The sequence below is a fragment of the Camelimonas sp. ID_303_24 genome (genome assembly GCF_053543495.1).
The window spans coordinates 1-112,357 of sequence record NZ_JBLLJM010000017.1; the positions used below are offsets into that span (position 1 = coordinate 1).

The window sequence follows — 112,357 nt, forward strand, 5'->3', positions numbered from 1 at the left end:
TCTCCTCGATCATCGAGTAATCTCTTGGGTCCGGGGGCGCGCCGGAATGACGGCGCGTCCTTTTCTATTGAAGTACGTCGGCCCGGAGGGGTCTTATGATCAACGGTCAGAATATCCGAATTCGCCTCAAGGCGTTCGATCACCGCATCCTCGATGCGTCGACCCGTGAGATCGTCTCGACGGCGAAGCGGACGGGCGCACAGGTTCGTGGCCCCATCCCGCTGCCTACCCGTATCGAGAAGTACACGGTCAATCGTTCGCCTCACATCGACAAGAAGTCGCGTGAGCAGTTCGAGATGCGCACCCACAAGCGCGTTCTCGACATCGTGGACCCGACCCCGCAGACCGTGGACGCGCTGATGAAGCTCGACCTCGCGGCCGGTGTTGACGTCGAAATCAAGCTCTGACGAGCGTTATTGCCGACGGTTGCCTCGGCACGCCTTAGAGGATACGCAAATGCGCTCAGGCGTCATTGCACAGAAGGTGGGGATGACACGCATCTTCACCGAAGCGGGCGAGCATGTGCCCGTTACCGTTCTGAAGCTCGACCAGTGCCAGGTGGTCGCGCATCGCACCCTCGACCGTAACGGCTACACCGCCCTCCAGGTCGGTTCGGGTTCGGTCAAGGTCAAGAACGTCAGCCGCGCCCAGCGTGGTCATTTCGCCGTGGCCAACGTCGAGCCGCGTCGTCGTCTCGCCGAGTTCCGCGTTGAGCCGGACCAGCTGATTCCGGTTGGCGCCGAGATCACCGCTGACCACTTCGTTGCGGGCCAGTTCGTGGACGTTACCGGCACCTCGACCGGTAAGGGTTTCGCCGGCGGCATGAAGCGCTGGAACTTCGGCGGCCTGCGCGCTTCGCACGGCGTGTCGATCTCCCACCGCTCCATCGGCGGCACCGGCGGTCGTCAGGATCCGGGCAAGGTGTTCAAGGGCAAGAAGATGCCTGGACACATGGGCGCCGAGCGGGTGACCACCCAGAACCTGCGCGTTGTCCAGACCGACGTCGAGCGTGGCCTGATTCTCGTCGAGGGCGCCGTTCCTGGCGTCGCCGGCGGCTGGATCATGGTTCGCGATGCGGTCAAGCGCGCGCTTCCGAAGGACGCTCCGGTTCCGGGTGCGTTCCGTGAGCGCGGCGCCGCCGCCGCTGAGGCTGCTTCGGAGGCTCCGGCCACTGACGGTCAGGAGACGACGTGATGAAACTCGAAATCACCACGCTTGAAGGGCAGAGCGCCGGTTCGGTCGACGTCGATGACGCGATCTTCGGTCTTGAGCCCCGCGCCGATCTGATCCATCGCTACGTGCGCTGGCAGCTCGCCCGCCGTCAGGCCGGAACCCATGCTTCGCAGGGTCGTTCCGACGTGGCCCGGACGCGCAAGAAGGTCTACAAGCAGAAGGGCACCGGCAGCGCCCGTCATGGCGCCGCCAGCGCGCCGCAGTTCCGCGGCGGCGGCAAGGCATTCGGTCCGGTTGTGCGCGATCACTCGCACGACCTGCCGAAGAAGGTCCGCGCCCTGGCCCTGCGCCACGCCCTTTCGGCCAAGGCGAAGGACGGCTCGATTGTCGTTCTCGACAAGGCCACTGTTGCCGAGCCGAAGACGAAGGCCCTTCGCGGCCAGTTCGGCAAGCTCGGTCTCAGCAACGCCCTCGTTGTCGACGGCAGCGAACTGGACGCCAACTTCAGCCTCGCGGCGCGCAACATTCCGAACGTCGACGTGCTGCCCGTCCAGGGCATCAACGTCTACGACATTATTCGCCGTGAGAAGCTCGTGCTGACCAGGGCGGCAGTCGACGCGCTGGAGGCGCGCTTCAAATGAGCAGCACTCGCCCCACTGACGTGCGCCATTACGATGTGATCATCTCGCCGGTGATCACCGAGAAGGCGACGGTTCTGTCGGAACAGAACAAGGTCGTCTTCCGTGTGGCCAAGAATGCAACCAAGCCTGCGATCAAGGCGGCGGTTGAGAAGCTGTTCAACGTGAAGGTCGCGAGCGTCAACACGCTCGTCACCAAGGGCAAGGTCAAGCGGTTCCGCAACACCCTTGGCCAGCGCTCTGACGTCAAGAAGGCCGTTGTCACCCTGGTTGATGGTGAATCCATCGATGTGACGACCGGTCTGTGAGCGGATACGGGAATTTGTAGCAATGGCACTTAAATCCTATAATCCGATCACGCCGGGCACACGCCAGCTGGTTCTCGTCGATCGCTCGACCCTGTACAAGGGCAAGCCGGTCAAGACGCTGACCGAGGGCAAGTCGCATTCGGGTGGTCGTAACAACAACGGCCGCATCACCGTTCGCTTCCGTGGCGGTGGTCACAAGCAGAGCTATCGTCTCGTCGACTTCAAGCGTCGCGAGAACCTTGGCGATGCCGCGACGGTTGAGCGTCTGGAATACGATCCGAACCGCACCGCGTTTATTGCGCTGATCAAGTTTGCCGACGGCAAGCTGTCGTACATCCTGGCGCCGCAGCGCCTGGCTGTTGGCGACACGGTGATTGCCGCCGAGCAGGCTGACATCAAGCCCGGCAACGCGATGCCGCTGGCCAACATGCCGATCGGCACGATCGTGCACAACATCGAGACCAAGATCGGCAAGGGCGGCTCGATTGCCCGTTCGGCCGGCGCTTATGCGCAGATCGTTGGTCGCGATCATGGCTACGTCATTGTGCGCCTGAATTCGGGTGAGCAGCGTCTGGTTCATGGTCAGTGCTTCGCCAGCGTCGGCGCTGTGTCGAATCCCGACCACATGAACACCAACATGGGCAAGGCGGGTCGCCGTCGCTGGCTGGGCCAGCGTCCGCACAACCGCGGCGTCACCATGAACCCGATCGACCACCCGCACGGCGGCGGCGAAGGCCGCACCTCTGGCGGTCGTCACCCGGTCACTCCGTGGGGCAAGCCGACCAAGGGCAAGAAGACGCGCGCCAACAAGCGCACGGATGCCTTTATCGTCACCAGCCGGCACAAACGGAAGAAGTAAGGAACCGCACGATGGCGCGTTCAGTATGGAAAGGTCCGTTTGTCGACGGATACCTTCTCAAGAAGGCCGACGCAGCCCGCGCGTCAAGCCGTTCGGAAGTCGTGAAGATCTGGAGCCGTCGCTCCACCATTCTTCCGCACTTCGTCGGTCTGACGTTTGGCGTCTACAACGGCCAGAAGCATATTCCCGTTCAGGTTTCCGAAGAGATGGTCGGTCACAAGTTCGGCGAATTCTCACCCACCCGCACCTATTACGGGCATGCGGCTGACAAGAAAGCGAAGAGGAGGTAAGCATGGGTAAGCCTGCCAATCCCCGCGCTCTTGCCGACAACGAGGCCCGCGCCGTGGCGCGGAACCTCCGCGTTTCCCCGCAGAAGCTCAACCTGGTCGCGCAGCTGATCCGCGGCAAGAAGGTGTCTCGCGCCCTGGCTGACCTCGAGTTCAGCCGCAAGCGCATCGCCGTCGATGTCCGCAAGACGCTGCAGAGCGCCATCGCCAACGCCGAGAACAACCATGACCTCGACATCGACGACCTGGTCGTCGCCGAGGCGTTCGTCGGCAAGGGGCTGGTGATGAAGCGTTTCCATGCCCGCGCCCGCGGTCGTGGCACGCGTATCGAGAAGCCGTTTGCGAACCTGACCATCGTGGTTCGCGAAACGCCCGCGACAGCCTGAGGACGGGATCATGGGTCAGAAAGTCAATCCGATCGGTCTTCGCCTCGGCGTCAACCGTACGTGGGATTCCCGCTGGTTCGCCCGCAAGGGCGAGTACGGTCAGCTGTTGCACGAAGACGTGCGGATCCGCGAAGCGCTTCGCAAGATGCTGAAGCAGGCCGCTGTTTCGCGCATCGTTGTTGAGCGCCCGCACCGCAAGTGCCGCGTCACCATCTACTCGGCGCGTCCGGGCGTGGTGATCGGCAAGAAGGGCGCGGACATCGACAAGCTGCGCCGCGCTGTTGCGAAGATGACCGACGCCGACGTCGCCATCAACATCGTCGAAGTGCGCAAGCCGGAGATCGACGCGACGCTGGTCGCCGAGTCGATCGCGCAGCAGCTTGAGCGTCGCGTGGCGTTCCGTCGCGCCATGAAGCGCGCCGTTCAGTCGGCGATGCGTCTGGGCGCCGAGGGCATCCGCATCAACTGCTCCGGCCGTCTGGGCGGCGCCGAGATCGCACGCATGGAGTGGTATCGCGAGGGTCGCGTGCCGCTGCATACGCTGCGCGCCGACGTCGACTATGGCGTGGCCACGGCCTTCACCACCTACGGCACGTGCGGAATCAAGGTCTGGATCTTCAAGGGTGAGATCCTGGAACATGATCCGATGGCCCAGGACAAGAAGATGAACGATGACGGCGGCCGCTCGCAGGCGCGTCGCGGGTCGGACGCGTCCCGGTAAGGGGCGCGGAGACCAGGAGCAGAAGCAATGCTGTCGCCCAAAAGAACCAAGTTCAGGAAGCAGTTCAAGGGCCGTATTCACGGTGTCGCCAAGGGTGGAACGGACCTCAACTTCGGTGAGTTCGGCCTCAAGGCGCTTGAACCCGAGCGTATCACCGCGCGTCAGATTGAAGCGGCCCGCCGCGCCATCACGCGTCACATGAAGCGCGCTGGCCGCGTCTGGATCCGTATTTTCCCGGACCTTCCGGTTACGGACAAGCCGACCGAAGTGCGTATGGGTAAGGGCAAGGGCTCGCCGGAATATTGGGCCGCCCGCGTCAAGCCCGGCCGCATCATGTTCGAGCTGGACGGCGTTAACGAGGAGATCGCCCGCGAGGCGCTTCGTCTCGGCGCCGCCAAGCTGCCGATCAAGACGCGCTTCGTGCAGCGCATCGCCGAGTGAGGAACAGGCAATGAAGACGAAAGACCGGCTTGCCGACCTCAAGCGGATGTCGGCGGACCAGCTCGGCGAAGAGTTGGTGAAGCTGAAAAAAGAGCAGTTTAATCTGCGCTTCCAGCGTGCTACAGGGCAGCTGGAAAACACGAATCGCGTGCGTGAGGTCCGTCGGGACATCGCCCGCATCCGCACGCTGCAGGCACAGCCTGCCGCTCCAAAGGCTTGAGGAGGCGGGAATGCCGAAGCGCGTTCTCCAGGGAACGGTCGTCAGTGACAAGGGCGACAAGACTGTGGTGGTGAAGGTGGAGCGTCGCTTCACCCATCCACTGTTCAAGAAGACCGTCCGCCGCACCAAGAACTACCACGCCCACGACGAGGGCAACGTGTTCAAGGTTGGCGACGAAGTGCTGATCCAGGAATCGAAGCCGATTTCGAAGACCAAGTCCTGGGTCGTGCTGGAGAAGTCGGGCGAAGCCTGATTTCCCCGTCACATACGGCGAGGGGACGCCAGATCCCCGTCAGTCGTAGTCCGGCGCGGCGCGCGTCGGAAACCGGCTGAGACAGAGAAAGGATCTTGCCATGATCCAGATGCAGACGAACCTTGATGTCGCTGACAATTCCGGCGCCCGCCGCGTCATGTGCATCAAGGTGCTTGGGGGCTCCAAGCGCAAGTACGCCGGCGTGGGCGACATCATCGTTGTGTCCGTCAAGGAAGCCATTCCGCGCGGTCGCGTGAAGAAGGGCGACGTCATGAAGGCTGTCGTCGTTCGCACCGCGAAGGACATCCGTCGCGCTGACGGCTCCGTGATCCGTTTCGACAACAACGCGGCCGTTCTGATCAACAATCAGAAAGAGCCGGTTGGCACCCGTATTTTCGGACCGGTGCCGCGCGAGCTGCGCGCGCGCAATCACATGAAAATCATTTCGCTCGCCCCTGAGGTGCTCTGATGGCTGCGAAGATCAAGAAGGGCGACACGGTTGTCGTCCTTACCGGCCGTGACCGGGGCAAGTCTGGCGAAGTCGTTCAGGTGTTGCCGAAGGAAAACCGCGCTGTGGTGCGTGGCGTCAACCTGGTGAAGCGTCATCAGCGTCAGACCCAGACCGCCCAGGGCGGCATCATCAGCAAGGAAGCGTCGCTCGATCTGTCGAATGTTGCGCTGGCCGATCCGAAGGACGGCAAGGCGACGCGCGTTGGTTTCAAGGTTCTTGACGATGGCCGCAAGGTTCGCGTCGCCAAGCGTTCCGGGGAAGTGATCGATGGCTGAGAAAGACAGCAAGAAGGTCGCCAAGGCCAAGGCGCCGAAGGCTGACAAGGCCGAAGTCGCTGCCGGCGCGCGTCCGCGCACCCCTGAAGGCTACGCCGCGCGTCTGCGCAAGCACTACGACGAAGTCGTGCGCGCCAAGCTGGTCGAAGAGTTCGGCTACGCCAACCCCATGCAGGTTCCGCGCATCGAAAAGATCGTGCTGAACATCGGTGCTGGCGAATCGACGGGCGACAGCAAGAAGGCGAGCGTTGCCGCTGAAGACCTGACCCAGATCACCGGCCAGAAGGCCGTTGTGACCCGCGCCCGCAAGGCTATCGCGACGTTCAAGCTTCGCGAGAACATGCCGATCGGCGCGAAAGTGACGCTGCGTAATGTCCGGATGTACGAGTTCCTTGACCGTCTGGTGACCATTGCGCTGCCGCGTGTCCGCGACTTCCGCGGGCTCAATCCGAAGTCCTTTGACGGGCGCGGAAACTACGCTTTCGGCATCAAGGAGCACATCGTGTTCCCTGAGATCAACTACGACAAGGTCGACACCATGTGGGGTATGGACATTATCGTCTGCACCACCGCGACGACCGACGCCGAGGCTCGTGCGCTCCTGAAGCACTTCAACTTCCCGTTCCGGCAGTGAGCAGGGCTGCCTGCTCATACGCGGACACCGGAGAATACTGATATGGCGAAGAAGAGTTCGATTGAGAAGAACAAGCGTCGCGAGAAGCTGGTCAAGCAGTATGCTGGCCGTCGCACGCGTCTTCTCGAGGTCGCTGAGGACAAGAACCGTCCGATCGAAGAGCGGTTTGAGGCCGTTCTGAAGCTTGCGCAGCTGCCGCGCAATTCCAGCCCGACGCGCGTCCGTAACCGTTGTGAGGTTTCGGGTCGTCCGCGCGCCTATTATCGCAAGCTCAAGATGTCGCGTATCGCGCTTCGCGAGCTCGGATCCCAGGGTTTGATCCCGGGTCTGGTCAAGTCGAGCTGGTAAGGAGAGCGCCATGGCTGTGAATGATCCCATCGGCGATTTGTTGACCCGCATCCGCAATGCGCAGATGCGTCGTCGCCCCCGCGTGACCAGCCCCGGTTCCTCGCTGCGCGCCCGCGTCCTGGACGTGCTGCAGCAGGAGGGTTATATCCGCGGTTTCACTGTGACCGAGTACGGCAACGGCCGGACCGAGTTCGAGATCGAGCTGAAGTATTTTGATGGCCAGCCGGTGATCCGCAAGATCGAGCGCGTCTCCAAGCCCGGCCGTCGGGTCTATGCTTCCGTCGACGCCATGCCGCGCGTGGCTGACGGTCTTGGCGTCACCATTCTCTCGACGCCGAAGGGCGTCATGGCCGATCATACGGCTCGCGAGAGCAACGTGGGCGGCGAAGTGCTCTGCAAGGTCTTCTGACCAGCAGCGTTGTCGAACCCACGGGGGACCATATTATGTCTCGTATCGGAAAAAAGCCGGTTACCGTGCCGTCCGGCGTCACTGCGACGGTCGACGGCCAGCTGGTCAAGGTCAAGGGCTCGAAGGGCGAACTGTCCTTCGTTATTCCTGACGATGTGTCGGTTTCTCTCGCTGACGGCTCCATCTCGGTGCAGCCGCGCGACGAATCCAAGAAGGCCCGCTCTCTTTGGGGCATGTCGCGTTCGCAGGTGAGCAACCTGATTGAGGGCGTCAGCAAGGGCTTTGAGAAGAAGCTCGAGATCAACGGCGTCGGCTACAGGGCCGCTGTCGCTGGCAAGACGCTGAAGCTGTCGCTTGGCTTCAGCCATGATGTTGACTACCCGGTGCCGGAAGGCATCGCTATTGTGACGCCGAAGCCGACGGAGATCGTCGTTTCCGGCATCAACAAGCAGCAGGTTGGTCAGGTCGCTGCCGAGATCCGCGAGTATCGTGGCCCCGAGCCTTACAAGGGCAAGGGCGTCAAGTACGCCAACGAATTTATCTTCCGCAAGGAAGGCAAGAAGAAGTAAGGATCGAACATGGCTTCGAATCAAGGTTCGAGCGATCGCCGCAAGGCGCGCGTTCGCCGCGCTCTTCGGGCCGCCGCCAATGGCCGTCCGCGGCTGTCGGTGTTTCGGTCCTCCAAGCAGATTTACGCCCAGATCATCGATGATGTGAAGGGTGTGACCCTGGCGGCTGCTTCGACGCTCGAGAAGGATCTGCGTTCCGGTCTGAAGACCGGCGCGGACGTCGAGGCGGCGAAGCTGATCGGCAAGCTCGTTGCTGAGCGCGCCGTTGCCGCCGGCGTGAAGGACGTCGTGTTCGATCGCGGCTCCTACATCTACCACGGCCGCGTCAAGGCCCTGGCTGACGCCGCCCGCGAGGGTGGCCTCAACTTCTGACGGCGCCAGACGTCCATTATGGCTGAACGGCAGGTCGCTCTGGAAAGGGCGGCCTGTTCGCGTCAGCCTTTTTGGCGTTTCGCCTGAAGATGCATTGCGGCGTTTTTTGTTTTAGCGAGCGGGGGCCGCAGCCCGCGAAAGTGAGATGGTTATGGCAAGAGACAGGCAGCCGCGCGAAGAGCGCGAGCGCGACAGCGAATTCGTTGATCGCCTTGTACATATCAATCGCGTTGCCAAGGTCGTGAAGGGTGGTCGCCGCTTCGGCTTCGCCGCTCTCGTGGTCGTTGGCGACCAGAAGGGCCGCGTTGGCTTCGGTCACGGCAAGGCCCGTGAAGTTCCTGAGGCGATCCGCAAGGCGACTGAAGCCGCCAAGCGCACGCTGGTCCGCATTCCGCTCAAGGAAGGCCGCACCCTGCATCACGACGTCAACGGACGTTGGGGCGCTGGCAAGGTCGTGCTGCGCGCGGCCGCTCCTGGTACCGGCATCATCGCCGGCGGCCCGATGCGCGCCGTGTTCGAGACCCTGGGCGTGGCTGACGTGGTCGCCAAGTCGCTCGGTTCGTCGAACCCGTACAACCTGGTTCGCGCGACGATCGACGCCCTGAAGCAGGAAGACAGCCCGCGTTCGGTGGCCGCGCGTCGTGGTCTGAAGGTTTCGACCCTTCAGTCGCGCCGTCGTGACGCCGGCTCTGACGTTTCCGCAGAAGCGTGAGGGGGGCAACATGTCCAAGGCTCAGAAGACAGTGACAGTCGTGCAGATCGGTAGCCCGATCCGCCGCGTGTCGACCCAGCGCGCAACGCTGATTGGTCTCGGTCTCAACAAGATGAACAAGCGCTCGACGCTGCCCGACAATTCCGCCACCCGCGGCATGATCGAAGCAGTGAAGCACCTCGTTCGCGTCGTGGACGGGGAGTGAGAAACATGAAGCTCACAGACATTCGCGATAATCCGGGCGCTACCAAAGAGCGCATGCGCGTTGGCCGCGGCATCGGTTCCGGCAAGGGCAAGACCGGCGGCCGTGGCGTCAAGGGTCAGAAGTCCCGCGCCGGTGTGGCCATCAAGGGTTTCGAAGGCGGCCAGATGCCTGTGCATCGCCGTCTGCCGAAGCGCGGCTTCAACAACATTTTCCGCAAGGACTACAACGAGGTGAACCTCGGCCGGCTGCAGGTGGCGATTGACGCCGGCAAGCTGGATGCGTCTGCGCCGGTGACTGTTGACGTTCTCGTGGCCGCCGGCGTTTGCGCCAAGGCCCGTGACGGCGTCCGCATTCTCGGCGTCGGAGAACTGAAGGCGAAGCTCGTTCTGCAGGTTGCAGGCGCGTCCCGCTCTGCCGTAGAAGCGGTGGAGAAGGCGGGCGGCTCCGTCACGATTCTCGGCGGTGAGGCTGCTGCGGAAGCCTGAGGCCATTTCTCAGGTTTATGTGATATCCGTCTGAATTTATTAAAATTTCAAAGACGGTCCTGAAACCGGAGGGCGGCCCGCCGCCCTCCGTTGGGGCCCGAGGGTCAAGCGCATGGCATCGGCAGCTGAACAGCTCGCTTCCAGTCTCAATTTCAGTTCGCTCGCCAAGGCGGAGGAGCTGAAAAAGCGGATCTGGTTCACGTTGGGCGCGCTGATCGTCTATCGCCTCGGCACCTATATCCCGCTTCCGGGGGTCAATCCGGACGCGGTGGCCGATATTTTCCGCCAGACCCAGGGCGGCGTGCTCGGCCTGTTCAACATGTTTTCCGGCGGCGCTGTCGGGCGGCTTGCAATTTTCGCCCTGAACATCATGCCGTACATCTCGGCCTCCATCATCCTGCAGCTGTTGACGAGCATCGTGCCGTCGCTCGAGCAGTTGAAGAAGGAGGGCGAGCAGGGCCGCAAGGTCATCAACCAGTATACCCGCTATCTCACGGTCATCCTGGCGCTTTTCCAGGCCTGGGGAATCGCGGTGGGTCTCGAGAGCTCGGGCAATGTTGTCCTTGAGCCCGGACTGTTTTTCCGTATTTCCACGGTGATCACGCTGCTGGGCGGCACCATGTTCCTGATGTGGCTGGGCGAGCAGATCACCGCCCGCGGCATCGGCAATGGCGTTTCGCTGATCATTTTCGCAGGCATTGTCGCCGAGCTTCCGCAGGCCATCGCCGGCACCCTTGAGCTGGGTCGCCAGGGCGCCCTGTCCACCGGCATCATTCTCGGCGTGCTTGTCATGGCCGTCGCCGCCATCGCCTTCATCGTCTACATGGAGCGGGCGCAGCGCCGCTTGCTGATCAACTATCCCAAGCGTCAGGTCGGCAACCGCCTGTATGAAGGCCAGACCTCGTTCCTGCCGCTGAAGCTCAACACCGCCGGCGTCATTCCGCCGATCTTCGCTTCGTCGCTGCTGCTGTTGCCGACCACCATTGCCAGTTTCTCGCAGGGTGGCGACGGCACGGGTTTCCTCGCGACCATGTCAGCGTATCTCGGTCACGGCCGGCCGCTGTATATCGTGCTGTACGTGGCGCTGATCGTTTTCTTTGCCTTCTTCTACACGGCTATCGTTTTCAATCCGTCGGAGACGGCCGACAATCTGAAGAAGCAGGGCGGCTTCATTCCTGGCATCCGTCCGGGTGAGCGCACTGCGGATTTCATCGACTATGTGCTGACGCGCATCACCGTGATCGGCGCGGCCTATCTGGCCCTCATCTGTCTGCTTCCAGAACTGCTGATTTCCTATGCCTCGCTTCCTTTCTACTTCGGCGGCACCTCGCTGCTGATCGTCGTGAGCGTCACGATGGATACGGTTGCGCAGGTGCATGGCCATCTGCTCGCGCACCAGTACGAGGGCCTCGTCAAGAAGGCCAAACTCAAAGGGGGACGGCGTAAATGAGACTGATTCTTCTGGGCCCTCCGGGCGCGGGCAAGGGCACCCAGGCGAAGCGTCTGGTCGAGCGTTATGGCATCCCCCAGCTGTCTACCGGCGACATGTTGCGCGCCGCCGTGGCGGCCGGCACGCCGATTGGGCTGAAAGCCAGGGCGGTGATGGACGCCGGCCAGCTGGTCTCCGACGATATCGTGATCGGCATTGTCGCCGATCGTATCGAGGAAGCCGACGCGAAGAAGGGCTTCATTCTCGACGGCTTTCCGCGCACCGTGGCCCAGGCCGAGGCGCTGGGCGACATGCTCGCGGGCAAGGGGCTGAAGCTGGACGCGGTGGTTGAGCTGGTGGTCGACCAGGATGGTCTGGTGAGCCGGATCATCAATCGCGCCGCCGAATCGAAGGCCAATGGCGAGCCGGTTCGCGCCGACGATGATCCGGAGGTCTTCAAGACCCGTCTGGCGGCCTACAATCGCGATACCGCGGTTGTCGCCCCGTTCTATGAGGGCAGGGGCCAGCTCACCCGCATTGACGGCGAGCAGGCCATCGACGCCGTGAGCGCCGCGCTCTATGCGGCGCTTGACAAGGTTGACGCCTGAGCCTTTTGGGGTTAACAGGGCGCAACTTTTTCGAACGGCGCCGTTCTTTCCTCAAGAGGGACGGCGCTGTTCGCATTGCGTTTCCCGCAGGGCCGGCCTCCACCGGATGCGGGTTCAGCCGCGGATTTGCGGCGCTTGAGTAGACCCGGCGCACCTGCGCCGGCCACATGGAGACGACATTGGCTCGTATTGCTGGCGTAAATATTCCGACGAACAAGCGCACCGTTATCGCGCTTCAGTACATTCACGGCATCGGCGCGAAGTTCGCTTCCGAGATCTGCGAGAAGGTCGGCATTCCGGCTGAGCGTCGGGTCAACGAACTGACTGACCAGGAAGTTCTGCAGATCCGTGAAACCATCGACCGCGACTATCTGGTCGAAGGCGACCTGCGTCGCGAAGTGTCGATGAACATCAAGCGCCTGATGGACCTGGGTTGCTATCGCGGTCTGCGTCACCGTCGCGGCCTGCCGGTTCGCGGTCAGCGCACCCACACCAACGCCCGCACCCGCAAGGGCAAGGCGAAGCCGATCGCCGGCAAGAAGAAGTAATCAGCGGCTGGTTCGCCAGTCTGTGGCGGAGCAGGGGTCCTGCTCCGCGATGTTTTGTCCCGAGCGCCTGGCAATACGGGCGCGCCTGAAGGAAGTGGTTTATGGCCAAGGAAGTTACCCGCGTTCGTCGCCGCGAGCGCAAGAACATCGTCTCCGGCATCGCGCACGTGAACGCCAGCTTCAACAACACGCTGGTCACCATCACCGACGCGCAGGGCAACACGATCTCCTGGTCGTCCGCCGGCACGATGGGCTTCAAGGGTTCGCGCAAGTCGACCCCGTATGCGGCTCAGGTCGCTGCTGAGGACGCTGCCCGCAAGGCTGCCGAGCATGGCATGCGCACGCTTGAGGTTGAGGTTTCTGGTCCCGGCTCCGGTCGTGAGTCCGCCCTGCGCGCGCTGCAGGCTGCCGGCTTCACCGTGACCTCGATCCGCGACGTGACGCCGATCCCGCACAACGGTTGCCGTCCGCGCAAGCGCCGCCGCGTCTGATCCTGACGGCCCCGGCTTGCCGGGGTCGCGCCGTTTGCGACGCGCCGCCCTTCAATGTGGCGTTGGCGCGCCGCCCCTTATGAGATCCGCAGAGGTGTGCTCGTGATCCAGAAAAACTGGCAGGAACTGATCAAGCCGGGCAAGCTCGAGGTGTCCGGCAGCGATGACCGCAGGCACGTGGCGACCCTCGTGGCAGAGCCGCTTGAGCGTGGCTTCGGCCTGACGCTGGGCAACGCCTTGCGGCGCGTGCTCCTGTCGTCTCTCCAGGGCGCTGCGGTGACGGCGATCCAGATCGACGGCGTGCTGCACGAGTTTTCGTCGGTGCCAGGCGTTCGTGAGGACGTCACCGACATTGTGCTGAACGTGAAGATGATTGCCATTCGCATGCAGGGCGAAGGCCCCAAGCGGATGACGTTGCGCAAGCAGGGCCCCGGCCTTGTCACCGCCGGCGACATCAACACGGTTGGCGACATCCAGATTCTTAATCCTGACATGCCGCTGTGCACGCTGGACGATGGCGCGGAAGTGCGCATGGAGTTCACCGTCAACACCGGCAAGGGCTATGTGCCGGCTGAGCGCAACTGCCCCGAGGACGCGCCGATTGGCCTGATCCCGGTGGACAGCATTTTCAGCCCGGTTCGCAAGGTTTCCTACCGCGTCGAGAACACCCGTGAGGGCCAGGTTCTGGACTATGACAAGCTGACGCTTGAGGTGGAGACTAACGGCGCGGTTTCGCCGGAAGACGCCGTGGCCTACGCCGCGCGCATCCTGCAGGACCAGCTGGCCATCTTCGTCAATTTCGAAGAGCCCCGTCGCGAGGAGGCCGGCGCCGCCGCTGCGCCGCAGCTGCCCTTCAACCCCGCGCTGCTCAAGAAGGTCGACGAGCTGGAGCTGTCGGTCCGTTCGGCCAACTGCCTCAAGAACGACAACATCGTTTACATCGGCGACCTCATCCAGAAGTCGGAAGCGGAGATGCTCCGCACGCCGAACTTCGGTCGCAAGTCGCTGAACGAGATCAAGGAAGTTCTCGCGACTCTTGGCCTGCACCTCGGCATGGACGTGCAGGGCTGGCCGCCGGAGAACATCGAAGACCTCGCCAAGCGCTTCGAAGAACACTACTGAGTTTTGTGCGCTGGCTATCAGACAAGCCAGCCAATCAAGAGAGCGGCCGTACCGTGGCACGGCGGCCGCATAAATCTGGAGACAGCCAATGCGTCACGGTTTCGCCCATCGTCGTTTCAACCGCTCCTCCGAGCACCGCAAGGCGATGTTCGCCAACATGGCTGCGGCGCTGATCAAGCACGAGCAGATTGTCACCACCCTGCCGAAGGCGAAGGACCTGCGTCCGATCGTCGAGAAGCTGGTGACCCTCGGCAAGCGCGGCGACCTGCACGCCCGTCGTCAGGCCATCGCCCAGATCCGCGACCAGGATCAGGCCCGCAAGCTGTTTGAAGTGCTTGGCCCGCGCTACAAGGAGCGCAACGGCGGCTACCTGCGCATCATGAAGGCCGGCTTCCGCTTCGGCGACAACGCTCCGATGGCTGTCATCGAGTTCGTTGACCGCGACGTTGACGCCAAGGGCAAGGACTCCGGCCCGACGCAGGTTGCTGACGAGGCGTGATTTTCAGCTCAGCTGAAATTTTGGAAGGGCGGTGTTTTCACCGCCCTTTTTTATTGCGCTGCTGGCAATGTCGGACGGTGCTCATGTCTTGGGTCCGCCACTTTTCCGATTGAATCGTGCGGGATTCTGGCAAGATGGCGCACGCCATACAGGCTGTTTCCGCGTGGTTCGGCGATGGGCTGACAGGGTGGAGATTCTGCGTGTCTGCGGCCAGGTTGGGGCCGGCGAGGTTTTGCCGCTTCAGCGCCATGCGGCGGGGGCAGGTAGCCTGACTGCTGACGGCTGGCTTGCCTGCGGCTGGCGCGAGGAATTTGGGCGGGGCGGGAGCCAGTTCTGGCATCCGGCCTTGCGTTGGGAGAATTGAGGATGTGGATGGTTATTGGCGCCAATGGAATGCGGCCAGCCCGGGTTGGAAGGCGCAATCGCGGGGTTTCCCGCGCGGCTGCGCTGACGGCCGCCGCGGTCGTCGCCGCCATGATGGCCGGGCCGTCCACGGCCTTTGCCCAGACGCGAGAGGCGCCGCAGAGCCGTGGTGATATCCAGCTCTCCTTCAGCCCGATCGTCAGGAAGGTCGCGCCGTCGGTGGTCAACGTCTATGGAGCGCGGGTTGAGCGTCAGCAGCAGAATCCGCTGTTCGAAGACCCGTTCTTCCGCCGTTTCTTTGGCGGCGACTTCGGCGTGCCGCGCGAGCGCGTGGCGCGGTCGCTGGGCTCCGGCGTGATTGTCGATCCCACGGGAATCATCGTCACCAATCATCACGTCATTGAAAACATGACCGAGGTGAAGATCGCGCTCGCTGACAAGCGCGAATTCGAGTGCGATATCGTGCTGCGCGATCCGCGCACCGATCTGGCCGTGCTGCGTATCCGCGACAAGGGCGTGAAGCTGCCTGCCATGGAGCTGGGCGATTCGGACGCGCTTGAGGTCGGCGATCTGGTTCTGGCCATCGGCAATCCGTTCGGCGTTGGCCAGACGGTCACCCAGGGCATTGTTTCGGCGCTGGCCCGCACGCAGGTTGGCATTGGCGACTACCAGTTCTTCATCCAGACCGACGCCGCCATCAATCCGGGCAATTCCGGCGGCGCCCTTGTGGATATGAAGGGCCGTCTGGTCGGCATCAATTCGGCGATCTATTCCCGTTCTGGCGGCAGTGTCGGCATTGGCTTCGCCATACCGGCCGCAATGACGCGGGTCGTGGTGGATTCGGCGAAAAGCGGCGGCAAGCTGGTGAAGCGGCCCTATTTCGGCGGGCGGTTGCAGGCGGTGACCGCCGACATTGCCGAGAGTGTCGGGCTTGAGCGGCCCACGGGGGCGCTTGTGGCCGAGCTTCGCCCTGGCGGCCCGGCCGCCGATGCGGGGCTGAAGCGCGGCGACGTGATCCTGTCGGTGGACGGGCAGGCGGTGGATGATCCGGATGCGTTCGGCTACCGGCTCGCGACCCGGCCGATGGGCGGGGAGGCGACGCTGACGGTGCAGCGCGGCTCCCGGAAGGAGACGGTGAAAATCCGCCTCGCGCCGGCGCCGGAAACACCGGCGCGGGATGTGGTGAAGCTTTCGCAACGCACGCCGTTTGGCGGCGCCACGGCGGCCAATTTGTCGCCGGCGGTGGCCGAGGAACTGGCCATGGATGTGGCTGGTAGCGGCGTGGTCATCCTCGACATCGCCGATGGCTCCAGCGCCGCTCAGGTGGGCCTGAAGAAAGGCGATGTGATTGTGGCGGTGAACGGCGAGAAGGTTACAACCTCCCGTGAGCTGGACGCGGCGCTGTCCCGTCGCGCCCGCTATTGGGAAATCACCATCAAGCGCGGCGAGGAGGTGTTCACCGCCGTCCTGGGCGGCTAGGGCGCCTTTTGGTCAGACGGAATCGTCCGGTCGGCCCCACTTTGTTCAAAGTGGAGGATGGAGGCGTGTTTTCCGATCCATTTTGATCGGAGAAGACGCTGACGCCCCTGATTGGAAGAACGTGGCTGCCCGCAGCGCGCGGGCATCCACGCCAGGAGCGCAGAGTTGCCTCAGGGGCGTATTTGCCTCAGGAGGCGTATTTGATGGAGCAGCCGTAAGCGCGGGTTTGTGGCGCGCTCACCGGCTTGCCGCCGCTGAGTTCGGTCAGGGCCTCGCGCACGTAATTGCGCGCGCCCGCGATCTCGGAGACGTTCGTGCCTGGCTTGTCGTCGATGGCGCCCATATAGGCGAGTTTGCCTTCGGGCGTGATGACATACATATGCGGCGTGGCCCGCGCGCCATAGGCGCGACCAACCTTGCCATCCGGATCGAACAGCACCTGGGCAGGCGCGGCGTCGCGGCTGGCGGTGAGCCGGTTGGCCTCATCGGGCGAAACGGCGCCCTGTTCGCCTGGGGCTGATGAAATGATGCTCAGCCAGATGACGCCGGCTTTGGCGGCGTCCCGCTGCAAACTCTGCATGTTGCCGCTGGCGTAGTGTTTTTTCACAAATGGGCATTCGTGGTTGGTCCACTCCAGCACCACGGTTTTGCCCTTGAAATCCGCGAGGGAAATTTTTCCGCCGCCGGCCGAGGTCAGGGTAAAGGGCGGCGCCACGGAGCCAGGTTTCACCGGCGGCGGCGCGGCAAGCGTCGGGAGAGTGGGAGCGAGGGCCAGGGCCAGGCCAGCAAGGGCGCTACCCGCAAACAGACGGCGGCGCGAGAGACAAAAGGGGCGGCTCATCCTCATTCTCCTTTGCGATTCAATGCTGGCGGGTGTCGCGGCGCCGGGTATTCATAAAAACGGCGCTGGGAGCAGGCGGTTCCAGGCCCAATGTTTTCAATCGGCAACGCGGGCCCTCGCCTGGACGAAAACGTCCCGAATCAGGACGATAGAATGGAAACCCGGTCGCCGGCAAAACCCAATGCGCGTCACGCCCCGGATTTCACCCACTGGAGGCGGTGAGCGTCAGCGACGCAAGCCATCTGCTGCAAGTGCGGGCATCACATGGAGGTGAGCCTTGCAGGTCGCCGATGCGTCGGCGCCTTCGCGATCTGATGTCCGTGAGGTCCGGTTGGCGCGTCAGCCAAACCGCAGGCGTTGGCGGCAGCATCTGATCTGGCAAACGGGCGACGCCGCCCGGCCTGGAATCTGGGGGCGCCTGGAATCAGGGCGCTCCCCGAAATCAGGGGCCCCGAGGGATCAGGGCGCCAGGGATCAGCGGCCTGGGGCCGCCACGTTCGCGTCCTGGAGGGCGAGGCGCGCCGGCAGCGCCGCCAGGGCCTCCGTCACGGTTGCGGGCGTGAGGATCTGGGGCAGGACTACTGGGGTTTCATCGACGCCATCGCCCCGATAGAGCAGATACAGCGGAACGCCGCCGCGGCCGAAGCGGGCCAGCAGGGCGGTGATTTCCGGATTCTGGTTGGTCCAGTCGCCCTTCAGATAGGTGACGCCACGCGCTTTCAGGGCGTCGCGCACGGTGGCGGTGTCCAGGGTGGTGCGCTCGTTGACCATGCAGGTGATGCACCAGGCCGCCGTCAGATTGACGAACACCGGCTTGCGCTCGGCCAGCAGGGCGTTGAGCCGCTGTTGGGTGAAGGGCTCGACACCCTCACTGGTCGCGGCCACGGCGCCGGGGGCGTGGCGGGTTTCGTCAATCCGCCAGATGCAGGCCACGACAATGATGAGCGCCAGCGCCACGATTGCGCGGGCGGCGAAGGCGCCGCCCCGTTTCGCCGTGGCGGCGAGGCCCGCGGCCCAGATGGCCAGCGCCACGGCGACAAGGCCGCCAAGCGCCAGCGACAGGCCGATGGGCGATACCTGCTGGCTCAGAACCCAGATAAGCCAGGCGGCGGTGACGTAGAGCGGGAAGGCGAGGGCCTGCTTGAGAATCTCCATCCAGCGGCCAGGGCGCGGCATGCGCTTCATCAGCGCCGGAATGAAGGTGAGCAGCACAAAGGGAAAGGCCAGGCCGGCGCCGAGGGCGACGAAGACAGCGATGGCCATGCCTGCGGACTGGGTGAGCGAAAAGCCGATGGCGGCGCCCATGAATGGCCCGGTGCACGGGCTGGCGACCACTGCGGCGAGAATGCCGGTGAAGAACGAACCGCCATAGCTGGCCCGGCGGGTGAGCCGATCGCCGAGGCCGCTCCACGAAGCGCCGAGCTGGACAGCCCCGGAAAGCCCCAGGCCCATGGCGAACATCACATAGGCAAGCAGCGCCACGACTGGCGGCGATTGCAGCTGGAAGCCCCAGCCAATGCTGGCGCCGGCCTGCCGCGCCGCGATCAGCATGGCGGCGAGGGCGACGAAGGAAACCAGGACGCCCGCCCCATAGCTCAGGCCGTGCAGGCGCATGGCGCGCGGCGTCTTGCCGCCGCCCTGGGCCAGCGACAGCACCTTGATCGACAGCACCGGAAACACACAGGGCATCAGATTGAGGACCATGCCGCCGGCAAAGGCGAGCACCAGGGCCATCCAGAGGGTGAGGCTGGCCGCTTCGGCGCCGGTTGCAACTGGAGCCGAAGCCCGGGGCGACGCGGCGAAGGCCGGCTGGCTGGTGGATGAACTGGCGATGGCCGGAGGCGGATCGCCTATGCTGATCTCAAAACCGCGGGTCTCGCCGGAGGCGGCGGTGAGGCTGATCACCCCGGCAAGGTGTGACGGGGCGGCGGTGGCGGTGGCGCTGCGCTGCATCGTCAGCGTCAGCGTCAGCTTGCCGTCCTGTATCTCGCGCTTTTGCGGAGCTGCGTTCTCGAGCAGGCTCTCGTTGACGGGGAAGAAGGCGGCGTCACGGATCCCGTCAGCGGACATGCCGGCTGGCAGCGGCGCAGTGACGGTGAACGCGTCGCCACTGGCGTTGAATGTGGCGCCTGCGAGGGGCGTTGGCTGCTGGTTGCGGGCGGCGGCGAAGGCGCTGGCGGATGCGGGATCCGCCGCCACCGTCGTGGTTGCGGGCGCCGCTGGGGCGCTGGCGGAGAGGCTGGCGCTGCCCGGCACGCATTCTTTCTCGCACACCAGCCATGAGGCGTCGGCCTTGATGGTCACCCGGCCGATCGGGGCAAGGTCGGCTGGCGGGGTGATCTGCGTCAGCAGGAAGGTTTCGCCTTCGTAGCCGAAATTCATCAGCGGGCCGACAGGCAGGCGCTCTGGCGTTGGCCACTGGATCGGCCCGGCCTGGAAGCCCGGCGGCAGCGACCAGCGAACTTCGGTGGGCAGGCCGGAATCGCCCGGGTTGCGCCAATAGGTGTGCCAGTGCTCCTTCATGCGCAGGCGCAGCGCCACGGTGAACGGTTTGCCTGGCTGGATGGCGCCGGGTTCGATCAGCAGATCAGCCTTGACCAGATCATTGCCGCGTTGATTGGCCCACGCGCCGTCGCCTGCGGTCAGGCCGTGGGCCGTCAGCGTGAAAATCGCAAGAATCGCAAGTCTGATCGCAAGTCTGATCACAAGCCCGGTCGCCTGCATGGCCGCTTGCAGCGGTGCGCCGCGCTGACCGGTGAGTGATGTCGCCATCAAAGGTTCACTCTTCATTTGTTACATGAATTATGGTTAATTTATTTAAATTAACCATATATTTGTCCGACGTTTCTCGTGTTTTGCGCTAGCGGATGCATCGCCCCCGAACAGGGGCGTTGGCCGCCGGTTCTGGCCCGTGTTTCGCCTCGTGTGCGCCAGGCGGCCAGTGTTTTTGCCCTGAGGCCCCGCCGCCTTATATACATGAGCGCACATGAGAGGGCGATCACGGCGCCAATGGGGCGCCGGGCGCAGAATGGACCCGGATAATGGGCGATCTGTTTTCTTCAATGGAGCCGGCCCCTGCCGGCCAGCAGCGTCCGGGCGGCGATCGGGCTCCGGCGACGGGCCGGCCGCTGGCCGACCGGCTGCGGCCGACGCACCTCGCTGAGGTGGCCGGGCAGGATCATCTGGTCGGCCCGGAAGGGGCGCTGACCCGGATGCTGGAATCCGGCTCATTGGGGTCGCTGATATTCTGGGGGCCGCCCGGCACCGGCAAGACAACGGTGGCGCGCCTGCTGGCCGGAGCCACCGATCTGCGTTTCGAGCAGATTTCGGCGATCTTTTCTGGCGTGGCCGATCTCAAGAAGGTTTTTGAGGGCGCCCGCGTGCGGCGCGCCGCCGGGCAGCGCACCCTGCTGTTTGTTGACGAGATACACCGCTTCAACCGGGCGCAACTCGACGCCTTTCTTCCGGTGATGGAAGACGGCACCATCACCCTGATCGGCGCCACGACGGAGAACCCGTCTTTCGAGCTGAACGCGGCGCTGCTGTCGCGGGCGCGGGTGCTGACCTTCCGTGCGCTTGATGAGGCCGCGATCGAAAGCCTGCTGGCGCGGGCCGAGACGATCGAGGGCAGGCCGCTGCCACTGACCGCGGATGCCCGCGCGGCGCTGGTCGCCATGGCGGATGGCGATGGCCGCGCCTCGCTCACCCTGGCAGAAGAGGTCTGGCGGGCGGCGCGGCCTGGCGAGACGTTCAACGCGGCCCAACTCGTCGAGGTGGTGCAGCGCCGGGCGCCGATTTACGACAAGGGGCAGGATGGCCATTACAACCTGATCTCGGCCCTGCACAAATGCGTGCGTGGCTCTGATCCGGACGCGGCGCTGTATTATTTCGCCCGGATGATCGACGCGGGGGAGGATCCGCTGTTCATCGCCCGCCGGCTGACGGTGATGGCGGTGGAGGATATTGGCCTTGCCGATCCGCAGGCGCTGCAGGTGGCCAATGCGGCGAAGGACGCCTACGATTTCCTTGGGTTGCCGGAGGGGGCGCTGGCCCTGGCCAACGCCGTGGTCTACCTGGCGACGGCGCCCAAATCCAATGCGGTCTACATGGCGCTTGCCGGCGCCCGCCGCGTGGCGAAGGCCGGCGGTTCGCTGATGCCGCCGCGCACCATTCTCAACGCCCCCACCAAATTGATGAAGGCGGAAGGCTACGGCGCGGACTATCAATACGACCACGACCAGCCGGACGCTTTTTCCGGCCAGAACTATTGGCCGGAAAAGCTTGGCCGGCAGCATTTCTATGAACCATCGCAGCGCGGCTTCGAGCGGGAAATCGGCAAGCGGCTGGACTGGTGGGAGAAGCTGCGGCGCGAGCGACGCGGCGATTAAACTGTGCGTTGCAAGCGGTGACATGGCGGCCATGGCGGGACCAGGGCGCTGCCAGAGCGATATCCGTTCACATGAGGTCGCCGGGAAGCGCTGGGGCGCTGCGACTGTGAACAAGCAAAGAGGGAGCGACATGACGGGCCAGCAACAGGAGCGCGCCGGACAGGCGGAGGAGGCCAGGCTGCTGTGGACGCCGACGCCGGCGGATATCGAAAAGGCCCGCATCACCCACTTCACCCGCTGGCTGGAACAGCGTGAGGGCCAGTCGTTTCCTGACTATCCGACGCTCTGGCAGTGGTCGGTGGACAATCTTGAGCGTTTCTGGGCGGCGGTCTGGGATTATTTCGAGGTGCGCAGCGAGCGCCCCTATGACCAGGTGCTCTCCAGCCATGAGATGCCAGGGGCCAAATGGTTCCAGGGCGCCCGGCTGAACTACGCCGACCATGTGCTGCGCCACCACCTGGACGCGCCGGACAAACGCGCCATTGTCTTCGGCTCCGAAGACGGCGAACTGGGCGAGGTGAGCTGGGGCGAGTTGCGCGATCAGGTGGGCGCCATGGCCGCCGCCCTGCGCGGCTTTGGCGTGGGCCCGGGCGACCGCGTCGTCGCGGTGCTGCCCAACATTCCCGAAACCATCATCACGTTCCTCGCCGTCGCCAGCCTGGGCGCCGTGTGGTCGCTGTGCTCGTCTGACATGGGCAAGAGCGCCGTGCTCGACCGTTTCCGCCAGATCGACCCGAAGGTGCTGATCTGCGCCGATGGCTATGTTTACGCGGGCAAGCCGTTCGACCGCGCCGACGGCATCGTCGAGCTGGTGGAGGCGCTGCCCGGCGTGGAGCAGCTTGTGATCCTGCCGCGTCTGCACGACGGCGTTGACCGCCAGCGGTTCCCGAAAGCGCATGACTGGCGTGAACTGGCGGCGCGGACCGCCTCCTGCCCGCCGGTGGCGGTGGAGGCGGATCATCCGCTGTGGGTGGTCTATTCGTCCGGCACCACCGGGCTGCCGAAGCCCATCGTGCACGGCCATGCCGGCATTACCATCGAAATGCTGCTGATGCAGTCGATCCATTGCGATCTGGGGCCGGAGGACACGACGCAATGGTACACCAGCTCCGGCTGGATCATGTGGAACGCCCAGGTCGCCGCCATGGCCGCCGGCTCGGCCATCGCGCTGTACGACGGCAATCCGGCGTATCCCGATCTTGGCGTGCTCTGGCGCTTCATCGAGAAGGCGAAGGTGACGGTGTTCGGCTGCGGCGCGGCCTATTACGGTAATTGCGCCAAGGCCAACCTGCGGCCGCGGGAGTTCGCCGACCTGTCGAGCCTGCGCGCCATGTCGTCGACCGGCTCGCCGCTATCAGCGGAGGCCTATGCCTGGATCTATGAGAACGTGCGCGACGACATCTGGCTGTCGCCGATCTCCGGAGGCACGGATTTCGCCGGCGCCTTCATCTGCGGCGCGCCGACGCTGCCGGTCTACGCCGGCGAGATGCAGTGCCGGGCGCTGGGCCACAAGGTTGAGGCGTGGGATGAAAGCGGCAAGCCGCTGATCGACGCGGTGGGGGAGCTGGTCTGCACTTTGCCCATCCCGTCCATGCCGTTGTATTTCTGGAACGATCCGGGCGACAGGCGTTATCTGGACAGCTATTTCGATGTCTATCCGGGCGTCTGGCGGCACGGCGACTGGCTGCGCATCACGCCGCGCGGCGGCGCGGTGATTTATGGCCGCTCGGACGCCACCATCAACCGGCACGGCATCCGCATGGGCACCAGCGAGTTCTACCGCGTGGTCGACGCCTTCCCGGAGATCGCCGACAGCATGGTGGTCGACCTGGAGTTCCTTGGCCGCGAGTCGTTCCTTTACCTGTTCGTGGTTCCAAAGCAGGGCGCCGTGCTGGATGAGCGCCTGAAGGCGGCGATCAACGGGCAGATCCGGTCGCAGCTCTCGGCGCGGCATGTTCCGAACGCCATCGTCGAGACGCCGGCGGTGCCCTACACCCTGTCCGGCAAGAAACTGGAAGTTCCGGTGAAGCGCCTGCTGCTCGGTCACCCGCCGGAAGGCCTGATCAACCGCGACGCCATGGCCAATCCGGACAGTTTTGAATGGTATGTGACGCTGGCCCAGGAGCGGGCGCAGACCGCGGGTTGAAGCAAAGGTAGCGGGCGCAGACCGCCGGACAACGCGAAGGGTGGCGGCGCGGGCCGCCGCCTGCCGGGGGCGGTAACTGCGCTGCGGGGCCCGCTGGCAAATCTGCCAGCGCCAAAACCATCGCTTCTGGCGGCGTTTGGGTGTATTGGCGTGGCGACAGCAGCGCCGCGCATTTCTGAATGGGTCAGGACGCGTCGCCCGATTGGTTTCATGCAGGCGATTGCACTGGTTTTCTTTGGCGCCGGGATTGGCGGCGTTTGCCGTCACCTTTTTGGCGTGGCGGCCACGCGGGTGTTTGGGCTGACGTTCCCGTGGGGCACGCTGCTCATCAATATCACCGGCTCCCTGGCCATGGGTCTGCTGGTGGGTTGGATGGCGCTGCGTCCCGATGGCGCGTCGCAGAACCTGCGGCTGTTTCTGGCGACCGGCGTGCTTGGCGGCTATACGACCTTTTCGACTTTTTCGCTTGAGGCGGTTTTGCTGTGGCAGCGGGGCGATCTCGCAGCCGCCGCGGCTTACGTTCTCGGGTCTTTGATATGTGGCGTCGCGGGTCTGGCGGTCGGACTTGTGATGATGAGGAGCCTGGCATGACCCGCGATACTGGCAACCGCAATGGCGGACGCGGGGGCAAACCCGGCGGGTTCAAACCGGGTGGGAGCAAGTCCGGCGGTTTCCGCGCAGGCGGGGCGCGCCCGGCTGGTGCGCGGCCAGATGGCGCGCGCGGTCCGGCCCGAGGCGGGCAGGGTTTCCGGGGCAGGCGCTTCGATGATCGCGACGACCGGGGGTATCGCGAACCCCCGGCTGAGGTGCAGAACACCGGAAGTGGCGGCGATGAAGACTGGTTCGCCAGGTCGCGGGGATCCGGTGGCGTTGCCGGCAAAAGCGCAGGCAAGCCGGCAGGCGGCGCCGGCCGGGCAGACGCGCGCGGCGCCGGCGGCAGGGCGGCTGGCAAGGCGACTGGCAGGCCGGCGGGTAAGGCGGCCGGTCCGCGCAAACCCACTTATGACAAGGCCGCTGGCAGGTTCGTGCGCAAGGAAGAGACGCGCGGCGCAGCTGCCGGCGCCCGATCGGGCAAACCAGCGCGCAAAACCGCCGGCCGTGGAGCTGGTCGGGACGATGGTTATGCCCGCCCCGGCTGGAACCCGGCGGCAGACAGGGCGGAAGCGTCCCGCGACATCCAGACGGCGGACGCCGAATGGGGCGATATGTGGGATGGCGGCGTCGATGACGGCGACGCCGATATCGACTGGGCTGCTGTCGAGGTTGAGGCGGCCGGGGGCGCTTTCGCTGGCGGTTTTGACGATGACGATGACAATGACGATGCGACCAGCGAAGCGACGCCTGTCGTCGAAGGTCGCCAGGCCAGCGCCAGGCGCGCGTCCCAGGGAGGCCCGGAGCGGCAGTTGAAGGAGCGGCAGCCGGGCGAGCGCGCCGCCGTCGCCCGCAAGCCGGTTGGGGGCAAAAGCATCGCGGCGCCAGGGCAGAAGGCCCGTATCCGCGCCGAAACCAGCGAGGCTTTGGCCACCGGCGTGCAGACGCTGATCGTTGAACCGGATGAGGCGGACATGCGCCTCGACCGCTTTCTGACGGCGCGGTTCCCGCAATTGGCTTTCACCCACATCCAGCGCATCGTTCGCAAGGGCGAGTTGCGTGTTGATGGCGGGCGGGTGAAACCGAATGATCGCCTGAAGGCCGGGCAAAGCGTCCGCATTCCGCCGCTGAAGCTCACGGAAGCGCGCCCCACCGGCCGCACGCCGCGTCAGGATGAGGATGACGCCGCCTATCTGCGTTCGCTGATCCTCTATGAGGACAAGGACCTGATGGTGCTGAACAAGCCCATGGGCCTGGCGGTGCAGGGCGGTTCCGGCACGCACCGGCATGTGGACGGCATGCTCGAGTCCATGCGCGACAAGGCCGGTCAAAAGCCGCGTCTGGTGCATCGTCTCGACAAGGACACGGCCGGCTGCCTGGTAATCGCCAAGACGCGGCTGGCGGCGGCGACCCTGGGCAAAAGCTTCAGGTCCCGCGTGACGCGCAAGATCTACTGGGCGCTGGTGGCCGGCGTGCCGCGCGTCAAGCAGGGGCGCATTTCAACCTATATCGCCAAGGAAGAGGATCCCGACGGCGAATCGCGCATGGGCGTGGCCCAGCATGGCGATGACGGCGCCAGCCACGCGGTGACCTATTATGCTCTGGTGGAGAACTCGGCGCAGAAAGTGTCGTGGGTGTCGCTGAAGCCGGTGACCGGACGCACCCACCAGTTGCGCGTGCACACGGCGCACATGGGGCATCCGATCGTTGGCGATCCGAAATATTTCAACGTCGAGAACTGGGAGCTGCCCGGCGGCATCCAGAAGAAGCTGCACCTGCTGGCGCGGCGCATCATCATTCCGCATCCGCGCGACGGCCGGCCGATCGACGTCACGGCGCCGCTGCCGCCCCACATGGCGCAGACCTGGAACCTGCTGGGCTTCGACGCCTCGCGTTACGATCCGATTGTCGAATCGCCGGAGGAATGATGGCGGACAGGCGGGCGTCTGGCTTGCGGGCCTGATTCATGAAAGCGTTGCAACATGTTGGCGGCGCGGATGTTTTGTGCGCCGCCTCCTGGTTGTCTGAAGGCCATGCTGCTTCTTCATCGCGTCATGGCCGGACGCGTCATGGCTGGGCTTGATCTGGCTGGGCTTGATCTGGCCGGGCAAGACCTGGCCGGGCTTGATCCGGCCATCCAGGCCTTGCCTTCAGGGGCATGCGCCGCCCACGTCGATCTCCGGGCGGCCCGGGTGCTCGGGCCGGCATGCCGCTGATGGTGTTTTATTGCAAAATCAATGCGATGAGATGCGTTTCCTCTCGCATTGACTGAATGGGGTTTGCCATGAGTTTTCGTGCTCCTGACGGCGGCGATCCGATCCGTCTCAGCCAGCAGGCCATGAAGCCGGCGTTGCCGCGCCGGTTCTACAAGGACGTGACGGTGCAGGCGGAGGAGGACGGCTCCTTCTCGGTGCGGCTGGACGGGCGGCAGGCCCGCACGTCGGGGAAGCGGTTGCTGACCCTGCCGACACAGGAGCTGGCGGACGCGGTGGCGGCCGAGTGGCGGGCGCAGGTCGATGAGATCAACCCGGCCAACATGCCCCTGACCCGCATGGCTTTCGCCGCCCATGACGCGGTTGCGCCGGATCCGGAGCCCGTGCTCGCCGAGATCACCCGTTACGCCGAAACGGATCTGCTGTGCTACCGGGCGACGGAGCCGGAGAGCCTGGCGTTGCGGCAGACGCAGGCATGGGATCCGCTGCTGGCCTGGATGGACGAACGCCACGGCGCGCGCTTCATGCTGGCCGAGGGCGTCATGCATGTGGCGCAACCCCCGGCGACGCTGGCGGCAGCCGGGGCGGCGGCGCGCGCTGCAATGGACCCGTTCGCCATTGCCGGCCTTCATGTGATGACCTCGCTCGCTGGCTCGCTGGTCATCGCCCTGGCGGTGCGCGACGGGCGACTCGGCGTGGAGGAGGCGTGGGCGGCGGCCCATGTGGATGAGGACCACCAGATTGCCCGCTGGGGCGAGGACGCGGAGGCGAAAGCCCGCCGGTCCCGGCGCTTCGCGGATTTCGCCGCGGCGGCACAGGCGTGTAAATCCAGCCTGTCTGCGTGAAATATGCTGTATTGCGCATCATTCCGCAGGGAATTGGCTGTTGCGCACGTTTGTTGAGGAAGACGCTTCCTAATCCGTTAGTTGAGTGATAGGGAGCACGCCAGTTTTCGGCAATCCGATCGCGGGGGACCAGATGAAGAATATTCTCGAGGCGCTGGAGGAGCGTCGCGCCGCAGCAAAGCTCGGCGGCGGTCAAAAGCGCATCGAGGCGCAACATGGACGCGGCAAGCTGACCGCGCGTGAGCGCATCGAACTTCTCCTGGACAGCGGTTCCTTCGAAGAATTCGACATGTTCGTGCAGCACCGCTGCGTCGACTTCGGCATGCAGGATCAGACCAAGATTCCCGGCGATGGCGTCGTCACCGGCTGGGGCACGGTCAACGGCCGCACCGTCTTCGTGTTCGCCAAGGACTTCACCGTGTTTGGCGGCTCGCTCTCCGAGACGCACGCCGCCAAGATGGTCAAGATCCAGGACATGGCGCTGAAAATGCGCGCGCCGATCATTGGCCTGTTCGATGCCGGCGGCGCCCGCATCCAGGAAGGCGTCGCGGCCCTTGGCGGCTACGGCGAGGTGTTCAAGCGCAACGTGATGGCCTCGGGCGTGATCCCGCAGATCTCCGTCATCATGGGTCCTTGCGCTGGCGGCGACGTCTACTCGCCGGCCATGACCGACTTCATCTTCATGGTCCGCGACACGTCCTACATGTTCGTGACCGGCCCTGACGTGGTGAAGACCGTCACCAACGAGACCGTCACCTCGGAAGAGCTGGGCGGCGCCAAGGTGCACACGTCGAAGTCCTCCGTGGCCGATGGCTCGTGGGACAATGACGTCGAGGCCATGCTGCAGGTGCGTCGTCTGATCGACTTCCTGCCGTCGAACAACACCGATGGCGTGCCGGAACTGCCGAGCTTCGACGATCCGACCCGGTTCGACGCATCGCTCGACACCCTGATCCCGGACAATCCCAACAAGCCTTACGACATGAAGGAGCTGATCCAGAAGGTCGTGGACGAGGGCGATTTCTTCGAGATCCAGGAAGCCTACGCCAAAAACATCATCACCGGCTTTGCTCGCGTTGAAGGCCGTACGGTCGGCATCGTCGCCAACCAGCCGATGGTTCTGGCCGGCGTGCTCGACAGCGACGCCTCGCGCAAGGGCGCGCGTTTCGTGCGCTTCTGCGACAGCTTCGACATTCCGATCGTCACTTTTGTCGACGTTCCTGGCTTCCTGCCTGGCACGGCGCAGGAGTACGGCGGCCTCATCAAGCACGGCGCCAAGCTGCTGTTCGCCTACAGCCAGGCGACGGTGCCGCTGGTCACCATCATCACCCGCAAGGCTTTCGGCGGCGCCTATGACGTGATGGCCTCCAAGCACATCGGCGCTGACGTGAACTACGCCTGGCCAACGGCGCAGATCGCGGTGATGGGCGCCAAGGGCGCGGTGGAGATCATCTTCCGCCAGGATATCGGCGACGTCGAGAAGACCGCCGCCCGCACCCAGGAATACGAAGAGCGCTTCCTCTCGCCGTTCGTCGCCGCCGAGCGCGGTTACATCGACGAGGTGATCATGCCGCACTCCACCCGTCGCCGGGTGTCGCGGGCGCTCGCCATGCTGCGCACCAAGAAGGCGGAGCAGCCGTGGAAGAAGCACGACAATATCCCGCTGTAAGGCTGTTGTCGTACTGACCCGTTGAGCCGATCAGCGTCCGGTCCGGACCAGAGCCCTGGACCGGGCGCCACACTCAAGGAGCTAACATGAGCAAGACTCCCATGCGCGTCGCCGTGACCGGCGCCGCTGGCCAGATTGGCTACGCTTTGCTGTTCCGCATCGCCAACGGCGATCTCCTCGGCAAGGACCAGCCGGTCCACCTGTCGCTGCTCGACCTGCCGCAGGCCCAGAACGCCGTGCGCGGCGTGGTGATGGAACTGGAAGACTGCGCGTTCCCGCTGCTCGCCGGCTTCACCGTCACCGACGACCCGAAAGTGGCCTTCAAGGACGCTGACGTGGCCATCCTGGTTGGCGCGCGTCCGCGCGGCCCGGGCATGGAGCGCGCCGACCTGCTGAGCGCCAACGCCGAGATCTTCACCGTTCAGGGCCGCGCCCTCAACGATGTGGCGAAGCGTTCGGTCAAGGTGCTGGTCGTCGGCAACCCGGCCAATACCAACGCCTACATCGCCATGAAGTCGGCCCCGGACCTGCCGGCGGAAGCCTTCAGCGCCATGCTGCGTCTGGACCACAACCGCGCCCTGTCGATGCTGGCTTCCAAGGCCAATGTGCCCGTCGCCGACATCGAGAAGCTGGCCGTGTGGGGCAACCACTCGCCGACCATGTATCCCGACTACCGCGACACCACCGTCGGCGGAAAGAAGATCGCCGCCCTCATCAATGATGAGACGTGGAACCGCGAGACCTTCATTCCGCAGGTCGGCAAGCGCGGCGCCGCCATCATCGAGGCGCGCGGCCTGTCCTCGGCGGCTTCGGCCGCCAACGCCGCCATCGACCACGTGCGCGACTGGGTGCTGGGCAGCAACGGCAGGTGGGTCTCCATGGGCATTCCGTCCGACGGCAGCTACGGCATTCCGGAAGGCGTGATGTTCGGCGTGCCAGTGATTTGCGAGGGCGGTCACTACAAGCGCGTCGAGGGTCTGTCGTTCGACGACTTCTCGAAGGGGCGCATCAAGCTCACGCTTGACGAGCTGGAAGGCGAGCGCGCTGCGATCGCCCACCTGCTGAAGTAAGCAGAAAGCCGGGCGCCTCGCGCGCCCGCTGAACAACGCGATCTGGCCCGGTTCCTGCAATGGGGCGGGCCGAATCGCCGGCAATTGGCGCGCTGCGGACAAGCTCCGCCCCTGGCGGACGCGCTGTGGCTCCGGGGCGCTTCTGCGAACATGGTTCGCGGATGGCGCCCTATCTCTCTGGTTTGACGCATTTTCTTCACGAAAAGTGGGGTCCACTTTTCCCGAAAATGCTCTAGCTTTTTTGGAATGGAAACGGGCGGGGCATGTTCAGCAAGATCCTCATCGCCAACCGTGGAGAAATCGCCTGTCGCGTCATCAAGACGGCGCGCCGGATGGGCATCAAGACTGTCGCCGTCTATTCGGACGCCGACCGTGATGCGCTCCACGTCGAGATGGCTGACGAAGCGGTTCACATCGGCCCGCCGGCCGCCGCCCAGTCGTACCTCCTGATCGACAAGATCATCGACGCCTGCAAGGCGACGGGCGCGGAAGCCGTGCACCCTGGCTACGGCTTCCTGTCCGAGCGCGCCGCCTTCGCCGATGCGCTGGCCGCAGCCGGCATCGTCTTCATCGGTCCCAACCCCAAGGCCATCGAGGCCATGGGCGACAAGATCGAATCGAAGAAGTTCGCCAACGCCGCCAATGTGTCGACCGTGCCGGGCTATCTCGGCGTGATCGAAACCGCCGATCAGGCCGGCAAGATCGCCGAGGAAATCGGCTTCCCGGTCATGATCAAGGCCTCCGCCGGCGGCGGCGGCAAGGGCATGCGCATTGCCTACAGCCTCGACGAGGTGAAGGAAGGCTTCGACCGCGCCCGCTCCGAGGCCGCGTCGTCCTTCGGCGACGACCGCGTGTTCGTCGAGAAGTTCATTGTCAATCCGCGTCACATCGAGATCCAGGTTCTCGGCGACAAGCACGGCAACGTGATCTATCTGGGCGAGCGTGAATGCTCGATCCAGCGCCGCAACCAGAAGGTGATCGAGGAAGCGCCGTCGCCGCTGCTGGACGAGGCAACCCGTCGCAAGATGGGCGAGCAGGCCGTGGCTCTGGCCAAGGCCGTGAACTACGACAGCGCTGGCACCGTCGAGTTCGTCGCTGGTCAGGACCGTTCGTTCTTCTTCCTCGAGATGAACACCCGCCTGCAGGTCGAGCATCCGGTCACCGAGATGATCACCGGCATCGACCTCGTCGAGCAGATGATCCGCGTCGCTTATGGCGAGAAGCTGGCCATCACGCAGAACGACGTGAAGCTGGATGGCTGGGCGGTGGAAAGCCGCATCTACGCCGAGGATCCCACCCGTAACTTCCTGCCGTCGACCGGCCGTCTGGTGACCTACCGTCCGCCGGAAGAGGGTGAGAACGAGTCGGGCGTCATCGTGCGTAACGACACGGGCGTCTACGAGGGCGGCGAGATCTCGATCTATTACGATCCGATGATCGCCAAGCTGGTGACGCACGCGCCGACCCGTCTGAAGGCCATCGAGGCCCAGGCCCAGGCGCTGGACGCGTTCGCCATCGACGGCATCCGCCACAACATCCCGTTCCTGTCGACGCTGATGCAGCATCCGCGCTGGCAGTCGGGCGAGCTGTCCACCGGCTTCATCGCCGAGGAATTCCCGGAAGGTTTCAGCAATCCTGCGCCGGAAGGTGAGACCGCCCGTCTGATGGCCGTGGTCGCCGCTTATATCGATCACCTGCAGAACGAGCGTCGCCGGGCCATCACCGGCCAGCTCGACCGCGTCATCGACGTAGAGTTCGAGAGCGAGCGCGCAGCGGTGCTGGGCGAGCAGGCGTTCCCGATCCTGGTCAGCGGCGGCGAGGAAGACGAGGTCATCGTTTCCTTCGACGACGAAGAGCAGCCGCGCATCGTGGAATCCGACTGGGTTCCGGGTGAGCCGGTCTGGCAGGGTCTGATCGACGACGTTGAGGTGGTGGCGCAGATCCGCCCGATCCTCAATGGCGTGCAGATCGCCCATGCCGGCACCCTGACCGAGGCGCGGGTTTACACCCGTCGTGAGGCTGAACTGGCAGCGCTGATGCCGGAGAAGGTCGCCGCCGATACCTCCAAGTTCCTGCTGTGCCCGATGCCCGGCCTGGTCAAGGCCATCAACGTGGCCGAAGGTCAGGACGTGAAGGCCGGCGAGCCGCTGGCCATGGTTGAGGCCATGAAGATGGAGAACGTGCTGCGCGCCGAGCGCGACGGCGTGATCTCCAAGATCCACGCCAAGGAAGGCGACAGCCTGGCCGTGGATGCGGTGATCCTCGAATTCGCCTGATTTTCTGGCGGAACCTGAATTTGAAAAGGCCCGGCGCAAGCCGGGCCTTTTCGTTTGTGGGGCGATGCCCGGAGGGCGATCTGTTCTCCCCGGCGTTCGTTGCCCCTTGGGCGCGGGCGGATTCGCGCGGTGGCCCGGGCCGCCGGTGTGCGGCGCCTTCTGCAAGGGCCAGCGACGCGCGCAGGACGGTGATGACGGCCCTCGCAAGTCTTCCTGAACTGTGGATGGATCGGGGGTGGCGTTACGATCCGGGTTTTTTATACTCGACTCCAAACTTGCCGGAGCTGGCGAGAGAAGCAGGGGGAGGAGTCTAATGGTCGCGGTTTTCGTTCATGGCGTGCCCGACACGCACCGGGTCTGGGATGAGGTGACATCGCGCCTTGCGCGCAGGGATGTGCGAACGGTTTCGCTGCCGGGGTTTGATGCGCCGGTTCCGGAAGGCTTCGCCGCCGCCAAGGAAGATTATGTCGCCTGGCTGATCGGCGAACTGGAGGCGATTGGCCAGCCTGTCGATCTGGTCGGGCACGACTGGGGCGCCTTGCTGGTGTTTCGCGTGGTGTCGCTACGCGGCGACCTGATCCGCACATGGGCGGCTGGTGGGGCGCCGCTGGACCCGGATTACGTCTGGCATGATGCGGCCCAGGCGTGGCAGACGCCGGAGGTTGGCGAGCAGGTGATGGCGATGATGACGCCGGAAGCGACGGCGGCGTCGCTGGCGACGCGCGGCCTTACGGCTGCGCAGGCGCAGATCACCGCGTCCCATATCGACGGCCGCATGAAGGACTGCATCCTCAGGCTGTACCGCTCGGCAAAAACTGTCGGTGCGGAATGGACGCCGGATCTCGCCCGGATCAATACGCCGGGCCTGCTGATCTATGGGGCCCAGGACCCGTTTCTGGACGCACCCACGCTGGCGCCCGCGCTGGCCAGCCGCACCGGCGCGGATCTGCTGATGCTGGAAGGTTGTGGCCACTGGTGGGAAAGCGAACGCCCGGCCGAAGTGGCGGCGGCGCTGGAGCGGCATTGGGCGTCTGCCTGAGCGCGTTCGCTGGTCAATTTGTGCGCCAGGCAAGACCGACGTCCTGACCTGGCGCGCAACCGGATCTGGCTCAGCTTTCCACCGCGCCGCCAGTCTTCTTCCAGGCGCCGAAGCCGCCATTGATGTGAGCAACGGGTTTCAGGCCCATCTTCTGGGCGGTGTCGGCGGCGAGGGCGGAGCGCCAGCCGCCGGCGCAGAAAAACACGAAGGTTTTGTCCTCGGCGAACTGTGGTTTGAAATAAGGGCTGTCCGGGTCAATCCAGAACTCCAGCATGCCGCGGGTGCAGGAAAAGGCGCCGGGAATCTTGCCTTCGCGCTCGCGTTCACGCGGGTCGCGCAGGTCGACGAAGGTGACGTCGTCGCGGCCATGCATGGCCTTCGCCTCATCAATGCTGAGGGTGCGGATGCGCGTGTTGGCGTCATCGACCAGCGCCTTCACGCCGGTGGTGATGGTCTGGGGCATTGTTTTCTCTCCCGTGTTCTGTTCTCAGCGGCGCGCCGCTGCTGGTGAGGAGACGGTAGCGGCGATTGCCGGGGAAGTCATGCGCCAGCGCGGTTGGGGAAAATTTGGCCGCGTATTCCCGATTGGACGTGTTTTCCTTTTCCGAAGCAGTTCATCATGCCGTTCAGGGACATGCGCAGGGTTCTGCGCGGATTGACAGGCGGAGCGGACGAATGAGCATGCCGTTCAGTTGGCTCGACATGCTGGCCGTGTGCGTTTTTCTGGGGGCATGGATTTTCTATGGCCATGCGGTGGAGCGCTGGCGCGGCGCCGACCGCAGCCTGAACCTGCGCATGAACCAGTACCGGATGATCTGGATGGAGCAGTCGCTGGCGCGCGAGCAGCGCGTGGTGGATTCCAGCATCATGGCGACGCTGCAGAGCGGCGCCTCGTTTTTCGCTTCCACCACGCTGATCGCCATGGGCGGCGCCCTGGCGTTCCTGCGCTCCACCGACGACGTGCTGCGGATGGTGTCCGACCTGCCATTGACGAACGCGCCGACCCGTCTGGCCTGGGAGATCAAGATCATCGGCCTCGCCGCGATCCTTGGCTACGCCTTCTTCAAATTTGCCTGGTCTTACCGGCTGTTCAATTATTCGGCGATCCTGCTCGGCGCCATGCCGCCGCCGGATTCCGGCCCCGCCGGATTGCGCCATGCCCATCGCGTCGGCGCCATGAACATTGCGGCAGGGGGGCATTTCAACCGGGGCCAACGCTCGATCTTCTTTGCCCTGGCGTATCTCGGCTGGTTCATGGGGCCGCTGGCGCTGCTGGGGACGACGGGGCTCGTGCTGTGGTCCATGTGGATCCGGCAGTTCCGCTCGGATGCGCGCACCTCCATCCTGGAGGATGATGATGAGCCGCAGACGCCCTGATGCGTCGCTCGGGCTGACCGTCGCTGCGCCGCCCTGTGTGTGTCGCCAGGCGTGGTCTTGACGCCAGCGGCCGATGGGCGCATCGATCCTGCATGGCCAAGCAATCTGATCCCAAAGCCGCTCCCCATGACGCCGCCGCTGGCGGTGCGCCAGAAAAGCCCGTTCAGCGCCGGCGGGGCGTTGGCGTGCATCTGGGCCTTGAAGAGGCGGCGCGGGCGCTGCTGCGCGCGGCCGGAGAGGGCCTGGTGGATCCGGCGGTGATCGCGCGGGCGGTCGGCGGCGAGAAGCCGGAAGGCTGGGGGCCGCTGATGCAGCCGCTGCGCCTTGCGCTCGTCAAGCTGGCGCACGACGGCAGCGTCATCATTTACCGCAAGGGAACGCCCGCCGACCCCGATACCTTCAGAGGGCTTTACAAGGTCGGGCGCGGGCCGAACTTCGACGTCTGGGAAATCTGACAGCCCGTTTCCAGCTTGCGGGGTGGGGCGCCGGGCCGGGCCAGGCGCATGCGGCCCCGGGCAAGACCGTACGGCGCGAGGGCCGTTCCGCGGGGAGGCGGGCGGCATTGGTTGCAGCTTCGCAGGTCGCGGCGCATCCGTATTCTGGCGATCTGAATCAGGTCGCATTCACGATATGAACCTGGCTCAGGGGCAAACCCGGGGGTCATGACGACCGCTCAGGGCTTGCCGCCCGGCGACTGCGAGCCACCAACTGCGACGCCTACATGAGCGTGGACTGGATGGCGAACAGTTCGTCGCGCGCCTGCCGGTCGAAACCGGCGTCCTCATATAGCTCCTGACAGGTGATGTGGATCATGCTGACGGTCCCATGCCGATGCCAGCCGCCGCTGCCCCTTGCATGATGTGTCAGGGGCACATGATCACAAAATAAATTGTTGTTGTCTGGTTTTATGGGCAGGAAAATCGCGCGCCGGTCATGGGAAGATCGACGCGCGCGTCAGTGTATTCAGCTCATGCTGCTCATGATGAGCGCATATTCGTGGCGCCAGTCGTCATCATTATTGGTGTCGTAATCAATAATAAAAATTTCCATGATATTTCTCCCGTAGAAGATGCAGGTTGCGCCATCATGGCGGCGTGTAAATTCCCATTCAGGGCTGTTTGCGATTCCTGCAAGGCTGTCCGCTGTTTTCAATCCTGACGCTGGTCTTTGACTTCGTCTGATTGTATCTGCGCCGCTTTGTCGGGAGGTCGTGCCTGTCAGGGCGTCTTGCCGGATGCGGCGCCGGTATCCGGCAGCAGGGTCGAGGTATAGCCGGCCAGCCAGTAGACGGTCAGGCCAATCCATTCCCGCACGGCGAGATCGGCCAGCCGCAACCCGCTGGAAAAGCTGTGAAACGGCAGAAAATCGGCGGCTTCATCGCGCGTGTAATAGTCGACCGGGTAGGGCGTGACGTAAAAACCCTCATGCTGGAACACGCCGGCGGAGCGCGGCATGTGAAACGCCGAGGTGACCAGCAGCCAGCGTTCGCCACGCGCCGGCGCCACCAGTTCACGGGTGAAGGAGGCGTTCTCCCTTGTGTTGCGGGAGCGCTCCTCAAAAATCACCCTGTCGCCCTCCAGCCCCATCTGCGACAGCAGCAGGCGGACGGCGTCCACTTCTCCCGCGCCGCGATCAAGCCGGATCAGCCGTCCGTCGCCGCCGGAAAACACCACCCGCGCATTGGGGTAGCGCCGGGCGAGGGTAACGGCGGTCGTCAGGCGCGCCGCGGCGTCGTTGAGCTTGATCTGCCCCCGGCGCAAATGGGCCGAGCCGCCCAGCACGATGATGCCGTCCACCCGTCCCGGATCGTCCATGGCGACAGGCGGATAGTGATTTTCGAGGGCGCGCATCAGCAGGCGCGGGACCGGGCTGGCCGAGAAAATCAACAGGCCCGTCACCGCCACGAGGCTCACGGCCAGCCCGGTGCGCCGCCAACCCAGCAACAGCAGCGCCACGCCGATGGCGCTGAGGGTAATCAGCAGGTTGGAGGGCGTGGCGAAGAACCAGAGAATCTTGGAAATGGGAAAAAACATGCCGCTCCCCGAAAGCCTCCCGTATGTCGCGCCGGCATATGGCCGGCGCGACAGGCTTCAGTGAAGCATCAGGGGGTTAACATCCCGGGCTCCCCCCAGGCTCAGTCCCACTGTGGCGCGAAGGCGGGATTGATCAGCCGGCCATCGGGGCGGGCCAGATTGCTGATGCGGGCCATTTCAATGTCGCCCAGTTCGAAGTCGAATACGGCGAGATTGTTGCGGATGCGTTGTGGCGTCACCGATTTGGGCGCGGCGATCACCCCGGGCTGCTGGACAAGCCAGCGCAACACGATCTGCGCCGGCTCGCGGCCGTGCGCTTCGGCGATGGCGGTGACCACCGGATCGGCCAGCAGCGCGCCGCGGCCCAGCGGCGAATAGGCCGTGAGCGACAGGCCGTGCGCGGCGCAGGCGCGGATCAGCCGGCCCTGGTTGAGCAGGGGATGGTACTCCACCTGGTTGGTGACCAGCGGCTCCTCGCTGAGGCGCACCGCCTCTTCGATCAGCGGAATGGTGAAATTGGAAACGCCGATGTGGCGGGTGAGCCCCTCGCGCTTCGCCGCCACGAGGCCGGCCAGGGATTCGGCCAGCGGGACGTCCGGGTTGGGCCAGTGCAGCAGCAGCAGATCGACGGGGCCGGAATCAAGCCGGCGTACGCTGTCCGCCGCAGAACGCAGCACGGCGTCGCGGGCCATGTTCTCGCGCCACACCTTGGTGGTGACGAAAAACTGGTCGCGAGCCACGCCGGAAGCCCGGATGCCTTCCGCCACCTGGGCCTCGTTGCCATAAGCGGTGGCGGTGTCGATGTGACGGTAGCCGCTGCGCAGCGCCTCTTCGACGGCGCGGGCGCAGGCGTCGTCGGTGGATTGCCAGGTGCCGAGGGCGATGGCGGGGATTTCGGCGCCATTGGCGCGCACGACGATCTGGCCGTTATCGATCCGGCTTTCGGGCGGCGTGGTCATGGGGGCTTGTCCTTGCTGGAGGCGGCGTTCTGGCCAGTGGTCCCGCGTTGCGGCGCCCTCAGGTCTGGGGGCGGTTCCGCATGGCCTCTGCCTGGGCGTAAAACTTCTTTTCCCACTCTTTCTGATTGCCGGCGCCCTCACGGATGAATGGCGTGAACACGGCGACATTCAGCAACAGCCAGTTGAAGAAGCTCGCCGGGAAGCGGAGCGGCTTGACGAAATCCACGAACAGCACGACGCGGGTTTTGTCCGTATGGTTCCACGCCTCATGCTCGTAGGCGTCATCGAATACCAGCGCCTTGCCTTCCTCCCAGTGGCAGACCTGGTCGGACACGCGGATCGCCAGCTTGTCGCGTGGCTCCGGCACGATCAGGCCGAGATGCAGGCGCAGCACGCCGTTGTAGGGGCCGCGATGCGGCTTCAGGTGCTTGCCAGGCTCGAAGATGGAGAACATCGCCGTCTTCAGGCCGGGGATCTTCTGCATGATCCGCCAGGTTTCCGGGCACTGTTCGATGTTGCGCCCGGACTTCAGGCCGTAACCGGCGAGGAAGAAGGTTTTCCAGCGGCTGTCGTCGCTGATGGTTTTCACGTCCGGCGACAGTTCGTGGAAGCTCGGCAGTTCGGACTGGCGCGCCAGCACCTTGTCGAGCTCGGCGCGGATCAGGGGCCACTCCCGCTCGATCTCCGCGACCCAGGGGAAGGTCGCCTTGTCGTACACTGGCGGATTGCCAACCTTTGAATGACGCAGATTGAGGCGCTCGACCCGCTCCACAATGCCCATCAGCAAACGCGTCACCAGTCCGGGGCGCTCCATGGCTTCGATGCCGGCGGTGCCAAAGTTTTGTTCGGGCTTGCCTGTGGCGGATGGGGGAACTTGCTGGGTCACGATCTGATCCGGAACTTGTGGTGCATGGCGTCGCCGTGGCGCTTGCGCCAGCTGGCGCGGACGCCACGGCGAACGATCGCGCGGATGTTGCATCCGCCAACCGCCGTTTGGCAAGGCGCGGGCCGAAGAAAGCCGGAGAGAAGACGGGAGAGCCAGGGTGCGGAGATTGCAGATAAAAACCGACCATGTGACGGAAACATGTCGTCATGACGCGCAAGGGTAACAGGGCGTTGCAGGATGGCGTGAACCGGCCAGGCGACGCCCGCGCGCCTGATCACAACCTCAGGGGCGGGCCAGTTCCGGCGCCGGCGGAGGCAGGGCGCACGGGAGCCTTTTCGACCCATTCTGATCGGAAAAGGCTCCCGTACGTCCTTTGTTTTGAGCGAACTCTGGTCGATCCGGCGCCGCAGTCTGCGGGAGAGTGCTCTGGCCCGGCCGCAAACCTGTTCTTGAGGCGGCCTCGTCCTGCGAGAGCACTGGTTATGTCTGGGCGCCGTGGCGGCGTGAAAAGAATGAGTTAGCGCTTTGGTCCGGATGATGGCGCCCTGCGGGTGTTGGCGCATGGCGCGCGCCCCACCCGGGTGTCCTGGGGGGGCGAGGACGCCTTTGACGCCCCTGCGCCGTCGCCGCCCACAGCGCCCGCCGCGCCGCCGACTGCACCGCCCGCCGGCCGGCCAATCTGCTAGCCAGCGCGCGATCCGGCGCTCGGGCCCTGTCCAGCGCCGCGCACGACGCCCCGGACTAACGCCAGTGACGACATCAGCGCCTGCGCCATCGCTGCGATGGCAGGACGCCATGCATATCTGGTCAGGGACTATCTGTTGATGAGATTCATGATGTCGTCCATCGCCGCCGCCGGCCAACCTGTGGTTGCGCCGGCGGCTCCTCGCGTATGGGCGTTTTTGCGGGAGGCAAGCCGCTTCCGGTGGAGCTGGTTCTCCGGAGGCGGCTTTGGCTCTCTGGCCTGACGCACTCTCCTCACGGCCAAAATGCGTGCTCTTCCCCGAAATCCTCAGGACCTATTTGGCGAAACGGCCTTCATATTTGAATTGCGGCGCCGCCTTCAGCTGCTCCTTTGTCGCGTTCATGCGGGCGTTCCATTTCCTGTCGCTATCGTTCCACGTCACCGCCAGCGCGGTTGGCGCGACCGCGACATAGTGCGTGCCAGCGCCCAGAAAGCCACCCACCGAGAGGATGTAGGCGTTGACGTTGTGGCCGTCGATCACGACATCGGCAATCTCACCCACGGTTTCATCGCCGGCGTTCTTGACGTTGAGGCCTTTCAGGCTGCTGTAAACAGCCGGGCCTTCTTCAATGGTCAGAAAAATCGGTTTCGTTGTTGGCGTTGGTGCTGTTTGGGCAAGAGCAGCTCCAGAAAGTGTGCCTGAAACCATCAGAATAGCGGCAACAGATCCTGCAAGCTTGTGCATTGTATTTCTCCTGCAATTGGTATTACGTTAGGTCAACCAATGGCAGTGGAGTTTGTTCCGGATTTTTGTGTCCAGGTTGCATGACGGCGTGCTGATGTGGGCCTGAAACGATAACAGCCCGGCGGGGGAAACCCGGCCGGGCTGTCGGTTGCAGCTTGTGGGCGCGAAGCGGGATCAGCCCGCCTTGTTGAACAGCTCGCGGCCGATCAGCATGCGGCGGATTTCGCTGGTGCCGGCGCCGATCTCGTACAGCTTGGCGTCGCGCAGCAGGCGGCCGGTCGGGTAGTCGTTGATATAGCCGTTGCCGCCGAGCAGCTGGATGGCGTCCAGCGACATCTGCGTGGCTTTTTCGGCTGCCAGCAGAATGGCGCCGGCGGCGTCCTCGCGGGTGGTTTCGCCCCGGTCGCAGGCGCGGGCGACGGCGTAGACATAGGCGCGGCAGGAACTCAGCGCCACATACATGTCCGCCACCTTGCCCTGGATGAGCTGGAAAGCGCCGATGGGCTGGCCGAACTGCTTGCGCTCATGGATGTAGGGCATCACCACGTCCATGCAGGCCTGCATGATGCCGAGCGGGCCGGCGGCCAGCACGGCGCGCTCATAGTCGAGGCCGCTCATCAGCACCTCGACGCCGCGCCCCACCTGGCCGAGCACGTTCTCCTCGGGGACCTCGCAATCCTCAAAAATCAGTTCGCCGGTGTCCGAGCCGCGCATGCCGAGCTTGTCCAGCTTCTGGGCGGTGGAGAAGCCCTTCATGGTCTTCTCGATCAGGAACGCGGTGATGCCGCGCGGGCCGGCGCCCGGATCGGTGCGGCCGTAGACGACCAGCGTATCGGCGATGGGGCCGTTGGTGATCCAGAATTTCGTGCCGTTGAGAACGAAGCGGTCGCCCTTGCGCTCCGCCTTCAGCTTCAGGGACACCACGTCGGAGCCGGCGCCGGTTTCCGACATGGCGAGGGCGCCGACATGCTCGCCGGACATCAGCTTGGGCAGATATTTGCGCTTCTGGGCGTCCGTGCCATTGCGGCGGATCTGGTTGACGCACAGGTTTGAGTGGGCGCCGTAGCTCAGGCCAATGGAGGCCGAGGCGCGCGAGATCTCCTCCATGGCGATGCAGTGTTCGAGATAGCCGAGGCCCGTGCCGCCATACTCCTCCTCAACGGTCATGCCGAGCAGGCCGAGCTCCCCCATTTGCGGCCAGAGATCGCGGGCAAACGCGTTGGTGCGGTCAATCTCTTCGGCGCGCGGCGCGATCCTGTCCTGGGCGAAGGCAGACACGGTGGCCCGGATCTGGTCCGCGGTCTCACCGAGATCGAAGTTGAAGCCCGGCGAATTGCTGATGGCCATGTTTCCTCTCCTGAAGTCCGGCCCCCCACTGGATACGCAACCGCGTTCCGCCGCCAGGGGCCAGTCGCCGGACAATACAGCGCGCCAGCCGTGGATCGGCAAGCCCCTGTTGGGCGATGACGGCAACCGAGGCTGCAAGTGGGGCTGCAAGTGGGGCTGCAAGTGAGACAGCGGCGGGAGGGCGGATGGATGACGGGGCGGATGGGGCCTGATGCGAAAAGGGGGCGTCGCCTGCGCGCCGCCCCCGAATGTCCGTCGCCGCCGCCGGCTGGATCAGAGATCGCCCTTGGTGAACTTTGTCCACATGTCAGCGGTGCCGAAGAAGGCGTTGCGGTCCACGGCGCCCTTGATGCCTGGCACGCGCCCGGTGGTGGTGTACTGCCAGAAATACCAGCGGCGATCGTAGCGCATGTGCGGCTCGGCCGCCGTGCTGCGGATCCACAGAGGATACTGCTCGAAACCGCCTTCCTGCAGCACGTCGCGGAAGAAGGGGATGTCGGTGTAGATCACCGGCCGCTTGCCCGTATGCTGGTAAAGCGCGTTGAGCATCACCTCCATCATCTGGTGAGCCTCGGCGCGCGAGACCCGCTTCGGACAGGTCTTCGAATGGCCGTTCCACTCCACGTCGAGCACCGGCGGCAGCGCGTCCGGGTCCTTCGGGATATGCTGGATGAACCATTCCACCTGCTCGCGGGCGGGACGGCACCAGTAGACGAAGTGATAGGCGCCGCGCCACACGCCGGCATCTCGCGCGCCATACCAGTTGTCGAGGAAGCGCGGATCCACATGATCGCCGCCCTCGGTCGCCTTGATGAAGGCGAAGGTGGCGCCGGCCCGGCGCACTTCGCGCCAGTCGATGTCACCCTGCCAGCGGGACACGTCGATGCCGTGAACCGGCAATTTGAGCGCCTTCGCCACCCCCGGGTGGGGGCGCGCGTCGGTCATTTCGCCGAAGACCATGGACGACTGCTCCGCCGCGCATGAGGCGAGAACGGCGGAAGCCAGCGCCGCCGCGATTGCGCGGGCGCGGAACTTGCTGGCGAGGGCCTTGCCAAACGCGCGCGGAAGCGCCGCGGCAGACCGGAGGCGGGATGCTGTGCGGACCATGGATTTTCTATGTCTGCGAAATATTGACGGAGCCTTACCGGACAAGGTGAACGGCGCGTGTCGCCGCCAGGTCGGACGTGCGCTTTACGAGCCATGGCCCAGTTCCGGCGTTTTGTCATCTGGATGAGCTGTAGCCTATTGACCGGCGCATCAAATTAAACCTAAATTCAACCTGTAGGCGATCCGAGTTGTATAAATTAATTTCCGCGTCAACTTCTGATAATTATTCAGGGAATATTGCCATGTCTTCAGATGTTACTTCAGAACGAATCCGGCGCGCTTCCCGGAAACTGTTTGCAAGGCGCGGAGTTAATGGCGTCTCTGTGCGGGAGGTGGTGGCTGAAGCGGGCGCCCGCAATAATGGCTCCATTCACTATTATTTCGGATCCAAGGACGCCCTGGTGAAGGAACTGGTGATGGAGGGCGCGCGGGCCATCGACGAATACCGCCGCAAGGCGCTTGATGGGCTTGAGGCGGGCGTCGCGGCGCCCGATCTGCGCGCCATCACGGCCATCCTCGTTGACAGCATGCTGGACGACGCGGATGAGCGGCTTGAAGGTTACGCCCGGTTCCTCGCCGGCGTGCGGCTGAACCAGCGCCATCTGGCCAACAATCCGCTGGAGGGACGCTGGAGCGCCGGAACGCGCCGCTGTTACGCGCATCTGCGGCGCCTGCTTCCGGGGTTTCCGGAGACGGTGCTGTTGCAGCGCTTCACCATTTCCCAGGCGCATATCGTTGCGGCCCTCGCCGAGCGGGACGCGGTGCGCGAACTGGCCGCCAGGCCTGACGCGCCGGCAGACATCCTGGAAGGCGCGACGTGGTGGGCCAGCCGTCTCGCCATTGACGATATCATCGACACGGCGGTGGCGCTGATGGTTACGCCAGCCCGGCCTGGCGCGGCCCTGTCGAATGCAGGCCTGGTCGCCGCCTCGGTCCGGGGGTGGACAGGCGAGGCCCAATAACAATGCCGTTGAGCGGGTCGGGCGGCGGCGCCGCCCGCCCGGCGCCGTTGCGTCAGTGCAGGATCAGGCCGCCGTCGACCGGAATCGACTGGCCGCAGACATAAGCGGCGAGCGGCGAGGCGAGAAACAGCGCGACGCCGGCCATGTCCGCAGGCAGGCCCAGACGGCCCATGGGAATGCCGCGCAGGGAGGCGGCCAGCCGGTCCGGGTTGTTTGTGGTCACCTTGGTCAGCTTGGTGTCGACCAGGCCGGGCGCGATGCCGTTCACCCGGATGCCGTCCGGCGCCCAGGCCTCGCCCAGGGTGCGCACCAGACCGACGGCGCCGGCCTTGGAGGCGTTGTAGGCCGGGTTGCCCTTGGTGGAATGGAAAGCGGCGGTGGAGCTGATCATGATCAGCGATCCGCGACTGGCCGAGAGCATGTCGTGGAATTTGATGTTGACGGCCATCAGGCTGTTCAGGTTGATGTCCATCACCTTCTGGAAGCCGTCCATTTTGAACTCGCCCCGCCGGTAGATGACGTAGCCCTGCGACTGGATCAGCACGTCGAGGGTTTCAAATGGCGGCTTGTGGGCTTCCACGGCGTCGAAATCGGCGACGTCGACCTGGGAATAGTGCAGCCCGGTGAGATCGCAGCCTTCGTCTGCTTTGTAGTCAGCAGCGCTGGCGCGCGTGCCCCAGACAAAGACATTGGCGCCCTTTTCGCGGAAAGCCTGGGCGATGCCATTGCCGATGCCGCTGGAGCCGCCAACCACGAGCACGTTCTTTCCGGTGAAGTCGAGTTCATTCATCTGGCGTCTCTCCCTGCGCGCGTCGCGCGTTGTCCTGGTTTTTGCGCGGCGGGCCGCAAGGCGCATCGCGATTGCTGCTGTTTTTGAACAGGCGCCCGCTGTCGTCAAGCCATTGGCCGGTCATGGCGCGGATCGTGAAGAACTGCGCTGGAAGTTTTGAAAATTTGTGTTTAGCCTCGCTGGATTGCTGTTGCAGGCGGCGCGACAGCAGGTTTCGGGGGCGGCGGATCTCCGGTTCACAAAAAGCCGTGGCAACTTTCAGGGATGGAAACAATGATCGCACGACGCGCGTTTCTGCTCGCGGGCATCGCAGGCGTCGCCATGGCCGCGACGGCCGCAGTGGCCGCCGAGAAAAAATACGGCCCCGGCGTATCGGACACCGAAATCAGGCTTGGCCAGACCATGCCCTACAGCGGTCCGGCCTCGGCCTACGGCATCCAGGGCACGGTCGAAGCCGCCTACTTCAAAAAGCTGAACGAGAAGGGCGGCATCAATGGGCGCAAGGTCAACCTGATCTCGCTCGACGACGCCTACAGCCCGCCGAAGACGGTTGAACAGACGCGCAAGCTGGTTGAAAACGAGAATGTGCTGGCGATTTACGGGACGGTCGGTACGCCTGGAAATACGGCCACGCATAAATATCTCAACAGCAAGAAAGTTCCGCAGATCCTGATCTCGACTGGCGCCGCCAAGTGGAACGATCCGAAGAACTTCCCGTGGACGACCTCCTTCTTCCCGCTCTACGACGTGGAGGGGGCGATCTATGGTCGCTACATCGTCCAGAATATCCCGAACGCCAAAATCGCCATTCTGTCACAGAATGACGACGCCGGACGCGATTATGTGCGCGGCTTCAAGGAGGGGCTCGGCGACAAGGCCAAGTCCATGGTGGTAGCCGAGGCGACCTACGAAGTGACCGACGCCACCGTCGACTCCCAGATGGTCAAGCTGAAGAATTCTGGCGCCAACGTCTTCTATCTCATGGCGACGCCGAAATTCGGCGCCCAGGCGATCCGCAAGAAGCACGAGCTGGACTGGAAGGCGCAGACCTTCGTGGTGAGCGTGGCCGCCTCCATCGGTTCGGTGCTGAAGCCCGCCGGTTTCGAAGCCTCGCAGGGCGTTATCACCGCCACCGCCCTGAAGACGCCTGGCGATCCGAAGTGGAAGGACAGCCCGGACATGAAGGCCTACGCCGATTTCATGAAGAGCATCGGCATGGAGAACATGTTCACGGATTCCAGCGCCGCGCTTGGCTATCTGTCAGCCACGCTCATGCACCGGATGCTGGAAGCCGCGGGCGATGATCTCACCCGCGAGAACCTGATGAAGCAGGCGACCAACCTGAACATGAAGGATCTGCCGATTCTGCTTCCTGGCGTCACCATCCACACGACGCCGGAGAACTTCTCCGCCTTCAACACGCTCATGCTGCAGCGTTTCAAGGGCGAAGGGTTCGAATTGTTCGGCGAGCCGATCTCGGCGCAGAAGAAGCACTGAGCAAACAGACAGGGCCAGGCCGCGCAAGCCTGGCCCTGTCGTTTTTGGGTGCGTCCGGCTGGCGCGACATGATCCTCCTGACGACCGGAGTTGCAACAAACGCCTGACTGCATGAAAGGGAAGGAACGGGATGAAGCGCATAGCCCTGCTCGCGGCGCTGGCCGCCGTCGCCATGACAGCATCGCCGCTGCTCGCCGCTGAAAAGCACCCTCAGAAGCAATCGGAAAAACACTACGACCAGGGCGCCACCGACACCGAAATCAAGATCGGGCAGACCCTGCCGTGGAGCGGGCCGGCCTCCGCCTACAGCGTGGAAGGCATGGTCCAGCGCGCCTATTTCGACAGGACGAACCAGCAGGGCGGCGTCAATGGCCGCAAGATCAACTTCATTTCGCTTGACGACGCCTACAGCCCGCCGAAAACCGTCGAGCAGACGCGCAAGCTGGTGGAGCAGGAGGGGGTGCTCGCCATGTTCGCCGCGATCGGCACGGCCCCCAACATTGCGGTGCACAAATATCTCAACAGCAAGAAGGTGCCGCAGATCCTGATTCTGACCGGCGCCTCGCGCTGGAATGATCCAAAGAACTTCCCCTGGACTATGGCCTTCTATCCGCTCTACGACATGGAGGGGATGATCTTCGCGCGCCACGCGCTGAAGGCATGGCCGAACGGCAAGATCGCCATCCTGTCCCAGAATGATGACGCCGGACGCGACTATGTGCGCGGTTTCAAGGAAGGGCTGGGCGACAAGCTCAAGTCCATGGTGGTGGCGGAGGCGACCTATGAGGTTACTGACCCCACCGTCGATTCCCAGATCGTCAAGCTCAAGAACTCCGGCGCAGACGTCTTCTTCCTGATGGCGACGCCGAAATTTGGCGCCCAGGCGCTGAAAAAGGCCCATGAGGTGGCGTGGAAGCCGAAGACCCTGCTGGTTTCCGTCGCCTCGTCCATTGGCGGCGTGCTGAAGCCCGCCGGGCTCGAAGCTTCCCAGGGCGTCATCACCACGGCCACCTTGAAGACGGCGCTTGACCCGGCGTGGAACAATTCTCCCGACATGAAGGAATACATCGACTTCATGAAGGCTTCGGGTCTGGAAAAATACATTACCGACCGCTCCGCTTCGCTGGGATACGTGTCGGCGGCCCTGATGCAGCGCGTTCTGCAGCGCTGCGGCGACAATCTGACCCGCGCCAATATCATGAAGCAGGTCAGCAGCCTGGATGACAGCGATCTGCCGCTGCTGTTGCCTGGGGTGAAGGTGAAGACCACGCCAGACAATCTCAGCCCCTTCGGAGCCATGCGCCTGCAGCGCTTTGAAGGCGAGGGCTGGGTGCTGTTCGGCGACGCCATTTCGGCGCAGCACTAGAGCGTCTTGTGGCCAGACGGAACCGTCTGGCCGATCAGATTTCGCCCAAACCGGGGCGCTGGCCGGGCCATGATGATCGGGGGCGGCTCCAGCGCCTGTCAGACGGCCGGGCATGATGCATCGCATGCGCACCATCATGCGAGCATGCTGGCCATGCGGCGTCCGGGACTTTGAGCATGGAGCGACCGCTTACATTTCGGGCTCCATTGTTCATTCAGAAAAGCGCGCAAAAGAACGCGCCATGCAGCCGGAGCCGGTTGTTGGGGAGACCCAGGACCGGAGCCCGGCGGGACGGACCTTGCCGGCGCAGACGCGCAAACCGGGCAAGACGGAAAAACCAGACAAGGGAGGATATTCAGGCATGTGGAAACGGTCAGTGTTGTTGGCGGGCCTGCTGGCGGCCGGCGTTGCCAGTCAGGCTGGAGCGACCGGCGCGGGGGAAAAGAAATACGGGCCGGGGGCGTCAGATACGGAAATCATTATTGGCCAGACCATGCCCTATAGCGGCCCCGCTTCGGCCTATGGCGTTCAGGGGATGGTGCAGCAGGCCTATTTTCGCAAGGTCAACGAAAAGGGCGGGATCAACGGCCGCAAGATCAGGCTGATTTCCCTCGACGACCATTACAGTCCGCCGAAAACCGTTGAGCAGACGCGCAAGCTGGTCGAAAGCGAGCATGTGCTCTTCATCTATGGCAACGTCGGAACCCCGAGCAATACCGCCATTCATAAATATCTGAATGGCAAAAAGGTGCCGCAGGTCCTGATTTCCACTGGCGCGCGCAAGTGGAATGATCTGAAGAATTTTCCATGGACCATGGCGTTCTACCCGTCATACGACATGGAAGCGCATATCTTCGCCAACCATATCATGAAGACGAAGCCGAATGCGAAGATCGGCATTCTCTACCAGAATGACGATTTCGGACGCGACTATCTCGCCGGCTTCCGGGACGGGCTGGGCGACCGGCTCAAGGACATGGTCGTTGCCGAGGCCAGCTATGAGATCGCCGACGCCACGGTCGACTCGCAGATCGTCAAGCTGAAGGCGTCGGGCGCCGATACGCTGTTCACCATCACCACGCCGAAGTTCGGCGCGCAGACCATTCGCAAGGTGTATGAGCTGGACTGGAAGCCGATGCATGTCATCGTTTCGGTGTCCGCGTCGATTGGCGGCGTGCTGCGCCATGCGGGGCTCGACAAGTCGAAGGGCCTGATCACCGCGATCGCCTACAAGACCCCGCATGACCCCCTGTGGGACAAGTCCCCCGATATGAAGGAATTCATCGCCTTCATGGAAGAGGTGGGCCTGCGCGAACGCATCATCGAAGGCAGCGCCATCATCGGCTATATTTCTGCCGTGCAGTTGCATCGCATGCTTGAGCGGGCGGGGAACAATCTGACCCGTGAGAACATCATGAAGATGGCGACCAGCATTGATGAACCATCGCTGCCGATGCTGTTGCCTGGCGTCGCGGTCAAGACGACGCCTGATGACGTCAATGCCTTCCGCTCCTTGCGGTTGCAGACGTTCAACGGCGAAAGCTGGGCGCTGCAGGACGATCTCGTCGGCCGTTGAGCAGCTTGCCGGCGCCGGTTGAACATGGGCCGCCCGTTTCCACGGGCGGCCTCCTGCCTTTTCGGGGCGCGCGGATCGGCGTCGCGACTTGCGCGGAGCGCTCCGCTCCAGGCCCCGCCAGGGAGGCAGGCCCCGCCAGGGAGGCAGGCCCCGCCAGGGAGGCGCGCCCCGCCAGGGCGCGCGTTCAGTCCCGATGATCGGATGGCGGCCCGGGTGGCGCGCCTGCCCGTTGCAGATGCGCGCGGGACGCCCGCTTCCCGCGAAGGGCTATCCCCAGGCCCGCGCATGGCTGTGTCTGTTGCCAGTTGATCTGATCATCGCTTTGCTGTCCCCTGTCATGAACTAAAGGCTAAAGTTAAAGGCCTGCCGCGTCGGCTCCACACAGGATGGTCGGGCGGCGCCGGCAGCAGGGCGACGACGGCGGCAACCCCCGCCGTGCGCCACGGGAGGAACACGATGGGTCAGATTATCAGCGGCGATCGCCGCATCACGACCGAAGCGCTCATGGAGCGGGCGGCGCGGGCGGCGACCGGCTTCCGTGAACTGGGCGTCGGTCGCGGCGATACGGTCGCGGTCTATCTGCGCAATGATTTCGCGTTCTACGAGGCCAGCTTTGGCGCCGGCATGGTCGGGGCCTATTCGGTGCCGGTCAATTGGCACTACACGGAAAGCGAGGCCCGCTACCTGTTCGAGAACAGCGAGGCCCGGGCCATCGTCATTCACGCCGATCTGGTGGCGGGCGTGCGCGGCGCGTTCCCACAGGGCGTGCCGGTGTTCGTGGTCGAGACGCCACCGGAAATTCGCGCCGCCTATGGCGTTTCCGAAGAACAGGGCCGCATTCCCGACGGCATGACCAACTGGTCGTCCTGGCTGGAAAGCCACGCGCCGCTGGCCGACCCGCCGCAGGATGCGCCAGGCTCGATGATCTATACCTCGGGCACCACCGGCAACCCCAAGGGCGTGCGCCGGGCGCAGCCGAGCGCCGACCAGGCGATGATGACCCAAGTGGTGCTGTCGCGCGCCTTCGGCTTCTATGGCGAGACCGACCTGAACAGTCTCGTGACCGTGGTCACCGGGCCGATGTATCACTCGGCTCCGAATGCTTACGGCTCGATCCTCGCCCGTCTGGGCGCCAACGTCGTGCTGCAGCCGCGCTATGACAGCGAGGAACTGCTGCAACTGATCGAGCAGCACCGGATCACCCACATCCACATGGTGCCGATCATGTTCAACCGGCTGCTGCGCCTGCCGGACGAGGTGAAGAACAAATACGACCTGTCGTCGCTGCGCTTCATCGTGCATGCCGCCGCGCCGGTGTCGCCGCCCATCAAGCGGCAGATGATCGAGTGGTGGGGGCCGGTCATCAATGAATATTACGGCTCGACCGAAACCGGCAGCGTCACCTTCTGCACCAGCGAGGACTGGATGCGCTATCCAGGAACGGTGGGGCGCGCCTTCCCGGAATCGACGGTGAAAATCCTTGACGCGGAGGGCAATGAACTGCCGCCCGGCGAGATTGGCGACGTGGGGGCCCGCACCTTTGGCCTGGCCGATTTTACTTACCAGCTCGATGACGCCAAGCGCGCCAGCTCCGAGCGCAGCCAGCTGATTCTGCCCGGCGACGTTGGCTATATGAACGAGGACGGCTTCCTGTTCCTGTGCGACCGCGCCAAGGACATGATCATCTCCGGCGGCGTCAATATCTATCCGGCAGAGATCGAGGCGGCGCTGCACCGCATGCCCGGCGTCGCGGACTGCGCCGTGTTTGGCGTTCCTGATGACGAATACGGCGAGGCGGTGCTGGCGGTGGTGCAGCCGCAGCCGGGCGCGGACCTGACGGGGCAGGACGTTCGCACGTGGCTGCGCGGCGAGATCGCCGGCTACAAGGTGCCGAAGCAGGTGGACTTTCTCGCCGACCTGCCGCGTGAGGACAGCGGCAAGATCTTCAAGCGCAAGTTGCGCGATCCCTATTGGGCCGGCGCCGGCCGCCAGATCTGAAGCATCACCCGTTTCAGGCGGGCCTTGTCCGCCTGAAACCCGCGCACGCCAAAACCGGCGAGCGCACAATAAACAAATGACAGGGCGGCAGCCCCGGGGGGCGAGGCCGTTCTGCGACAACGGAGGAAGCAGCTCGTGTCAGACACCGCCCAGCCAGCCGTCACGGTTGAAAAAGCCGGCGACCATATCGCCCTCGTCACCATCAACCGCCCGGAGGCGCGCAACGCTGTCAACGGAGCCGTCGCCCAGGGGCTGGAAAAGGCGGTGCGCGACACCGAAGCGGATGACGACATCTGGGTCGTGATCCTGACCGGCGCGGGCGAGCAGGCGTTCTGCGCCGGCGCCGATCTCAAGGAGGTTTCGGCGGGACGTCGCGGCGGCATCGCCACGGAAGCTGGCGGCTTTGGCGGTTTCGTCCACATGCCGCGCAGCAAGGTGTGGATCGCCGCCGTCAATGGCTTCGCTCTGGCCGGCGGCCTCGAAATCATGCTGCGCTGCGACATGTCGGTGGCCTCCGAGCGGGCGGCCTTTGGCCTGCCGGAAGTGATGCGCGGCCTCGTTGCTCTGGCCGGCGGCATCTATCGCCTGCCGCGCGCCATTCCGCGTAATATCGCCATGGAGCTGATCGCTACCGGCGGCCGGCTTGATGCGAAGCGCGCCGGTGAGTTTGGTCTGGTCAACCGGGTGGTTCCGCACGGGAAGCTGCTTGAGGAAGCCAAAGCCCTGGCGACGACGATCTGCGCCAATGCCCCGGTGGCGGTCCGCGAGAGCCTCGCCGTTGCCCGGCAGGCCTACGATCTCAACGACGCCGAACTGCGCAAGCTCAGCGAGGAGGCCGGCGCGCGCAACGCCCAGACCCTCGACTACAAGGAGGGCCCGCTGGCCTTCGTTGAAAAGCGCGCGCCGCGCTGGCAGGGCCGCTGATCATGCGCGCGGGAGCCTATCGCTTCCCCGTAGCCGACGGCGTTGTCTTCGGCGCTCCATGGCGGGAAGCGTTTGCCGCAGAGGTGCGGCGCGGCGGGTTCTCGCGCGTTTTTGCCCTGGTCAGCGGCAGCCTGGCCCGGGCGCAGGACCTGGAGAGTGGGCTGCGCGCGGCTCTGGGCGAGACGTTTGCCGCCATGCATTCCGGCATTGGCGCGCATTCGCCGCGCACGGATGTGGCGGAAGCCGCGCGCCGCGCCCATGAGGCCGGCGCCGACGTCATCGTGGCGATTGGCGGCGGCTCGGTGATTGACGCCGCCAAGGTGATGCAGCTTTGCCTTGCCGCTGGCGTGTTCACGGCCGATGGCTTCGACGCCATCGTCGGCGGCGGCAAGCCGGTGCATGGCCAGGGCCTGGCGACGCGGGTCATCGCCTTGCCCAGCACGCTCTCGGGGGCGGAGTTCACCGCCTTCGCCGGCGTCACCGACACGGCGCGCCGCCGCAAGGAGATGTACCAGCACCGGCAGATGACGCCGCTGACGGTCATTCTCGACCCGGCCCTGACCCGCGACACCCCGGCCGAGCTGTGGCTGTCCACCGGGGTGCGCGCCATTGACCACGCGGTGGAGGACCTGTGCTCCATCAACAGCCAGCCGCTGGCGGACGCCGCCTCCGTGCGGGCGCTGGGGCTGCTGGGCCACGCCCTGCCGGCGACGCGGCGCGATCCGGAAGATCTCTCCGCCCGGCTCGACGCCATGATCGGCGTCTGGCTGTCGATGGTCGGCAGCCAGGGCGGGGTGGAGAAGGGCGTCAGCCACGCCATCGGCCATGTGCTCGGCGGGACGTTTGGCGTTTCCCACGGCGTCACCTCCTGCATCACGCTGCCCCACGCCATGCGCTGGAACGCGCCTGTCACCGCCGGGAGATTGCCGGAGATCGCCACGGCGCTGGGGCGCCCGGGTGCGGACGCCGCTGACATCGTCGCGGAACTGATCAGGGGGCTGGATTTGCCTCATACCCTGGGCGCCGTCGGCGTGACGCGCGACCAGGGGCCGTTGCTGGCCGAACTGACCATGCAGGATCGCTGGACCGGGACCAATCCGCGCAAGGTCAACGGCCCGGGCGATATTCTCGACATTCTGAAAGACGCCTGGTGAGAGCGTCACGCACAAGAAGAAACAGGGAGAAACATCGTGAAGCGTTTTGAAGGCAAGGTGGCAGTCATCACGGGCGCGGCGTCCGGCATTGGCCGCGCCACGGCGCAGCTGTTCGCCAGCGAAGGCGCCCAGGTGCTGGCCGTGGACCGGCCGGAATCGGAAATCGGTTCGGCCCATGCCGGCCACGCCAACATTGTGACGCTGGCCAAAAGCGTCACCGACGCGGATGCGCCGGAGGCGATGCTGAAGAAGGTGCAGGAGACTTTCGGCGGCGTCGACATCCTGTTCAACAACGCTGGCGTCAGCGGCCGGTCGCTGGCGGAGGAAACCACCGACGACGAGTGGCATCGCCAGATGAACGTCAATGTCACGGCGCAGTTCCGGGCGTCGCGGACCTTCATTCCGGCCTTGCGCGAACGGGCCCAGCAGAAGGGCCGGGCGCGCATCATCAATACGGCGTCGGTGATGGCGTTCGATACGGATATTGGCCTGACCGCCTACACCGCCTCCAAGCACGCGGTGGCTGGCCTGACCAAGACCCTGGCGCTGGAGCTTGGCAAATTCCGCATCACCGCCAATTACCTGATGCCGGGCGCCATCCTCACCGGCATGACTGGAGCCTCTTTCGCCAACCCGGAGATCGCCTCCATCTGGGCGAAGAAGGCGGCGCTGCGCCGCCTCGGCCAGCCGGAAGACATGGCGCGGGCCGTGTTCCTGCTGGCTTCCGACGAGGCCGACTTTATCACCGGCCACGGCCTGGTGGCTGATGGCGGCCTGACCCTGCGCACCTGAGCCCAGGCGTCAGGACTTCAGGCCTTCTGGCGACAATGACCCGCCGGAGGCTGACCAAGTGGCGGCGGCGTCCTGATTGCACGGGACCCCGTCGCACACGAAAGCGGACAGGGGCATGGCCCGCGGCGCCGGGTTCGCGGGAGATCCCTGGATTGTTTGAATTTTGATGCGTTCTTCCTGGCGCGAAATGACGCCCACTTCGTTGGAAAACGCTTGAAGGATTGGCGCGATGGCGGAATTCAGGGTTGGCGATATCACCGTGTCCCGCGTGGTGGAAATGGAGACGACTGGCGGCAGCAAGTTCATTTTGCCCCAGGCGACGCCAGACGACATTCTCCGGATCGGCTGGCTGGAGCCGCACTTCGCCGACGAACGCGGCCGGCTGCGCATGGCGGTGCAGACCTTTCTGGTCGAAACCCCGGATGCGCGCATCCTGGTGGATACGGGGCTGGGCGCGAACAAACAGGGCCGCCATGTGCCGCACTGGAACAACCGCACCGATCCATTCCTTGATGTGCTCGCCAACGCCGGCGCGCCGGCCGATACGGTGGATCTGGTGATCAACACCCATCTGCACGTCGACCACGTCGGCTGGAACACGGTGCTCGAAGGCGACCAGTGGGTCCCGGCGTTCCGCAAGGCCCGTTACATCATGGGCCGCGACGACTTCAATTACTGGCGCGACCAGCAGGAAGACACCGAACACCGGGCGGTGTTCGATGATTCCGTGGCCCCCATCGCCGCCGCTGGCCTCGCCGATCTGGTGGGCGACGGCGACGAGATCGCCCCCGGCGTTTCGGTGGTGGCGACGCCTGGCCACAGCATCGGCCACATGAGCATCCTGCTGCGTTCGAAAGGCGAGGAGTTGCTGCTGGGCGGCGATGTGATGCATCACCCTTGCCAGATCGCGCGGCCGGAATGGTCTTCCACGGCGGATTACGACCAGACCCAATCGGCGCAGACCCGGCGGGCGTTGTTCGATCGTCTGGCTGACGCTGGCACGCCGCTGCTCGGCGGCCATTTCACCGGGGCGGGCCGTGGCCGCGTCCGTCGCGAGGGCGACAGTTTTCGCCTGGATATCGTCTGAAGGCCCACGTTCGCTCTGAGGGGCGCCTTGCGCCAACGCGTCTTTGCGCCGACGCGTCCTGGCGCCGCCTGATCAGATATCCGTACGCGGAATTGCAGGTTAGCATGACGTTTGGTCATATCCCGTGGGTGGGATGCCTGCGCGGAGGTGAGCGGCGCCCTTTTTCATTCGGGGTTTCCGCGCTGGGGGCCTTTGCAGGAATTTTTTAGAGGAACCTGGCTGAAAACAGGTTCGGGGAGCGGATCATGATCTGGGCGTCACACGTCGTCGCGGGCCAATCTGGCCCGTACCGGTTCCGCACGATCGGGATCAGGGGAATGGTTCTTGCCCTGGCGATGGTCACGGGTGGTGCGGCCAGCGCCGCCGGGGCGTGCGTTGACCTGCCTGATCTGGCCACCGGCGGGGCGCTGACGACGGCGCTGGTGCGGCAGGGCGTGGCCAAAACCCATTTTTACAAAGGCTTGCCCACGGACAAGGCCTCGGCATGTCCCGGTTTCTCGGACAAATGCCGGGAGAAGGCGTTTGTGGTTGCTGGCGACCGCGTCATCGTCTCGGGCGCCGTGGGTGATTTCGTTTGCGCCCATTTCGTTGCGCCGCGCAATCGCGACAAGGAGACTTTTCAGGAGATCGTGCGCTCCGGCTGGCTGACCAGCGCTGATCTGGCGCCGGAACCGCCGGCCAGGCCGCCAGTCTGGATTGGCGAGTGGCGGCGGGTGGAGGCCAGCATCGCCATCAAGGCAGCCGCCACGCCGGGAATGCTCGCAATCAGGGGGGAGGCGACCTTCGGCTCCATGGACCCTGACCGGGTGAAACGCGGCGCGGTCAATGTGGGCGAGATCTCTGGCGACGTAACGCCAGTGGACGGCGGCCTGTCTTTCGCCATGGGCGACAAGGGCGCCGTCCCGGTGACGAAGGCGGCGGAGACAGATTGCAAGGTGTGGATGCGTCGCGTCGGCCCGTGGTTGCTCGTTGATGACAATCGCCAGTGCGGCGGCGTCAATGTTTCTTTCAGTGGCCTCTACGCGCGGCAGGGCAGATAACAACAAGGCCATATCGCGCGGATGTAGGCGGATTCGCGCCGCTGAAAGCGCCATGCGCATCCGCGATAGGAAAGCGCGACTTTCTCACGCCAGTTCCGTGATATCGCGATCGTGGCGGGTTGGCTGCCCGATCTCTGGAATATGGACTGCCGGGCGGGCGCGGCGTCGGAGGCTTTTGAAGCGGGCGCCGTGGCAGAGGATGTCATGCGCGCGGCGAGACACTCTCAGATGTCGACCGCGATGATATGCCATCGTGGCGGCCTGGAGCAGTCATCCCGGGTAGCAGAGTTTCGTCTGGCGACGCGAAACGCCCCAAGAACGAATTCTGGTAACACCAGCGGTAACAAGGCTTAATTTTTTAGGAGAGGAGCTGACCGCAACCACTTGAAAAATAAGTGGTGCCCAGGGACGGAATCGAACCGCCGACACTGCGATTTTCAGTCGCATGCTCTACCAACTGAGCTACCTGGGCAACCGGTCCGCGGAGTGTTCTTCCGCGTTGGTGAGGCGCTTATAGGCGGGGGCGGGGCGGGTGTCCAGTGGGGGCGGGGGCGGAAACCATCACGCTATCCACAGAATGTCGCGTGGTTGCGACAGCGACGCCGCATCGGAAATACGCCAGACACCGTCTTTTGTCGGATGGACAGACTCTAAGCCGTTCAGTTTCTTGACTTGTCGGCGCCTCGCCGGTAGCCGTCCCGCAGAGGCGCTGCGATCGACAGCAATTGTGGATCACATGGCATGGCGGGCTGTTCGCCGGGCGATGCATGTGGGAGCACGGCGTTTTCGGGGACGCAACGGCCGGGTTGCGCGTGGAAACGCGCCAAAGCGCCAGGATGGCGCGCTGGTCTGTTGCGTTGTCTCGCTGCGTTTTCGTAGCGCGGTTTTCCGGGCGGGTCCGGGCCGGATGCGCTACTGGCATGTCGCGACGCGTATATCGCGGCTTGCGTGATGCAGGTTGCATGTGGCTGCCTGATCGCCCGGATTGACTGGTTGTCTGGCGCACAGGGCCGGGTCAGCGAGGGCGACCAGACCTGTCGCGGGTTTCCGGCCAGGCCGGATTTGGGGGCATTGTCCATGCGGCTATCGCGTCGCATGGACAATGTGGTGAAACGAGGGGTCAGGGACGTTCCGGCGCGCATGGGCTGGCGTTTTCTGACGGGGCAAGGCTGAGGCCAGGGGAAAAGCATGAAGAAGGCATTCCGGATTGCGGCGTTCACCGCCGCCGTGACCATCAGCGTCAGCGCGCTTGGGCTCATCGCCTCGGGCAGCGTTGCCCGCGCTGCCGATCCGGTGCGCATTGGCGTCACCGTATCGAGCACGGGCCCGGCGGCTTCGCTTGGCATTCCCGAGGCCAACGCGGTGGCGCTGCTGGCGAAGGAAGTGGCGGGCCATCCGGTGCAGTACATCGTGCTGGACGATGGCACCGACACCACCAAGGGCGTCGCCAACATGCGCAAGTTCATCTCCGAGGAGAAGGTGGACGCGGTTGTCGGCTCGTCGGTGACGCCGGTCACTTTGGCCATGGTCGAGGTCGGGGCCGAGAACAAGGTGCCGGTGGTGTCGCTGGCCGCCAACGCCAAGATCGTTGAGCCGGTTGATGACAAGCGCAAATGGGCCTTCAAGACCCCGCAGAACGATCGCCTGATGGCGAAGGGCATCGCTGACCATATGGCGGCCAGCGGGGTTAAGTCCGTGGGCTTTATCGGTTTCACCGACGCCTATGGCGAGGGTTGGCTGGAAGAAATCAAGCCGGCGCTGGAAGGCAAGGGCATCAAGCTGGTGGCCGTGGAGCGCTACAACCGCCCGGATACCTCGGTGACTGGCCAGGCGCTGAAGCTGATGGCGGCCAAGCCCGACGCCATCATGATCGCCGGCGCCGGCACTCCGGCCGCCCTGCCGGCCCGCACCCTGAAGGAGCGCGGCTTCAAGGGCCCGATCTACCAGACCCACGGCGCCGCCAACAATGACTTCCTCCGCGTTGGCGGCAAGGACGTTGAAGGTTCGGTGCTCCCCGCCGGCCCGGTGCTGGTGGCCGATCAATTGCCGGACAATCACCCGTCGAAGAAAATCGCCCAGAAGTTCATCGCCGACTATGAAGCCAAATACGGCAAGGGCTCGGTCTCGACCTTCGGCGCGCACATGTATGACGCCGGCCTGCTGCTGCAGGCGGCGATTCCGGCGGCGCTGAAGGTGGCAAAGCCCGGCACGCCGGAGTTCCGCGCCGCCTTGCGCGACGCCATCGAGAACGCGAAGGATGTGGTCTACACCCAGGGCGTCGTCAACATGACGCCCACGGATCACGTCGGTCAGGACGATCGGGCCCGCGTCATGGTGCAGATCAAGGATGGCGCCTGGAAGCTGCTGCCCGCCAGCAAATAAAGCGCAAGGCGCTCAACCGGCGGCGTCATGGCGCCGCCGGCGCGTCCGACAGTCAGGCCCCTGCGCCGTCGCCGGGGCCTGATCGTCCGGTGAGCCGCGCAGCCCGGCGATGCCGGCGCTTTCCCCAGGGCCTGCCGCCGGGGCGAACCTGGCTTTCGCCTGGGGCGAACTGGCCTCCTGCGTGGGACGGGGCGCTCTTGCCCGGCCGCATCAATGCGATAAAGCGCAACACCAGGCCCAACGCCGGGCCAGCGTTGCGCACACCGCCGGAAAGCTTTGCCCCGGAAAGCTTGCTGGCTCCACAAGGAACGCGACGTGGACCTGTCGATATTCCTGATCCTGCTTCAGGACGGCGTCATCAATGGCGCCATTTACGCCCTGCTGGGGCTTTCGCTCGTGCTGGTGTTCACGGTCACCCGCGTCATCTTCATTCCCCAGGGCGAGTTCGTCAGCTTCGGCGCCCTGACCCTGGCGCTGCTGGAGCGGGGCCAGACCCCGGCGACCATCTGGCTGCTGCTGGCGCTCGGCGCCGTCTCGGCCGTGGCGCAGGTGTGGCAGGGCAGGCGCACGCTGTCGGCGCGCCGCGTGCTGGCCATTGCCGGCACGGATCTGGCGCTGCCCGCCGCCGTTGCCGCGGTCACCATGCTGCTGGCGCCGATGAAGCCGCCGGTCGCCGTGCAGATCGCCCTGACGCTGGCCATCATCACCCCCATGGGGCCTTACATCTACCGCATGGCGTTCCAGCCGCTGGCCGAGGCGTCCACGCTGGTGCTGCTGATCGCCGCCATCGGCGTGCACCTGGCGCTCACCGGCCTTGGCCTGGTGTTCTTCGGCGCCGAGGGTTCGCGCACGGAGCCGTTCTCCAGCGCCATGTTTGAAATGGGATCGCTGCTGGTTTCCGGCCAATCCCTGTGGATCATGGGCGTGACGGCGGCGCTGGTCGCCGCGCTGGGCGCCTTCTTCGAGTTGACGCTGACCGGCAAGGCCCTGCGCGCCACCGCGGTCAACCGGCTGGGCGCGCGCCTGGTCGGCATCGCCCCGTCCATGTCGTCCACCATCGCTTTTACCCTGGCGGGCTTCATCGGCGCCCTGTCCGGCGTGCTCGTGTCGCCGCTGACCACGATTTACTACGACACCGGCTTCCTGATCGGCCTCAAGGGCTTTGTCGCGGCCATCATTGCCGGCCTCGCCAGTTACCCGATCGCCGGGGTGGCGGCGATTCTCGTCGGCATTGTCGAGGCCCTGGCCTCGTTCTGGGCATCGTCGTTCAAGGAGGTGATCGTCTTCCTGATCATCATCCCGGTCCTGTTGTGGCGCACCTGGGGCGCGCCGGTCGTCGAGGAGGATGACCATTGAATACGCCAGCCCCCGCCGACAACGCCGGCGCTGATCAGGTCTCCGCCAACGGAGCCGAAGCCGCCCCGGGCGGGCGCGGTATGCGTCTCGTCGCGCCGCTGGTCGCCCTGGCGGTCTGCGCACTCATTCCGCTGGTTCCCGGCCTGCCGCAGTTCTGGATTACCCTGCTCAACTACATCGGCCTCTACGCCCTGGTGGCGATTGGCCTTGTGGTGCTGACCGGAGTTGGCGGCATGACGTCTTTCGGCCAGGCCATGTTCGTTGGCGCCGGCGCCTACACCACCGCGATCCTCACCACCCGTTATGGCGTCAATCCGTGGCTGGCCCTGCCGGCGGCGCTGGCGATCACCGGCGTTTTCGCCTGGGGGGTGGGGGCGGTGACGTTGCGTCTCTCTGGCCACTATCTGCCGCTGGCGACCATCGCCTGGAACATCAGCTTCTTCTACATCGTCGGCAATCTGGACATTTTTGCCAAATTCGACGGCATTTCCGGCATTCCGCCCATCGCCGTCGGCGGCTTCGCCTTCAGCGACGGTCCATCGCTGTATTACCTGATCTGGGGTGCGGTGGCGCTGGCGGTGATCGCCACGCTGAACCTGCTGGATTCGCGCGTTGGCCGCGCCATCCGGGCGTTGCGCGGCGGCGTCGTCGCGGCTGAATCCTTCGGCGTCGACACGGGCCGGGCGCGCATTCTCGCCTTCGTTTACGCCGCGCTGCTCGCTGGTCTGTCCGGCTGGCTCTACGCCCATTTGCAACGGGCGGTGAACCCGTCGCCCTTCGGCCTCAACGCCAGCATCGAATATCTGCTGATGGCGGTGGTCGGCGGCGCCGGCTCGGTCTGGGGCGCGATTCTTGGCGCCGGCCTCGTCACCATCATCCGCGACCAGTTGCAGGACTGGTTGCCGTGGCTGATTGGCGCGCGCGGCAATTTCGAGGCCATCGCCTTCGGCGTCATCCTTGTGCTGCTGCTGCAAACCGCGCGCGACGGCTTGTGGCCGCACGTGCTGCGCCTGTGCAAGGTTCGCCCGGCGACCCGCGACCGCCACGCCGAAGCCGGCGAACTGGCGCCGCGGGCGCGTTCGGCCGGCGAGCAGCGGGCCGATGCGCCTGTGCTGGCCGCCACCGACCTGCGCAAGCAGTTCGGCGGCCTTGTCGCGGTCAACGACCTGTCGTTCGCCGTCGGGCGCGGCGAGATCGTTGGCCTGATCGGTCCCAACGGCGCCGGCAAATCCACCACTTTCGACCTCGTCACCGGCGTGACGCCGCCCACCTCTGGCGACATCCGCTATTTCGGCGAGGAAGCCACCGGCGAGCGCGCCCGCGTCATCGCCCGGCGCGGCGTGGCGCGCACGTTCCAGCATGTCCGTCTGGCCGCTGGCATGAGCGTTATCGAGAACGTCGCCCTTGGCGCGCATCTGCGCGGTCACGCCGGGGCGGTGGGGGCGGTGCTGCGCCTCGACCGGGCCGAGGAGGCCCGCATCTTCGCCGAGGCGCACCGGCAGCTGGACCGCGTCGGCCTTGCTGATCTGGCCGACCGCCCCGCCGTCAGCCTTGCCCTTGGCCAGCAGCGCATCGTTGAGATTGCCCGCGCCCTGTGCCTCGATCCTTCGATCCTGCTGCTCGATGAGCCGGCGGCCGGCCTGCGTCACCGCGAGAAGAAGCAACTGGCGGCGCTGCTGCGCCAGTTGCGCGGCGAAGGCCTGTCGATCCTGCTGGTCGAGCACGACATGGACTTCGTGATGGGGCTGACCGACCGGCTGGTGGTGATGGAGTTCGGCTCCCGCCTCGCCGAGGGAACGCCAGAGGAAATCCGCAACAACCCCGCCGTGCTTGAGGCATATCTGGGAGGCGTGGCGTGAGCGCGTTGCTTCAGCTCGAAAAGCTCTCCGTCGCCTATCACGGCGTCGACGCCGTGCGCGGCGTGTCCCTGTCGGCGCCGCACGGCGCCATCGTCTCGGTGATTGGCGCCAATGGCGCCGGCAAATCCACCATGCTCAACGCCGTCATGGGCATCCTGCCGGCGCGCGGCCAGATCGTTTTTGACGGCGCGCCCATCCATGGATTGTCGGTGGAGGAGCGCTTTGCCCGGGGCATCGCGCTGGTGGCTGAGAAGCGCGAACTGTTCGCCACCTTGCCGGTGGAGGACAATCTGGCGCTCGGGCGCTTCCGCTTTCGCCGGGAGGGCCGTGCGGCGGCCAATGCGGCGCTTGAGGAGGTTTACGACCTGTTTCCCCGCCTGCGCGAGCGGCGGCGGCAGCTGGCGGGCACGCTTTCCGGCGGCGAACGGCAGATGCTGGCCATGGGCCGCGCCCTGATGGGCAAACCGCGTCTGCTGATGCTGGACGAACCGAGCCTCGGCCTTGCGCCGCTGATCGTGCGCGAGATTTTCCGTATCGTCGTGTCATTGCGCGAGCGCGGGGTCTCGATCCTGCTGGTGGAGCAGAACGCCCGCGCCGCGCTGCAGATCTCTGACTACGGCTATGTGCTGGAGAACGGCCGCGTCTCGCTGGAAGGCCCCAGCGCCGCGTTGCAGGAAGACGCCCGCGTCGCCGCCACCTATCTCGGCTTCGGGGCCCATGGCGGCGATGAGGACGGCGACAACGACGATGGGGGCGGCGCAACGGCGTAAGCGCGCCTGCGGGCCCCAGCCCGTCATGCCCGCGCCTGTCGCGGGCATCCATAATTTGCGCCGCTGGCCGGATCGGCAGTTGAATCAATACCTGAATTGATTCTGGAAATAGTCAGTATTTCATATGCTTGCTGATATATTTTGATCTACGTCATCAGCCGCTGCTGAACGCTCAGACGGCGGCTGCTTCCGTCGCCGGGCGGTCAGGCGCGCCGACCATCCGCAGGGCGGAGCGGGCCATGGAATCGGCGATCTGCTCCGGCGTCAGCCGGCCGTTGCCGCGATACCAGGCGTGAATCCAGATAATCATCCCGGCGATGCCCAGGCAGACGATGGCCGGATCCTCCACGTCGAACACGCCTTCGCGCAAGCCATCCTTGATGATGTCGCGGACAATGCGGTCGAAGTCGCCCTGCATGTCGCGGATGCGCTGGTCGACATCGGCGGGCATGTGGGCGATTTCCCGGCTGGAAATGGCGATCCACTCGTGTCGCTCGATCACCACCAGTGTGAAATCGTGCAGCAGGCGGAACAGGCGCTCGTCGGCGCGGCCGGGCAGGGCGGCGGCGTCGATCGCCACCTGCACAGATTCGCTGATGCCGCGCTCGCAGATGGTCGCCAGCATGTCCTGCTTGCTGCGGAAATGCTGGTAGATGAGCGTTTTTGAAACGGACAGGCGCTCGGTCAGCGCGTCCGTGGTGGTCGCGGTGTAACCATTGCGGAAGAACAGCTCGCCAGCGGCGCGCAGGATCAACTCCCGCTTGTAGAGCGCTACGTCGTCCTTCATCGCCGATGGCGTCGCCATGTTGTTCCCCTCCGGTCCCTGTTTCACCGCCCGCGCGCCGGTGATCTGTTCCAGGCGGGCTATCACGTTTTTTTCAAGAATTCTCAAGGGCTGCGCTTTGGGGCGCTGCAGACGATATCTATTACGCGCCGCCGGTCGGGGATAGCCGGCTGCCGGCCCCGCCAGATCGCTCCAGTCCGGCCGGCGCATTTCTCTCCGAAAGCTATTGACCATCTTCTGTACTGAGTAGTACCACTAACAGAACGATCCGTCCCGCATTTTGTTCGACTGAACGGAAGCAGGGTGAACGACCCTCCTGCGGGCATGCGGACACATTTCCAAAGCAGCGAGCAGGCGTTTTCGGGCCGTTCTGGCCAGAGGGCGCCCGAGCAGACAACGCCCGTTTCCGAAACGGGCGGCGAATAAACCGGGAGGACGGCGTATGCCGGCATTCGAGTCGCGTGTGGTGGCGGCAGGGCCTGCCTTTGAGGAAAACCGGGCGTTCATGCTCGACGCCATCGCGGACATGCACGGGCTGCAAAAGCGGGCGCGAGACGCCTCGGCGGCCTCCGGTCCCCGTTTCGCCAAACGCGGCCAGTTGCTGCCGCGCGAGCGCCTGACCCTGGCGCTGGACGAGGGCGCCCCCTGGCTGGAGCTGTGCTCGCTGGCCGGCTATCTGCGCGACACCAGCAACCCGGCCAAAACCGTGCCCGGCTGCTCCAGCATCGCCGGCATCGGCTATGTCTCCGGCGTGCGCTGCATGGTGGTGGTCGATGACGCCGGCATCGCCGCTGGCTCCGCCCAGCCCATGGGCGGCGAAAAGATGCTGCGGCTTGAGGCCATCGCCATCAAGAACCGGCTGCCGTTCATTCATCTGGTCGAATCCGCCGGCGCCAATCTGCTTGGCTACAAGGTGGAGGACTTCGTCATTGGCGGCGGCCTGTTCGCCAATCTGGCCCGCCTGTCCGCCGCCGGCATCCCGGTCATCGCCCTGACGCACGGCTCGTCCACCGCCGGCGGCGCCTATATGACCGGCCTTGCTGACTACGTCATCATGGTGCGCGACCGGGCCAAGGCGTTTCTCGCCGGCCCGCCGCTGCTCAAGGCGGCCACCGGCGAGGTGGCCACCGATGAGGAGCTTGGCGGCGCAGTGATGCACGCCACCGTCTCCGGCCTTGCCGAATATCTGGCCGAGGACGACGTCGACGGCGTGCGCATCCTGCGCGAGCTGGTTGGCAATCTGGGCTGGACCCAGGGCAACGAACTGCCGGAAGGGCCGGCGCCGGCGCTTGATATGGAAGAGCTGCTCGGCCTGTTCCCCAAGGACCACAAGAAGCCGGTCGACATGCGGGAGGTCATCGCCCGCCTCGTCGATGGCTCGGAGATGATGGAATACAAGCCGCTCTACGGCCCGCAGACCGTCTGCGTCCAGGCGAAGCTGTTTGGCATCCAGATTGGAATCATCACCAACAACGGCCCGCTTGATCCGGCCGGGGCCAACAAGGCGACCCAGTTCATCCACGCCTGCTGCCAGAACGGCTCGCCGCTGATCTACCTGCACAACACCACCGGCTACATCGTCGGCACGGAGTCGGAGCGGGCCGGCATGATCAAGATTGGCGCCAAGATGATCCAGGCCGTGGCCAACGCCACCGTGCCGCAGCTCACCGTGATGTGCGGCGCTTCTTACGGCGCTGGCAACTACGGCATGTGCGGCCGCGGCTTCACGCCGGATTTCGCTTTCTCGTGGCCGACGGCCCGCACTGCCGTCATGGGCGCCGAGCAGGCGGCGCTGACCATGGCCATCGTCATGGAGGACGGCGCGAAGGCGCGCGGCCTGCCTGTGGACGTGGAAGGCATCGAGACCATGAAGCAGAAGATCATCCAGACCTTCGAGAGCCAGATGTCGGCCTTCTACACCTCGGGCGCGGTGCTCGACGACGGGGTGATTGATCCGCGCGACACGCGCAACGTGCTGGGCATGGCGCTTTCCGTCTGCCTGTCGGGCCGCGCGCGCCAGGTGCGTCCGCTGACCTTCGGGGTGGGCCGCATGTGATCCGGGTCATGTAATCCGCTTCATGTAGTCCGCTTCCCGCCGCGCAGCGCCCACGCGCCGCGGCGATCGCAGGGCGAACGACGCGCGGCCCCCATGGCTGCCGGCGTCCCGCCTGATCCGGCGCTGGCCGCGCCCCGAATTCGAGCCCGCAGAGGCCTCTGATGACGTCGATCACCACCCTTCTCATCGCCAACCGGGGCGAGATCGCCATCCGCGTCGCCCGCACGGCGCGCCAGATGGGCGTCGCCACGGTCGCCGTTTATTCCGACGCGGACCGCGACAGCCCACACGTCAGGGCCTGCGACATGGCCATCGGCATCGGCGGCCTGACGCCGGCTGACAGCTATCTGGTCGCCGACAAGATCATCGAGGCCGCCCGCCGCGCCGGGGCCCAGGCCATTCACCCAGGCTACGGCTTCCTCTCCGAGAACGCCGGCTTCGCCGCCCGCGTCGCGGCCGAGGGGCTGGTGTTCGTCGGTCCGCCGGCCGCCGCCATCGAGGCCATGGGCGACAAGGCGCGCGCCCGCCGCCGCATGGCCGCCGCCGGTATCCCGGTGGTGCCTGGCTACGACGGCGAGGACCAGGCGCACGACCTGATGCTGCGCGAGGCGGAGCGCATCGGCTTCCCGATCATGATCAAGGCCTCCGCTGGCGGCGGCGGGCGCGGCATGCGCCGCATCGACAGCGCCGCCGCCATGCCCGACGCCCTGAAGGGCGCCGCCTCGGAAGCGCGAAAAGCCTTTGGCGACGGCAGGCTGATTCTTGAGCGGGCGGTGATCGAGCCGCGCCACGTGGAAATCCAGGTGTTCGCCGACCGCCACGGCAATGTCGTCCATCTCGGCGAGCGCGACTGTTCGGTTCAGCGCCGCCACCAGAAGGTGATCGAGGAGGCGCCGTCGCCAGCGCTGAACCCGGAGCTGCGCGCCCGCATGGGCGAGGCGGCTGTCGCGGTGGCGCGGGAGATCGGCTACGTCGGCGCCGGCACCGTGGAGTTCCTGCTCGACCGCTCCGGTGAATTCTATTTCATGGAGATGAACACCCGCCTGCAGGTGGAGCACCCGGTCACGGAGCTGGTCACCGGCTTTGACCTGGTGGAGTGGCAGATCAACGTCGCCAATGGCGAGCCGCTGCCGGCGGCCCAGAGCGATATCCGCCTGAAGGGCCACGCCATCGAGGTGCGCCTGTGCGCCGAGGATCCCGCCGACGACTTCCTGCCGCGCACCGGCGAGGTCGCCCTGTGGGACCCGTCGCGCACCGTTCGCGCTGACGCCGCGCTCGCCAACGGCCTGACCATCAGCCCGTACTACGACTCCATGCTCGGCAAGCTGATCGTCCATGGCGCCACCCGCGAGGAGGCGATTGAGAAGCTGGCCCATGGCCTGGAAGCGACGGCGCTGCTCGGCGTCGCCAGCAACCGCGACTTCCTGATCCGCGCCCTGCGCCATCCAGCCTTCATTGCCGGCGACAAGGTCTCTACCGGCTTTATCGCCGAACATTTCCCGGACAACCGCGCGCGCGCCGCCATTCCCGACCGCACGGCCTGGGCGCTGGCCGCGTGGCTGGCCACTGCCGCCACCGCCCGCGCCGCCAACTGGAGCAGCGCCTCTGGCGACAATTCCTGGCGCGGCTGGAGCAACGTGCTGCCGCTCGACCAGCCGTGGCGTCTGGCCTGGAACGGACCCGCTGGCCTCATCAACGACGAAACGCCTGGCGAACGGCGTGGCCACATCGCCGTCGGTCGCGACAGCGCGACGGTGAGCCTCGACGGCGCCGCCATTGCCATCTCCGGCCGGCCGGTCACGGCGGGCGAAGAGGCCACGGTGCTGGTGGACGGCGCGCCGGTGGCGCTGCGCTTCGCCTGGGCCGGCGACGAGCTGTGGCTGAAGCTGGGTGGAAGCGATTTTTCCTTCACGTCGAAGAGCCGCATCAGCGCCGCGAAGGCGGCGGCGGAATCCGGCGCCGATGGCATGCTGCGGGCCCCGATGAACGGTCGCGTTGTCTCCATCGCGGTGGCGGAAGGGGCGAAGGTGGAGCGCGGCCAGATGCTGATGGCGCTGGAGGCCATGAAGATGGAGCACGCAATTGTGGCGCCGCGCGACGGCGTGCTGACCTCGGTGTCGGTCGCCGTTGGCGACCAGGTGTCGCCTGGCCAGATCATGGCCGAGATCGGCGACTGATCCCACGCGCCAGCAATGCCGGGCCTTCGCGCAAGGTCCGGACAATCAGACTGAAAACATGCCGGAGAGCCCCGGCGGGAGAACCACCATGGCGGACAGTTTGCAGGCGGGCGAGCGCATCGTCATCGAGCCGATCCCCAACCCCCATCTGACCCCGGAGCATCTCGCCTTCCGCGATGTGATGCGCCGCTTCGTGCAGACGGAGATCGAGCCTTACGCCAGCCAGTGGGATGAGGCCGGCGAGTTTCCGCGCGAGCTGTACAGGAAGGCCTCGTCCATCGGTCTGCTGCAACTCGGGTTCCCCGAGGAATATGGCGGCGTCGAGCTCGACCAGTTCTACGGAAATATCGCCAGCGCCGAGATGGCGCGGGCTGGGGCAGGCGGCGTGGGCGCCTCGCTGATGAGCCACACCATCGGCCTGCCGCCAGTGGCGGTGGCCGGCTCGCCGGAGCTGAAGGCAAAACTGATCCCGCCGACCCTGGCCGGCGAGAAGATTTTCGCGCTCGCCATCACCGAGCCTTCGGGCGGCTCGGACGTCGCCAACCTGCGCACCACGGCGCGCCGCGATGGCGACCATTATGTGCTGAACGGCGAGAAGACCTTCATCACCTCCGGCATGCGGGCTGATTACATCACCGTGGCGGTGCGCACGGGCGAGGGCGGGCGCGGCGGCGTTTCGCTGATTGTCGTCGACACGACGACGCCGGGATTCTCGCGCACGCCCTTGCGCAAGATGGGCTGGTGGGCCTCCGACACCGCGACGCTGTATTTCGACAATTGCCGCGTGCCGGCGGGCAACCTGCTCGGCGAGGAGCACCACGGTTTCCGCATCATCATGCGCAATTTCAACAGCGAGCGCCTCGGCATGGCGGCTGGCTGCATCGGCCAGGCGCGCACCTGCCTGGAAGAGACGGTGAATTACGCCCGCGAGCGTCACACCTTTGGCAAGCCGCTGATCCAGCATCAGGTGATCCGCCACAAGCTGGCGGACATGACCATGCGCATCAACGCCTCGCAGGCCTATCTCGATCACCTGACGCACCGGGTGATGAACGGCGAGAGCCCGGTGGCGGACATCTGCCTGCTGAAGAACCAGGCGACCCAGACCATGGAATTCTGCGCTCGCGAGGCGGTGCAGACCTTCGGCGGCGCCGGCTTCATGCGCGGCTGCAAGGTCGAGCGCATCTACCGCGAGGTGCGCGTCAACGCCATCGGCGGCGGCGCCGAGGAAATCATGCGCGACCTCGCCGCGCGCCAGCTTGGATACTAGAGCGCTTTCCGATCAGCTGAAATCGTCTGGTCGACCAGAATTCGCTGAAAATAGAGGCTCCAGGGAGCTGGTCCGGCAAAAGTGGGAGCTGCTTTTGCCGGAATGGCGTCCGCGAACGATTGAGGAAACGGCATGACGGCAACCCTTCCCGCCACCACGGTCATCCAGGTCGAGCGCCAGGGCTCGCGCCTCTATGCGACGATCAATGATCCGTCCACCCGCAACGCCATGACCCAGGGGTTGACCACCGATCTCAACGCAATTCTTGCGCTGGCGGAGCAGGACCGGACGCTGCGCACGCTGATCCTGCAGGGAGCCAACGGCGCTTTCTGCGCCGGCGCCGATCTCAAGGGCACCAACAAACAGCAGGGTGCGGCGGTCGCCTCGGGAGACGAGGATCCGCTGGAGGCGTCGAACCGGGCTGGCGGCGAACTGTTTGCCCGGCTGGATCAATGCCCGCTCACGGTGATCGCGGTGGTGGATGGTCCGGCCTTTGGCGGCGGTTTCGGCATGACCTGCTGCGCCGATATCGTCATCACCACGCCGCGCGCCCGCTTCGCCCTGTCCGAGACCGGGCTTGGCATCGCGCCGGCGCAGATCGCCCCGTTCGTGGTCAACCGCATCGGACCGCGCCACGCCCGTCGCCTTGGCCTCGCCGGCACGCGGCTGAATGGCGAGCAGGCGGCCGAGATCGGCCTTGCCGATTTCTACTGCCCGGACGAGGCGTCGCTGAACGAAACCCTGACAGCGTTGCTGAACGACATTGGCCGTTGCGCGCCTGGCGCCAACGCCGAGACCAAGCGGCTGTTCCGCCTGTGCCACGCCATGCCGCTTGAGGAATACCGCAAGGTGGCGGCGAAATCCTTCGCCACCTGCGCCCGCAGCGCCGAAGGCCAGGAAGGCGTGCGCGCCTTCGCCGAGAAGCGCCCGGCCGCCTGGGTGGAAAAGATCTGACAGCTGGATCTGGCATTTCCGCCGGCCGCTCATGATGGGCGCTGGCGGATCATGTGGATGGCCGGCGTGTCCGGCCGTGGCGCGCATGGACGGTGGGGCGTCCGCTGCTCGCCGATGGTGAGCGCGGGTGGGGCCGTTTATTCCCGCCGCGCCCGGCTCGTCCCGGGCATCCACGCCCCTGGCGGGGGGGGGCTGTTGGTGAACTTTTCGGCGCTCCGGCGGGGACGGGGCGCACGAGAGCCTTTTATTTTGAGCGAATTCTGGTCGGAAAGCGCTCTAACTCTGGACAGTGGACCGGGTCCGGCCTGAGCTTCGGTGGAAGCGGGGCCGGATGAACGGTCTGATGAAATGAAGGTCAAGGGAGCAGGGACGATGTCCGGTAAAACAATCAGGATTGGCGGCGCCTCCGGTTTCTGGGGCGATACCAGCATCTCCACGCCGCAACTGCTGCGCGGCGGCGACCTCGACTATCTGGTGTTCGACTATCTGGCCGAGATCACCATGTCGATCATGGCCCGCGCCCGGGCCAAGGACCCGAATATGGGCTATGCCCACGATTTCGTCGGCGCCATCGCCCGCGAACTGCCGACCCTGTCGCAAAAGAAGATCAAGGTGATCGCCAACGCCGGCGGCGTGAACCCGGTGGCCTGCGCCCGGGCGCTGGAGGCGAAGATCGTCGAGGCCGGCTATGATCTGAAGGTCGGCGTCGTCACGGGTGACGATCTGCTTGGCCGCGCCAGTGAGTTCGCCGGCACGCGCGAGATGTTCACCGGCGAGCCGATGCCGGAGAAGCTGTGGAGCATGAACGCCTATCTCGGCGGCTTCCCGGTGGCGGCGGCGCTGAACGCCGGCGCCGACATCGTCATCACCGGACGCGGCGTCGACAGCGCCGTGACGCTCGGCGCCTGCATCCACGCCTTTGGCTGGACGCCGCAGGATCTGGACAAACTCTCCGGCGGTTCGCTCGCCGGCCACATCGTGGAGTGTGGCGCCCAGGCCAGCGGCGGCCTGCATACGGACTGGGAAGACACCGGCGACTGGTCGAACATCGGCTATCCGATCGTCGAGGTGGCGGAGGACGGCTCCTTCGTCGTCTCCAAGCCGGAGGGCACCGGCGGCCTGGTGTCGGAGGCCACGGTCAGCGAGCAGATGCTGTATGAGATCGGCGATCCGCGCGCCTATCTGCTGCCGGACGTCACCTGCGACTTCACCCAGGTGAAGATCGAGCAGGCCGGCAAGGATCTGGTGCGCGTCTCCAACGCCAAAGGCCTGCCGCCGACCAATTATTACAAGGTGTCGGCCACCTATCAGGACGGTTTCCGCGTTGGCATGTACCTGACCATCGGCGGCCTCGACGCCGCCCGCAAGGCCGAGAAGGTGGCCGATTCCGTGCTGCGGCGCACCGAGGCCATGTTCCGGGCGATGAATTTGCCGCCGTTCGCTGAAACCAGCGTCGAGGTGATCGGGGCTGAGGCGGCCTATGGTCCGCACTCCCGCGCCCGCGCCGCCCGCGAGGTGGTTCTCAAGCTCGCCGCCAAGCACGAAAGCCCGAAGGCGCTGGAAATCATGGTGCGCGAGCTGACCTCGTCCGGCACCTCGATGTCGCCGGGCATTACCGGCATGGGCGGCAACCGCCCCAAGGTGATGCCGGTGGTGCGCCTGTTCTCCTGCCTGGTCGACAAATCGTCGGTGACCACGGGCGTGGAGGTGGCGGGCCAGGCGGTTCCGGCGCCGGAAGCGCTGCGCGGTGGGTTCGATCCGGCGTCGCAGGGGCCGGATCAGTCAGGGCCGGAGACGGCGCCAGGCGCTGGCGCGCCGGTGGTTCCGCTGATCGCCCTGGCCTGGGGCCGCAGCGGCGACAAGGGCAACAAGGCCAACATCGGCGTCATCGCCCGCAAGCCGGAATACCTGCCTTATATCCGCGCCGCGCTGACGGCGGAGGCGGTTGGCGCCTTCTTTGGGCACTTCCTGAAGGGTTCGGCGGAGCGCTTTGAGTTGCCCGGAACCCATTCGCTGAATTTCCTGCTGCATGACGTGCTTGGCGGCGGCGGCATCGCCTCGTTGCGCAACGATCCGCAGGCCAAGGCCTACGCCCAGATGATCCTCGATTATCCGGTGCCGGTGACGCCGGAGATCGCCGCCAGCGTGCGGGCGGTGACGGAGAAGTTCCCGCCGGCGGTCATCGCCGCCTGAGACCGCGCAAAGCGCTTGCAGGCAAAGCCCTTTGCAGGCAAAGCCCTGTGCAGGGAAGGCGCTTGCGGGCAAGCTCTTGCAGGAACCATCGCGCCGGCAAAATGGCCGGCGCAACGGACGTCCCGGAGCCTTCCGGGGCGTTCTCACAACATACAATGACCGGGAGAACGCCCATGGCGACGCCACAGAATACCCTGACGCTCTGGCACTGCATGAGCGCGCGCTCGTTCAGGCCCCTGTGGACCCTGGAGGAAATGGGTCTGCCCTACGAACTGAAGATGCTGCCGTTCCCGCCGCGCGTCTTCCAGAAGGACTATCTGGGCATCAATCCTCTTGGCACCATTCCGTTTTTCCAGGATGGCGAGACGAAGATGACCGAGTCTTCCGCCATCTCCCAATATCTGGTGACGAAATATGGCCCGACCCCGCTGAACGTCGGCGTCGATGAGCCGGCCTACGGCGCGTTTCTCAACGCGCTGCATTTCTCCGAGGCGACCCTGACGTTCCCGCAGACCATTTTCCTGCGCTACACCCTGCAGGAGCCGAACGCCGGCCTCGGCAAGGCGGCGGAGGATTACGCAAAATGGTTTGGCGGTCGCCTGCGGGCGGTGACGGCGGTGGCCGAGAAGAACGAGTTCTGGTGCGCCGGCCGCTTCACCGCCGCCGATATCTGCGTGGGCTATGCGCTGATGCTGGCCGTGCGGCTGCAACTCGACCACCTGTTCACCGATCCGGTGCGCGACTACTGGAAACGGCTGCAGGACCGCGACGGTTTCCGCCGCGCCCTGGCGTCGCAGGAGAAAGCGGCGCAGGAGCAGAACGTCTTCAATCCGCCCAGCATGGAAGTGCCGGCGAAACAGGCGCAGGCCTGAATGCCGGCCGCCGGCGGCCTGCATGTCCGCCCGGGGTGAGGGGGGGCGGCCGCCGGGATCTGGCGATGGTTTCCCGACCCCTGTCGTGATGTCCGTTCTGTTATGCACATGAACGGTTGATAACGGCTGCCGTTCTTGCAATAGATGCCGGCAACGGCAATCTACCAATCGACCGTTAGGCTCAAGGCCAGACAGCGCGCGCCTGGCGCGCGGGTTTCATCAGGCCGCCGCCTCGTCAAGGCGTTGGGAAGCGCCACGCGCCTTTCAGGGCGCGCGCTTCTCCAGATAGCGAAGGGATCGACATGTCTGAGGCATGGATTATTGACGCGGCCCGCACGCCGCGCGGCGTCGGCAAGTTTGGCAAGGGCGCGCTGTCGGATGTGCATCCCCAGCGCATTCTCTCGACGGTGCTGAAGGCGCTGGCCGAGCGCAACAGCCTGAACACGGCCGAGCTGGACGACGTCATCGCCGGCTGCGGCACCCAGTTCGGCAAGCAGGGCTCCTGCATCGCCCGCATGGCCGCGCTCGACGCCGGTTTTGACAACGCCGCCACCGGTTTCTCGCTCGACCGTTTCTGCGGCTCCGGCATGACCGCCGTGAACCTCGCCGCCATGGGCATCATGTCCGGCGCGCAGGACCTCGTCATGGCTGGCGGCGTTGAGTCGATGTCCTATGGCTCGACCCTGCAGCGCGCCACCGACGGCGTGATCGACTCGGGCAACATGCACCTGCGTTCGATCCACCCGCAGCCACACCAGGGCATCTGCGGCGACCTGATCGCCACGCTCGAGGGCTTCACCCGCGACGACGTCGACAATCTGGCCCTTGAGAGCCAGCGTCGCGCCGACATCGCCATCAAGAACGGCTACTTCAACAAGTCGCTGATCCCGGTCTACAAGGACGACGGTTCGCTGGCGCTTGGCCACGAAGAGTTCCCGCGCCCGCAGACCACCAAGGAAGGCCTCGGCCAGCTCAAGGCCGCCTTCGAGGTGATGTATGACGCGCCGCTGAACGACCAGGGCCTGACCTTCCGTCAGCTGGTCGAGCGCACCTATCCGGGCGTCAAGGTCAACCACGTTCACCACGCCGGCAACTCGTCGGGCGTCGTCGACGGCGCTGGCGCCGTGCTGCTGGCTTCGCCGGAATACGCCCGCGCCCATGGCCTGAAGCCGCGCGCGAAGATCCGCGCTGTCGCCACCGCTGGCGACTCGCCGGAGCTGATGCTGAACGCTCCGGCCCCGGCTGCCCGCAAGGCGCTGGCCAAGGCTGGCATGACCATCAAGGACATCGACCTCATCGAGATCAACGAAGCCTTCGCCGTTGTTCCGCTGAAGTTCATGCGCGAGATGGGCATCGACAACTCCCGCGTGAACGTCAACGGCGGCGCCATCGCCCTCGGTCACCCGATCGGCGCCACCGGCGCGATCATCGTCGGCTCGCTGCTCGACGAGATGGAGCGCCGCGACCTGAACACCGGCCTGGCCACCCTGTGCGCCGCCGGCGGCATGGCTCCGGCCATCATCATCGAGCGCATGTAATCATCGCGCGCAGATGAGCCGCTGAACCGGGGGCGCAAGCTCCCCCGAGACGCAATGCGCCGAATGACGCCCGGGCTTAAGCGCCCGGGCGTTTTTTTTGTGCGCGTCCCGCTCCCCAGGATCAGCGGAGATGGAGAGAGCGGCGGCGGGATGGACATGGCTGGCGAGGCGCGGACAATCGACGCCGGGCAGTTTCCCGCCAGAAGGCTGCGGCTAATGCGCTGTCTTCCGTCCCCTGTCTCTTGGCTCTTGGCTCCTGGCTGCGCAGGCTGGCTCCCGGTTGCGACGCGCTCGCCGGAATTTTGCCATGATTGGCCTGGTCCGCTAAAATGCGTGTTCACATCTATCTATCGCATCGGTCAACGGCGGGGATGGACCAAAGGCGCGGACGCCGGCAGATGGCCCGCCGGAAGAGCGTTGGGCAACCGGGCCGCGACTTCTCCAGCCGTCGTTATGGCAGCGCCTGGCCGGGCCCACGCGCTGCTCACCGATGCCCCAACGCATGCCGCCCCTTTGCAGTCCGGGCGGCGTTTTGCAGAACTGGAGGCATTTTGTCAGGGTTTGTTGTGAAGCCGCCGGTATTTTTTGGCGCGGTGGCGATTATCGTCGCCTTCCTGCTTGTCGGGGCGCTGCTGCCCGGCCAGGCGGAGACGGCGTTCGGCGCGATGCAGGCGTGGGTTCTGTCGCGGTTCGGCTGGTTTTATCTGCTCTCCGTCGCCGTGTTCGTCGGCGCCGCCATTATTCTTGCGACCGGCCGCACCGGCGATCTCAAGCTGGGTCCTGACGACGCGGAGCCGGATTTTCCCTATCTCTCCTGGCTGGCTATGCTGTTCGCTGCCGGCATGGGCATCGGCCTGATGTATTTCGCGGTCGGCGAGCCGCTGATGCACGCCGCCGCGCCGCCAGACGTTCCGCCGGGCGGGCCGGCCGCGAGCCGCGCCGCCATGAGCATCACGTTTTTTCACTGGGGCATTCACGCCTGGGCCATCTACGCCATCGTCGGCCTGTCGCTGGCCTATTTCGGCTTCCGTTACAACCTGCCGCTGACCATCCGTTCAGGGCTTTACCCGCTGCTGAAGAACCGCATCAACGGCGGCCTCGGCCACGCGGTCGATATTTTCGCCATCTGCGGCACCGTGTTCGGCATCGCCGCGTCGCTCGGCTTCGGCGTGATGCAGATGAGCGCCGGCCTGCATTATCTCACCGGCATCGAGGCCTCCACCCGGCTCAACCTGATCCTCGTCGTCGCCGTCACGGCTATCGCAATGCTATCCGCCGTCACCGGCGTCGAGAAGGGCGTGCGACGCCTCAGTGAACTGAACCTGCTGGTCGCCGTGCTGCTGATGCTGTTCGTGCTGGCGGTCGGGCCGACGGAACTGCTGATGCGCGATTTCGTCCAGAACATCGGCGCCTGGCTGGATACGCTGCTGCTGCGCACCTTCAATATCTACGCCTATGATCCGAAGCCCTGGATCGACAAATGGACCCTGTTCTACTGGGCGTGGTGGATATCGTGGTCGCCATTTGTCGGCATGTTCATCGCCCGCATCTCGCGCGGCCGCACGGTGCGCGAATTCGTCGTCGGCGTGCTGCTGGCTCCGACGGCTTTCACCTTCTTCTGGATGACAGTGTTCGGCAACACGGCGATGTTCATCGACCAGACCGCGGCCCAGGGCGCGCTGGCCACCGCGGTGCAGGCGGATCTCTCGGTCGCCCTTTTCAAGTTCTTCACCTATCTGCCATGGCCGGCCATCACCTCGACGGTGGCGGTGATCCTCGTGGCGATCTTCTTTGTCACTTCGGCCGATTCCGGCTCCCTGGTGGTCGACACTCTGGCCTCCGGCGGTGAAACCCGCACGCCGTGGCTGCAACGGGTGTTCTGGTGCGCCCTGGAAGGCGGCGCGGCGGCGGTGCTGCTGCTCACCGGCGGGCTCGCCGCTTTGCAGGCCGCCACCGTGGCGACGGCGTTGCCGTTCTGCGTCATCATGCTGGTGCTGGTCTGGGGCCTGTTCCGCGGCATGCGCGCCGATCTTGTCCAGGCCAACGCCCGCGGCGCTCTGGCGGCCACGCCGGCCGTCACCGTTCCCTGGCAACGCCGCCTGTCGCTTATCGTCAACACGCCCGACGCCGACGACGTCGCCGCATTCATCGACGGCCAGGCGACGCCCGCCCTGGAGAGCGTCGCTGAAGAGCTGACCCGGCGCGGCCGGCCGGCCCGCGTCGAGCGCGGCGAGGGCGCGATCGTGTCGCTGGTGGCCGCTGCCGAAGGGGTGCGCGACTTCGTCTATGGCGTGCAGGTGGCCGAGCACCGCCTGCCCGGCCTCACCATGCTTGACACCCGCGACGCCGACGTGCGCCATGAGGCGCGGACCTATTTCAGCGACGGCTCGCGCGGCTACGACATCATGGGGCTGACGCGGGAACAGATCATTTTCGATGTGCTCAGCCGGTATGAGGCCTGGCAGGCGGTCACCCAGATGCCGGAAGCCGCCCTGGTGGTCAGGGCGCCCGAGCACGCGCCGCCGGAGCCTGCGTCCGCCGGCGAGCATCCGGCTGCGATGAAGGAATGACCGGGCGGGGGCAGCGCTGGATGCGGTCAGCCGGGGCGTGATTTTGCTCTGGCGCCCATCCCCTGAAGGTCCCGGCGTCCAATCCCGCCATGTCCGCCCGCGCCGTCATGCCCGCACGTGTTGCGGGCATCCACGTCTTCGCTTTTGGGCCTGGCGTCACCCGTTACAGGAACCGCATCTTCGTTGGCGGCCGGAACAGGTCTGGCCACGACGGCGAGGGGGGCGAAAAGGGACGGTGGAATATCCGTGGGTCGCTCTGGCGCCGGCGGCTTCATGAAGGCGCCAGAGGCAATGGACGTCAGCCGCCCAGTACGGGCGGGCGACGACCGGCGACGCGATTGACCGCCGCTTCATGGGCGGCGGCGAATTCCAGCAGCAGTTTTTCACCGTGATCGGGGCCAATCAATTGCAGGCCGGTTGGCCGTCCGGCAGGGTCAAAGCCGGCGGGAACCGACATGCAGGGCAGGCCGGACATGGTCCAGATGCTCGTCGACTCCATCCAGCGATGGTAGGTGTCCATGGCGCGTCCGCCGACCTCGCGCGGCCAGGTCACCGTTTTGTCGAACGGGAACACCTGCACCGCCGGCGCCGCGATGACGTCGTAGCCGGTGAACAGGCCTTGCAGATACGCGTGCCATTGCGAGCGCACGACGCTGGCCGCGTGGATGTCGTAGCCGGTGACGGCCAGGCCCTGTTCGATCTCCCATTGCAATTCCGGTTTCAGCAAATCCCGCCGCGCCGGATCGCGCCAGATCTCCAGATGCCGCGCCCCGGCCCAGACATGGCGCAGGTGCAGCCAGGCCCGCCACAATCGCGCCAGGTCAAAGCCGATGTCCACCAGCGTCACCGTGCAGCCGAGCGCCGCGAACTCCTGCAAGGTCGCCTCGCATAGCGCCAGCACCCCCGGCTCCATGGCCAGATAGCCGCCAAAATCGCCCACCCAGGCAATGCGCTTGCCGGCCAGACCGGCGTTGCGCTCCGGCAGCACCGCGTCGCCGGGGGCGCGGATGGCCAGCGGCGCGCCCGGGTGCGGCCCGGCCTGCACCGACAGCAGCAGCGCCAGATCGCGCACGCTGCGCGCCATCGGGCCCTCGACGGCGAGCTGGGCGAAGAACACATCCTCCGCCGGGGCCAGCGGCACCCGGCCAAAGGAGGGGCGCAGGCCGTAGATATTGTTGAACGCCGCGGGATTGCGCAGCGAGCCCATCATGTCGCTGCCATCCGCCGCCGGGATCATGCCCAGCGCCACCGCCACGGCGGCGCCGCCGCTGGAGCCGCCGCAGGTCAGCGCCGGATCATAGGCGTTGCCGGTGACGCCGTGCACCGGGTTGTAGGTCTGGGAGCCGAGGCCGAATTCCGGCACATTGGTCTTGCCAATGAAAATCGCCCCCGCCGCGCGCAGGCGGGTAACGGCGAGGCCGTCTTCCTCAGGCGTGAAATCCGCGAACAGCGGCGAACCGAAGCTGGTGACGATGCCCGCCGTCAGCGCCAGATCCTTCACCGCCCATGGCAGCCCGTGCAGGGGGCCGCGCAGATGGCCCACGGCCAGTTCGGCGTCGGCGGCGCGCGCTTCGTCGAGCAGCGTCTCACGCGGGCGGGCCGAGACGATGGCGTTGACCAGCGGGTTGAGCCGCGCGATCTGGTCGAGACAGGCTTCCATCACCGCGACGCAGGAAACGGCGCGGCTGCGGATCGCCGCCGCCGTCGACCAGGCGTCCCACCGGGTAATCTCATCCTGGGCAATGGCGCCGGCGAACTGCTCGCCCGCCCGCTGCGCGGCCGTTCCGGTCATGGCGTATCCTCCAGGAGCACCCGGCGAAAGCTGTCGCCGCTTTCATTCGCCGTTCCCCCTGACTGGCGAGCCTGATCGCGAATACGCCCGGCGCCAACCGTTTTCACGGACCTGTGTTGCGGTTTTTTTTATCCGCCGTAGCGTTTCAGCAGGCCGCGGCCGAGCTGGGCCAGGTGCACCTGGTCGGGGCCGTCGCCGATGCGCATGAAGCGGGCGTAGGCGTAAGCGTCGGCCAGGAAGGTGTCCTGCGAGACGCCGGCGCCGCCGTGCACCTGGATGGCCCGGTCGATCACTGCCGCCGCCATGCGCGGCGTTGCCACCTTGGCGGCGGCGATCAGGTCGCGCGCCGCCTTGTTGCCTTCCGTGTCCATCTTGTGCGCCGCCCGCAGCGTCAGCAGCCGCGCCTGCTCGATCTCCACCCAGGAATTGGCGATGTCCTCGCGCACCGAGCCCTGTTCGCCGAGCGGCTTGCCAAAGGCCACGCGCCGTTCGGCGCGCTGGCACATCAGCTCAAGCGCCCGCTGGGCGCAGCCGATCAGCCGCATGCAATGGTGGATGCGCCCCGGCCCCAGCCGTCCCTGGGCAATCTCGAAACCGCGCCCTTCGCCCAGCAGCATGTTGGCCGCCGGCACGCGCACGTTCTCGTAGACGATCTCCGGGTGGCCGACCGGCGCGTGATCATAGCCGAACACCTTCATGTCGCGGACGATGCGCACGCCGGGCGTGTCGCGCGGCACGAGGATCATGGATTGCTGGACGTGCTTGTTGGGATTGTCCGGGTCGGTCTTGCCCATGACGATCAGCAGCTTGCAGTCCTCGCTCATGGCCCCGGAGGTGAACCATTTGCGGCCGTTGATGACGTAATCGTCGCCATCCCGCACGATGCTGCAACGGATATTGGTGGCGTCGGAAGAGGCGACCTCAGGCTCGGTCATCGAAAAGGCGGAGCGGATCTCGCCGGCGAGCAGCGGCTCCAGCCACTGTTTCTGCTGCTCTGGCGAGCCGTACAGCGCCAGCACTTCCATATTGCCCGTGTCTGGGGCGGAGCAGTTGAACGCCTCCGACGCCCACGACACCCGGCCCATGATTTCCGCCAGCGGCGCATAGTCGAGATTGCTGAGGCCGGCGCCGTGATCGCCCGGCAGGAACAGGTTCCACAGGCCTTCCGCCTTCGCCAGCTCCTTCAGTTCGCCGATGATGGGCGGCCGACGGTTGTGGAAGCCGTTTTCCACCTGCTCGTCGTACAAATGTTCAGCCGGATAGACGTGGCGATCCATGAAGGCGCCGAGCCGGGCGATGAGATCGCGCGCCTTTTCACTGTGCTCGAACATTGGCCTGTCCCTGAATGCGGCCAGGCGCGACGTGGGCCCTGGACAAAATGAATTGGGATGCGTTGCCGGCGGCGGGCCTGGCCGCCGCCGGCATGGTGAGTTCAGGCCGACGCCTTGTAGTCCTTGAACTGCTGGCGCAGGGTCAGCTTGTGCACCTTACCGGTGCCGGTCATCGGGAAGCTCTCCAGAAACTCCACGGCGTCCGGCATCCACCATTTGGCGATCTTCGGCGCGATGTGGTCGAGGATTTCCTGGCCCGAAACCTCCATGCCCTGGCGCGCCGTGATCAGCAGCAGCGGCCGCTCCTGCCATTTGGGGTGCGGAATGGCGATCACCGCCGCCTGCAGCACCGCCGGATGGCTGAGCGCCGCGTCCTCGATCTGGATCGAGCTGATCCATTCGCCGCCGGACTTGATGACGTCCTTGGAGCGGTCGGTGAGGGTGATGTAGCCTTGCGGGTCGATCATCGCCATGTCGCCGGTCATCAGGTAGCCGTCGGCGTCCTGGGCCTCGATGCCCTTGTGATAGGCGCTTGCGATCCACGGCGCGCGCACGCCCAGATGCCCGACCGCCTTGCCGTCGCGCGGCAGTTCCGCGCCTTCATCGTCAACGATGCGCGCCTTGACGCCGCAGACCACCCGGCCGGACTTCATGCGGTCGTCGATCACCTCCTGGAACGTCGCGTCACGATCGCGGAGCTGCTGCATCGGCATGGAGGCCATCAGCGCCTCGGTCATGCCCCAGGCCTGCACATAGGCCACGCCGTATTCGCGCTCCAGCAACTCCACCATGGCCCGCGCCGGCGCCGTGCCGCTGGACAGGGTGCGCTTCAGGGTCGAGAATTTCTTGCCGTTGCGGGCCAGCCAGTCGAGCAGGATCAGCCAGAAGCTGGGCACGCCAGCCGACAGGGTGACGCCTTCGTTCTCGAACAGTTCATACAGCTTGTCGGGCTCATAATTGCGACCCGGGAACACCAGCTTGGAGCCGGTGTAGGGGGCCATGAACGGCATGTTCCATGCATTGCCGTGGAACATGGGCGCCATCGGCATGACCACCTGACGCTTTCCGGCTTCGGTTCCGGGCATGTAAAGGAAATTGGCCCCCATCAGGGTTTGCAGCACGAGGGCGCGGTGCGAATAGACCACGCCCTTGGGGTTGCCGGTGGTGCCGGAGGTGTAGCAGATCGTCGCCGCGTTGGTTTCCGGGAACTCCGGCCAGGCGAAGCCGGCGTCGTCCTCCGCCGCCAGCAGCGTCTCATAGCAATGGACGTTGGGCAGGCTGGTCTGCGGCATCCGCTCTTCGGTCGCCATGATGACATAGCCCTTGACCGTGGTCAGGCGCGGCGCGATCTCCTCGACGATCGGCAGCGTCAGGGCGTCGAGGAACAGATATTCGTCCTCGGCGTGATTGATAATGTAGATGATCTGTTCGGCGAACAGGCGCGGATTGACCGTGTGCAGCACCGCGCCAATGCCGGGCGCGGCGTAGAACATCTCGAAATGCCGGTGGGTGTTCCAGGCCAGCGTGCCGATCACCGAGCCTTCCGTCGCTCCAAGCCGGCGCAGCGCCAGGCCCATGCGCCGGATGCGGCGCCGGGCTTCGGCGTAATTGTAGCGGAACAGGTCGCCCTCGATCTCACGGGCAACGACCTCCGCCTCGCCATGTTGCAGGCCGGCGTATTCAATGAAGTTGGACAGCTGCAACGGCATGTCCATCATGAGCCCACGCATGCATTTCCCCCTGAGAGCGTTTCCAGCGAAGTGGATGGCCTGCAGCATCTGTCGCGCTGCTGAATGAAATGTCCGGGTCTTCGGCGCCTCCGGCGAACTGTTGGACCCGCACTGACGCCGGCGTGACGCCAGCAGGCAAAGCGGACCGCCCGCGCCGGAGTTCAGGCTAATGTGGAGCATCCTTGCGAGGCAACTGCTCCATTGGTCGTGCATGTAAAAATATGCGCGACAAAAAAGCCCGCGACGACTGGCGGCGCGGGCGTATCAATACCTTTACTTGTCTTTCTTCGATCCGGGCAGGATGCCCATGTATTTGGAAATGATCTGCAGCATCACTTCATCCGCGCCGCCGCCGATGGAGGTGAGGCGGGTGTCGCGGTACATGCGGGTGATGTCGCTTTCATTCATGAAGCCCATGCCGCCCCAATATTGCAGGCAGCTGTCGGAGACTTCGCGCACCAGGCGGCCGCCGATCAGCTTGGCCATCGAGGCCAGCATGGTGACGTCCTCGCCGTCGACGTAATCCTGCGCCGCCCGGTAGCAGAGCGAACGCAGCGCCTCCACCTTGGCCTGCAACTCGGCCATCTTGAAGTGGATGATCTGGTTGTCGAGCAGCGGCTTGCCGAACACCATGCGACCGCGCGTGTAGTCAATGGTGTCGTTGATGGCGGTTTCCATGGCGACGAGGCCGCCGGCGGCGCCCCACAGCCGCTCGATCTGGAACTGCTCCATCTGGTAGATGAAGCCCTTGCCTTCCTCGCCAATGCGATAACGCTGCGGCACCCGCACCTCGTCGAAGAAAATCTGCGCCGTGTCGGAGGCGCGCATGCCCATCTTGTCGAGCTTGCGGGCGACCTCGACGCCTTTGGTCTTCATCGGCACGCAGATCAGCGACTTGTTGCGATGCACCTGGCCTTCGGACGTGTTGGCGAGCAGGCACATCCAGTCGGCCTGCGTGCCGTTGGTGGTCCACATCTTGCCGCCGTTGATGACGTAGTCGTCGCCATCCTTGCGCGCGGTGGTTTTCAGGGAAGCCACGTCCGAGCCCGCGCCCACCTCGGAAACGCCGAGGCACGCCACGTAGTCGCCGGAGATCGACGGGGCCAGGAACTCCGCCCGCAGTTCATCGGAGCCATGTTTGGCGAGGGCGGGGGTGGCCATGTCGGTCTGCACGCCAATGGCCATGCCGATGGAGCCGCCGCGAATCGCGCCGATGGCCTCGCAGAACGCCAGCTCATAGGTGTAGTCGAGGCCGAGGCCGCCGAACTCAACCGGCTTGTTGATGCCCAGAAAGCCCTGCTGCCCCATCTTCCGGAACAGCTCATGCGCCGGAAACGCACCGGCGGCTTCCCATTCCTCGATGTGCGGATTGATCTCGGTCTGGCAGAATTTCGTGACGGAGCGCATCAGCTCCTTGTGCTGCTCGGTGTAGATCATGTTTCCTCCCGGCCGCCGCGTCGCGTGCGGCCTGTCGACCTGCCGTCCGGAATGCGCGAGGCCCGCATTCACGATGCCGGCGCGCTTGGGGGCGGCGCCGGAAAGTCTGCGGGACGAAAGTCTTTGGGACCCTGGCATCAGGCGTGGCGGTACTGATTTGATTGTGTTTGGTACGCTTCGGTACTTGGCGCGCATTATAATCGCCTTCATCGCGCTGGGAAGCCCCCGCGCGCGAAGTCAGCGCCCGTCCAGGAAGGGCGTCGGCGGCGTCCTCTCAACAATGGCTGTCGTTGGGGGGCAGTCGGCGGACTTGCTGGCGTACTTGCCGGCGGACCTACCGGCAGACCTGCCGGCCGGAGCCGCGATTGCGCAGGTCGAGATGCAGGTGGTCGTTATGGAAGCGGTCGCCGCCCGGGCCGATCACGGTGTCGAAAATCCGGCAGGCGTTCTTGCGGATGAAGGCCTGGAACAAATTCTCGCCGGAGGTCGGATGGCTGGGCCTGACCGTGAAATCCTTGCGCTGGTCGAAGGCGAAGCCGGCGATGTCGATGGCGTTGGCGTAGCTGTGCTCGCTCAGCTTGGCGCCGCGCTGGTGGTTCATGGTGCGGCAGGCGTAGGTCGGGCCGATGATGACTGCGGTGATATTGGCCTGCAAGCGCTGGCGCGCCGCTGGCTGGGCGACGCCGCGCAGCCATTCCGCCGTGGCCTCGGCCATGGCGCAGGTCATCGTGCCTGGTTTCGACAGCGGAATGCCTCCGGGCAGGGCGGTGAGGCGCACGCCATTGCGCACGCCGCAGTTGCCGTTGGTGATCGGCGCGATGCGCTCCACCACCGCGCCAGCCTTGCGCAGGCGATCGACGCAGGCGTTGACTTCCGCGTCGGTGACGGTCCGGCGCACGACGCGACGGCCATCGGGCGCCTCGTCCAGCGGCGCTTCGCTCTCGTCCTTCTTGCGCCCGAACGGCCACCATGAAGGCGCGCCAGGCTGCGGCGGCGCAACCTGTGGCTGGGGCTGCTGCTGAGGTTGCTGCTGCGGTTCCGGTCCGGCGTCGAGCGGAAATTGCGGCCGCACCGGCGGCAGCGGCGCGACGGCGGGCAGCCCGCCTGCGTCGGCGTCAGGCGTCAATGGCGCGCCTGGCGGCGGGATCGAGGGCGTCTCGCGCGACCGTTGTTCAGCGCCGGGGCGCGGCTGGGGCGGTTGGGCGTCGCCGAAATCGGGACGCTCGGGCGGTAATGGCGCCACGCGCGGCAGATCGCGGGCAGGCGGGCCTGCCGGGGGCGCGGCCGCGGGTTTCGCGGTTTCAGGTTTCGCCGTTTCAGCGGCGGCTGGCGCTGGCGTTGGCGGGGGGGCAGGCGTTGGCGGAGGGGATGGCGTGGCGGGGACCGAAGGGGCAGCCGGGGCGGGCCGCGGCGCTACCGCCGGCCTGTCGCGCGATTGCAGGGCTTCCGGCCACGGCGAGCCGGTCATGCCGGAGATCCCCGGCGACTGGGCGCGGGCGCCGCCAGGCGCGGCCAGGCCCAGCCCCAAACCCAGGGCAGTTGCTGCAACGGTGAACGCCAGCGACGATCTGCGTCTGGCGGCGGACCTCTCGGGAGCGTATTCCGTCATCACGCGCCCATTAACCTAAATGGGGCGTGCGGTCACCTGTTAATGACCGGCGGCCATGCTGGCGGGCGCGGTTCCGGGCAGCGGGCGCTGCCGCTTGAAAGGCGTTCGGGATGGCGCCAGGAGAGTTGCGGTTTGCGACTTGTGGTTTGTGGTTCGCGATTCCATCCGCCGTTTTGCGGCGCCGGACATAAGTGAAGACAAGACGAAATTGACCTCGGCGACCATCCATACCCAGACCGTTGATGAGGATGAGATGCAACTGCGCGCGCGGCGCTGCGAGGCGCTGCTCGAGGTTTTGCGCGCCGCCGCAAGCGCCACGACGGCGCTCTCGGCCTGGGCGCGATCGCGGGGGTGGGACGAGCGCATCCTGGCGCGCAAGCTGGAGACGGCGACCCGGCCGGCGCCTGATGATATCGCCCGGCTGCTTGGGGTGACGCCAGGCGCGTCCACCGGATATCGCCTGGTTGAGTTGACCAGCGGCGCCCGCGTATTGTCGCGCGCCGACAACTGGTTCGCTTCCGCCCGCCTGCCGGAGCGGGTGAACGCCGGCCTTCGCGACGGCCAGACGCCGTTTGGCGCGCTGATCGCCCCGCTGGAGCCGCGCCGCGCGCTGCTGGGCGTCACCCGCCTGTGGCGCCCGGGGCAGGAGAATCCACAAGAGACGCCACCGGAGACGCCACAGGAGTTGTTCCGGCTGTCGGCCGTGGTGACGGGCCTGTGCGCCGGCGTGCGCGCGCCGCTGGCTGTGGTGCATGAAACCTACCTGATGGGGATGGTGCTTTAATTTAAAGCGCGCCAGCAATGGCGAAGCTCCAGATCTTGCGCGAGGCGTCATGACAACCAGTTTCCGCCCGCCCACCCGACGCGGCTTCGGACGATTGCTGGCCGGTGGCCTGGCGATCGGCGGCGGTTCGCTTGTGTCGGGAACAGCATTTGCCCGCGACCCGCAGACGACGGAGAACTGGGCGCGGTATGAAGCGCTGGTCGCGGCGCTGCTGCAGACCGGCAGCGCTACGGAAACCCTGGCAACCTGGTCGCGGCGGCGCGGCTGGGACGATGCCATTGTCGCCCACAAGCTGGAGGCGGACATGCGCCCGGCTCCGGCCAGGATCGCCGCGCTGCTCGACATTGGAGAAGGCGAGACCGTCGGCTATCGCAAGGTGGCGCTGGCATCCGGCGAGCGCGTGCTGTCCCGCGCCGACAACTGGTTCACGCCTGGACGGCTGTCGTCGGGCGTCAACGCTGGCCTTGACGCCAGCCAGACGCCCTTCGGCCGCCTGGTGGGCCGGATGTCCCCCAGCCGCCAGGTGATCTCCGCCGACCGGTTATGGGTGGCCCCGCAACAGCCAGTCCCGGCGGAGGTGTTCCGGCTGTTCGCCGTGGTGAGCGGCCAGACTGGCGAGGGCCGCAGGCCGCTGGCCGTGGTGAACGAGACCTACCAGGCCGTCATGGTGCTGTGAATGCGGTAATTACAATTATATTTGTGAATTGTTTAAATTTGTCATTATGAAGCGTGAAATCAATTGACGTTCCCGTGACGCCATGTAGTTTCCACGGCAACCATTGCCGCAGGGGGGCGTCATGTCCAGCGACCGTTCATTCAACCGTTTTGCCTTCAACCGCCGCGCCTTTGGCGCGCTTGTCGCCGGCGTCGCGTTTGCGGCGCTGTCCGGGGCAAGCGCTGTCGCCGGCGACCTGAAGGAAGTCGCCATCGACTTCGCCACCTACAACCCGGTGAGCCTGGTGCTGAAGAAGCAGGGGCTGCTGGAAAAGGCGCTGGAGAAGGACGGGATCAAGGTGCGCTGGGTGCAGTCCGCCGGCTCCAACAAGGCGCTGGAGTTCCTCAACGCCGGCTCCATCGACTTCGGCTCCACCGCCGGCTCCGCGGCGCTGGTTGCCCGCATCAACGGCAATCCCATCAAGTCGATCTACGTTTATTCACGTCCCGAATGGACAGCCCTGGTCGCCGGCAAGGACAGCGCCATCGCCAGGGTCGCCGATCTGAAGGGCAAGCGCGTCGCCGTGACCCGCGGCACCGATCCGCATATCTTTCTCGTGCGCGCTTTGGCCGAAGCCGGTCTCACCGACAAGGACGTGAAATTCGTGCTGCTGCAGCATGCCGACGGGCGTCTGGCCCTGTCGCGCGGCGACGTCGACGCCTGGGCCGGCCTTGATCCGATGATGGCCGCCGCTGAGGTGGAGGAGGGCGCGAAGCTGTTCTATCGCAAGCCCGAGGCCAATACCTGGGGCATCCTCAACGTCCGCGAGGACTTCGCCAACAAGCATCCCGACGTGGTGAAGAAGGTGCTCGCCGCCTATGAGGAGGCGCGCAAATGGGCCCTGGCCAATCCGGATGGCCTGAAGGACGAGTTCATCGCCGTCACCAAACTGCCGAAGGCGGTGGTTGACCGGCAGATCGACCAGCGCACCGAGTTGACCCACAGCGTCATCGGCGCGCCGCAGCGCCAGTCGATCCAGGCCGCCGGCGACGCCCTTGTGGCGGCGGGCGTGTTGCCGGCCGGCGCGAAGGTGAAGGAAACGCTCGACGTGCTGATCGATCCCCAGTATCTGCCTGCTGCACGATAAAGACCGGCGGACCTGACCCTGCCATGGCGGGGTCAGGCCAGGCGATAATGTCAGGGGAAGGAAACGGCAGGCCATGACGGTCCAGGCGCCTACAGCCCGCGCGGCCGCGGAAATGGACAGCGACGCGTCCCGCCAGGGAGCGGACGGCCAGGCGCGCGCGGCTTATACAGCCGCCGGCCGCATTGGCGGCGTCTGGCTGGTGGGCGTCATCCTGCCCGTTCTCCTGGCCGCCGGCTGGGAGCTGGCGGTGGCCGGCGGTTACGCCAATGGCCGCCTGATGCCGCCGCCCAGCCAGATCTGGAGCGAGCTGGTGCGCCTCGCCGCCAGCGGCGAGCTGTGGACCCATCTGCTCACCACCTTGTGGCGTGTGCTCGCCGGTTTCGCCATTGGCGCCATTTCCGGCACGGTCATCGGGTTGCTCACAGGCGCCTCTGGCCTCGCCCGCCAGGCGCTGGACCCTACGATCCAGGCCCTGCGCGCCATTCCTTCCATCGCCTGGGTGCCGCTGTTCATTCTCTGGCTTGGCATTTTCGAGGCGTCGAAGGTGGCGCTGATCGCTGTCGGCGTGTTCTTTCCGGTCTATCTCGGCGTCATGGGCGCCATCGGCTCGATCGACCGCAAGCTGGTCGAGGTCGGCCGGGTTTTCCGCCTGGGCCGGTTGCAGATGGCGACGCGGGTGCTGTTGCCGGCCGTGCTGCCGGAGTGGGTAATTTCCCTGCGCTCCGGCCTTGGGCTTGGCTTTATGTTCGTGGTCGCCGCCGAGTTCATGGGCGCTTCGGAAGGTCTCGGCTATCTGCTTGTCGATGGCCAGCAGCTTGGCAAGCCGGCGCAGATTCTCGCCGCCATCATCACCTTCGCCATTCTCGGCAAGCTGTGCGACCAGGCTCTGGTGCTCGCTACCCGCCCGCTGCTGGCGTGGCGCGACACCGTGCGCGCGAGGCTGTGACCACATGCTGACTTTCGCCAACCTCACCAAGACTTACGCCGGCGGCGGCGCAGCAGCCCTGTCGCAGGTCGATCTGGCCGTGCAGGCCGGCGAAATCGCCGCCATCGTCGGCGGCTCCGGTTGCGGCAAGACCACGCTGCTGCGCCTGACCGCCGGGCTCGACCAGGCGTCGTCCGGTTTCATCGAGATCGATGGCGACCGCGTGACCACGCCGCATCCGGCGATCGGCATCGTGTTTCAGGAGCCGCGCCTGCTGCCCTGGCTCACGGTGCGCGACAACGTCGCTTTCGGCCTTGGCGACCAGCCCCGCGCCGTCCGTCGCCAGCGCGCCGACGAGGCGCTGGAGCGCGTTGGCCTCGCCGGCTACGGCGACCGCTGGCCGCGCGAGCTTTCCGGCGGCCAGCAGCAGCGCGTCGCCATCGCCCGCGCCCTGGCGCCCCGGCCCAAGGCCCTGTTGCTCGACGAGCCGTTCTCGGCCCTCGACGCCTTCACCCGCGCCAGCCTGCACGACCATCTGCTGGCCCTGTGGGAGGAGAGCCGCCCGACGGTCGTCATCGTTACCCACGACGTGGAGGAGGCGGTGACGCTGGGCGACCGCATCATCGTCATGCAGCCGCGCCCTGGCCGCATCTACGAGGAAATTCCGGTCGATCTGCCGCGCCCGCGCGATCGCATGTCGCCGAACTTCGACGCGGCCAAGCGGCGCGTGCTGAAGGCTCTGGACAATTCGCTCAACCCGCAACGTCCGCCCGAACAGGCCGCGCCCACCGGCGGCGCCCTGTGGTGGTGACGCCAAACCGTGCTTTACCCAGAGGAAATAACGTCATGGACTCCCAGGAACTGCGGGCGATGCAGGCCCCGATCAAGGCGCGCTACAAGGAAACCCCTGACGCCGCCGTCATTACCCTGAAGGCGCAGGGCTCCATCGACGACCAGTCGATCTCCTGCAAGGTCGAGACTGGCCGCGCCATCGCCGCCGCCGGCCTGCATCCGCTGTCCGGCGGCTCGGGGCTGGAGCTGTGCTCCGGCGACATGCTGCTGGAATCGCTGGTGGCCTGCGCTGGCGTCACCCTGAAGGCGGTTTCCACCGCGCTGGAAATTCCGCTGCGCGCGGGCGTGGTCCGGGCGGAAGGCGAACTCGACTTTCGCGGCACCCTCGGCGTCGACAAGGAAGCGGCGGTGGGCTTCAGCGCCATCCGCCTGAGCTTTGACCTCGACACCGACGCGCCGCAGGAGAAGATCGACCAGCTCATCAAGCTGACCGAGCGCTATTGCGTCGTGTTCCAGACCCTCAACAACAAGCCGCAGCTGTCGGTGACCACCAGCCGCAACTGAGGCGTCAGGTCTCTTCCTGCGAAAACCGCTGCCGGCGCCGCGAGAAATCCAGCGTCGCCGGCGCGCCGGAAATCAGCTGGCGGGCTGATTTCCACACCATGGCGGCCGCCGGGCGCTGCTCGCCGTGAAAGCGCACCAGCGTCAGGCTGGTGCGCAGGTCGAGGCCATCAATCGGCCGCACGATCACGTCGTCGCCGTCATCATCGTGATGAATGTCGAACCAGCCGAGCGAAATGGCGATATTGCGCGAGAGCCGGCCATAGCGCTCCACGGCGATCGGGTGGCCCTCCGGCGGGCGGATGGTCGCGGCCCCGGCCTCGCGGACCGCCCGGCCAATGGCCACGGATAGCGGCGCGCCCAGTGAGCGGTTGGGCATGACGATCCGCAGCCCGTCCAGCGCCGACGCCGGAATGGCGTCCTGCTCCGCCAGGGGATGCTCGCGCGGGATCTGCAGGCACAGCCGCCGCTCGGCCAGGGATTGCCGCTCCATGCCGCCCGGCCAGTCCGCTTCCGTCACCGCATTGTCCGCCGCCGCCGTCACGTCGGCCGGCTCCACCAGCAGCGCCAGGTCAAGCTCGCGCCGCGACAGGTCGAGGTAGTGCCGCTCGTGCGTCTTGTCGAAGATGCGCAGGCGGATATCGGCGTGGCTGGAAACCAGGGTGTCCATCATCCGCCGCCGTTCGGGAATGTGCAGCGTGTAGAACGGCGCGCCGATACGCAGTTCGTTGTCGCGAATCTCCCGCGCCGCCTGGTTCGCCCAGGACGCCTCCGCCACCATGCGCCGGGCGTTGCCGAGGAACAGCCGCCCCTCCGCCGTCAGCTCCACCCGGCGGCTGGTGCGCTGGAACAGGGCAAAGCCCAGCCGCCGCTCGAACTCGCGGATCTGCGCCGACAGCGCCGGCTGCGACACGTGCAGCAACTGCGCCGCCCGCGTGAACGAACGCTCCTCGGCGACCGTCAGAAAATAGCGGAAGGGGGTGGCGTCGAGGTCCATGCGGGAGTTCCGTCGTGCTCGGGCGGGATATGGCGCGCCCCGGTCTGGCCAAGGTGCGCTTGCGATCCATAACAGATCTGGATTGCTACGGCGATAAATCAAAATTGGACGCAAGGTCCGCCCTGCCCAATCATAGGCGTGAAGCATTGATTGACAGCTTTTGACTGGGAATGGGAAACGCCTGCATGGCTTGGGACTTTGAAACTGATCCGGAATTTCAGCTGGAACTGGACTGGATCGACCGGTTCGTTACCGAAGAGGTCGAGCCGCTCGATTACCTGCTGCCAGAGGCGTATGACACGACCTGTCCGAAGCGCAACGCGCTGGTGAAGCCGCTGCAGAAGATCGTCAAGGAGCGCGGCCTGTGGGCCTGTCACCTCGGCCCGGAGCTTGGCGGCCCCGGCTACGGCCAGGTCAAGCTGGCGCTGATGAACGAAATCCTCGGCCGCTCCAAGTTCGGCCCGACGGTGTTTGGCTGCCAGGCGCCTGACTCGGGTAATTCCGAGATCCTCGCCCACTACGGCACGCCGGCGCAGAAGGAGCGCTACCTCAAGCCGCTGCTGAACAACGACATTGTTTCCTGCTTCTCCATGACGGAAGTGCAGGGCGGCGCCGATCCCAAGGTGTTCACCACCAGCGCCGTGCTCGATGGCGATGAATGGGTCATCAACGGCGAAAAGTGGTTCTCGTCCCACGCCCACGTCGCCAGCTTCTACCTGCTGATGGCGGTGACCGACCCGGACGCCAGCGAATATCGCCGGCTGTCGACCTTCATCATCCCCGCCGACACCCCCGGCATCGAGATGGTGCGCAACATGCCGGTCGGCCATCATGGGCATCCGGCGCACGCATATCTGCGTCTCACCAATGTGCGCGTGCCGAAAGATCACCTGCTTGGCGAGCGCGGCGGCGGCTTTGTCGTGGCCCAGACCCGTCTTGGCGGCGGCCGCATTCACCACGCCATGCGCACCATCGGCCAGGTGAAGCGCGCCTTCGACATGATGTGCGAGCGCGTGCTCAGCCGCCATACCCAGGGCACGCTGCTGGCCGAGAAGCAGATGGTGCAGGAGAAGATCGCCGACAGCTGGATCGAGATCGAACAGTTCCGTCTGCTGGTGCTGCGCACCGCCTGGAAGATCGACAAGCACAAGGACTATCTGGCTGTCCGCAAGGACATTGGCGCCATCAAGGCCCTGATGCCGAAGGTGTTCCACGATATCGCCGCCCGGGCCCTGCACATCCACGGCTCGCTGGGCGTCACGCCGGACATGCCGTTCGCCGAGCAGGTGATCGAGAGCTTCCATATGGGCCTCGCCGATGGTCCGGCCGAGGTGCACAAGGTCACGGTGGCGCGCCAGGTGTTGCGCGACTACGAGGCGACCTCGGGCAAGTTCCCGACCCGCTACATCCCGTATCTGCGCGAGGCGGCGCTCGCCAAATACGGCAAGCTGCTGGACGAGCTTGAAGCCAGGGCCGCCTGAGCGGATTTTCCGGCAAAACGGGGCCAGGCAAAACAGGGCCAGGCAAAACGGGGTCAGGCATAACAGGGCAGGCGCGGCGTCCGTTGGCGACGCCGCGCTGTTTGCCAGACGGTTCGTAGACCTCCACAATCATTAGCATTGCCGGTCAGCGCAGCAAGCTGCCCGGCAATGCCATGAAAAGCTAGGGCGGACCCGGAGCCTTTCATCCTGAGCGCATTCTGGCCGATCAGGCGATGCCGCCTGACCGGAAAGCGCTCTGACCGCCAAACGTGAGGAACGCCAGACGTGAGGAACGCCCTGAACGCCGCCACGCGCAACGCTCCGATCATGAGCCGGCGTCGCGCCTTGCTCGCCGCCGGCATCGCGGCGTGGATTGCCGCCAGCCCGGGCGGGGCGATGGCCGCCGAACCGGACGAAATCCGCATTGGCCAGACCATGCCGTTCAGCGGCGTCGCCTCGGCCTATGGCATCATCGGCCAGGTCGAAGGCGCCTACCTGCGCAAGATCAACGCGGAGCAGGGCGGCGTGAATGGCCGCAAGGTCAATCTGATCAGCCTCGACGACGCCTATTCGCCGCCAAAGACCGTGGAACAGACCCGCAAGCTGGTGGAGCAGGAGAATGTGCGCGCCATCTTTGGCAGCGTCGGCACGCCCACCAATCTGGCGGTGCACAAATATCTCAACAGCCGCAAGGTTCCGCACCTCTTCGTCTCCAGCGGCGCCAGTTTCTGGAACCAGCCCGAGAAATATCCATGGACGATCGGCTGGCAGATTGACTACGAGAGCGAAGGCAAGGTCTACGGCAAATATGTGCTGAGGGAAAAGCCTGACGCAAAGGTCGCCATTCTTTACCAGCACGATGATTCTGGCCGCGATTACATTCGCGGTTTCAAGGAAGGGTTGGGTGAGAACGCCAAAAAGATGATCGTGGCCGAGGCGAGCTATCAGATCACCGATCCGACGGTGGATTCGCAGATCATCGCTTTACGCAATTCGGGCGCCGACGTGCTGTTCACCCACGCCACGCCCAAATTCGGCGCCCAGGCCATCCGCAAGATTTATGAGATCGGCTGGAAGCCGCTGCACGTCCTCTCCAGCACCACCAACACCATCGTCGGCACGCTGAAGCCGGCCGGGTTCGAGAAATCCCAGGGCGTGGTCTCTGGTTTTCTCATCAAGGACCCGGGTGATCCGACGTGGAAGGATGATCCGGAGGTCCGCGACTATCTGGCGTTCATGAAGACCTACGCGCCCGATCTGGACGCTTATGACACCTGGGCGGTCTGGGGCTACACCATGGCCCAGGGGCTGGTGCAGACGCTGCGCCAGGCGGGGCAGGACGTGACGCCGGAAAACATCATGAAGCAGGCGCGCAATCTCAATTTCAAGCCGGCCATGACGCTCCCCGGCATTGTCGCCAAAACCGGACCGGGCCGGAATGTGCCCATTCAGGCCATGCAGTTGGCCCGCTTCGAGGGCGACCGCTGGAAACTGCACGGCGAGGTTATCGCCGTCGCGGAATAGGGCGTGACGCCAGCAGGCGGATGCCGTTTGTTGGTGAAAAGCGCGAAATCAAAAAGATGTAGCGGCGATGCGTTGGGCGTAAACGCATCGCGCTCCAGGCGTTTTCGTTCGCTGAAACGCTTCGCTATCTGAATATGACGCATGGGGCGCGACCAACGACGCCCTGCCTGTCGGAATTGTCTGGGAAGGAAAAGCCATGAAGGATCTGGACGGCAAGGTCGCGGTGATTACGGGCGGCGCCAGCGGCATTGGCTACGCGACAGCGCAATCGCTGGCCCGGGCCGGCGTGCGGCTGGTGCTGGCCGATATCGAGCAGGGCGCGCTCGACCGCGCCGTTGCCCAACTCGCCGCATCTGGCGCGGAGGTCATCGGCGTGCGCACGGATGTGGCAGACCGCGTGGCGGTGGAGGCGCTGGCAGACGCCGCGTGGGCGCGGTTCGGCGCGGTGCATATCGTCTTCAACAATGCTGGGGTCGGCGTGTTTGGCCCCGTGCACGAAATGAGCCACGCCGACTGGCAATGGACGGTGAACGTCAATCTGTGGGGGCCGGTGCACGGGGTGGAGGTCTTCATGCCGCGCATGATTGCGCAGAATCAGGGCGGCCATTTCCTGTTCACCGCGTCGTTCGCGGGCCTCATCAGCAACCGCAATCTGGCGCCTTATTCTGTGACCAAGGCGGCGGTGGTGTCGCTGGCCGAATGCGTCGCCAAGGATGGCAAGCCGTTTAATATCGGCGCCTCGGTGCTGTGCCCCATGCGCGTTGCCACCGCCATCGACGAAAGCCACCGCAACCGTCCGGCCGAATTTGGCGGCCCCGGCGCGGTCAAGCCTTATACCGACCGGGATTCCGGCGCGCTGGAAGGCCGCACGCTTGACGTGCAGGCCGTGGGCGACCTGGTGGTCGGGGCCGTGCGTCGCGGCGATCTTTACATCATCACCCACAAGGAAACGGAAACGTTCCTGAGCCGGCGGTCCGCGCGTCTTCAGGAGGCCATGGCGCACGCCATGTGACGCCAGCCGGCATGGACCGGCCTGTTGCCGGCGCAGGATAGATCATGCGCGCGCCCGCCGCTACGGCAGCGGGCGGCGCCGGCCTGTGACAGGAGCCACCCGTGGCGCGCCCCCCGGCAGGACATGCTTTTCGGCAGTACGCGCTTGCGCGCCGACCTCCGCTAAAGCGCACTCTGCCCAAGCCCGTTTCGCCAAATCCATTTCGCCCAGGTCCATTTCGCCCAGGTCGACTTGGACCAGGTTCACTTGGACCATGTCCACTTGGACCAGGTTCACGCCGCTAAAGCGCCCGCCGCCAAAGTCTATGCCGCCAAAGCCCGCTGAGTTCATCCACTGGACCAGGCGCACCGGATTTTGCCGCCAGAGCCTGTTTGCGCCCCCGGTGGCGCAGAGCAGTCGGATCGAGTTGATCCGGTATGCACGGACAGGTTTCCTGGTCTTGCGCGCCTCCAGTTTTGCGCATCCTGCCAAGGCCTTGCGCGTTTCCTGGTTTGCGCGCCGCCGCGAACGGGTCTGCGCGCGCCCGTTTCCTGGAGCTGTTCTCCTGAAAACTGGGCTTTGGAGCGAAAGTAGATTGCTTGGATATGGAATAATGTGAATGGCTAGTATTCCCATTCACAGACGCCAGCCGGAGCGCGGCTATTGCACGCTCGCATATGACTTGGTCATGCGACCTGGCGGCGGCCAAATGACCTGGCGGCGCTCCGGGGGCTCGCGCCATCACCATGTCTCCAGTGGTCTGGTCGCACTGGTGGAAGCAGTCAGGACGACTGAAAAACGCCCGTCCGCACAAAGTTCAATGCTCCCCGCATGTAAGCTGGAAGTCATGCAAGACATTGCGGCCTGACGGCGCGTTAATCAGTTACAGTTTTTAACCGTAACAATGTAACTGAGGGCAGGCGTTACTGCCCTTCAGTCTCGTTGATAAGCTGTTCAACTGCGCCAATGGCAAGTTCCAGCTCGCCAATGCGCTGGATCGCCGAGCGCGCTGGCGTTGCCTTGGACTGGGCGGCGCGCTCGATAATGTCGCGCTGCTCTGCTTTGAGGCGTTCGAGGAGTTCTTCAAGTTCAGCCATATGTTGCGTTTAATACGATACCATTTGTAATTCAAGGCGTTCTTTCGCGGTGACGCTGGACTTTTGCCGGATTTGTTCACAACGGCGCGCGCCCATTTTTTTGGCAGGAGCAGGGCGTCGCGTCAGGGAGTATGGGCGATGTGTGGTTGCGCGAGGATAAAACGATAGATTGAGTATATTTTGCGAGCTGATGAATAAAATTATAATGCTATTCGCGATGTATTTTTGAATAAATTGTATGAGTGGCGTTATATATTTGAATTTGAATTATTGGCGGTTTGGCCGGTTGTTGTGCGTGCTGCCAGCTGTTGGCAGGTCTGTGTTGTCTGGCGTGGTCCCGGGTCGGGCGCATCCGGCGTTGCTGTGGGTGGACATGGGCAAACGGCTGGTTCATTCTGGCATATAACATATAACAATATGCATCTTGCGAGCAGGGAGAGTTTACGCCCATGACGCTTGAGATGGCGCAGGACCGGGACGACGCGCAGGGTTCTCGTGTGGAGGAGCAGGCCGGGGGTGGTCGCGCGACGCGCGCGGGCGCGGTCGATCATGTCGACGTGCTGGTGGTCGGCGCGGGAATTTCAGGCGTCGGCGCCGCCTGGCATTTGAGGCGTCAATGTCCGGATCTGCGTTTCATGGTGGTGGAGCGCGCCGAAAGTTTCGGCGGCACCTGGCTCACGCACAAATATCCTGGCGTTCGCTCGGACAGCGATCTCTACACCTTTGGCTACCGCTTCAAGCCGTGGACCGGCGCGCCGATCGCCACGTCAGGGGAAATCCTGCGGTACATGCAAGAGGTCATCGCTGAGAATGATCTCGACAGGCATATCCATTATCGCACGACCGTTGAGAGCGCTGCGTGGGACAGCGCCGCCAACCGCTGGACCGCGGTGATGCGCGATCTGGCCTCGGGGGAGGCGCGGACGGTTCGCGCTCGGTTCCTCTGGATGTGCCAGGGCTATTACCGGCACGAGAAGGGCTACACGCCGGAATGGCCGGGCATGGCGGACTTCGGGGGGCGAATCGTTCATCCGCAGGAATGGCCTGATGACCTCGATGTCGCCGGCAAAAAGGTGGTGGTGATTGGTTCGGGCGCCACGGCGGCGACGCTGGTGCCGGCGCTGGCGGGAAAGTGCGCCAGCGTCACCATGCTGCAACGCTCGCCGACCTACTTCATGACCGGCCGCAACGCCAATGAGCTGGCCGACACGCTGCGCCAGCTCGAGGTGAAGGAAGAGTGGATTCACGAGATCGTCCGCCGCAAGATTCTGTTCGACCAGAAGGCATTCGCCGACCGGGCGGCGGCGCATCCGGATGCGGTGCGCGCTGATCTGCTGGCCAATGTGCGCCAGCATCTGGGGGACGTCGCGCCGGTGGAGCCGCATTTCGCGCCGGCCTACCGGCCGTGGCGGCAGCGCATCGCCTTTGTGCCGGACGGCGACCTGTTCACCGCCATTCGCGACGGCAAGGCCAGCGTCGTCACCGACAATATTCGCAGCTTTACGCCGGACGGCATTGCGCTTGAGTCGGGCGAAACGCTGGAGGCCGACGTGGTTGTCACCGCCACGGGCTTCAACCTCAATGTGCTGGGCGACGTGGCTTTCACCATCGACGGCAGGCCGCTGGATTTTGCTGACACGGTGACCTGGCGGGGGCTGATGTTCACCGGCATGCCCAACATGGTCTGGGTGTTCGGCTATTTTCGAGCCAGCTGGACCCTGCGCGTCGACATTATCGCCGATTTCGTCTGCCGGCTGCTGCGCCACATGCAGGAGATGGGCGTGGAGCGGGTTACGCCGCAACTGCGCCCGGAGGATGGGGACATGCGTCTGTCGCCCTGGGTGGACACGGAGGATTTCAATCCCGGCTATCTCCTGCGCGGCCTGCACCTGTTGCCGAAGCAGGGCGATCGGCCTGAGTGGCGCCACACCCAGGATTACTGGCTGGACAAGGATATCCTGCCCGCCGTCGATCTGGACGAAACCACCCTGCGCTACGCCTGACGCCAGGTGACGAATATGCTGACGCATCCGTGACCTGAAAAGCGCGTGCGCCGCCCGGGGGGGGGATGGGCCTGGCTTCAGCCGTGCGGAAACGGCGCATGCATCCGGGCGCGCACGGTGGCGCGCCCGGTTTCCGTCACCATGGACAGCAGCACGAGCCCGAAACCGTAGCTGAACTGGTGATGTAGCTGGGCGAGCGAGGCGCGGCCTTCCACCCAGAAATACAGGGCGCCGCGGGCGATGGCGGCCAGGGCGCCGGCCGCCGCTTCATGATCGAGATCAGGAGCCAGCGCGCCGGCGGCGTGGGCCTCGCGCACCAGCCGGGCCCAGAAGGCGTGACGGGGGCGGCTGAAGCTGACGTAGAGTGGGCCGTCGCGCTCGCTCAGTCGCATCAGCGCCTTGTAATAGTCGGGCTGGCGCGCATAGAGCCCGGTCGCGATATCAATGGCCTCAAAGAATATTCCCACCGGCCCGGCGCCAGCCTGGGCCGCCACCAGCGCGTCATACTGGGCCATGTCGGCGTCGAAGATGTGGTCGAAGACCGCCGCCCGGTTGCCAAACAGATTGTAGACCGTCGCCGGGCTGACGCTGGCGCGACGGGCGATCGCCTCGACGGTCACGCCGTCAATCCCCGCTTCCCGGATAATTTCTGACGCCGCCGCGACAATGCGATTGCGGCGCTCCTGCTTGCCGGCCTCATGGCCGGAAAGGGCGCTGGCGGCGACGGCGTTGGCGGCGGTGTCAGTGTTGGGCGGGGCCATTGGCTCAATCAGGTCTGGGCGGCACGGGGAAATGACGGAGGCCGCGACAGCCTCCCGAAGCTGGCCCCAGCATAAAGCCAGTTATCGGCCATTGACAATTTTAGAGTGATCTCTAAATTTTTGCCAACAGGTCGCCGTCCAACAGGCGCCGGGAAACGCACCACAGGAGCAGGCCGCAGATCGCGCGACAGGCGCCGCGCCGTAACGGACGGCGCGGCTGTTTGCAGGGCAGGGGCGCGATGCAGCGCCGGTCTCGCCCGCGCGCCTTCCCGCCTTTTCCTGGCAGTCAGCGTCCGGGCGCCCCGGGCCCGGTCTGGCGCCCCCATACGCCCGGACGCTTCGGGCCGGGGCGCGATGGATCGGGGCGCTTCCCGCAAGGTGGACGCCATTTGGAAGCGATGCGCGCGAGCCGCGCGCAAACGCGACGGACAAAACGGCGGGGCGAGGTTCCGTTTCGGGTTGAAATGGGCTTTGCCCTGGCCCGCGCGGCGGGCAGGAAAGGGAGAAGACATGGCGGAGATCAATGGCGGCGTCGCTTTGGCGCGGTCCCTCAGGGCGCTGGGCGTTTCGGAGGTGTTTACGCTGCACGGCGGGCATCTCGATTCATTCCTCGTGGCCTGTCAGGACAATGACATCCGGCTCACGGACACGCGCCACGAGGCCTCCGCTGGCCATGCCGCCGAGGCCTACGCTCGCGCCACTGGCCAGATCGGCGTTTGCGTCATCACGGCGGGTCCGGGCTTTGCCAATGCGCTGACTTCCTTCGTCAACGCCTGGCTCGACGCCACGCCGGTGCTGTTCATTGCCGGCGCGCCGCCGCTGCGCGAGGTCGCCACCAATCCGCTGCAGGGCGGCTTCGACCAGGTGGCCATGGCGGCGCCGGTGACGAAATGGGCGCACCGCATCACCAATGTGGAGCGCATTCCTGACCTGGTGGACAAGGCCGTGCGCCTGGCGACCTCTGGCCGTCCCGGCCCGGTGTTCCTCGAAATGCCGATCGACATCATGTTTGGCCTGGCCGACGAGGCCGATCTGACCATGCCGCGCCAGCCGGCCATGGCCGCGCGCCCGGCGCCCGCGCCGGCCGCCGTTGACCGCCTGATCGCGCTGCTGCAACAAGCCGAGCGCCCGGCGATTATCGCCGGCGGCGGCGCAGCCAACGCCAAAGCGGCGGAACTGCTGCGCCAGTTCGCCGAACTGTCCTCGGTCCCGGTGCTGGAGAGCAACAAGGCCGCCGGCATTCTGCCCACCGACCATCCCCAGGCGGGCGGCGGCGCGGGCAATCTCGCCATGGCCGCCATGGCGCACAAGGCGCCGGCTGATCTGGTGGTGCTGCTGGGCGCGCGCACCGGCCTGTTCCTTGGCGGCCGCTCGGGCGCGGTCATTCCCCATGCGGCGAAGCTGGTGCAGATCGACATCGATGAGGCCGAAATCGGTCGCCTGCGGGCCCCGGAGCTGGCGATCGCCGCCGATGTGGCCGAAACCCTGAGCGCCCTGCTGGCGCGCGGCGCCGGGGCGACATGGCGGGATCGCGCCGACTGGAGCAAGCTGCTGCAAGGCTGCCCGCAGCTGTTCCGCGCCGCCTTCGACAAGGCTCCGGTGGAAAATGCCGCCGGCGTCATCCATCCCTATCACGCCGCCCGCGCCGTCGCCGAGGCCCTGAGCCCGGACACGGCCATCGCCTGGGACGGCGGCGAGGCGCCGGCCTGGTTCCGGCCGTTCGCCCGCACGCCCGCCGTCGGCCTCAACGCCGGCACTGGCTATCTGGGTTGTCTCGGCATCGGCCAGGGCTTCTCCATTGGTCTGGCCCGCGCCCGGCCGCGCGCGCCGGTCGCCCTGTTCCTCGGCGACGGCGCCGCCGGCTTCCACATCGCCGAGTTCGACACCATGGTTCGCCACCGCCTGCCGGTGACCACCATCGTGTTCAACAACGCCTGCTGGGGCATGTCGCAGCATGGCCAGGAGCTGGTGTTCGGCCGCCAGCACCTTGCCGTCGTCAAGCTGGCGGAGACCGATTACCAGGACGTGGCCCGCGCCTTCGGCGGCCATGGCGAGAAGGTGACGCGATTCGCCGATATCGGCCCGGCCATTCGCCGCGCCCAGGCCCAGGGGCTGCCGTCCTGCATCAACATCATCGTTGATCCGGAGGTGATGCACCCGGTCACCGCCGCCATGGTCGGCGACCTGGAGGCGGAGGGCCAGATTCCGGTCCCCTATTACGAAAACATTCCGATCCCGGGTTACCGCAAGAAGGACTGACGCCAGATGTCGTTGCTCCCGCGCCGGGGGCCGGAAGCCTGGTTTCGGGCTCCTGGTTTCTGGCTCCTGGTTGCGGGCTCCTGGTTTATTGCGCCTGTCGCGCGGGAGCCGGGGGGCCTGGCTGGCGCATGGCGTTTCCAGCAAGGACGTGCTCACCATAGGGGCGCGCCTCGCCGGTCGCGGGCGCTGCTGCGCTCTGGCGCGATGTCTTTCCGCACGGCCCGCGCGGCAGCGTGGGCCCACCGCAAGACCAGATAACAACCACAAGGGAGCAGACGCATGCGCGCGATTGTGCGACGGGCGGGGAAACTGGAGCTGAATGAGAACTGGCCGGAGCCCACGCCGGGGCCGGGCCAGACGCTGGTGAAAACCCTGGCTTGCGGCGTGTGCGGCTCGGACCTGCATGCCCTGGACCATCTGGAGCGCATGTCTGAGTTCGGCCGCCGCTGCGGCTCGGCCTCGGGCCTCGACGCCAGCCAGGGCGTGGTCTTCGGCCACGAGTTCTGCGGCGAGATCATTGCCCACGGCCCTGGCTCGACCAGCACGCTGGCGCCGGGAACCCGGGTGGTGGCCATGCCGTTTGCGGCTGGTCCCTCCGGTATGGAGCTGGTCGGCTTCTCCAATCGTTTCAGCGGCGGTTTCGCTGAACGCATGGTGCTGACCGAGGCGCTGCTGCTGCCGGTGCCGGATGACCTGCCGTCGTCCATCGCCGCCATGACCGAGCCGTTCGCTGTTGGCGAGCATGCTGTGGCCATGGCGAAGGCGCCGCAAGACGCGGTGACGCTGGTTCTTGGCTGTGGCCCAATCGGCCTCGCAGTCATCGCTTCGGCAAAGGCGCGTGGCCTGCACCCGATTATCGCCAGCGATTTCTCGCCGATGCGCCGCGCCGCCGCAGCGAAGATGGGCGCCGACATCGTCATCGATCCGGCCGTTGAAAACCCCTATGGCCGCTGGTCGGAGTTCGACGTTCCCGCCAATCTCGCCGAGCGCGGCGCCGCAATGGCGACGGGGCGCGCCACGCGTCCGGCGGTGATTTTCGAATGCGTTGGCGCGCCGGGCATGTTGCAGGCCGTCATCGAGGGCGCGCCGCCGTCCGCGCGCATCGTCGTGGTGGGCGCCTGCATGGAGGCCGACCATATCGAACCGCTGATGGCCATCAACAAGCAGCTCAGCATGGAATTCGTCTTCGCCTATACGGCCGACGAGTTCGCCCTGACCCTGAAGCGTCTGGCCAGCGGGGAGATCAATGGCGCCGCGGCCCTGACCATGGAAGCGGCGCTCGCCGATACGCCCCAGGCTTTCGAGCTGGCCAGGCAGGCCAACCAGCACGTCAAGATCGTCATCGATCCGCAACGCTAGACCGCTCGCCGGATTCCGTGATGGAGGAGAACAACATGAGATTTTCCGGTCAGGTCGCCGTGGTGACGGGCGGGGCGTCGGGCATCGGCGCCGCCGCGGTGCGCCGCTTTCACGGCGAGGGCGCGGCGGTGGTGATCGCCGACCTTAATGTGGAGCTGGGCCAGGCGCTCGCCGCCGAACTGGGGGCGGAGCGCGCCCGCTTCGCCGCCACCGACGTGGCGGATGAGACGGCGGTGAAGGCGATGATCGACGCGGCCATCGCCGCTTTCGGCCGCCTCGACATCCTGTTCAACAACGCCGGCATTGGCAGCCGCGTCCACACGCCAGATCTCGCGACGGAGGACTGGCGACGGGTGATCGCCATCAATCTGGACGCGGTATTCTTCGCCTGCCGCATCGCCATTCCGCTGATGAAGGCGCAGGGCGGCGGCGCCATCGTCAACACCGCCTCGATTTCGGGGCTGGCCGGCGACTACGGCTTTGACGCCTACAACGCCGCCAAGGGCGCGGTGATCAACTACACCCGCTCGCTTGGCATCAGCCACGCCCGCGATGGTGTTCGCGTCAACGCGGTGTGCCCCGGCCCGGTGGATACGCCGATCATCGCCGGCATCAAGGAAGTTCCCGGTCTGTGGGAGCGCTGGTCCGACGCCGTGCCCATGGGCCGCTTCTCCCAGCCGGAGGAAATCGCCGCGGCGGTGGCCTTTCTCGCCTCCCGCGACGCCTCCTACATCACCGGCGTCGCCCTGGCGGTCGACGGCGGCCTGATGGCCGCCACCGGCCAGCCCAATCTCGACCTGTACCTGCCGAAAGGCTGAGGCTGGCCTTGAGCCCCGTCATGCGACGCGCTCGCCGCGCCGCGTGACGGGCGCGGCCGGCGCGAGCGCTTCCCAAAAACTTCCAGCAAGAAAACTTCCAGGAAAAGATCAATGAACTCCATTACCCGGCGCACCCTGCTGGCGGGCGCGATGACGGCTGCCTTCGCCACCATTGCATCCCACGGCGTCCACGCCGCCGACACCCCCGGCGTCACCGCCAGCGAAATCCGAATTGGCAACACCGCTTCGCTCAGCGGCCCGGTTTCGGCGCTTGGCACCCAGACCCGCACCCAGGAGGCGTTCTTCAAAATGATCAACGACCGGGGCGGGATCGCCGGTCGCAAGATCAACTTCATTTTCTATGACGATGGCTTCAGCCCGCCGCGCACGGTGGAGCAGACGCGCCGCCTGCTGGAGAGCGACCAGGTCGCCTTCCTGTTCAGCAACATCGGCACGGCGCCGAATTCGGCCATCGTCAAATACGTCAACGCGCGCAAGGTTCCGCACCTGTTCATCACGGTGAACGGCGACAAATGGGGCGACCACAAGGCCCATCCCTGGACCATGGGCTTCCCGCCGAGCGGCCGGGCCGAGGCGCGGATCTTCACCCGCGACGCCCTGAAGCGTTACCCTGAAGGCAAGATCGCCGTGCTTTACCAGAACGACGACTACGGCAAGGACTATCTGGCCGGCGTTCGCGACGTTCTGGGCGATGACTTCGACAAAAAGACCGTCATCGCGCCCTATGAGGTCGCTGACGCCACGGTGGATTCGCAGATCCTCAACCTGCGCCAGTCCGGCGCGACCAGCCTGATCTCCGGCGCCACGGCGAAGTTCGCCGCCCAGGCGATCCGCAAGCTGCACGACATCAACTGGAAGCCGACGCACTACATCTCCAACGGCTCCGCCTCCATCGCCGGCGTGCTGCTGCCGGCGGGCGTCGAGGCCTCGAAGGATGTCATCGCCACCGCCTATCTGAAGGACCCCACCGATCCGGAATGGGCTGACGATGCGGCGGTGAAGGACTATCTGGCCTTCATGAAGCAGTACTACCCGTCCGCCAATCTGCAGGACGCGTTCAACACCTACGCCTACACGGTGTCCCAGGTGCTGATGAAGGTGCTGGAACAGTGCAACGGCGACTTCTCGCGCGAGAACATCATGAAACAGGCCGCCAACCTGAATGGCGTGGCCATCCCGATGCTGCTGCCTGGCATCACCGCGCGCACCAGCCCGACCGACTACCACCCGATCCAGCAGCTGCAATTGCAGAGCTTCGATGGCAAGGGCTGGAAGCGCTTCGGCGAGATCATCGACGGTTCGCAGAAGTAGGACACCTTCCGGCCAGACGGAGACGCCTGGCCAGTCAGGCTTCGCTCAAAACAGGGAAGTGGGGCCGCCGCCGGTCGGTATCGACCAGTGGCGGCCCCAGGGCGCGTCGTCAAATGCCCCGGAGCATTGATCGCCAGCGGCAGGCGCAGGCTGGCGTCGCGGCGTCTTGAGCCAGGGCATCCCGCGTCAGGGCGTTTTGCCCTGGCGCACCCATCGGCCAAGCCCGGCCTCATCCAGATAGTTGATGACGAGCCCTTTCGCCTGGCCGTCCCGCATGTCGAACCGGACCGAGGAGCGCGAGCCTTCAGGTTCGTTCTCGCCGGAAGGGGGCGCCATGGCGAAGACATCGCCACTCCAGTGCGTCAACTGCGCGGTCTTGCGTTTCGGACCAATCTGCAAATGCAGGCCGCCGTCCCGCGCGGTGATCTCGACGGGCCCGTAATAGCTGTTGTCGTAAACGCCGGCATAGGCGGCAAACGGTTTTGCCGGGGTGGGGCTGGCTGGCGGCGTCGCGCCCGCCAGATCGCCGACCGGCGCGAACATTGGCATCATCATCTGGTGATAGCCGGCATACCAGTCCCGGGTCGAAACGCCGTATTGGGCGATGTCCATGAACTGGCTGACGATGGCTTCAGCAGCGCCGACCGGCGCGCCGTTGGTGAGCACGGCGACGCCAAGATTGGCTGAAGGCAGGATCTGGAAGCAGGTTCCCGCGCCGAGCAGAAAGGCGCCTGAATGGCCAAAATTGGTGCGGCCATTGGCGTGAACGCCGACATTGAACCCGTAGCCATAGAACGAGTCGCGCTCATCCGGTGAGGAGGGCGCTTGGGTCCTGGCCTGGGCGGTGAGGGCGGGCATGAACCTGTCTGCCTCGAACAGGCGCTTGCCGTCATGCGTCCCGCCCGCCAGCAGCAGCTTCATCCACTCCGCGACGTCGCGCACATTCGATGACACGCCGCCCGCCGGCGACTGGGCGTCCGGGTCCCGGTCGTACAGCGGCTGGAAGCGCCCGCCCACCAGCGCATGCAGCGAGGCCCGGTTCGGGCGGGCAAGGTAATCGGCGTGGCGGGCGCTGGTGGCGTTCATGCCCAGCGGCGCGAACAACAGGCGCGCGGCGAGGTTTTCCCATTCCTCGCCCATGGCCGCCGCCACGGCCTCAGCGCCGGCCGTGATGCCGAAATTGGCGTAGTTGTACGACGCCCGGAACGGATCAAGCGGCCACTGGTCGAGGCGCGACAGGATCTCCTTGCGGGAAAAACCAAGATCCTCAAGGTTATCGCCCGCCGCGTGCGGCAGGCCGCTGCGATGGGAGAAAAAGTCGCCGATCGTCACATGATCGCTGACCCACGGGTCCCTGAGCCGGAACCATGGCAAATGTTTGCGCACCGGATCGCTCCAGCTCGCCTTGCCCTTGCCCATGGCGATCGCCGCGATCGTCGCCGACATCGGCTTTGACATTGAGGCGATCTGGAACACGGTTTCCGGCGTGATCGCTCCCGCCTCGCCAAGCCGGCGCACGCCGAAGCCTCCCACGTAGATGGTCTTGCCGTTCTGCACCACGGCGACGGCGACGCCTGGCGTCTGGCTGCGCGCCATCACGGCGCGGATCAGCTCCGGCAAGTCGCGGACCGCCCTGGCGACGCCGCCTTCGTTCATGGCGATGACATCGAAACCGGGCGACTTGCCCGTGACCACCACCGGCGACTGGGCGCTCGCGGGCGCGACGGCGAACCATACGCCAGCGCCAAGCGCGGCCAGCGTGATCACACGAGACATGCGGCGGACAACCATATTCTGCACCCGGCTGGCGGCGAAACGCCGTGGATTTGCCCGCATGCTGCTGTGACGCGGCGGCAAGCGCAACAGGAAAGGCAGCGGGTTTGCGAAAGCGGCCGGCGCAAAACCGCCGGCGAAAAGTGGTTGGTCAGGCGTGACTGGCCAGCAGCGGTTGCCCTGGAGCGGTTTCGACCAATCTGGATCGCCATCCGCTCCAGTTCGTCCCTGGGTTTTGGCGCATTCTGACCGATCAGCCGATTCCGGCTGCCGGGACGGTCCAGATGGCGCGAAGCCATGCGCGCGGCGTGGGGGGCCATGACTTTCCAGGATCGGCGGGCGCTGGTACGCTTTGGTATCAAAAACAACAAATAACGTATCAAACGGCCATATCACAGGCGATCCGGCGTTCGCGCGGGTTTCGCCACGGGCGACGGTCGCCACGGACAGTCGCGCCTGACGGGAGAAACGCCATGGCGAAGAGAACACATCGCACCCTGTCTCATGTTCGGTCTCAAGCGCCCTCTGATGCGCGATCGCGCGCGCTCCGGTGGGCGGCGGGCCTGGCGCTGCTGGCCGGCGCCGCGTCGCCGGCGCTGGCGGAGCCGGCCATTTCAGATGGCGTGGTGAAATTCGGCGTGCTGACCGATCTGAGCGGGCCGAGCGCCGACGGCACGGGCAGGGGCTCGGTCGTCGCCGCCGAAATGGCCATCGCCGATTTTGGCGGCAAGGCGCTGGGCAAGCCGGTCGAACTGGTTTTTGCCGATCACCAGAGCAAGACCGACATTGGCATGGCCACGGCGCGCCGCTGGTATGACGCCGAGAAGGTTGATGTGATCCTCGACGTGCCGGTGTCGTCGATCGCTCTTGGGGTGCAGCAACTCACCAGAGAGCGCAATCGCGTCTTCCTGATGATGGGGCCAGGCTCCTCGGAGCTGACCGGCGCCGCCTGCTCGCCCAACGGCGTGCAATGGGTCTACAACACCTATGCGCTGGCCAATGTGGCGGGCAAGGCGCTGGTGGAGCGCGGCGACAACAGCTGGTTCTTCATCACCGCTGACTACACCTTCGGCCACATGCTGGAGAAAGACGCCTCCGCCGTGGTGACGGCCCGGGGCGGCAAGGTGTTGGGCAGCGCGAAGCACCCCTTCAACAGCAATGACTTCGCCTCCCAGGTGGTGCAGGCGAAGAATTCTGGCGCCAAGGTCGTCGCGCTGGCCGACTCGGGCCAGGACACCCAGAACGTCCTGAAGCAGGCGGCGGAATTCGGCCTGGCCGCCGGCGGCCAGAAGCTGATCGCTTTGCTGTTCGGCATCACCGACGTGCCCGGCGTCGGCCTCGACATTGCCCAGGGCATGATGCTCACCGACGCGTTTTACTGGGACAGGGATGATGAAACCCGCGCCTTCGCGAAACGCTTCCACGAGAAGGTCGGGCGGATGCCGACCATGATGCAGGCGGGGGTTTATTCGGCGGTGAGCCACTATCTGAAGGCCGTTGCCGCAGCCGGAACCGATGAGGCCGGCGCCGCGATGGCCCAGATGAAGAAGGTCAAAATCAACGATATCTTCGCCAAAAACGGCTACATCCGCGACGATGGCCAGATGATCCACGACATGTATCTGGTGCAGGTGAAAACCCCGCAGCAGTCGAAGTCGAAGTGGGACGTCTATAACATTGTCGCGACCGTGCCGGGCGAGCAGGCGTTCCAGTCCCTCGACAAATCCGCCTGTCCGCTGGTGAAAAAGGCCAAATAGCCGGTCCAGCCGTCTGTGTGCAGATTTTCCTTCAATCCGGCCGATTTCTGCTTTAAGGCTGGCAAATCTGCACGGGCGTCGCGCCCCTGCACGTAAGCGTTAACGTCACTCAACGCGCATGATCGCGAGGCCTCTGGCTCCGGTCTGCGCGGCTGTGTCCGGCGGATCGGGGTCAGGGCAGGCAGGGCGGACGCCGCTGCGCCCCCGAAAGGACCCGGATGACTTCTCCAGCTTCCCCTATCGACAATTCATCTCCCCGCGTGACGCGCCTCCGGCATGACCTGAAACGCCGGCTGCTTCAGGTGGCCCGCGTCGAGCGCCTGACCCCCGCCATGTTGCGCATCGCCTTCACAGGCGACGCCCTGGCGGACTTCGTCAGCGCCGGCGCCGACGATCACGTGAAAATATTCATCCCGACATCCGGCGGCGAGGTGGTGAGCCGCGACTACACGCCCCGCGCCTTTGACGCGGCGGCCAGAAGTCTGGTGATTGATTTTGCCGTGCACGACGCCGGCCCGGCGACGCTCTGGGCGCTGAATGCGCGGCCAGGCGACCAGCTTGAGATCGGCGGCCCGCGCGGCTCCATGGTCATTGACCCGGACATCGGCTGGTGGCTGCTGATCGGCGACGAGACAGCGCTGCCGGCCATCGGCCGCCGCATCGAGGAGCTGCCGGCCGGCGCCCGCGTCATCAGCCTGGTCGCTGTCTCGGGCAAGAGCGATGAGCAGACCTTCGTCACGGCCGCCAGCCATCAGGCCTTGTGGGTGCACCGGCCGCTTGACCAGGCGGATGACCCGGAGCCGGTGCTGCGCAGCCTCGCGCCGCTGGAATTGCCCGCCGGCGACGGTTTCGTCTGGATCGCCGCCGAGGCCCGCGTAGCCCGGGCGGCGCGCCAGTTCCTTGTTGAACAGCGGGGGCATCCGCTGCCCTGGCTGAAGGCCTCTGGTTATTGGGTCCGGGGCGTCGCCGACGCATCGGACAAGCTCATCGGATAAGTGGCTGGCGGGGACCAGGCGCTGGCAAATCCGCTTCCGGAAACCCTGATACCAAGGCCCGGTGAGCTTGACTCACCGGGCCTTGGTGAAGCCCGTGCGGCGCTTGAGCAATTCAGAATGCGGATGCGTGAGCATCTTCGCATTCTGGTATGAGCCGGGGCTTATGCCAGCGCGCCGGGATGCAGGGCATCCGCAGCCTGCAAGGCCCAGGCGCCGCCAGGGCTTGGCCCAGACCCAATGAAGCGATGCTTTGGGAGCGCTGCTTTTGCGCGAACGCTGCCTTTGCGCGAGCGCTACCTGGCGCGCGCGCTGTTTTGGCGCGCGCTTCCGGGGTTTGGCGCCAGGGCGGGCGGGTTCAGTTCACCTGCCGGTCGCGTCCCTCCCAATAGGGCGCGCGCAACTCCCGGCGCAGGATCTTGCCTGACGGGTTGCGCGGCAGCGCGTCAATGAAATCGATGGATTTTGGCGTCTTGTAGCCGGCGATGCGCGTGCGCGTGAAGGCAATAATGTCTTCGGCCGAGGCCTGTCCGCCCGGCCGCAGCACCACCACCGCCTTGACGCTCTCGCCCCATTTGTCATCGGGCACGCCGATCACCGCCGTTTCGGCGACGTCCGGGTGATCGCAAACGGCGCTTTCCACCTCGGCCGGATAGACGTTCTCGCCGCCGGAAATGATCATGTCCTTGATGCGGTCCTGGATGAACAGATAGCCGTCCTCATCCAGATAGCCGGCGTCGCCGGTCAGCAGCCAGCCATCGCTGTCGACGGTTTTGGCGGTTGCCTCCGGCAGGTTCCAGTAGCCAGCCATATTGGCGCCGGAGCGGGTGGCGACCTCGCCAGTCTCACCGGCCGGCAGCGGCTTGCCATCGCTGTCGCGCACCATCAGTTCAACGCCCGGCATCGCCTTGCCGGCGGCGCGCATCCGCTCGCCGCCCGTCAAATGGTCCGCCGGCGGCAGCGCCACGATCGAACCCGTGGTCTCGGTCATGCCGTACACCTGCACGAACTCGCAGCCGAAGGTGTCGATGCATTCCCGCAGCAGCGCGGCGGGGATTGGCGAGGCGCCATAGAAGATGGTTTTCAGCCGGGAGTAATCCGCCGTGGCCGCCCGGGGCAGGCGCACCACGATTTGCAACGCGGCGGGCACCATGAAAATCCGGCTGACGCCCGATTGCTCGAAATAATCCAGCACCTTGCCCGGATCGAACTCGCGCGCCACCACGCCCCTGGCGCCGAAGCACAGGCTGTTGACGCCCCATTGCGTGCCGCCGATGTGGAAGCAGGGCATGGCCAGCAGCGCAACGTCCTGGTCCGACCAGTCGTTCCAGGACGCCCGATTGGCCGGGTCTTCCGCCTGGACCATGTGCAGCAGATTGCCGTGGGACAGCATCGCGCCCTTGGGCTTGCCGGTGGTGCCGGAGGTGTAGAGCTGGATGACCACGTCGTCGCGGCCCACCGGCGTCGCTGGCGCCGCGCTGCCCTGGGCGTCGCGCCAGGCGGCATAGTCCAGCCATTCCGCCGCCCCGCCTTCGGTGGTGAAGATGCTGCGGACGTGGGGAAGGTCGCCCTGGATCTTCCGCGCCAGATCAACGAATTCCGGCCCGACAAACAGCACCGGCGCCGCGCAGTCATTGATGATGAAGGCGCTTTCGGGCGGGGCCAGCCGCCAGTTCACCGGCGTCATCACCACGCCAGCCTTGCCGGCCCCCATCAGCAGTTCGAAATAAATGTCGCTGTTCTTGCCGATATAGGCGATGCGGTCGCCCTTGCCGAGGCCGAGGGCGGCAAGCCCGTTGGCGACGCGATCGGTATTGGCGTCCAGTTCGGCAAATGACGTTTGCCGGCCCTCAAATTCGTAGGCGATCAATCCGGCCCGGTCGCGGGCTTGCGCCCGCACCACGTCGGCAAGCGTTGGCAAGATGTCTGGCGACGCCATTTTCGTGTTTCCTCCCCAGGGGCCCTGTTGTTTTTTCCTGCCCGCGAAAGGCCAGCGCGCGCCGGCCAGGCGGGTGCGTCGTATATGACGCAGAGCCGGAACGGCCGCCATGCCGAAGCGTTGAAACGGTTCAACAGGCGGCGGCCCGCTCTGACGGGCGACCGTACCAGATCCCCGCGGCGCCTGTGCGGCGATTGTCAGCCAGAATGCGCCTGGCGCTTTCGCAAGGGCGTCGGCCGCTGCGGGCGGCGCACGGCCTGGTTGTTGGCCTAAAGCGGGGCGCAGGAAAGCGTGGCCCGGGGCGCGCAGTTGCACTGGTAATTGACGCTGTTGCAGATGCGGATGTCCAGGCTGAAGTCAGCGCAATTGCATTCGACCCGATAGGCCGAATTGGCGAAGGTTGAGAAGAGGGAGAACCCGCGGCCGCTGTTGGCTGGTTTTGACCCCACCTGAAATTTGCTGCTGCTCGCGTCCGTGGTTGTGCTGGCGTTTGCCAGGGCCGCGCCAGGCATATGGAGGGCCGCGCCAGGCGCGCAGAGGCTGGCGGCGACGAAAAACATGACGGGCGCCAAAATGCGCATCAGACAATCTCCAGAGGCGAGGGGCGTGGGGATCATACGCAACCTGGCGGCGGAAGTCGTGGGGAGACATGAACCAGTCGCCGCGCCGTCAGGCGGACGTGGCCCGCCTGTCCGGAGCCGTTGCCGTGAGGCGGGCGCCGTGGTTGAAGAACGGGGCGCGCGCATGTGTAAAATCCGGGGATACAGGTTGGCGGCGCTGAATTCCAGTATGGCGCGACGGAGTTTGACGCTAGTGATGCACGCAATGAAATGCGATTGTCCATCTGTCCGGAGACTTGTGGTCGCCGGAATGTTAATTGAACCTGCCTGGGCGCGTTGTAAAACCAGGGCAGCAAGAATAGTGCGGTGAGAGACATGCCGTTCAGCAATGGGAGCCGCGTTCATCTGCCGAGCGCGGAGTTGAGGGTGATCAGCGCCCACGAGGACGGTCTTCATATCGAGATCCGACCGTCGGATGGCCCGATCGGAGGCATATCGATTTTTTTGAGCGCGGGCTCATTTCCGGCGCTGCTGCGGGGCATCGCCGACAGCATGAATCCCGGCGTCGCCGCGGCGCCCCCGGATGCCGCAACGACGGCAGACGGGCAGCCCGCTGCAGAGGACGAAGGCGATGGCATCCCGGCTGAGAACGCGGCGGCGGAGATCTGGCTCCGGGCCGAGCAGCCGGCGCGGGCAGCCGAGCGGGCCGATGACGTGCTCGATGCGCCTTCCTTCTGGCAGAGATTTCGTGATCGCCGCTAGGACAGCCCAGCCGGTATGAACGCGCCGCCCGGCGGCGGCGCGCTTTGCCAGGAGCGCGTCAGCGCTTCCGGTCACCGCCAGCCGCCGCTGGCGTCCATCGTGCAGCCAAGCGCGCGGTAGGCGGCGTCGATCAGGCTTTGTCCCCGGTCGTTGAGCAGGATGCCTGGCCCCATCCGGTTCATGGTGTAGCCGAAGCTCATCCCCGCCGCCGGATCAGCAAAGCCAATAGAGCCGCCGGCGCCAACATGGCCAAACGCGGCGTCAGACATGATCACCGAGCAGTCGGCCGCATTGTCGAGGCGGCGATTGTCCATCGACTTCATGAAACCCAGGGAGAACCGCGTCGGGATGGCGAGGGTCGCATCCTCGTGCGTGGCCACCGATACACGCGCCATGCGCGCCAGGGCGTCCGGGCTGACCAGCCTGACGCCGTTCAGCGCGCCGCCACTGGCCAGTGGCGCATACAGGCCGGCGAGACCACGCGCGTTGGTGACGCCCGTTGCCGAACCGATTTCCGCCGCCCGCGCCTCGCGGGAGTTCGGATTGAAATGTCCATTGTTGAACAGGAACAGCGCTGACGGGCTGAGCGGGTCCGCCATGGCGGCAAGCACGATCCGGCTGCCGCGCGACGCCTCGTCGGGAATGAACGGCAGCACCGGA

Annotated in this window: 104 protein-coding genes and 1 tRNA gene (1 of these 105 cut by a window edge); 79 read left to right on the forward strand and 26 right to left on the reverse strand. The window is 65.5% G+C overall.

What is annotated here, in order from left to right; translation table 11 throughout:
- Nucleotides 1–98 precede the first annotated feature (98 nt).
- The 28 genes from rpsJ to ACERNI_RS14415 all read left to right on the forward strand — a co-directional run bounded on the left by rpsJ (nt 99) and on the right by ACERNI_RS14415 (nt 16,345).
- Nucleotides 99–407, forward strand: coding sequence for a 30S ribosomal protein S10 (gene rpsJ / locus ACERNI_RS14280; protein ID WP_132010777.1), 309 nt, complete (start codon nt 99–101; stop codon nt 405–407).
- 49 nt (nt 408–456) lie between these two features.
- A complete protein-coding gene (gene rplC, locus ACERNI_RS14285) occupies nt 457–1,194 on the forward strand; it encodes a 50S ribosomal protein L3 (RefSeq protein ID WP_448833938.1) in 738 nt (245 codons plus the stop codon).
- On the forward strand, nt 1,194–1,814 hold the full coding sequence (rplD, locus tag ACERNI_RS14290) for a 50S ribosomal protein L4 (protein ID WP_448834027.1): 621 nt from the start codon (nt 1,194–1,196) through the stop codon (nt 1,812–1,814). The genes rplC and rplD overlap by 1 nt, the downstream gene beginning before the upstream one ends.
- Nucleotides 1,811–2,119: a 50S ribosomal protein L23 gene (locus ACERNI_RS14295; protein ID WP_132010728.1), complete on the forward strand. Its 309-nt coding sequence runs from the start codon at nt 1,811–1,813 to the stop codon at nt 2,117–2,119. The genes rplD and ACERNI_RS14295 overlap by 4 nt, the downstream gene beginning before the upstream one ends.
- Before the next feature lie 22 nt (nt 2,120–2,141).
- A complete protein-coding gene (gene rplB / locus ACERNI_RS14300; protein ID WP_448833939.1) occupies nt 2,142–2,978 on the forward strand; it encodes a 50S ribosomal protein L2 in 837 nt (278 codons plus the stop codon).
- A gap of 11 nt (nt 2,979–2,989) precedes the next feature.
- Nucleotides 2,990–3,268 (forward strand): 30S ribosomal protein S19, encoded by a 279-nt coding sequence (rpsS, locus tag ACERNI_RS14305; RefSeq protein WP_191317757.1) that lies wholly within the window; start codon nt 2,990–2,992, stop codon nt 3,266–3,268.
- Nucleotides 3,269–3,270: 2 nt separating this feature from the next.
- Complete coding sequence (gene rplV, locus ACERNI_RS14310) at nt 3,271–3,651, forward strand: 50S ribosomal protein L22 (RefSeq protein WP_132010734.1); 381 nt, start codon at nt 3,271–3,273, stop codon at nt 3,649–3,651.
- Nucleotides 3,652–3,661: 10 nt separating this feature from the next.
- Nucleotides 3,662–4,372, forward strand: a complete 711-nt coding sequence (gene rpsC / locus ACERNI_RS14315; protein WP_191317758.1) for a 30S ribosomal protein S3 — start codon at nt 3,662–3,664, stop codon at nt 4,370–4,372.
- A 27-nt stretch (nt 4,373–4,399) separates the two neighbouring features.
- On the forward strand, nt 4,400–4,813 hold the full coding sequence (gene rplP / locus ACERNI_RS14320) for a 50S ribosomal protein L16 (protein WP_132010738.1): 414 nt from the start codon (nt 4,400–4,402) through the stop codon (nt 4,811–4,813).
- A 10-nt stretch (nt 4,814–4,823) separates the two neighbouring features.
- Nucleotides 4,824–5,033 carry a 50S ribosomal protein L29 gene (rpmC, locus tag ACERNI_RS14325; protein WP_132010740.1) on the forward strand — a complete coding sequence of 70 codons (210 nt, stop codon included), beginning with the start codon at nt 4,824–4,826 and terminating at the stop codon, nt 5,031–5,033.
- A 10-nt stretch (nt 5,034–5,043) separates the two neighbouring features.
- Entirely contained in the window at nt 5,044–5,286 is a 243-nt protein-coding gene (gene rpsQ, locus ACERNI_RS14330; RefSeq protein ID WP_448833940.1) for a 30S ribosomal protein S17, read from the forward strand.
- Nucleotides 5,287–5,386: 100 nt separating this feature from the next.
- Nucleotides 5,387–5,755, forward strand: coding sequence for a 50S ribosomal protein L14 (gene rplN / locus ACERNI_RS14335; RefSeq protein WP_191317759.1), 369 nt, complete (start codon nt 5,387–5,389; stop codon nt 5,753–5,755).
- Nucleotides 5,755–6,072: a 50S ribosomal protein L24 gene (rplX, locus tag ACERNI_RS14340; RefSeq protein ID WP_448833941.1), complete on the forward strand. Its 318-nt coding sequence runs from the start codon at nt 5,755–5,757 to the stop codon at nt 6,070–6,072. Before rplN ends, rplX begins: the two co-directional genes overlap by 1 nt.
- Nucleotides 6,065–6,706 (forward strand): 50S ribosomal protein L5, encoded by a 642-nt coding sequence (gene rplE / locus ACERNI_RS14345; protein ID WP_448833942.1) that lies wholly within the window; start codon nt 6,065–6,067, stop codon nt 6,704–6,706. The genes rplX and rplE overlap by 8 nt, the downstream gene beginning before the upstream one ends.
- A gap of 42 nt (nt 6,707–6,748) precedes the next feature.
- Nucleotides 6,749–7,054, forward strand: coding sequence for a 30S ribosomal protein S14 (gene rpsN, locus ACERNI_RS14350; protein WP_448833943.1), 306 nt, complete (start codon nt 6,749–6,751; stop codon nt 7,052–7,054).
- A 10-nt stretch (nt 7,055–7,064) separates the two neighbouring features.
- Complete coding sequence (gene rpsH, locus ACERNI_RS14355) at nt 7,065–7,463, forward strand: 30S ribosomal protein S8 (protein ID WP_132010752.1); 399 nt, start codon at nt 7,065–7,067, stop codon at nt 7,461–7,463.
- Nucleotides 7,464–7,498: 35 nt separating this feature from the next.
- Nucleotides 7,499–8,032 (forward strand): 50S ribosomal protein L6, encoded by a 534-nt coding sequence (gene rplF / locus ACERNI_RS14360; RefSeq protein WP_448833944.1) that lies wholly within the window; start codon nt 7,499–7,501, stop codon nt 8,030–8,032.
- A gap of 9 nt (nt 8,033–8,041) precedes the next feature.
- A complete protein-coding gene (gene rplR, locus ACERNI_RS14365; RefSeq protein ID WP_448833945.1) occupies nt 8,042–8,404 on the forward strand; it encodes a 50S ribosomal protein L18 in 363 nt (120 codons plus the stop codon).
- A gap of 151 nt (nt 8,405–8,555) precedes the next feature.
- Complete coding sequence (gene rpsE / locus ACERNI_RS14370) at nt 8,556–9,116, forward strand: 30S ribosomal protein S5 (protein ID WP_191317934.1); 561 nt, start codon at nt 8,556–8,558, stop codon at nt 9,114–9,116.
- Between the two features lie 10 nt (nt 9,117–9,126).
- Nucleotides 9,127–9,321, forward strand: coding sequence for a 50S ribosomal protein L30 (gene rpmD / locus ACERNI_RS14375; protein ID WP_132010759.1), 195 nt, complete (start codon nt 9,127–9,129; stop codon nt 9,319–9,321).
- Nucleotides 9,322–9,326: 5 nt separating this feature from the next.
- Nucleotides 9,327–9,806, forward strand: coding sequence for a 50S ribosomal protein L15 (gene rplO / locus ACERNI_RS14380; RefSeq protein WP_448833946.1), 480 nt, complete (start codon nt 9,327–9,329; stop codon nt 9,804–9,806).
- Between the two features lie 112 nt (nt 9,807–9,918).
- On the forward strand, nt 9,919–11,256 hold the full coding sequence (gene secY, locus ACERNI_RS14385; protein WP_448833947.1) for a preprotein translocase subunit SecY: 1,338 nt from the start codon (nt 9,919–9,921) through the stop codon (nt 11,254–11,256).
- The gene (locus tag ACERNI_RS14390; RefSeq protein WP_448833948.1) at nt 11,253–11,843 is read left to right on the forward strand and encodes an adenylate kinase; all 591 of its coding nucleotides are present in this window, start codon (nt 11,253–11,255) and stop codon (nt 11,841–11,843) included. Before secY ends, ACERNI_RS14390 begins: the two co-directional genes overlap by 4 nt.
- A gap of 179 nt (nt 11,844–12,022) precedes the next feature.
- The gene (gene rpsM / locus ACERNI_RS14395; protein WP_132010767.1) at nt 12,023–12,391 is read left to right on the forward strand and encodes a 30S ribosomal protein S13; all 369 of its coding nucleotides are present in this window, start codon (nt 12,023–12,025) and stop codon (nt 12,389–12,391) included.
- Between the two features lie 101 nt (nt 12,392–12,492).
- A complete protein-coding gene (gene rpsK / locus ACERNI_RS14400) occupies nt 12,493–12,882 on the forward strand; it encodes a 30S ribosomal protein S11 (RefSeq protein WP_132010769.1) in 390 nt (129 codons plus the stop codon).
- 54 nt (nt 12,883–12,936) lie between these two features.
- The gene (locus ACERNI_RS14405; protein ID WP_448833949.1) at nt 12,937–14,004 is read left to right on the forward strand and encodes a DNA-directed RNA polymerase subunit alpha; all 1,068 of its coding nucleotides are present in this window, start codon (nt 12,937–12,939) and stop codon (nt 14,002–14,004) included.
- 88 nt (nt 14,005–14,092) lie between these two features.
- Nucleotides 14,093–14,503: a 50S ribosomal protein L17 gene (rplQ, locus tag ACERNI_RS14410; protein ID WP_448833950.1), complete on the forward strand. Its 411-nt coding sequence runs from the start codon at nt 14,093–14,095 to the stop codon at nt 14,501–14,503.
- A gap of 474 nt (nt 14,504–14,977) precedes the next feature.
- On the forward strand, nt 14,978–16,345 hold the full coding sequence (locus tag ACERNI_RS14415) for a Do family serine endopeptidase (RefSeq protein WP_448834028.1): 1,368 nt from the start codon (nt 14,978–14,980) through the stop codon (nt 16,343–16,345).
- A 187-nt stretch (nt 16,346–16,532) separates the two neighbouring features.
- On the opposite strand, the gene ACERNI_RS14420 is transcribed toward ACERNI_RS14415, so the two are convergent.
- Together ACERNI_RS14420 and ACERNI_RS14425 are read right to left on the reverse strand one after the other, a co-directional pair.
- A complete protein-coding gene (locus ACERNI_RS14420; protein ID WP_448833951.1) occupies nt 16,533–17,186 on the reverse strand; it encodes a thioredoxin family protein in 654 nt (217 codons plus the stop codon).
- A 474-nt stretch (nt 17,187–17,660) separates the two neighbouring features.
- Complete coding sequence (locus ACERNI_RS14425; protein WP_448833952.1) at nt 17,661–19,958, reverse strand: protein-disulfide reductase DsbD family protein; 2,298 nt, start codon at nt 19,956–19,958, stop codon at nt 17,661–17,663.
- A 269-nt stretch (nt 19,959–20,227) separates the two neighbouring features.
- Here ACERNI_RS14425 and ACERNI_RS14430 point away from each other — a divergent pair, with 269 nt between their 5' ends.
- The 10 genes from ACERNI_RS14430 to ACERNI_RS14475 all read left to right on the forward strand — a co-directional run bounded on the left by ACERNI_RS14430 (nt 20,228) and on the right by ACERNI_RS14475 (nt 33,423).
- Nucleotides 20,228–21,574, forward strand: a complete 1,347-nt coding sequence (locus ACERNI_RS14430) for a replication-associated recombination protein A (protein WP_448833953.1) — start codon at nt 20,228–20,230, stop codon at nt 21,572–21,574.
- A 130-nt stretch (nt 21,575–21,704) separates the two neighbouring features.
- Nucleotides 21,705–23,720, forward strand: a complete 2,016-nt coding sequence (locus ACERNI_RS14435; RefSeq protein ID WP_448833954.1) for an acetoacetate--CoA ligase — start codon at nt 21,705–21,707, stop codon at nt 23,718–23,720.
- A 210-nt stretch (nt 23,721–23,930) separates the two neighbouring features.
- The gene (gene crcB, locus ACERNI_RS14440) at nt 23,931–24,311 is read left to right on the forward strand and encodes a fluoride efflux transporter CrcB (protein WP_448833955.1); all 381 of its coding nucleotides are present in this window, start codon (nt 23,931–23,933) and stop codon (nt 24,309–24,311) included.
- Between the two features lie 434 nt (nt 24,312–24,745).
- On the forward strand, nt 24,746–26,239 hold the full coding sequence (locus ACERNI_RS14445) for an RluA family pseudouridine synthase (protein WP_448834029.1): 1,494 nt from the start codon (nt 24,746–24,748) through the stop codon (nt 26,237–26,239).
- Between the two features lie 105 nt (nt 26,240–26,344).
- Nucleotides 26,345–26,527 carry a hypothetical protein gene (locus ACERNI_RS14450; protein ID WP_448833956.1) on the forward strand — a complete coding sequence of 61 codons (183 nt, stop codon included), beginning with the start codon at nt 26,345–26,347 and terminating at the stop codon, nt 26,525–26,527.
- Between the two features lie 68 nt (nt 26,528–26,595).
- Nucleotides 26,596–27,369: an ATP12 family chaperone protein gene (locus tag ACERNI_RS14455; RefSeq protein WP_448833957.1), complete on the forward strand. Its 774-nt coding sequence runs from the start codon at nt 26,596–26,598 to the stop codon at nt 27,367–27,369.
- Nucleotides 27,370–27,502: 133 nt separating this feature from the next.
- Nucleotides 27,503–29,038, forward strand: a complete 1,536-nt coding sequence (locus tag ACERNI_RS14460) for an acyl-CoA carboxylase subunit beta (protein WP_448833958.1) — start codon at nt 27,503–27,505, stop codon at nt 29,036–29,038.
- An 86-nt stretch (nt 29,039–29,124) separates the two neighbouring features.
- Nucleotides 29,125–30,108, forward strand: a complete 984-nt coding sequence (locus ACERNI_RS14465) for a malate dehydrogenase (protein WP_448833959.1) — start codon at nt 29,125–29,127, stop codon at nt 30,106–30,108.
- A 263-nt stretch (nt 30,109–30,371) separates the two neighbouring features.
- A complete protein-coding gene (locus ACERNI_RS14470; protein ID WP_448833960.1) occupies nt 30,372–32,384 on the forward strand; it encodes an acetyl-CoA carboxylase biotin carboxylase subunit in 2,013 nt (670 codons plus the stop codon).
- A gap of 313 nt (nt 32,385–32,697) precedes the next feature.
- Nucleotides 32,698–33,423, forward strand: coding sequence for an alpha/beta fold hydrolase (locus ACERNI_RS14475; protein ID WP_448833961.1), 726 nt, complete (start codon nt 32,698–32,700; stop codon nt 33,421–33,423).
- Between the two features lie 70 nt (nt 33,424–33,493).
- Here ACERNI_RS14475 and ACERNI_RS14480 read toward each other — a convergent pair whose 3' ends face one another.
- Nucleotides 33,494–33,886: a rhodanese-like domain-containing protein gene (locus tag ACERNI_RS14480; RefSeq protein WP_448833962.1), complete on the reverse strand. Its 393-nt coding sequence runs from the start codon at nt 33,884–33,886 to the stop codon at nt 33,494–33,496.
- 212 nt (nt 33,887–34,098) lie between these two features.
- On the opposite strand from ACERNI_RS14480, the gene ACERNI_RS14485 reads away from it, so the two are divergent.
- Both ACERNI_RS14485 and ACERNI_RS14490 read left to right on the forward strand, forming a co-directional pair.
- Nucleotides 34,099–34,800, forward strand: coding sequence for a DUF599 domain-containing protein (locus ACERNI_RS14485; RefSeq protein ID WP_448833963.1), 702 nt, complete (start codon nt 34,099–34,101; stop codon nt 34,798–34,800).
- A gap of 92 nt (nt 34,801–34,892) precedes the next feature.
- Nucleotides 34,893–35,255 carry a DUF3253 domain-containing protein gene (locus ACERNI_RS14490; RefSeq protein WP_448833964.1) on the forward strand — a complete coding sequence of 121 codons (363 nt, stop codon included), beginning with the start codon at nt 34,893–34,895 and terminating at the stop codon, nt 35,253–35,255.
- Nucleotides 35,256–35,763: 508 nt separating this feature from the next.
- Here ACERNI_RS14490 and ACERNI_RS14495 read toward each other — a convergent pair.
- The 7 genes from ACERNI_RS14495 to ACERNI_RS14525 form a co-directional block, all read right to left on the reverse strand.
- The gene (locus tag ACERNI_RS14495) at nt 35,764–35,952 is read right to left on the reverse strand and encodes a hypothetical protein (RefSeq protein ID WP_448833965.1); all 189 of its coding nucleotides are present in this window, start codon (nt 35,950–35,952) and stop codon (nt 35,764–35,766) included.
- Between the two features lie 65 nt (nt 35,953–36,017).
- On the reverse strand, nt 36,018–36,833 hold the full coding sequence (locus ACERNI_RS14500; protein WP_448833966.1) for a YdcF family protein: 816 nt from the start codon (nt 36,831–36,833) through the stop codon (nt 36,018–36,020).
- Between the two features lie 101 nt (nt 36,834–36,934).
- Nucleotides 36,935–37,792 carry an aldo/keto reductase gene (locus ACERNI_RS14505; protein ID WP_448833967.1) on the reverse strand — a complete coding sequence of 286 codons (858 nt, stop codon included), beginning with the start codon at nt 37,790–37,792 and terminating at the stop codon, nt 36,935–36,937.
- Nucleotides 37,793–37,850: 58 nt separating this feature from the next.
- A complete protein-coding gene (locus ACERNI_RS14510; RefSeq protein ID WP_448833968.1) occupies nt 37,851–38,678 on the reverse strand; it encodes an aspartyl/asparaginyl beta-hydroxylase domain-containing protein in 828 nt (275 codons plus the stop codon).
- Nucleotides 38,679–39,697: 1,019 nt separating this feature from the next.
- Nucleotides 39,698–40,108, reverse strand: coding sequence for a PRC-barrel domain-containing protein (locus ACERNI_RS14515; RefSeq protein WP_448833969.1), 411 nt, complete (start codon nt 40,106–40,108; stop codon nt 39,698–39,700).
- Between the two features lie 174 nt (nt 40,109–40,282).
- Nucleotides 40,283–41,455, reverse strand: coding sequence for an isovaleryl-CoA dehydrogenase (locus tag ACERNI_RS14520; protein WP_448833970.1), 1,173 nt, complete (start codon nt 41,453–41,455; stop codon nt 40,283–40,285).
- A gap of 273 nt (nt 41,456–41,728) precedes the next feature.
- Nucleotides 41,729–42,562, reverse strand: coding sequence for a glycoside hydrolase family 25 protein (locus ACERNI_RS14525; RefSeq protein WP_448833971.1), 834 nt, complete (start codon nt 42,560–42,562; stop codon nt 41,729–41,731).
- A 242-nt stretch (nt 42,563–42,804) separates the two neighbouring features.
- Here ACERNI_RS14525 and ACERNI_RS14530 point away from each other — a divergent pair, with 242 nt between their 5' ends.
- Complete coding sequence (locus tag ACERNI_RS14530; RefSeq protein ID WP_448833972.1) at nt 42,805–43,524, forward strand: TetR/AcrR family transcriptional regulator; 720 nt, start codon at nt 42,805–42,807, stop codon at nt 43,522–43,524.
- A 52-nt stretch (nt 43,525–43,576) separates the two neighbouring features.
- Here the strand turns inward: ACERNI_RS14530 and ACERNI_RS14535 are convergent, their stop codons facing one another.
- Both ACERNI_RS14535 and ACERNI_RS14540 read right to left on the reverse strand, forming a co-directional pair.
- A complete protein-coding gene (locus ACERNI_RS14535) occupies nt 43,577–44,314 on the reverse strand; it encodes an SDR family NAD(P)-dependent oxidoreductase (protein ID WP_448833973.1) in 738 nt (245 codons plus the stop codon).
- On the reverse strand, nt 44,307–44,597 hold the full coding sequence (locus tag ACERNI_RS14540; RefSeq protein WP_448833974.1) for a hypothetical protein: 291 nt from the start codon (nt 44,595–44,597) through the stop codon (nt 44,307–44,309). The genes ACERNI_RS14535 and ACERNI_RS14540 overlap by 8 nt, the downstream gene beginning before the upstream one ends.
- Here ACERNI_RS14540 and ACERNI_RS14545 point away from each other — a divergent pair.
- The 9 genes from ACERNI_RS14545 (at nt 44,588) to ACERNI_RS14585 (ending at nt 55,748) form a co-directional block, all read left to right on the forward strand.
- Entirely contained in the window at nt 44,588–45,811 is a 1,224-nt protein-coding gene (locus tag ACERNI_RS14545) for an ABC transporter substrate-binding protein (RefSeq protein ID WP_448833975.1), read from the forward strand. The genes ACERNI_RS14540 and ACERNI_RS14545 overlap by 10 nt on opposite strands.
- A gap of 130 nt (nt 45,812–45,941) precedes the next feature.
- Entirely contained in the window at nt 45,942–47,177 is a 1,236-nt protein-coding gene (locus ACERNI_RS14550; RefSeq protein WP_448833976.1) for an ABC transporter substrate-binding protein, read from the forward strand.
- 361 nt (nt 47,178–47,538) lie between these two features.
- On the forward strand, nt 47,539–48,753 hold the full coding sequence (locus tag ACERNI_RS14555; protein WP_448833977.1) for an ABC transporter substrate-binding protein: 1,215 nt from the start codon (nt 47,539–47,541) through the stop codon (nt 48,751–48,753).
- 456 nt (nt 48,754–49,209) lie between these two features.
- On the forward strand, nt 49,210–50,751 hold the full coding sequence (locus ACERNI_RS14560; RefSeq protein WP_448833978.1) for an acyl-CoA synthetase: 1,542 nt from the start codon (nt 49,210–49,212) through the stop codon (nt 50,749–50,751).
- A gap of 135 nt (nt 50,752–50,886) precedes the next feature.
- On the forward strand, nt 50,887–51,675 hold the full coding sequence (locus tag ACERNI_RS14565; protein WP_448833979.1) for an enoyl-CoA hydratase-related protein: 789 nt from the start codon (nt 50,887–50,889) through the stop codon (nt 51,673–51,675).
- 2 nt (nt 51,676–51,677) lie between these two features.
- On the forward strand, nt 51,678–52,829 hold the full coding sequence (locus ACERNI_RS14570; protein WP_448833980.1) for an iron-containing alcohol dehydrogenase: 1,152 nt from the start codon (nt 51,678–51,680) through the stop codon (nt 52,827–52,829).
- 36 nt (nt 52,830–52,865) lie between these two features.
- The gene (locus tag ACERNI_RS14575; protein WP_448833981.1) at nt 52,866–53,621 is read left to right on the forward strand and encodes an SDR family NAD(P)-dependent oxidoreductase; all 756 of its coding nucleotides are present in this window, start codon (nt 52,866–52,868) and stop codon (nt 53,619–53,621) included.
- A gap of 229 nt (nt 53,622–53,850) precedes the next feature.
- Nucleotides 53,851–54,708 (forward strand): MBL fold metallo-hydrolase, encoded by an 858-nt coding sequence (locus ACERNI_RS14580; protein WP_448833982.1) that lies wholly within the window; start codon nt 53,851–53,853, stop codon nt 54,706–54,708.
- Between the two features lie 317 nt (nt 54,709–55,025).
- Nucleotides 55,026–55,748, forward strand: a complete 723-nt coding sequence (locus ACERNI_RS14585; RefSeq protein WP_448833983.1) for a hypothetical protein — start codon at nt 55,026–55,028, stop codon at nt 55,746–55,748.
- A 396-nt stretch (nt 55,749–56,144) separates the two neighbouring features.
- Here the strand turns inward: ACERNI_RS14585 and ACERNI_RS14590 are convergent.
- Nucleotides 56,145–56,220: transfer RNA gene (locus tag ACERNI_RS14590), tRNA-Phe, on the reverse strand.
- 716 nt (nt 56,221–56,936) lie between these two features.
- Between ACERNI_RS14590 and ACERNI_RS14595 the strand changes: the two genes are divergently transcribed.
- From ACERNI_RS14595 to ACERNI_RS14610, 4 genes are all read left to right on the forward strand, one after another.
- Nucleotides 56,937–58,130 (forward strand): ABC transporter substrate-binding protein, encoded by a 1,194-nt coding sequence (locus tag ACERNI_RS14595; RefSeq protein ID WP_448833984.1) that lies wholly within the window; start codon nt 56,937–56,939, stop codon nt 58,128–58,130.
- A 315-nt stretch (nt 58,131–58,445) separates the two neighbouring features.
- On the forward strand, nt 58,446–59,486 hold the full coding sequence (locus ACERNI_RS14600) for a branched-chain amino acid ABC transporter permease (protein WP_448833985.1): 1,041 nt from the start codon (nt 58,446–58,448) through the stop codon (nt 59,484–59,486).
- Nucleotides 59,487–59,566: 80 nt separating this feature from the next.
- Nucleotides 59,567–61,345 carry a branched-chain amino acid ABC transporter ATP-binding protein/permease gene (locus ACERNI_RS14605; protein ID WP_448834030.1) on the forward strand — a complete coding sequence of 593 codons (1,779 nt, stop codon included), beginning with the start codon at nt 59,567–59,569 and terminating at the stop codon, nt 61,343–61,345.
- Nucleotides 61,342–62,115 (forward strand): ABC transporter ATP-binding protein, encoded by a 774-nt coding sequence (locus ACERNI_RS14610; RefSeq protein ID WP_448833986.1) that lies wholly within the window; start codon nt 61,342–61,344, stop codon nt 62,113–62,115. The genes ACERNI_RS14605 and ACERNI_RS14610 overlap by 4 nt, the downstream gene beginning before the upstream one ends.
- Nucleotides 62,116–62,287: 172 nt before the next feature.
- Here ACERNI_RS14610 and ACERNI_RS14615 read toward each other — a convergent pair whose 3' ends face one another.
- Nucleotides 62,288–62,986, reverse strand: coding sequence for a TetR/AcrR family transcriptional regulator (locus ACERNI_RS14615; protein WP_448833987.1), 699 nt, complete (start codon nt 62,984–62,986; stop codon nt 62,288–62,290).
- 355 nt (nt 62,987–63,341) lie between these two features.
- Here ACERNI_RS14615 and ACERNI_RS14620 point away from each other — a divergent pair, with 355 nt between their 5' ends.
- From ACERNI_RS14620 to ACERNI_RS14655, 8 genes are all read left to right on the forward strand, one after another.
- Nucleotides 63,342–64,955, forward strand: a complete 1,614-nt coding sequence (locus tag ACERNI_RS14620; RefSeq protein ID WP_448833988.1) for an acyl-CoA carboxylase subunit beta — start codon at nt 63,342–63,344, stop codon at nt 64,953–64,955.
- A 161-nt stretch (nt 64,956–65,116) separates the two neighbouring features.
- Complete coding sequence (locus tag ACERNI_RS14625) at nt 65,117–67,132, forward strand: acetyl/propionyl/methylcrotonyl-CoA carboxylase subunit alpha (RefSeq protein ID WP_448833989.1); 2,016 nt, start codon at nt 65,117–65,119, stop codon at nt 67,130–67,132.
- An 88-nt stretch (nt 67,133–67,220) separates the two neighbouring features.
- Nucleotides 67,221–68,402, forward strand: a complete 1,182-nt coding sequence (locus ACERNI_RS14630) for an acyl-CoA dehydrogenase family protein (RefSeq protein WP_448833990.1) — start codon at nt 67,221–67,223, stop codon at nt 68,400–68,402.
- 132 nt (nt 68,403–68,534) lie between these two features.
- A complete protein-coding gene (locus ACERNI_RS14635; protein ID WP_448833991.1) occupies nt 68,535–69,356 on the forward strand; it encodes an enoyl-CoA hydratase/isomerase family protein in 822 nt (273 codons plus the stop codon).
- Nucleotides 69,357–69,728: 372 nt separating this feature from the next.
- The gene (locus tag ACERNI_RS14640) at nt 69,729–71,549 is read left to right on the forward strand and encodes an acyclic terpene utilization AtuA family protein (protein ID WP_448833992.1); all 1,821 of its coding nucleotides are present in this window, start codon (nt 69,729–69,731) and stop codon (nt 71,547–71,549) included.
- A gap of 173 nt (nt 71,550–71,722) precedes the next feature.
- Nucleotides 71,723–72,421: a glutathione S-transferase family protein gene (locus tag ACERNI_RS14645; RefSeq protein ID WP_448833993.1), complete on the forward strand. Its 699-nt coding sequence runs from the start codon at nt 71,723–71,725 to the stop codon at nt 72,419–72,421.
- A 302-nt stretch (nt 72,422–72,723) separates the two neighbouring features.
- The gene (locus tag ACERNI_RS14650) at nt 72,724–73,959 is read left to right on the forward strand and encodes an acetyl-CoA C-acetyltransferase (RefSeq protein WP_448833994.1); all 1,236 of its coding nucleotides are present in this window, start codon (nt 72,724–72,726) and stop codon (nt 73,957–73,959) included.
- 551 nt (nt 73,960–74,510) lie between these two features.
- On the forward strand, nt 74,511–76,529 hold the full coding sequence (locus ACERNI_RS14655; protein ID WP_448833995.1) for a BCCT family transporter: 2,019 nt from the start codon (nt 74,511–74,513) through the stop codon (nt 76,527–76,529).
- 298 nt (nt 76,530–76,827) lie between these two features.
- Here the strand turns inward: ACERNI_RS14655 and ACERNI_RS14660 are convergent, their stop codons facing one another.
- The 5 genes from ACERNI_RS14660 to ACERNI_RS14680 all read right to left on the reverse strand — a co-directional run bounded on the left by ACERNI_RS14660 (nt 76,828) and on the right by ACERNI_RS14680 (nt 84,062).
- Nucleotides 76,828–78,321, reverse strand: a complete 1,494-nt coding sequence (locus ACERNI_RS14660) for an amidase (protein WP_448833996.1) — start codon at nt 78,319–78,321, stop codon at nt 76,828–76,830.
- 128 nt (nt 78,322–78,449) lie between these two features.
- The gene (locus tag ACERNI_RS14665; protein WP_448833997.1) at nt 78,450–79,652 is read right to left on the reverse strand and encodes an acyl-CoA dehydrogenase family protein; all 1,203 of its coding nucleotides are present in this window, start codon (nt 79,650–79,652) and stop codon (nt 78,450–78,452) included.
- 101 nt (nt 79,653–79,753) lie between these two features.
- Entirely contained in the window at nt 79,754–81,382 is a 1,629-nt protein-coding gene (locus tag ACERNI_RS14670) for a long-chain fatty acid--CoA ligase (RefSeq protein WP_448833998.1), read from the reverse strand.
- A 273-nt stretch (nt 81,383–81,655) separates the two neighbouring features.
- Entirely contained in the window at nt 81,656–82,819 is a 1,164-nt protein-coding gene (locus tag ACERNI_RS14675; RefSeq protein ID WP_448833999.1) for an acyl-CoA dehydrogenase family protein, read from the reverse strand.
- A 334-nt stretch (nt 82,820–83,153) separates the two neighbouring features.
- A complete protein-coding gene (locus ACERNI_RS14680) occupies nt 83,154–84,062 on the reverse strand; it encodes an extensin family protein (protein WP_448834000.1) in 909 nt (302 codons plus the stop codon).
- Between the two features lie 505 nt (nt 84,063–84,567).
- Here ACERNI_RS14680 and ACERNI_RS14685 point away from each other — a divergent pair.
- From ACERNI_RS14685 to ACERNI_RS14710, 6 genes are all read left to right on the forward strand, one after another.
- Nucleotides 84,568–85,212: a hypothetical protein gene (locus ACERNI_RS14685; protein WP_448834001.1), complete on the forward strand. Its 645-nt coding sequence runs from the start codon at nt 84,568–84,570 to the stop codon at nt 85,210–85,212.
- Nucleotides 85,213–85,261: 49 nt separating this feature from the next.
- The gene (locus tag ACERNI_RS14690) at nt 85,262–85,888 is read left to right on the forward strand and encodes a hypothetical protein (RefSeq protein ID WP_448834002.1); all 627 of its coding nucleotides are present in this window, start codon (nt 85,262–85,264) and stop codon (nt 85,886–85,888) included.
- A 121-nt stretch (nt 85,889–86,009) separates the two neighbouring features.
- Complete coding sequence (locus ACERNI_RS14695) at nt 86,010–87,014, forward strand: aliphatic sulfonate ABC transporter substrate-binding protein (protein WP_448834003.1); 1,005 nt, start codon at nt 86,010–86,012, stop codon at nt 87,012–87,014.
- Nucleotides 87,015–87,126: 112 nt separating this feature from the next.
- Entirely contained in the window at nt 87,127–87,960 is an 834-nt protein-coding gene (locus ACERNI_RS14700; RefSeq protein WP_448834031.1) for an ABC transporter permease, read from the forward strand.
- A 4-nt stretch (nt 87,961–87,964) separates the two neighbouring features.
- The gene (locus ACERNI_RS14705) at nt 87,965–88,750 is read left to right on the forward strand and encodes an ABC transporter ATP-binding protein (RefSeq protein ID WP_448834004.1); all 786 of its coding nucleotides are present in this window, start codon (nt 87,965–87,967) and stop codon (nt 88,748–88,750) included.
- Nucleotides 88,751–88,785: 35 nt separating this feature from the next.
- Nucleotides 88,786–89,295 carry an OsmC family protein gene (locus ACERNI_RS14710; protein ID WP_448834005.1) on the forward strand — a complete coding sequence of 170 codons (510 nt, stop codon included), beginning with the start codon at nt 88,786–88,788 and terminating at the stop codon, nt 89,293–89,295.
- 4 nt (nt 89,296–89,299) lie between these two features.
- Here ACERNI_RS14710 and ACERNI_RS14715 read toward each other — a convergent pair whose 3' ends face one another.
- Entirely contained in the window at nt 89,300–90,289 is a 990-nt protein-coding gene (locus tag ACERNI_RS14715; protein WP_448834006.1) for a LysR family transcriptional regulator, read from the reverse strand.
- Nucleotides 90,290–90,474: 185 nt separating this feature from the next.
- Between ACERNI_RS14715 and ACERNI_RS14720 the strand changes: the two genes are divergently transcribed.
- From ACERNI_RS14720 to ACERNI_RS14730, 3 genes are all read left to right on the forward strand, one after another.
- The gene (locus tag ACERNI_RS14720) at nt 90,475–91,770 is read left to right on the forward strand and encodes an acyl-CoA dehydrogenase family protein (RefSeq protein ID WP_448834007.1); all 1,296 of its coding nucleotides are present in this window, start codon (nt 90,475–90,477) and stop codon (nt 91,768–91,770) included.
- A gap of 327 nt (nt 91,771–92,097) precedes the next feature.
- On the forward strand, nt 92,098–93,294 hold the full coding sequence (locus ACERNI_RS14725) for an ABC transporter substrate-binding protein (protein ID WP_448834032.1): 1,197 nt from the start codon (nt 92,098–92,100) through the stop codon (nt 93,292–93,294).
- A gap of 196 nt (nt 93,295–93,490) precedes the next feature.
- On the forward strand, nt 93,491–94,306 hold the full coding sequence (locus ACERNI_RS14730) for an SDR family NAD(P)-dependent oxidoreductase (protein WP_448834008.1): 816 nt from the start codon (nt 93,491–93,493) through the stop codon (nt 94,304–94,306).
- A 60-nt stretch (nt 94,307–94,366) separates the two neighbouring features.
- Here the strand turns inward: ACERNI_RS14730 and ACERNI_RS14735 are convergent, their stop codons facing one another.
- Both ACERNI_RS14735 and ACERNI_RS14740 read right to left on the reverse strand, forming a co-directional pair.
- Nucleotides 94,367–94,921 (reverse strand): hypothetical protein, encoded by a 555-nt coding sequence (locus tag ACERNI_RS14735; RefSeq protein WP_448834009.1) that lies wholly within the window; start codon nt 94,919–94,921, stop codon nt 94,367–94,369.
- A 287-nt stretch (nt 94,922–95,208) separates the two neighbouring features.
- Nucleotides 95,209–95,382, reverse strand: a complete 174-nt coding sequence (locus ACERNI_RS14740) for a hypothetical protein (protein ID WP_191317826.1) — start codon at nt 95,380–95,382, stop codon at nt 95,209–95,211.
- A 449-nt stretch (nt 95,383–95,831) separates the two neighbouring features.
- Between ACERNI_RS14740 and ACERNI_RS14745 the strand changes: the two genes are divergently transcribed.
- Nucleotides 95,832–97,385, forward strand: a complete 1,554-nt coding sequence (locus tag ACERNI_RS14745; protein ID WP_448834010.1) for a flavin-containing monooxygenase — start codon at nt 95,832–95,834, stop codon at nt 97,383–97,385.
- A gap of 77 nt (nt 97,386–97,462) precedes the next feature.
- Here ACERNI_RS14745 and ACERNI_RS14750 read toward each other — a convergent pair whose 3' ends face one another.
- Nucleotides 97,463–98,146 (reverse strand): TetR/AcrR family transcriptional regulator, encoded by a 684-nt coding sequence (locus tag ACERNI_RS14750; protein WP_448834011.1) that lies wholly within the window; start codon nt 98,144–98,146, stop codon nt 97,463–97,465.
- Between the two features lie 510 nt (nt 98,147–98,656).
- On the opposite strand from ACERNI_RS14750, the gene ACERNI_RS14755 reads away from it, so the two are divergent.
- The 4 genes from ACERNI_RS14755 (at nt 98,657) to ACERNI_RS14770 (ending at nt 103,914) form a co-directional block, all read left to right on the forward strand.
- A complete protein-coding gene (locus ACERNI_RS14755; RefSeq protein ID WP_448834012.1) occupies nt 98,657–100,405 on the forward strand; it encodes a thiamine pyrophosphate-binding protein in 1,749 nt (582 codons plus the stop codon).
- A 279-nt stretch (nt 100,406–100,684) separates the two neighbouring features.
- Nucleotides 100,685–101,764, forward strand: coding sequence for a zinc-binding dehydrogenase (locus tag ACERNI_RS14760; RefSeq protein ID WP_448834013.1), 1,080 nt, complete (start codon nt 100,685–100,687; stop codon nt 101,762–101,764).
- A 35-nt stretch (nt 101,765–101,799) separates the two neighbouring features.
- Nucleotides 101,800–102,582: an SDR family NAD(P)-dependent oxidoreductase gene (locus tag ACERNI_RS14765; RefSeq protein ID WP_448834014.1), complete on the forward strand. Its 783-nt coding sequence runs from the start codon at nt 101,800–101,802 to the stop codon at nt 102,580–102,582.
- Between the two features lie 111 nt (nt 102,583–102,693).
- Complete coding sequence (locus ACERNI_RS14770) at nt 102,694–103,914, forward strand: ABC transporter substrate-binding protein (protein ID WP_448834015.1); 1,221 nt, start codon at nt 102,694–102,696, stop codon at nt 103,912–103,914.
- A 186-nt stretch (nt 103,915–104,100) separates the two neighbouring features.
- Here ACERNI_RS14770 and ACERNI_RS14775 read toward each other — a convergent pair whose 3' ends face one another.
- Nucleotides 104,101–105,690 carry a serine hydrolase gene (locus tag ACERNI_RS14775; protein WP_448834016.1) on the reverse strand — a complete coding sequence of 530 codons (1,590 nt, stop codon included), beginning with the start codon at nt 105,688–105,690 and terminating at the stop codon, nt 104,101–104,103.
- A gap of 470 nt (nt 105,691–106,160) precedes the next feature.
- Between ACERNI_RS14775 and ACERNI_RS14780 the strand changes: the two genes are divergently transcribed.
- Both ACERNI_RS14780 and ACERNI_RS14785 read left to right on the forward strand, forming a co-directional pair.
- Nucleotides 106,161–107,444 (forward strand): ABC transporter substrate-binding protein, encoded by a 1,284-nt coding sequence (locus ACERNI_RS14780; RefSeq protein WP_448834017.1) that lies wholly within the window; start codon nt 106,161–106,163, stop codon nt 107,442–107,444.
- Between the two features lie 218 nt (nt 107,445–107,662).
- Nucleotides 107,663–108,439, forward strand: a complete 777-nt coding sequence (locus ACERNI_RS14785; RefSeq protein WP_448834018.1) for a siderophore-interacting protein — start codon at nt 107,663–107,665, stop codon at nt 108,437–108,439.
- Nucleotides 108,440–108,794: 355 nt separating this feature from the next.
- On the opposite strand, the gene ACERNI_RS14790 is transcribed toward ACERNI_RS14785, so the two are convergent.
- Nucleotides 108,795–110,375: a fatty acid--CoA ligase gene (locus ACERNI_RS14790; protein WP_448834019.1), complete on the reverse strand. Its 1,581-nt coding sequence runs from the start codon at nt 110,373–110,375 to the stop codon at nt 108,795–108,797.
- Between the two features lie 935 nt (nt 110,376–111,310).
- Here ACERNI_RS14790 and ACERNI_RS14795 point away from each other — a divergent pair.
- The gene (locus ACERNI_RS14795) at nt 111,311–111,697 is read left to right on the forward strand and encodes a hypothetical protein (protein ID WP_448834020.1); all 387 of its coding nucleotides are present in this window, start codon (nt 111,311–111,313) and stop codon (nt 111,695–111,697) included.
- A gap of 71 nt (nt 111,698–111,768) precedes the next feature.
- Here ACERNI_RS14795 and ACERNI_RS14800 read toward each other — a convergent pair whose 3' ends face one another.
- Nucleotides 111,769–112,357 carry the final stretch of a serine hydrolase domain-containing protein gene (locus ACERNI_RS14800; protein ID WP_448834021.1) on the reverse strand. It continues 644 nt past the right edge of the window, so 589 of the gene's 1,233 nt are visible here — the last part of the coding sequence; its start codon lies beyond the right edge, outside the window — the gene reads right to left on this strand; its stop codon occupies nt 111,769–111,771.

What these genes read in the sequence shown, in the direction of transcription:
- ACERNI_RS14735 (WP_448834009.1), bottom strand. Translation starts at nt 94,921, where the DNA reads ATGGGAATACTAGCCATTCACATTATTCCATATCCAAGCAATCTACTT.
- ACERNI_RS14750 (WP_448834011.1), bottom strand. Translation starts at nt 98,146, where the DNA reads ATGGCCCCGCCCAACACTGACACCGCCGCCAACGCCGTCGCCGCCAGC.
- rplO (WP_448833946.1), top strand. Translation starts at nt 9,327, where the DNA reads ATGAAGCTCACAGACATTCGCGATAATCCGGGCGCTACCAAAGAGCGC.
- ACERNI_RS14715 (WP_448834006.1), bottom strand. Translation starts at nt 90,289, where the DNA reads ATGGACCTCGACGCCACCCCCTTCCGCTATTTTCTGACGGTCGCCGAG.
- ACERNI_RS14545 (WP_448833975.1), top strand. Translation starts at nt 44,588, where the DNA reads ATGATCGCACGACGCGCGTTTCTGCTCGCGGGCATCGCAGGCGTCGCC.
- rplQ (WP_448833950.1), top strand. Translation starts at nt 14,093, where the DNA reads ATGCGTCACGGTTTCGCCCATCGTCGTTTCAACCGCTCCTCCGAGCAC.
- ACERNI_RS14620 (WP_448833988.1), top strand. Translation starts at nt 63,342, where the DNA reads ATGCCGGCATTCGAGTCGCGTGTGGTGGCGGCAGGGCCTGCCTTTGAG.
- ACERNI_RS14460 (WP_448833958.1), top strand. Translation starts at nt 27,503, where the DNA reads ATGAAGAATATTCTCGAGGCGCTGGAGGAGCGTCGCGCCGCAGCAAAG.
- ACERNI_RS14595 (WP_448833984.1), top strand. Translation starts at nt 56,937, where the DNA reads ATGAAGAAGGCATTCCGGATTGCGGCGTTCACCGCCGCCGTGACCATC.
- ACERNI_RS14775 (WP_448834016.1), bottom strand. Translation starts at nt 105,690, where the DNA reads ATGTCTCGTGTGATCACGCTGGCCGCGCTTGGCGCTGGCGTATGGTTC.
- ACERNI_RS14455 (WP_448833957.1), top strand. Translation starts at nt 26,596, where the DNA reads ATGAGTTTTCGTGCTCCTGACGGCGGCGATCCGATCCGTCTCAGCCAG.
- rplB (WP_448833939.1), top strand. Translation starts at nt 2,142, where the DNA reads ATGGCACTTAAATCCTATAATCCGATCACGCCGGGCACACGCCAGCTG.
- ACERNI_RS14665 (WP_448833997.1), bottom strand. Translation starts at nt 79,652, where the DNA reads ATGTTCGAGCACAGTGAAAAGGCGCGCGATCTCATCGCCCGGCTCGGC.
- ACERNI_RS14650 (WP_448833994.1), top strand. Translation starts at nt 72,724, where the DNA reads ATGTCTGAGGCATGGATTATTGACGCGGCCCGCACGCCGCGCGGCGTC.
- rplX (WP_448833941.1), top strand. Translation starts at nt 5,755, where the DNA reads ATGGCTGCGAAGATCAAGAAGGGCGACACGGTTGTCGTCCTTACCGGC.
- ACERNI_RS14635 (WP_448833991.1), top strand. Translation starts at nt 68,535, where the DNA reads ATGACGGCAACCCTTCCCGCCACCACGGTCATCCAGGTCGAGCGCCAG.
- rplF (WP_448833944.1), top strand. Translation starts at nt 7,499, where the DNA reads ATGTCTCGTATCGGAAAAAAGCCGGTTACCGTGCCGTCCGGCGTCACT.
- ACERNI_RS14505 (WP_448833967.1), bottom strand. Translation starts at nt 37,792, where the DNA reads ATGACCACGCCGCCCGAAAGCCGGATCGATAACGGCCAGATCGTCGTG.
- ACERNI_RS14435 (WP_448833954.1), top strand. Translation starts at nt 21,705, where the DNA reads ATGACGGGCCAGCAACAGGAGCGCGCCGGACAGGCGGAGGAGGCCAGG.
- ACERNI_RS14420 (WP_448833951.1), bottom strand. Translation starts at nt 17,186, where the DNA reads ATGAGCCGCCCCTTTTGTCTCTCGCGCCGCCGTCTGTTTGCGGGTAGC.
- ACERNI_RS14795 (WP_448834020.1), top strand. Translation starts at nt 111,311, where the DNA reads ATGCCGTTCAGCAATGGGAGCCGCGTTCATCTGCCGAGCGCGGAGTTG.
- crcB (WP_448833955.1), top strand. Translation starts at nt 23,931, where the DNA reads ATGCAGGCGATTGCACTGGTTTTCTTTGGCGCCGGGATTGGCGGCGTT.
- ACERNI_RS14535 (WP_448833973.1), bottom strand. Translation starts at nt 44,314, where the DNA reads ATGAATGAACTCGACTTCACCGGAAAGAACGTGCTCGTGGTTGGCGGC.
- ACERNI_RS14430 (WP_448833953.1), top strand. Translation starts at nt 20,228, where the DNA reads ATGGGCGATCTGTTTTCTTCAATGGAGCCGGCCCCTGCCGGCCAGCAG.
- ACERNI_RS14640 (WP_448833992.1), top strand. Translation starts at nt 69,729, where the DNA reads ATGTCCGGTAAAACAATCAGGATTGGCGGCGCCTCCGGTTTCTGGGGC.
- ACERNI_RS14485 (WP_448833963.1), top strand. Translation starts at nt 34,099, where the DNA reads ATGAGCATGCCGTTCAGTTGGCTCGACATGCTGGCCGTGTGCGTTTTT.
- ACERNI_RS14530 (WP_448833972.1), top strand. Translation starts at nt 42,805, where the DNA reads ATGTCTTCAGATGTTACTTCAGAACGAATCCGGCGCGCTTCCCGGAAA.
- ACERNI_RS14475 (WP_448833961.1), top strand. Translation starts at nt 32,698, where the DNA reads ATGGTCGCGGTTTTCGTTCATGGCGTGCCCGACACGCACCGGGTCTGG.
- rpsC (WP_191317758.1), top strand. Translation starts at nt 3,662, where the DNA reads ATGGGTCAGAAAGTCAATCCGATCGGTCTTCGCCTCGGCGTCAACCGT.
- ACERNI_RS14625 (WP_448833989.1), top strand. Translation starts at nt 65,117, where the DNA reads ATGACGTCGATCACCACCCTTCTCATCGCCAACCGGGGCGAGATCGCC.
- ACERNI_RS14725 (WP_448834032.1), top strand. Translation starts at nt 92,098, where the DNA reads ATGAGCCGGCGTCGCGCCTTGCTCGCCGCCGGCATCGCGGCGTGGATT.
- ACERNI_RS14770 (WP_448834015.1), top strand. Translation starts at nt 102,694, where the DNA reads ATGAACTCCATTACCCGGCGCACCCTGCTGGCGGGCGCGATGACGGCT.
- rplR (WP_448833945.1), top strand. Translation starts at nt 8,042, where the DNA reads ATGGCTTCGAATCAAGGTTCGAGCGATCGCCGCAAGGCGCGCGTTCGC.
- rpmD (WP_132010759.1), top strand. Translation starts at nt 9,127, where the DNA reads ATGTCCAAGGCTCAGAAGACAGTGACAGTCGTGCAGATCGGTAGCCCG.
- rpsS (WP_191317757.1), top strand. Translation starts at nt 2,990, where the DNA reads ATGGCGCGTTCAGTATGGAAAGGTCCGTTTGTCGACGGATACCTTCTC.
- ACERNI_RS14480 (WP_448833962.1), bottom strand. Translation starts at nt 33,886, where the DNA reads ATGCCCCAGACCATCACCACCGGCGTGAAGGCGCTGGTCGATGACGCC.
- ACERNI_RS14525 (WP_448833971.1), bottom strand. Translation starts at nt 42,562, where the DNA reads ATGGTCCGCACAGCATCCCGCCTCCGGTCTGCCGCGGCGCTTCCGCGC.
- ACERNI_RS14790 (WP_448834019.1), bottom strand. Translation starts at nt 110,375, where the DNA reads ATGGCGTCGCCAGACATCTTGCCAACGCTTGCCGACGTGGTGCGGGCG.
- ACERNI_RS14745 (WP_448834010.1), top strand. Translation starts at nt 95,832, where the DNA reads ATGACGCTTGAGATGGCGCAGGACCGGGACGACGCGCAGGGTTCTCGT.
- ACERNI_RS14700 (WP_448834031.1), top strand. Translation starts at nt 87,127, where the DNA reads ATGGACAGCGACGCGTCCCGCCAGGGAGCGGACGGCCAGGCGCGCGCG.
- ACERNI_RS14450 (WP_448833956.1), top strand. Translation starts at nt 26,345, where the DNA reads ATGCTGCTTCTTCATCGCGTCATGGCCGGACGCGTCATGGCTGGGCTT.
- ACERNI_RS14755 (WP_448834012.1), top strand. Translation starts at nt 98,657, where the DNA reads ATGGCGGAGATCAATGGCGGCGTCGCTTTGGCGCGGTCCCTCAGGGCG.
- rpsN (WP_448833943.1), top strand. Translation starts at nt 6,749, where the DNA reads ATGGCGAAGAAGAGTTCGATTGAGAAGAACAAGCGTCGCGAGAAGCTG.
- rpsE (WP_191317934.1), top strand. Translation starts at nt 8,556, where the DNA reads ATGGCAAGAGACAGGCAGCCGCGCGAAGAGCGCGAGCGCGACAGCGAA.
- ACERNI_RS14740 (WP_191317826.1), bottom strand. Translation starts at nt 95,382, where the DNA reads ATGGCTGAACTTGAAGAACTCCTCGAACGCCTCAAAGCAGAGCAGCGC.
- ACERNI_RS14780 (WP_448834017.1), top strand. Translation starts at nt 106,161, where the DNA reads ATGGCGAAGAGAACACATCGCACCCTGTCTCATGTTCGGTCTCAAGCG.
- ACERNI_RS14710 (WP_448834005.1), top strand. Translation starts at nt 88,786, where the DNA reads ATGGACTCCCAGGAACTGCGGGCGATGCAGGCCCCGATCAAGGCGCGC.
- ACERNI_RS14470 (WP_448833960.1), top strand. Translation starts at nt 30,372, where the DNA reads ATGTTCAGCAAGATCCTCATCGCCAACCGTGGAGAAATCGCCTGTCGC.
- ACERNI_RS14415 (WP_448834028.1), top strand. Translation starts at nt 14,978, where the DNA reads ATGATGGCCGGGCCGTCCACGGCCTTTGCCCAGACGCGAGAGGCGCCG.
- ACERNI_RS14295 (WP_132010728.1), top strand. Translation starts at nt 1,811, where the DNA reads ATGAGCAGCACTCGCCCCACTGACGTGCGCCATTACGATGTGATCATC.
- ACERNI_RS14730 (WP_448834008.1), top strand. Translation starts at nt 93,491, where the DNA reads ATGAAGGATCTGGACGGCAAGGTCGCGGTGATTACGGGCGGCGCCAGC.
- ACERNI_RS14645 (WP_448833993.1), top strand. Translation starts at nt 71,723, where the DNA reads ATGGCGACGCCACAGAATACCCTGACGCTCTGGCACTGCATGAGCGCG.
- rplD (WP_448834027.1), top strand. Translation starts at nt 1,194, where the DNA reads ATGAAACTCGAAATCACCACGCTTGAAGGGCAGAGCGCCGGTTCGGTC.
- ACERNI_RS14500 (WP_448833966.1), bottom strand. Translation starts at nt 36,833, where the DNA reads ATGTTTTTTCCCATTTCCAAGATTCTCTGGTTCTTCGCCACGCCCTCC.
- ACERNI_RS14520 (WP_448833970.1), bottom strand. Translation starts at nt 41,455, where the DNA reads ATGGCCATCAGCAATTCGCCGGGCTTCAACTTCGATCTCGGTGAGACC.
- ACERNI_RS14630 (WP_448833990.1), top strand. Translation starts at nt 67,221, where the DNA reads ATGGCGGACAGTTTGCAGGCGGGCGAGCGCATCGTCATCGAGCCGATC.
- ACERNI_RS14515 (WP_448833969.1), bottom strand. Translation starts at nt 40,108, where the DNA reads ATGCACAAGCTTGCAGGATCTGTTGCCGCTATTCTGATGGTTTCAGGC.
- ACERNI_RS14465 (WP_448833959.1), top strand. Translation starts at nt 29,125, where the DNA reads ATGAGCAAGACTCCCATGCGCGTCGCCGTGACCGGCGCCGCTGGCCAG.
- ACERNI_RS14720 (WP_448834007.1), top strand. Translation starts at nt 90,475, where the DNA reads ATGGCTTGGGACTTTGAAACTGATCCGGAATTTCAGCTGGAACTGGAC.
- rpsQ (WP_448833940.1), top strand. Translation starts at nt 5,044, where the DNA reads ATGCCGAAGCGCGTTCTCCAGGGAACGGTCGTCAGTGACAAGGGCGAC.
- ACERNI_RS14605 (WP_448834030.1), top strand. Translation starts at nt 59,567, where the DNA reads ATGCGTCTCGTCGCGCCGCTGGTCGCCCTGGCGGTCTGCGCACTCATT.
- ACERNI_RS14585 (WP_448833983.1), top strand. Translation starts at nt 55,026, where the DNA reads ATGGTTCTTGCCCTGGCGATGGTCACGGGTGGTGCGGCCAGCGCCGCC.
- ACERNI_RS14765 (WP_448834014.1), top strand. Translation starts at nt 101,800, where the DNA reads ATGAGATTTTCCGGTCAGGTCGCCGTGGTGACGGGCGGGGCGTCGGGC.
- secY (WP_448833947.1), top strand. Translation starts at nt 9,919, where the DNA reads ATGGCATCGGCAGCTGAACAGCTCGCTTCCAGTCTCAATTTCAGTTCG.
- rplC (WP_448833938.1), top strand. Translation starts at nt 457, where the DNA reads ATGCGCTCAGGCGTCATTGCACAGAAGGTGGGGATGACACGCATCTTC.
- rpsK (WP_132010769.1), top strand. Translation starts at nt 12,493, where the DNA reads ATGGCCAAGGAAGTTACCCGCGTTCGTCGCCGCGAGCGCAAGAACATC.
- ACERNI_RS14425 (WP_448833952.1), bottom strand. Translation starts at nt 19,958, where the DNA reads ATGGCGACATCACTCACCGGTCAGCGCGGCGCACCGCTGCAAGCGGCC.
- rpsH (WP_132010752.1), top strand. Translation starts at nt 7,065, where the DNA reads ATGGCTGTGAATGATCCCATCGGCGATTTGTTGACCCGCATCCGCAAT.
- rplE (WP_448833942.1), top strand. Translation starts at nt 6,065, where the DNA reads ATGGCTGAGAAAGACAGCAAGAAGGTCGCCAAGGCCAAGGCGCCGAAG.
- ACERNI_RS14550 (WP_448833976.1), top strand. Translation starts at nt 45,942, where the DNA reads ATGAAGCGCATAGCCCTGCTCGCGGCGCTGGCCGCCGTCGCCATGACA.
- ACERNI_RS14405 (WP_448833949.1), top strand. Translation starts at nt 12,937, where the DNA reads ATGTGGCGTTGGCGCGCCGCCCCTTATGAGATCCGCAGAGGTGTGCTC.
- ACERNI_RS14695 (WP_448834003.1), top strand. Translation starts at nt 86,010, where the DNA reads ATGTCCAGCGACCGTTCATTCAACCGTTTTGCCTTCAACCGCCGCGCC.
- ACERNI_RS14570 (WP_448833980.1), top strand. Translation starts at nt 51,678, where the DNA reads ATGCGCGCGGGAGCCTATCGCTTCCCCGTAGCCGACGGCGTTGTCTTC.
- rplP (WP_132010738.1), top strand. Translation starts at nt 4,400, where the DNA reads ATGCTGTCGCCCAAAAGAACCAAGTTCAGGAAGCAGTTCAAGGGCCGT.
- rpmC (WP_132010740.1), top strand. Translation starts at nt 4,824, where the DNA reads ATGAAGACGAAAGACCGGCTTGCCGACCTCAAGCGGATGTCGGCGGAC.
- ACERNI_RS14670 (WP_448833998.1), bottom strand. Translation starts at nt 81,382, where the DNA reads ATGCGTGGGCTCATGATGGACATGCCGTTGCAGCTGTCCAACTTCATT.
- ACERNI_RS14760 (WP_448834013.1), top strand. Translation starts at nt 100,685, where the DNA reads ATGCGCGCGATTGTGCGACGGGCGGGGAAACTGGAGCTGAATGAGAAC.
- ACERNI_RS14490 (WP_448833964.1), top strand. Translation starts at nt 34,893, where the DNA reads ATGGCCAAGCAATCTGATCCCAAAGCCGCTCCCCATGACGCCGCCGCT.
- ACERNI_RS14785 (WP_448834018.1), top strand. Translation starts at nt 107,663, where the DNA reads ATGACTTCTCCAGCTTCCCCTATCGACAATTCATCTCCCCGCGTGACG.
- ACERNI_RS14690 (WP_448834002.1), top strand. Translation starts at nt 85,262, where the DNA reads ATGACAACCAGTTTCCGCCCGCCCACCCGACGCGGCTTCGGACGATTG.
- ACERNI_RS14675 (WP_448833999.1), bottom strand. Translation starts at nt 82,819, where the DNA reads ATGATCTACACCGAGCAGCACAAGGAGCTGATGCGCTCCGTCACGAAA.
- ACERNI_RS14705 (WP_448834004.1), top strand. Translation starts at nt 87,965, where the DNA reads ATGCTGACTTTCGCCAACCTCACCAAGACTTACGCCGGCGGCGGCGCA.
- rplN (WP_191317759.1), top strand. Translation starts at nt 5,387, where the DNA reads ATGATCCAGATGCAGACGAACCTTGATGTCGCTGACAATTCCGGCGCC.
- rplV (WP_132010734.1), top strand. Translation starts at nt 3,271, where the DNA reads ATGGGTAAGCCTGCCAATCCCCGCGCTCTTGCCGACAACGAGGCCCGC.
- ACERNI_RS14660 (WP_448833996.1), bottom strand. Translation starts at nt 78,321, where the DNA reads ATGACCGGAACGGCCGCGCAGCGGGCGGGCGAGCAGTTCGCCGGCGCC.
- ACERNI_RS14560 (WP_448833978.1), top strand. Translation starts at nt 49,210, where the DNA reads ATGGGTCAGATTATCAGCGGCGATCGCCGCATCACGACCGAAGCGCTC.
- ACERNI_RS14580 (WP_448833982.1), top strand. Translation starts at nt 53,851, where the DNA reads ATGGCGGAATTCAGGGTTGGCGATATCACCGTGTCCCGCGTGGTGGAA.
- ACERNI_RS14555 (WP_448833977.1), top strand. Translation starts at nt 47,539, where the DNA reads ATGTGGAAACGGTCAGTGTTGTTGGCGGGCCTGCTGGCGGCCGGCGTT.
- ACERNI_RS14390 (WP_448833948.1), top strand. Translation starts at nt 11,253, where the DNA reads ATGAGACTGATTCTTCTGGGCCCTCCGGGCGCGGGCAAGGGCACCCAG.